Genomic DNA, 115343 nt, shown 5'->3' with positions numbered 1-115343 from the left:
GGTCGCCGCCCTTCTCGTACTCGTCGGCCTGCGCGAGGAAGGCGTCCACGTTCATCTCGTGGAGGTGATTGCCACCGGCGATCTTCATCAGACCCCGCATCGAGGCCTTGAGGTCCTGACCGACCAGCAGCCCGGCCCGGTCCGCGGACAGCTCGGACTTGCGGAACCACTCGCGCAGCGCCGTCACGATCGCCATGATCGCGACATTGCCGAGCGGAATCCAGGCCACCTTCAGCGCCAGGTTGGTGAGGAAGAGCAATATCGTGCGGTACACCGCGTGCCCCGAGAGGGCGTGGCCCACCTCGTGTCCCACCACCGCCCGCATCTCCTCCTCGTCGAGCAGCTCCACCAGACCCGTCGTCACCACGATGATCGGCTCGTCGAGCCCGATGCACATGGCATTGGGCTGCGGGTTCTGGCTGACATACATCGGCGGGACCTTCTCCAGGTCCAGGATGTAACAGGCGTCCCTCAGCATGTCGTTGAGGTGGGAGAACTGAGCGTCGCTCACCCGGACGGAGTCGGACAGGAAGAGGAGTCGCAGACTGCGCTCCGGAAGCAGCCCGCTCAGGGCCTTGAACACGGTGTCGAAACCGCTCAGCTTGCGCAGGGCGACCAGCGCCGAACGGTCCGCCGGGTGTTCGTACGCCCGGGAGGAGATTCCCGGGAATCGCGTGCGCTGCCTGCTCGGCACGTTCTCGTGACTGCTGTCGGTCATGGATGGCCCCCTGTTTCGTACGAGACGTCGCCCGTCCCCCTGACAAATCCCAGCGTATGTGCTGGCGCTACGGTGTGCGGGGGGCTGTGGATAACTTTGAGGAGCGCCCGAAATGCCGCACACCGTCGCACTGCTCGCCGCCGCATCCGAGGAGCAGGGGCCGGGCAACACCCTGCGGATCGTGCTGCTCGTCTCGATCGTCGGAGCAGCCCTGCTCGCCTGGTTCCTGCTGCGCGGATACCGCAACGACGACAACAACGACTGAGTCGGCGTGAGCGTGCCCGGGGCGCCCGCATACGATGTGCCCGACGTCTTCCTTCCGACTCCCGATCGATAGGTCCTGCTGAAGATGAGCCTCACGAGCACCGCACACCAGCTGGTCACTCTCGCCTCCGAGGGTGGCGAGGGCGGCAACCACGCAAGCCTCAACCCCTACCTGACCGGTGGTGGCGCCCTCTTCGCGCTGCTGTTCCTGCTGTGGGTCACCACCCGCTTCAACCGCGACCGCTGAGGCGGGGGCGTACAACCGTGCCAGTAGGCTCTGCACGCATGGGAGAGCAGGAAGTGCCTACCGGCCGCGTCAAGCGCCGACTCGGCGTGATGGGCGGGACGTTTGACCCGATTCATCATGGACACCTGGTGGCGGCCAGCGAAGTGGCCGCCCAGTTCCATCTCGACGAGGTCATCTTCGTCCCCACCGGGCAGCCGTGGCAGAAGAGTCACAAGCAGGTCTCCCCGGCCGAGGACCGCTATCTGATGACGGTCATCGCCACGGCGTCCAACCCGCAGTTCTCGGTCAGCCGCAGCGACATCGACCGTGGCGGACCGACGTACACGATCGATACGCTGCGGGACCTGCGCGAGGTCCATGGCGACGCGGACCTCTTCTTCATCACCGGCGCCGACGCGTTGTCCCAGATCCTCACCTGGCGGGACGCGGAGGAGCTGTTCTCGCTCTCCCACTTCATCGGTGTGACCCGGCCGGGTCACGTGCTCACGGACGACGGACTGCCCAAGGGCGGAGTCTCCCTCGTGGAGGTTCCGGCACTGGCGATCTCGTCCACCGACTGCCGCGGGAGGGTCGCGCAGGGGGATCCGGTCTGGTACTTGGTGCCGGACGGAGTGGTCCGCTACATCGACAAGCGCCAGCTGTACCGCGGCGAATGAGCCACGGAGAGGGGCACCGGTGAACGACCGACAGAACCCGTACGACCCGTACTACCAGCAGCCGCAGATCGTCGGCTACGACGAGTACGGGCAGCCGGTGTACCAGCAGCAGGGGCAGCAGCAGTACGACCCCTACGCCCCTCAGCAGGGCCAGGATTTCCAGCAGGGCCAGCCGGGTCAGGAGTTCCAGCAGAGCCAGGAGTTCCAGCCGGGTCAGGAGTTCCAGCAGGGTCAGGTTCCGGACCAAGGGTACGGCTACGACCCGTACGGGCAGCCCCAGCAGCCGGAACACTCCCCGTACCCGCACCAGTCGCAGCACGCCCAGCACCCCCAGCAGTACGACCCCTACGCGGAGCAGCCCCAGCAGGGGCAGGGCGCCGATCAGGGGTACGGCTACGGGAACTACACCGACTACGGGTACGGCACCGCCCAGCAGCCCGGCGCGGTCGACACCGCCGAACAGTGGAACATCCCGCATCAGGGAGCCGCCCCGCCCCAGGCGCAGGCCCCGGCCCCCGTCGCCGCTCCCGTTTCCGCGCCCGCCCGGCCGGCCGAGGAACCAGCCGACGAGCCAGTGGCGGATCCGGAGCTCGTGCTGCCGGAGCAGAGGCGCCCCGCCGCCGACTACCGCACCGAGCAGTTCTCGTTCATCGAGGAGCCCGACGAGGACTCCGAAGACGTCATCGACTGGCTGAAGTTCACCGAAAGCCGCAGCGAACGGCGCGAGGAGGCACGGCGCAAGGGCCGCAACCGGATGGTCGCGCTGATAGTCGTCGTCGCCCTCGTGCTCGTCGGCGGGGTCGGCTACCTCTGGTCCGCGGACAAGCTTCCCGGCCTCTCCGGCTCGGACGGGAAGAACGGCACCACCGCCGGCCCGCAGCAGCGGGACGTCATCGTGGTCCATCTGCACGACACCAAGAAGGGCGGCACCGCCACGGCGCTGCTCGTCGACAACACCACCACGAAGCAGGGCACCACCGTCCTGCTCCCCAACTCGCTCGCCGTCGCCTCCGACGACGGCGCCACGACCACCACGCTGGGCAAGTCCGTCGAGGACGACGGCAGCACCGGCACCCGTGAGTCGATAGACAGCCTCCTGGGCACCAGGATCAGCGGTACGTGGCGGCTGGACACCCCGTACCTGGAAAACCTCGTCGAACTGGTCGGCAACATCGAGATCGACACCGATACCGATGTCCCCGATGCCAAGAAGGGCGCCTCGCCCCTCGTGAACAAGGGCGAAGCCCAGACGCTGAGCGGTCCGATGGCCGTCGCGTACGCCACCTACCGGGGTGAGGGCGAGCCCGAGACGAAGCAGCTGACGCGGTTCGGCGAGGTCGTACGGGGTGTGCTGCGCAAGCTCTCCGAGGACCCGAAGGCCGCGACGGTCACCGTGGAGACGCTGGCGCAGATCCTCGACCCGTCACTGCCCGAGCAGGACCTGGGCGCGTCCCTGGCCAAACTGGCGGGGCATGCCAAGGTCGGGGACTACAAGACGGAGCTCCTGCCGGTCCAGAACGACGGCACTCTCTCCGACGAGGCCACGGAAAGCGTCGTCAAGGACGTCCTGGGTGGCGCGGTCAAGGCCCCGGAAGCGGGCGCACCGGTCCGGGTCGGTGTCCGGAACGCCACCGGAAACGCGGCTGCCGGCGACCGGGCCCGGGTCCAGCTGGTCAATGGCGGTTACGCCTACGTCGACGGGGGGAAGGCCGGCGCCGAGGCGTCGTCCGAGGTGCTGTACCGGACCGCCGAGGACAAGGCGAAGGCGACGGAGGTCGCCAAGACCCTGGGGCTGTCCGAGGAGGATGTGAAGCAGGGCAAGCCCGCCGTGAACGCGGACGTGACGGTCGTGCTCGGCCAGGACTACAAGATCAAGTAGCGGGGTGGGGGCCGGACGGTACGGAGGCCGGCGCCCCGCGCCGGCCTCCGAAGAGCGCGGCGGCAGATCGCAGTAGGGGCTGTCGGCGGTCCGTGAGACCCTAGAGGTTGATCTGACCGCCGACGAAAGCCTGCATGTGACCGCCACGGACCGCTCCATCGAGCTCATCAACGCCGCCGCTCAGGCGGCCGCCGACCGGCTCGCGCACGACATCATCGCCTACGACGTCAGCGATGTGCTGTCCATCACCGATGCCTTCCTGCTGGCCTCGGCTCCGAACGACCGCCAGGTCAAGTCGATCGTCGACGAGATCGAGGAGCGGCTGCAGAAGGAGCTCGGCGCCAAGCCGGTGCGCCGTGAGGGCGACCGCGACGCCCGCTGGATCCTTCTCGACTATGTCGACATCGTGATCCACGTTCAGCACAGCGAGGAGCGTGTCTTCTACGCGCTCGAACGCCTGTGGAAGGACTGCCCCGAGATCGCGCTCCCCGAGGACGCCGTCAAGACCCGGGGCAAGGCCGAGGAGCACGCCCAGCTCAACGGCGGCACGGAAGGTGACCGGAGCTGAACGGCGGCAGCAGCGGCAGGGGCCGCAGGATCGTCCTCTGGCGACACGGTCAGACGGCATGGAACCTGGAGCGCCGTTTCCAGGGCTCCACGGACATCGAGCTCACCGAGACCGGCGTCGGGCAGGCCCGTCGGGCCGCCCGGCTGCTCGCCTCGCTGAAGCCGGACGCGATCGTCGCCTCGGACCTGCGGCGGGCGGCGGCAACGGCCGCTGAGCTCGCCGCCGTCACGGGCCTCCAGGTCGCCCACGACTCCGCGCTGCGCGAGACGTACGCGGGCGCCTGGCAGGGCCTGACGCACGAGGAGATCGTCGGACAGTACGGCGAGCAGTACGCGGCCTGGAAGCGCGGCGAGCCCGTGCGCAGGGGCGGCGGTGAGCTGGAGACCGAGGTCGCCGACCGGGCCGCCCCGGTCGTTCTGGAACACGCCGAGAAGCTGCCCGACGGGGGCACGCTGGTCGTGGCCAGCCACGGCGGCACGATCAGGACGACCATCGGCCGGCTGCTGGGCCTGGAAGCGCACCACTGGGAAGGGCTCGGCGGGCTCACCAACTGCTGCTGGTCCGTGCTGGGTGAGGGCGCGCGCGGCTGGCGCCTGCTGGAGCACAACGCCGGCACGCTGCCCGAGCCGGTGCTCGGCGACGACGACTAGGCAGTGCCCACAGGCCGTCCCGGGGCGGCGTCGGCCGGATTTCACTTTCTGGCTGGTCACACGCTAAAGTTCTTCTTGTTCGCAGCGCGGAAACGCAGGGAAACACAGCGGACAGCGGGGCTATAGCTCAGTTGGTAGAGCGCCTGCATGGCATGCAGGAGGTCAGGAGTTCAATTCTCCTTAGCTCCACAATCAAGATCCCGTCCCTTTCAGGGGCGGGATCTTTTGCGTGCCCCCGGTGCTTCCTGGTGCTCTCCGGCCGTCGGTACCCCGACCGCTCCCGCCCGTACCGCGACCGCTCCTGCCCGCACTCCGACTGTTCCCGTCAGCCCTTTCGTCCGCTCTCCGTCCGTTCGCGGGCTGACCCTCTTGCGGGGTCATGGCAGAATCGGACCGCCGGAGGGGGCGATGGACCGATCGGGAGGGAGCGCGATGCCTGCGAGTCGCGAACAGGTCCCCGACCTGCCCGTTGTTCCCGCCCCGCCCTCCGGCTTCGTAACTCCCGAAGACCGATCCCGTCCCGGCTGCCCGTCCTGCGGCTCGTCCCACGTGGCCCAAGTGCTGGGTGACAACGGCGGGGTCTCAAGCGTGTGTACGGCCTGCGGCCACAGCTGGAGCTGACTGATGGGTGCACACAGGCGGAAGTGCGACTGGTGCGGCAGCGGTACGCCCATCGTCAGGGACATGGACCCGGTCAATCCGGAGTACCAGTACTGGTGCGAGGAGTGCGCGCGGGCGCTGATCATAAAAGGCGACCCCATCGAGACCTACCGCGAGCTGGAAGGGGAGCCGATCTACGGGCGGCTCTTGGAGGAGCACTGCACCCTCAAGCGCTTCTACTCCTTCGCGACAGCCTGAACCTTCAGGGCGACCTGAGTGAAATTCGGGCATAACGGTTCACATGGGAAACGATTTGGTGGATGACCGGGGGGACCGTGTAATGTTCTCGATGTCGCCAAGGGAAACCGGGCGGCGGACAGCAAGGGGCTATAGCTCAGTTGGTAGAGCGCCTGCATGGCATGCAGGAGGTCAGGAGTTCAATTCTCCTTAGCTCCACAGTAGGGAAGCGGGTCATCCGGATCGGATGGCCCGCTTCTCGTTGTCGTCCCGCGCGCCGAAGGCCTCTGCGGTGGACCCGGCGGAGCGTCCGCGGGCCGGTTGCGTCCGGCACGGCTCCGGGCCCGTGCGGTACCCTGACGCCATGCGTGCCGTACGCCTTCTGCTTAGTGAGCCGCGCTGATCAGTCCCGACCGGTGAGAATGCCTGGTCGGAATCGGCGCGGCGTCCCCTCCTGTGCGAGGGGATTTTTCGTTTCCGTAGACGCGTGTCCGTAGACGTGGACGCCGGCAGATGACGATCGATGGAGCTTTGAGGATCATGAGCGAGACGAATTCCGCAGCCGAGACGGCCGCGCCGCACCGCTACACGGCGGCGATGGCTGCCGACATCGAGGCACGCTGGCAGGACTTCTGGGACGCCGAGGGGACGTACGAGGCGCCGAACCCGACCGGCGATCTGGCGGACAACCCGGAGCTGGCCGCGAAGCCGAAGAAGTTCATCATGGACATGTTCCCGTACCCCTCGGGTGCGGGCCTGCATGTCGGCCACCCCCTGGGCTACATCGCCACCGACGTCTACGCCCGTCACCAGCGGATGACCGGCCACAACGTCCTGCACACCCTGGGCTTCGACGCCTTCGGGCTGCCCGCGGAGCAGTACGCCGTGCAGACCGGCACGCACCCGCGGGTCTCCACCGAGGCCAACATGGAGAACATGAAGGCCCAGCTGCGCCGGCTGGGACTGGGCCACGACAAGCGCCGCTCGTTCGCGACGATCGAGGCCGAGTACTACCGGTGGACCCAGTGGATCTTCCTGCAGATCTTCAATTCCTGGTACGACGCGGAGGCGGGTAGGGCGCGTCCGATCGGTGAGCTGGTCGCGCAGTTCGAGAGCGGGCAGCGCGCGACCCCCGACGGTCGTGACTGGAGTGCGCTGAGCGCCACCGAGCGCGCCGACGTCCTGGGCGGGTACCGCCTGGCGTACGCCTCCGACGCCCCCGTCAACTGGTCGCCGGGCCTGGGCACCGTGCTGGCCAACGAGGAAGTCACTGCGGACGGCCGGTCCGAGCGCGGCAACTTCCCGGTGTTCAAGGCGAAGCTGCGGCAGTGGAACATGCGGATCACGGCGTACGCCGACCGGCTGCTGGACGATCTGGACGCGCTGGACTGGCCCGAGGCGATCAAGCTGCAGCAGCGGAACTGGATCGGGCGTTCCGAGGGTGCGCGCGTCGATTTCCCGGTGGACGGCGCGGGCAGCATCACGGTGTTCACCACCCGCCAGGACACGTTGTTCGGTGCGACGTACATGGTGCTGGCGCCGGAGCACGATCTGGTCGAGCGGATCATTCCGGCTGCGTGGCCGGAGGGTACGCAGCCGGTGTGGACCGGTGGTTATGCCAGCCCGGCCGAGGCCGTCACCGCCTACCGGAAGCAGGCGGCGGCGAAGTCGGAGGTGGAGCGGCAGGCCGAGGCGAAGGACAAGACGGGTGTGTTCACCGGCGCGTACGCGACCAATCCGGTGAGCGGTGAGAGGGTGCCCGTCTTCATCGCGGACTACGTCCTGATGGGCTATGGCACCGGCGCGATCATGGCTGTTCCGGCGCACGACGCGCGTGACTTCGCGTTCGCGCGGGCTTTCGGGCTGCCGGTGCGCTGTGTGGTGGAGCCGTCGGACGGCCGGGGGACGGACGCCTCCACCTGGGAGGACGCGTTCGGTTCGCACGACGCGAAGCTGGTCAACTCCGCGAATGACGACATCTCGCTGGACGGGCTGGGTGTTGTCGAGGCGAAGGCGCGGATCACCGAGTGGCTGCAGGCGCGGGGTGTGGGCGAGGGGACGGTCAATTTCCGGCTGCGTGACTGGCTGTTCAGCCGTCAGCGGTACTGGGGTGAGCCGTTCCCGATCGTGTACGACGAGGAGGGTGTCGCTCATCCGCTGCCGGAGTCGATGCTGCCTCTGGAACTGCCGGAGGTGGAGGACTACTCGCCGCGGACGTTCGATCCGCAGGACGCGGACAGCAGGCCGGAGGCGCCGTTGTCGCGGAACGCGGACTGGGTGAATGTGACGCTGGACCTGGGTGACGGGAGGGGCCCGCGGAAGTACCGGCGTGAGACGAACACGATGCCGAACTGGGCGGGTTCGTGCTGGTACGAGTTGCGTTATCTGGATCCGTTCAACAGCCGGCAGCTGGTCGATCCGGCGATCGAGGAGTACTGGATGGGGCCGGGTGAGGGGCGGCCCGGTGGTGGTGTCGATCTGTACATCGGTGGTGCGGAGCATGCGGTGCTGCATCTGCTGTATGCGCGTTTCTGGTCGAAGGTGCTGCATGATCTGGGGCATATCTCGTCGAGCGAGCCGTTCCACAAGCTGTACAACCAGGGCATGATCCAGGCTTTTGTCTACCGTGACAGCCGTGGGATCGCGGTGCCGGCCGCCGAGGTCGAGGAGCGGGACGGGAAGTTCTACTACCGGGGTGAGAAGGTCGGCCGGGTTCTGGGGAAGATGGGCAAGTCCCTGAAGAACGCGGTGACGCCGGACGAGATCTGTGCGGAGTATGGGGCGGACACGCTGCGTCTGTACGAGATGGCGATGGGTCCGCTGGATGTGTCGCGGCCGTGGGACACGCGTGCGGTGGTGGGGCAGTACCGGCTGTTGCAGCGGCTGTGGCGCAACGTGGTCGACGAGGAGACCGGTGAGGTCACGGTCGTGGACGCGGAGCCGGGTGTGGAGACGCTGCGGGCGCTGCACAAGGCGGTCGACGGGGTGGGCCGGGACATGGCTCAGATGCGTTTCAACACGGCGATCGCGAAGGTGACCGAGCTGAACAATCATCTGACGAAGGCAGGGGGTCCGCTGTCGCGGTCGGTGGCGGAGCGGCTGGTGCTGCTGGTGGCGCCGTTGGCGCCGCATGTGGCGGAGGAGCTGTGGCGGCGTCTGGGGCACACGGGGTCGGTGGTGCACGAGGCGTTCCCGGTGGCGGATCCGGCGTATGTGGTGGACGAGACGGTGACGTGTGTGGTGCAGGTGAAGGGGAAGGTCCGGGCTCGTCTGGAGGTGTCCCCGGAGGTCGGGGACGGTGAGCTGGAGGCTCTGGCGCTGGCCGATCCGGCGGTGGTCGCCGCGCTGGACGGGGCCGGGATCCGCAAGGTCATCGTCCGCGCCCCCAAGCTGGTCAACATCGTCCCGGCCTGATGACCGCGGTGCACGGGGGGTCCGTGATGGCCCCGGCGCACGGTTAGGGCATTCCCCTACGGGCAGGTTGGGGGTTCCGGAGGAACCCCTGGCCTGCCCGTTCCGTTTACGGTGGAGGGGGGCACCGGTACCGGCAGCCGCATCGACCTACCGAGGGGCGTTCATGGAAGCCGTGATCACGATCGTGGCGCTTCTTTTCGTCGCGTTCGTCGCACTGGGTGTATACGCCGGTGTCAAGGCGATCGGCGCGGCCAAGCGTGGCGTGGACCGCACGATCACTCAGGCACGCCGCACGGTGGAGGACACCACCCTGCGGGCCAAGAGCTTCGGACAGGTGGGCGTCGCGGGCACACTCGCTCAGCTGCGGCTCGATCTGCGCACGTCCATGCGGGCGACGCAGGAAGCGCTGCAGGCGGGCCTGGCCGAGGACGCCTCGCTCTCGGAGTCGCTGGGCCTGTTCCAGCGGCTCAGCGTGCACGGACGCGAGCTCGACGACGAGCTGAAGCGGCTGGAGCGCGAGCCGGACCGGGCGACGGTCGCCGCGCTGCTGCCGAAGCTGAAAGAACGCACGGAGCGGATCACGCACTCGGCGGACTCGCTGCGGTGGGCGGCGCGCGACCGCGCACAGCGGTTCAACGAGGATGATCTGGACGCGCTGAACGCGCAGATCGACGTCGAGGCGGGAGCGCTGCGGCACTGGACGGTGGCGGACCCGCAGGCACAGCCCACGCAGCACGCACAGCCCTCGCAGCCTTCGCAGTCCTCTGCGACGGGCATGGGCGCGGGCACCGGGCCCGGGAGCGGCAGCACCGCCGAGGAGACCTGGCCCGGCCCGGCGCACGCGGAGGGGCCGCAGGCGATCACAGCGCCGGACCCACGACTGCGGACGGGCTACCCCTGGCAGAAGTCGGCCAGGCCGGAGACGACCAACTGACACGCCCGCAACGCCCGGCCGGACCTGCGACATCCCCGGCGGGCGGGAGTGGCAGGATGCGTTCCGGGGCGGCCCCGACTGATCAGCGGGCCGGGGCCGGGCTGCCGCACCCCCGCCCCGGAAGGTAACCTCCGGCTCATGTCCCGCCATGTCGCGATCGTCACCGATTCAACGGCCCATCTGCCGCACCAGACGATGGAACGGCACGGCATCACCTCGGTGCCCCTGACCGTCGTCCTGGGGGATCAGGCGCTGGAGGAGGGCACCGAGATTTCGGCCCGCTCGCTGGCCCTGGCGTTGCAGAAACGGCACTCCGTGACGACGTCGCGGCCCAGCCCCGAGGTTTTCGCCGCGGCGTACCGGGCCGTCGCGGAGGCCGGGGCGACCGCCATCGTGTCCCTGCATCTGTCGGCCGAGCTTTCGGGAACGTACGACGCCGCGCTGCTCGCGGCCAAGGACGCCCCCGTGCCGGTACGCGTGGTGGACACCGGAATGGTCGCCATGGCGCTGGGATTCTGTGCCCTGGCGGCGGCGGAGACGGCGGATGCGGGCGGCAGCCTGGACGAGGCGGTCGCGGCGGCGGAGAAACGGGCCGAGGGAACCTCCGCGTATTTCTATGTCGACACGCTCGACTATCTGCGCCGCGGCGGCCGTATCGGAGCGGCACAGGCGCTGTTGGGATCCGCGCTCGCGGTGAAGCCGATCCTCCAGTTGGGCGACGGCCGGATCGAACTGCTGGAGAAGGTACGGACGGCGTCCAAGGCCATCGCGCGCCTGGAGGAGATCGTCGCCGAGCGGGCCGGAGTGGGCCCGGTGGACATCGCCGTGCACCATCTGTCCGCGCCGGACCGCGCCGAGGCACTGGCCGAGCGGCTGCGCGAGCGGATCCCGGGACTGGTCGATCTCCATGTCAGCGAGGTGGGCGCGGTGATCGGGGCCCATACCGGGCCGGGGCTGCTGGGTGTGGTGATCTCGCCGCGCTGAGGCCGCTGGGCCTGGTGACTTCCGCCGAGCCGGGGGCCGCCGGAAGGGGAGCGGGAAGCGGCGCGGGAAGCGGCGCGGGAAGCGGCGCGGGAGGCGGACGCACCCGGAGGAGTGGCGAAGTTATCCACAACTGGGCAGTTATCCACGGGAATCGGGGCTGCTCAGCGGGTTCGGCCGGGTGTGTCTAACGTCGTGAGGCATGGCCCTGCGATCACCTCAAACGCCCACCGTTTCCACGCCTACTTCCGCGTCCACGCCGAGTTCTGTATCCGCACCCGATCCTGCACTCGATCCCGGTTTTGGTCCTCTTTCTGGTCCTGCCCCTGGTCCTGCTGGTCCCGTCGTTGGTCCTGCTCCTGATTCCTTACATCCTTCAGGTTCCCCGCCCGGTCCTGCTTCCGGTTCCGGTCGCGCGCGGCATGGTCCCGGCAGGGGTCCCAGTGGCGCGGCGGGCAGAGGACCCGGTGCCCGTCATGGCCGACGGCGGTCTCCGCGCGGACAAGCCGCGGCTGTCGCCGCAGCCTCGCGCCGTCGGGCGGATGCGCTGCTGATCGGTGCCTATGACGGGGCGCGCGGGCGGACCGCGGCGGCGGACCCGGTGACGGAGACCTCGGCTCAGCCCGGACCGGAGGCGGGTCCGCGGACGCGGACGGCGGACGGGCCGTTACGGGGTTCGGCGCCTCAGGACCGCCCCGGTGCCGCTCCACCCCTCACACCCTCCGGCGGACAGGGCACGCGCCTGTCACGGCGGATGGAGGCGGTGCTCGCACTCCGGGACAGGCTGCCTCTCTGGCTGCGGCTTCGGTGCGGACTGGAGCCGAAGACGTTCGCCGCGCTCGCCGTGGTGCTGGTCGGAGCCGCGGTGCTCGCCGCGGTGCACTTCTGGTCAGTGCGCCCGCAGCCCGTGCGTGCTCCCGAGCTGATGAAGGGGGGCGAAGCGGTATCGGCGGCCGTGCGGGAGCCATCGGGCCCCGGCTCCGCCGCGCCGCCCGTGGGGAGGGACCCGGGGCGGCCGGCCGCAGCCGATACCGGGCGGATCGTTGTCGATGTGAGCGGCAAGGTGCGGTGGCCGGGTGTCCGGAGTCTGCCGGTGGGTTCGCGGGTGACCGACGCGTTGAAGGCCGCCGGAGGCGTGCGCGAGGGCACGGATGTCACCGGCATCAACCGGGCGAGGGTTCTCATGGACGGCGAGCAGGTGGTGGTGGGACCGGTCGCTGTTCAGCCCGGCTCCGGGACACCGGGCGGCGGTGGGGGTACGCCTGCCGGGCCGCCTGGGGCGACAGCGCCGGTCAGCCTGAACACGGCGAGCGCGGAGCAGCTCGAAACCCTGCCAGGGGTCGGCCCCGTCCTCGCGCGGCACATTGTCGACTACCGCACCGAGCACGGCGGTTTCCGCTCCGTCGACGAACTCCGTGAGGTCAAGGGGATCGGTGACCGCCGGTTCGCGGACCTTGAGCCTCTGGTCCGGCGATGAGCAGTAGCGAGGCGGCGCCCGGGACGGAGCCCGAGGTGACCCCCGGGGCGGACGCCGGCCCTCACGGGGCGTCAGGGCGACGGCTGGGCGTCCCGGACCCTCGCCAGGAAGAGGCGGTCGACCTGCGGCTCGTTCCGCCCGCGCTGGCGGTCTGGGCTGCTGCGGCGCTCGGCCTCGGAGCCCCGGGGCGGTGGACGGCGGGAGCGGCCGCGGTCTGTGGCGGCGTCGCTCTGGTGCTCCTGGCCATGTCACGCCGGCCGATCTCGGCGGACCGGTCGGTTTCGGCTGACCGGTCGACTTCAGGGTCCCGGTCGACTTCGGGATCCCGGTCGGCTTCGGGCGACCGGCCGGCTTCGGCGGACCGGCCGAGGCGGACGGGGGCCGCCGCGGTGGGGGCCGTCCTGCTGTGCGTGGCCGCGGGGGCGGCAACCGCCGGGTTGCACGGGGCGGATGTGCGGCGGGGGCCCGTTCCGGCTCTGGCGCTGTCGCACGGGCGGGTGGACGCGGAGGTGACCGTCACCTCCGATCCCCGGCAGGCCCGGCCGCAGGTCCGCGGTGACCGCAGCACCCCTGTCACATTGCTGCTCGACGCCGAGGTCGTCCGGGTCACCGCCCCGGACGGTGCCGTCACCCGGGGCCGCACGCCGGTCCTCGTCATGGTCTCGCCCGGCGACGCCGTGACGCCCTGGCGTCAGCTGCTGCCGTCCACCCGGCTCCGCCTCGCCGGCCGCCTCGCGCCGCCGCTGCACGAGGGGGAACGCATCGCCGCCGTCCTGCGGGTGGAGGGAGAGGCACCACCCCGGATCGCCGGCGACCCGTCGCCCCTCCAGCGCACGGCGGGGACTCTGCGCGCCGGGCTGCGCAAGGCGACCGATGGGCTCGACGCCGACGCGCGGGCGCTGCTCCCGGGCCTGGTGGTCGGCGATACCTCCAGGGTCACGCCCGACCTGCACGAGGCATTCAAGGCCACCGACCTCACCCACCTGCTGTCCGTTTCGGGAGCCAACCTGTCGATTCTTCTCTTCCTGCTCATCGGACCGCCCGGGACCTCTCTGCGTGCCGAACGGCGCGGCCTGGCGCCCCGGTTGGGAATCTCCCTGCGGTCGACCGCGCTCATCGGCGGTGCCCTGGCGCTCGCGTTCATCGTTGTCTGCCGCCCCGAACCGAGTGTCCTCCGCGCGGCGGCATGCGGCATGATCACCTTGCTCGCCATCGGGACGGGGCGGCGCAGATCGCTGGTTCCCGCCCTGGCGGCGGCTGTTCTGCTTCTGCTGCTGTACGACCCATGGCTGGCGCGCAGTTACGGATTCCTGCTGTCCGTGCTGGCCACCGGCGCGCTGCTCACGCTCGCGCCCCGGTGGAGCGCGGCCCTGCGACGGCGACGGGTTCCGCCCCGGCTCGCCGAGGTGCTGGCCGCTGCCGCTGCCGCCCAGGCGGTGTGCGCGCCCGTGGTCGTGGTGCTTGCCTCCCGGGTCAGCCTTGTGGCGATCCCCTGCAATCTGCTCGCCGAGTTCGCGGTGGCGCCCGCGACGGTTCTCGGGTTCGCCGCACTGGCGGTGGCCCCGGTGGCCATACCGGTGGCCGAGGTGCTGGCCGGGGTCGCGGGGTGGCCGGTCGGATGGATCGCGTCCGTGGCCCGGACCGGGGCGGGCCTGCCCGGAGCGGAGGCCGGGTGGCCCGGAGGGTGGGCCGGTGCCGCGTTGCTCGCCGCAGTCACGTGCCTGGTCGTGCTGTCCGCCCGGCGGCTGGCCCGCCATCCGTGGGTCTGCGCCACAGCCGCGCTGGTTCTGGTCCTCGCGCTGCTGCGGCCGGTGCCGCTGACCCGGATCCTGACCGGCTGGCCTCCGCCCGACTGGGCGTTCGCGCTCTGCGACGTCGGGCAGGGCGATGCCATGGTGCTCGCCGCGGGGGAGGGTTCGGGGGTGGTCGTCGACACCGGGCCCGATCCCCGGCCGGTGGACCGGTGCCTCAGGGATCTGGGGATCACACGGGTGCCGCTGCTCGTGCTCACCCACTTCCACGCCGACCATGTCCGGGGGCTGCCGGGTGTGTTGCGCGGGCGGACGGTGGGCGCGATTCAGACGACGAACCTCGACGAGCCGCCGGAGCAGGCCGCGTTCGTCCGGAGGGCGGCGGCCGCCGCAGGAGTTCCGCTGGTACGGGCCGTTCCGGGGGAGCGCCGCCGCGTGGGACCGCTCGACTGGCGCGTCCTCTGGCCGGGCGGTGGCCCGGGGCGAGCGGTGCCGGCAGAGGCGGTGGCGGGCGGTGTGATGCCCGGCAGTGCGGTGGCAGGAGGTTCGGTGCTCGGAGGTACGGGGGAGCGCGCTGGGACGGAGGAGCCGAACGACTCCAGCGTTGCTTTGTACGTCCGGGTGGCGGGCGGGCCGTCGCTGTTGCTTCTCAGGGATCTCGAACCTCCGGCCCAGCAGGGGCTGTTGCGTACGTATCCGGCGTTGCCGCGGGTGGATGTCCTCAAGGTGGCGCACCACGGCTCCGCGTTCCAGGACGCCGCGCTGATGCGCAGCGCGCGGCCGGGGCTGGCTCTCATCTCCTGCGGCGCGGACAACCCGTACGGCCATCCGTCCGCTCGTACGGTCGACGCGCTCAGGGCCGGGGGAGCGAGGGTGCTGCGTACCGACAGGGACGGTGCCATCGCCGTGACGGGGGCGGGGAGGGAGCTGCGGGCGGTGGGCCGCTCATGATGACGCGCGTGACAGTCACCGGCGAAAGGGGTAGTAGGCGGCGGAACAGTCAATTGGGACCTTCGGTGATGCCTGCGTACAACCCACTACGAGATCTCCGTTTGCCTCGAACGTCGCATCAGTGGTCGAATGCATGCTCGTCGGCGGGCCGCTGCTCCGACAACGACGTCCTGCCGTCAGGGGCCCTGAAGTGTGAACCGTCACTGGGGTGAGTGAGAGATGTTCGGCCGCTGGCTGGGAAACAGAAGTCAGACGGGCGCCGTGGGTGGCGGAGCCCTCGCCGGGCTCGTGGTGCCCCGGTCCGCGGGTGTGCTCAGCTGCCGGGTGCTGGACCCGGTCAGCGAGCCGGTGCGACAGGCCGAGTACGTCGTGACCGACAGTGCGGGGCGCAAGGTCGTCGCCGGTGAGACCGACCCGTTCGGCACGGTCCTGGCCACCGTTCCGGCGGGCGACTACCGGCTGGCGGTCACGGCCGAGGGGTTCACGCCGTTCCACGGGGCGGCCGTTGTCTCCGAGGACGGGCACGCGAGCCTCGGTGATGTGACCCTCCAGGTGGCGCAGCCCCCGCAGTTGCCCGACCCCGGTGAGTGGGAGGTCGAGCCCAGCCACTCCCAGATCGGCTTCACGGCACGTCATATCGGCATGGCCCGTATCCACGGCAGGTTCAACAACTTCGCCGGTGCGGTACGGATCGCCGACCGCATGGAGGACTCCGCCATGCATGTGGTCATCGACGCGGCGTCGATCGACACCAACGTCCAGATGCGCGACGACCATCTGCGCTCCAGTGACTTCCTCGATGTCGGGCGCTTCCCGACCCTGGAGTTCTACAGCGACCGCTTTGTTCACCGGGGCGGCAGCCGCTGGGGTGTCACGGGTGCGCTCACACTGCACGGCGTCAGCCGCACGGTGACGCTGGACACCCAGTACCTCGGTGTGGGCAACGGGCTGGGGGGGGGAGATGCGCGCCGCCTGTCGCGCCACCACGGAACTGCACCGGGAGGACTTCACCCTCACCTGGCAGACGATGCTGGCCCGCGGAATCGCCGCGGTCGGCTCCAGTATCTCCATCGACATGGACATCCAGATCGTCCCCAAGGGCTGAACTGGCATATGCCAAATGGAAACTTAAGTTACCAATATCGTCGTTGGTAACTATGGTTGTCGTCATGACGACGTCGGAGATCACCGAAGCGGAACAGGCAGCCCTCGACACCGCCCTCCTGGACGCACTCAACCCACTCGCCTCGGCCATGCGCGCCCGGGCCACCGGGCTTCCCGGGGACCGGATGTGGGACGCCGACCCCATGGATGTGACCCTGTCGGTCCTCGCCACCTGGAAGGTGGTGGACGCCGAGGTCAAGCGGCTGACGGCGATGGCGGCGAGGACCGCCGGCTCCTACGGCGCGAGCTATGAGCAGATGGGCGCCGCCTGGGGCATCACCCGGCAGGGCGCCCGCAAGAAGTGGCCCGATGCCATCGCCAGGCCGGTGGCCGCGCGGGTGAACACCGTGGAACTCTGCGGTGGCACCGCGGAATTGGTGGCGGACCCGGTCTCCGGCGGCTGGCGGTGGACCGGGCTGGGCGCCGACGGGACACGCGGCGAAGCCGACGACACCACGTGGCACGGCACGAAGGAGGAAGCCGCCGCACACGCGGGCGCGTTCCTCAGCGAGCACGCGGCCGAGCGGCCCGGGACGGACACGCCCTAAGGAGCCTCCAGCCACCCCTCGTACTCCACGGCGAACGCGTCGAGCGCGGCGGCGTCCAGCTTCCCGGCCGGGTCCTCCACGACCACCAGCCACTGGGCGTCCTCGGCGTCGTCCTCGCCGGCCAGCGCGTCCCGTACGAGCTGTGGTTCCTCACTCACCCCGAAACGGTCGGCGAGCTCTCCGGCCACCTCCTCCGCGGTATCGCGGTCGGGCAGCACCAGCACATGTCTCACATCGCTCACCTGCCCATTCTCCGGTACGGGCAGGAGTGCGCGGGACCCCGGAGGACCTGTGCTGTCAGTGGGGCGTGGGATGCTGGAACGCGATGGCCACCAGGAAGAATTCTGCCGACGATCCGCTCGCCCCCGTCACGCTCGCCGTGGGCCAGGAGGACCTCCTCCTGGACCGTGCGGTGCAGCAGGTGGTGGCGGCGGCCCGTGCCGCCGACGCCGATACGGACGTCCGCGACCTCAGCTCCGACCAGTTGCAGCCCGGCACGCTCGCCGAGCTGACCAGCCCGTCACTCTTCGCCGAGCGCAAGGTGGTGATCGTGCGCAACGCGCACGATCTCTCCGCCGACACCGTCAAGGACGTCAAGGCGTATGTGAACGCGCCGGTCGAGGAGATCACCCTCGTCCTGCTGCACGCCGGAGGCGCCAAGGGCAAGGGCCTGCTGGACGCCGCGCGGAAGGCCGGGGCGCGTGAGGTGGCCTGCCCGAAGACGACCAAGGCGGCCGAGCGGCTCTCGTTCGTCAGATCCGAGTTCCGGGCGCTGGGGCGTTCCGCGACCCCCGAGGCCTGCCAGGCCCTGGTCGACTCCATCGGCAGTGATCTGCGGGAGCTGGCCAGCGCGGCGTCCCAGCTGGTCGCCGACGTCGAGGGCACGATCGACGAAGCGGTCGTCGGGCGCTACTACACGGGCCGCGCCGAGGCGTCCTCGTTCACCGTCGCCGACCGGGCGGTCGAGGGCCGGGCAGCGGAGGCGCTGGAGGCGCTGCGCTGGTCGCTGTCGACCGGTGTCGCGCCGGTCCTGATCACCAGTGCGCTGGCACAGGGGGTGCGGGCGATCGGCAAGCTGTCCTCGGCCAGGGGCGGCCGGCCCGCCGACCTCGCCCGTGAGCTGGGTATGCCGCCATGGAAGATCGACCGGGTGCGCCAGCAGATGCGGGGCTGGACGCCGGACGGGGTCGCCGTGGCCCTGCGGGCCGTCGCGGCGGCCGACGCGGGAGTCAAGGGCGGCGGGGACGATCCGGAGTACGCCCTGGAGAAGGCCGTCGTGGCGATCGCGCGGGCGGCGCGCTCAGGGCGTTAGCCGCCTCTCCCGGCCGTCCGCCGGTCACGGCACCAGGAGTCGGCACCGTGCGCACGGCGCCAGGAACCGGCGCCGTCCTCACGGCACCAGGGACCGGCGCCGTCCTCACGGCCCACGGCCCACGCCACCAGGAACCCGGGCGGGTCTCACAGCCCACGGCCCACGCCACCAGGAACCCGGGCGGGTCTCACAGCCCACGGCCCACGCCACCAGGAACCCGGGCCGGTCTCGCGCCACCACGAGCCGGGGCCGGTCATGGCACCCAGGAGCCGCGGCCACAGCGGTGCGACAGACGGAAGCCCCGGTCGCCGTCCTGGGGAGGACGGCGACCGGGGCTTCCGGTTCACGCTGTGGTGCGCCGCACCCGCGTGGCGAACGCAGGTTCGGTGTGCGGCGCGGGGTGCCGGTCAGGAGCGGGAGAGAGGGCCCGCTGGGTCCGTACCGGCGTTCACATCAGAAAGCTCAGGCCTGGAGAGCGGCAACCTTGGAGGCCAGCGCCGACTTCTTGTTGGCGGCGGCGTTCTTGTGGATGACACCCTTCGAGACAGCCTTGTCGAGCTGGCGGGAGGCGTCGCGGACGGCCGTGGTGGCCTTCTCGACGTCACCGGCAGCGGCGGCCTCACGGGCCTTGCGGATCGCGGTCTTGAGCGACGACTTGACGGCCTTGTTGCGCAGGCGCGCCTTCTCGTTGGTCTTGTTCCGCTTGATCTGGGACTTGATGTTCGCCACGAAAGAGCCTTTTCAGGTTCGTTGGATCTTCGATGTGCGCCACGCCGCTCGTGAGAGCCACGAGGCACAGCTGTCAACGGTACCAGTCACCCTCCGACCGGCCCAAACCGGTCCCCGCCCCGCAACCATGGGACGATGGAAGCTACGTATTGATCCGACCGACCCGACATCGACCCGAGACACGGCGTTCGGCGTCTCAAGAATCAGGACCCTGCGTGCCCGCGACTCCTATCCACGTGCCCGAGCCGAGCCGTACCGACCCGGCGCTGATCCGCAACTTCTGCATCATCGCGCACATCGACCACGGCAAGTCGACCCTTGCCGACCGGATGCTTCAGCTGACGGGTGTGGTCGACCAGCGGCAGATGCGCGCTCAGTACCTCGACCGGATGGACATCGAGCGCGAGCGCGGAATCACCATCAAGTCCCAGGCGGTCCGTCTGCCCTGGGCGCCGACCACCGCGGAGGGCAAGGGCAGCACCCATGTCCTCAACATGATCGACACCCCGGGCCACGTGGACTTCACCTACGAGGTCTCCCGTTCGCTCGCGGCCTGCGAGGGCACCGTCCTGCTGGTCGACGCGGCGCAGGGCATCGAGGCCCAGACCCTCGCCAACCTCTATCTGGCGATGGAGAACGACCTCACCATCGTTCCGGTGCTCAACAAGATCGACCTGCCCGCCGCGCAGCCCGAGAAGTTCTCCGAGGAGCTGGCGAACCTCATCGGCTGCCAGCCGGAGGACGTCCTCAAGGTCTCGGCGAAGACCGGCGTCGGCGTGGACGCCCTGCTCGACCGCGTGGTCCGGGACGTGCCCGCCCCGGTCGGCAAGGCCGACGCCCCCGCCCGCGCGATGATCTTCGACTCGGTCTACGACTCGTACCGCGGTGTCGTGACCTACGTCCGTGTCGTCGACGGCCAGCTCAACAGGCGCGAGCGCATCCGGATGATGTCCACGGGCGCCACCCACGAGCTGCTGGAGATCGGTGTCTCCTCTCCGGAGATGACCCCGGCCGACGGCATCGGCGTGGGTGAGGTGGGCTACATCATCACCGGTGTGAAGGACGTCCGGCAGTCCAAGGTCGGTGACACGATCACCTCCCTCAGCAACGGTGCGACCGAGGCGCTCGGCGGCTACAAGGACCCCAAGCCGATGGTGTTCTCGGGGCTGTACCCGCTGGACGGCTCGGACTACCCGGACCTGCGCGAGGCGCTGGACAAGCTCCAGCTCAACGACGCCGCCCTGGTGTACGAGCCGGAGACCTCCGCGGCGCTCGGCTTCGGCTTCCGCGTCGGCTTCCTCGGCCTGCTCCACCTCGACGTGGTCCGTGAGCGGCTGGAGCGCGAGTTCGGTCTCGACCTCATCGCCACCGCCCCGAACGTGGTCTATCGCGTCGAGATGGAGGACGGCACCGAGCACATCGTCACCAACCCGAGCGAGTTCCCCGAGGGCAAGATCGACAAGGTGCACGAGCCCGTCGTGCGCGCCACGGTCCTGGCCCCCAGCGAGTTCATCGGCGCGATCATGGAGCTCTGCCAGAACCGGCGCGGCACCCTGCTCGGCATGGACTACCTGTCCGAGGACCGGGTCGAGATCCGCTACACCCTGCCGCTCGCCGAGATCGTCTTCGACTTCTTCGACCAGCTGAAGTCCAAGACCCGCGGTTACGCCTCGCTCGACTACGAGCCCACCGGCGAGCAGTCGGCCCAGCTCGTCAAGGTCGACATCCTGCTCCACGGCGACAAGGTCGACGCGTTCTCCGCGGTCACGCACAAGGACAAGGCGTACGCGTACGGCGTGCGGCTCGTCGCCAAGCTGCAGAAGCTCATCCCGCGGCAGAACTTCGAGGTGCCGATCCAGGCGGCCATCGGCTCCCGGGTCATCGCCCGTGAGACCGTCCGCGCCATCCGCAAGGACGTCCTCGCCAAGTGTTACGGCGGTGACATCTCCCGTAAGCGGAAGCTGCTGGAGAAGCAGAAGGAGGGCAAGAAGCGGATGAAGATGGTCGGCAACGTGGAGGTTCCGCAGGACGCCTTCATCTCCGTGCTCTCGACGGACGAGTCGGCCGGCGAAGCCAAGGGCAAGAAGTAGCCGCCCGTTCGTACCGATGAGTAGCCCAACGGGCCCCTGTGCCGCAGAACCCTGCGGCACAGGGGCCCGTTCGTTATGAAGCGGCGGCCCATTGCCTCTTACGCGGCGGTCCCGCGCGCCTTACCCTGATCACGACTCGTTGGTTACTCGCCAGTTAAACAAGCGTGTCCGGACGGGACCCCGAGCCGGACGGGCCCCTTGGGCCGGACGCAACCCCGAGCCGGTACGCCGGCGCGGACGGCACGCGGGAGCCGGCGGCAGGACGAGCGGAACACGCAGAGGCACGCAGAACACGCAGAACCAGTGCAGCACGCGCAGGACGAGAAGCAGGAACCGCAGCCAGTAGAAGAAACAGCAGAAGCAGCAGCAATACCAAGAAGCCGGTCGAAGCAATGCCGCAGGCCCGGAGGACGCGTCGTGAGCGACACACAGACCTTGATCGATAACCGACCGCCCTCCGTGGCGACTCTCTTCATCGACCGCGTGGCGGCCACCCCGGACGGGGAGGCGTACCGCTACCCGGTGCCCGCGGCCCCGGGCGGAGGCCCCGACGAGTGGAAGTCGCTCAGCTGGGGGCAGGCCGCCGAGCGCGTCTACGCGATCGCCGCCGGGCTGATCGCGCTCGGGGTGCAGCCGGAACAGCGCATCGCGCTCGCCTCCTCCACCCGGGTGGAGTGGATCCTCATCGACCTCGGTGTGATGTGCGCGGGCGGCGCCACCACCACGATCTACCCCTCCACCAACACCGAGGAGTCCGCCTTCATCCTGGCGGACTCCGAGAGCCGGGTCCTGATCGCGGAGGACGCCGCGCAGCTGGCGAAGGCCCGTGAGGCCCGCGCCGATCTGCCGGGCCTCGGCCATGTCGTGGTCATCGACCCGGCGGGCGTCGAGCCCGCCGAGGACGACCCGGAGGGCTGGATCCTCACCCTCGCCGAGCTGGAGGCCCGGGGCGCCGAGCACCTGGCGAAGCACCCGGACGCGATCACCGATCGGGTCTCCGCCATCACGGCCGACCAGCTGGCCACCCTGATCTACACCTCGGGCACCACGGGCCGCCCCAAGGGCGTACGGCTGCCGCACGACAACTGGTCGTACATGGCCAAGGCCACCGTGGCGACCGGTCTCATCACCGCGGACGACGTGCAGTACCTCTGGCTGCCGCTCGCGCATGTCTTCGGCAAGGTCCTCACCTCCGGCCAGATCGAGGTCGGTCATGTGACTGCGGTCGACGGCCGGATCGACAAGATCATCGAGAACCTTCCGGTCGTCCAGCCGACCTATATGGCCGCCGTCCCCCGGATCTTCGAGAAGGTCTACAACGGGGTCGCGTCCAAGGCGCGGGCCGGTGGCGGAGCCAAGTACAAGATCTTCCTGTGGGCGGCTGGCATCGCCCGGGAGTACGCGAAGGTCTCCCAGGACAACTTCCGGCGCACCGGCAAGGCGTCCGTCCCCTTCGCACTCGGCGCCAAGCACAAGGTCGCCGACGCCCTCGTCTTCGCCAAGATCCGTGATGCCTTCGGCGGCCGGCTGCGCGCCTGTATCTCCGGTTCCGCGGCGCTCGCCCCCGACATCGGCTATTTCTTCGCCGGGGCCGGGGTCCACATCCTGGAGGGCTACGGCCTGACCGAGACCAGCGCCGCCTCCTTCTGCAACCCGGGCGAGGCCTACCGCACCGGCACCGTCGGCAAGCCGCTCCCCGGCACCGAGGTGCGGATCGCGGACGACGGCGAGGTCCTGCTGCGCGGCCCCGGCGTCATGCAGGGCTACCACCAGCAGCCCGAGAAGACCGCCGAGGTCCTGGAATCGGACGGCTGGCTGCACACCGGCGACATCGGTGAGCTGTCCGTGGACGGCTATCTCCGGATCACCGACCGCAAGAAGGACCTCATCAAGACGTCCGGCGGCAAGTACGTCGCCCCGGCGGAGGTCGAGGGCCAGTTCAAGGCGGTGTGCCCGTTCGTCTCCAACATCCTGGTGCACGGCGCGGACCGTAACTTCTGTTCCGCGCTCATCGCCCTCGACGGGCCCACCATCCTCGGCTGGGCCGCCGAGAACGGCATGGAGGGCAAGTCGTACGCCGAGGTGGTGGCGGCGCCCGCGACGGTCGAGCTCATCGAGGGCTATGTGAAGCGCCTCAACGAGGGCCTTCAGCGCTGGCAGACCGTCAAGAAGTTCCGCCTGCTGCCGCGCGACCTCGATGTCGAGCACGGCGAGCTGACCCCCAGCCTCAAGCTGAAGCGGCCGGTCGTCGAGCGCGCGTACAAGCCGCTCATCGAGGAGATGTACGAGGGCTCGCGCGAAGCGTGACGCCCGCGCCGCACGGCGCGCGGTGGCCGTGCGGCGGTACGCGCGGGGTGGTCGTGCGGCGGTACGCGTGTGGCGGGGGATGGCGGCGGTGCGGGCGGGAACGGCAGACTGTGTACGGGTCTGCCATCCGTCCGGTCCGCCGCGTTCCTCTTTGTGTCGCATTGCGTTCGGACTTGCTCGAATTTCTGCCCACTTCGGTAACTCGATGCTTATGCACGCGGTCGGTCTGTCACGCTGTCGTTGTTGTCGGCGGCGTTTCGTCAGACCGGTAGGAGCCGCACCGTGGGGCCCATTCCCTTGCAGCGGGACATCGTTCACCGTCCCGGCACCACCGGTGCCGGCCATTTCGACGACCCGCGCCTGGTCAGTTGCACGAGCCTGCCCGGCATACCGCTCGCCCCGTCCGCGGCGCGCAGGTTCGTGCGTGCCGCGCTCGCGGAGTGGACCGGGACCGGGGTACCCGCCGCCGCGGGCTTCACCGACCGGCTGGCCGACGACGCGGTGACCGTCGCCAACGAGCTGGTCACCAACGCGGTCGTGCACGCGGGCACGACCGTCGATCTGGTCGTACGCCTGGAGGAGGAGTGCGACGAGGAGCCCGCGGCCCTGCTGCTGGAGGTCACCGACCACCACCCGGCACGCGCGGTGAGCGGGGAGGCGTCCGGGGCCGCGGCCGGCCCGTCGCCCACCGAGCGGCCGGACCCCGCCGAGTACGGCCGCGGACTGCAGCTCGTCGCCACACTCGCCGAGGCCTGGGGCATCACCTACCGCACCGGCCGCAAGACCGTCTGGGCCCGCCTCCCCATCGACGGCTGGACCGCCCCGCCCCTCCCGTCCGAGGAGGACACCCTGCTGCGCGGTCTGCGGGCCGCCGAGATCCTCGCCCCCGCCGTCGCCCGCGCCGAGCGCGACGACGCGGGCTGGGACAGCCGGGGCGCGCTCTCCTTCCTCGCCGAGGCGTCCGACCTGCTGGCGGGCCAGCTCGACGAGGACCTCGTGGCGGCCATAGCGGGTCAGCTGCTGGTGCCCAGGCTCGCCGACTGGTGCGCGATCTGGCTGGAGAGCGAGGGCGCGGGGCCTGCCGCGGCACCCCGGCTCGCCCGCGTCTGGCACAGCGACGAGACCGGCACCGAGCACCTGCGGACGGTGCTGGAGAAGGAGCCCCTCCGGCTGCCGGGCAGCGCCGGTTCCGGACCCGTGTCCGTGCCGTGGCCCACCGGCGGCGGGGCCTTCGAGGGGGAGCCGGCCATGGAGCCCGGCGCCCGTGACGGGGCCGCCCTCGCCTTCCGGATCACCACGGGCGGCCGCTCGCTGGGCGCCGTGCTCGTCGGCCGGGAAGGCGCCGCCCGGGTGCCCGACGAGGTGGCCGCGCTGATCGAGGACTTCGTACGCCGCCTCGGCCTCGCCGTCGGTGCCGCCCGCGCCTACACCCGGCAGGCCACCATCAGCCGCATCCTCCAGCGCGGCCTGCTGCCCAGCAAGGTCGCCGAGATCCCCGGAGTCACCAGCGCGCTGGTCTACGAGCCGAGCGACGACGGTGTGGTCGGGGGCGACTTCTACGACATCTTCCCGTGCCCCGGGGACCGCTGGTGCTTCGTCCTCGGCGATGTCCAGGGGAGCGGCCCCGAGGCCGCGGTCGTCACCGGACTCGCCCGCCCGTGGCTGCGGCTCCTGTCCCGGGAGGGCTTCGGCGTCGGTGAGGTCCTGGACCGGCTCAACCGGCTGCTCCTCGACGACGCCATGGAGGCCGCCGAGGCCGCGGCCCTGATGGTCGCGGCGGCCGGCGGCCAGCAGCTCCAGGACGGCTCCCAGTCCCGGTTCCTCTCCCTGCTCTACGGGGAGGTCGTCCCGCTCCCGGACGGTGGGGTGCGCTGCACCGTGGCCAGCGCGGGCCACCCGCTGCCCCTGCTGCTGCGCCCCGACGGCTCCGTACGCCCCGCCGCCGATCCCCAGGTGCTGCTCGGCGTCGTCGAGGACGTGGCGTACGAGAGCCAGAGCTTCGACCTGGCGCCCGGCGACGCGCTGCTCTGCGTCACCGACGGGGTGACCGAGCGGCGCTCGGGACGGCTCCTGTTCGACGACGGGGACGGGCTCGCCCGGGTGCTGTCCGGCTGCGCGGGGCTGCCCGCGGAGACCATCGCGGACCGGATCAAACGGGCCGTCCACGAGTTCGCCGAGCTGCCGCCGGACGACGACGTGGCCCTGATGGTGCTCCGGGCCGACTGAGGACTGCCGGAAGCCCCGGCCGCGCACGCCGGCCCCGCGCCGGACGGTGGCCGGTCGGGTCCGGTCCGGCGGCGAGTGACAATGGACGGTATGCCTTCCGTACTGCCCGATGGTGAGCCCGTGCCCGACGACGGGGCGCTGCCCCGCCACGCCCTGGAAGGCGCCGCCGGCCGCCCGCTCGGCTTCTACCTGCATGTGCCCTACTGCGCCACCCGCTGCGGCTACTGCGATTTCAACACCTACACCGCCACCGAGCTGCGCGGCTCCGGCGGGGCCCTGGCCTCCCGCGACAACTACGCCACGCACCTGATCGAGGAGGTCCGCCAGGCCCGCAAGGTCCTGGGCGACGACCCCCGGCCGGTCCGGACCGTCTTCGTCGGCGGCGGCACCCCCACGCTGCTGCCCGCCGCCGATCTCGTACGGATGCTGGCGGCGATCCGTGACGAGTTCGGGCTCGCGGACGACGCCGAGATCACCACCGAGGCCAACCCGGAGTCCGTCGGCCCGGCCTATCTGGCCGAGCTGCGGGAGGGCGGCTTCAACCGGGTCTCCTTCGGCATGCAGAGTGCCCGGCAGCACGTCCTGAAGATCCTGGACCGTACGCACACCCCCGGGCGCCCCGAGGCCTGTGTGGCCGAGGCCAGGGCGGCGGGCTTCGACCACGTCAATCTCGACCTGATCTACGGCACCCCCGGCGAGTCCGACGACGACTGGCGGGCCTCCCTGGACGCGGCCATCGGCGCGGGCCCCGACCATGTGTCGGCCTATGCCCTGATCGTCGAGGAGGGCACCCAGCTCGCCCGGCGCATCCGGCGCGGCGAGATCCCGATGACCGACGACGACGCGCACGCCGACCGGTATCTGATCGCGGACGAGGCGATGGCCGCCGCGGGCTTCTCCTGGTACGAGGTGTCCAACTGGGCCCGGACGCCCGAAGGCCGCTGCCTGCACAACGAGCTGTACTGGCGCGGCGCCGACTGGTGGGGCGCCGGGCCGGGCGCGCACAGCCACGTGGGCGGCGTGCGCTGGTGGAACGTGAAGCATCCGGGGGCGTACGCACAGGCCCTGGCCGAGGGCCGCTCACCCGGGGCCGGGCGCGAGATCCTCGCCGCCGAGGACCGCCGGGTCGAGCGGATCCTGCTGGAACTGCGGCTGCGCGAGGGCTGCCCGCTGTCGCTGCTCAGGCCGGACGGCCTGGCCGCGTCGCGCAGGGCGCTCACGGACGGGCTGCTGGAGGCCGGCCCGTACGAGGAGGGGCGCGCGGTCCTCACCTTGCGCGGGCGGCTGCTCGCCGACGCGGTGGTGCGGGACCTGGTGGACTGAGACGACGGGCCGTCCCACGGACGGGGATGGCCCGGGGCCCCCGACCGGTCGATGCCCGGCCCCAGTGCCCCGAGCGCCGGCGCCGGTCGGCCCCCGCCCCTACGGCTTGCAGTCCAAAGGCTTCGGATCGCCCGCTGCCTTGCCGCACAGGACGATCCGTACAGCGTCCGTCCCGTGCCGGACCACCTTGATGATGTTGAGGCCGTGCATGTTCTTGGTGGAGTCCAGGATGATCGTCCCGGTAGGCATGTTGGCGAGCACCACCGTGTGCAGGGTCGCCCAGGTCTCCGCGGCGCTTCGCCGGGTGTCATCTCGGGAAGCGGCGTTGTACAGGGCGGCTGTCGCGGTGTAGGACATGACGGTCTGCCCGCTGGCGAACAGGCCGTCGTCGTAGGCGGGGCTCGGCAGCGGGTCCTGCGCTTTATGGGAGGGGAGCAGTTTGCCGAGCTGCGTGTGGGCATCTCCGTAGAAACTGAGTTCGTCGTCCTTGTCCAGTGGGGCGGCCTTGTCCAGTGGGGCCAATGCGCTGTGGTAGAGCGTGACGTTGCTGGCGATGGACGTGCCGTCCTTGAAGGTTTCCTTCGTCAGATCGTCCCCCGTGAACACCGTCATGGGCTCGTGCGAGCAGCCCTCGGTCTCCGAGAGGCGCTTCATCAGGTTCGGGATGTCCTCGGCCCGTCCGGCGAAGTACAGTGCGGCGGGTACCGGTTCCTGCTTGCAGATGCGGTTCACCGGGTCGTTGAGGCGGGCACCGCCGGCGATCTTATACGTGACGTCCTCGTACATGTCGAATCCCGATGCGTCGAGCATCTTCTTGCCGGCATCGCGCTGTTCGGCCGTGTAGCCGTCCTTTTCGTCCTTGGGGAGTTTCCGGGAAAGGACGATCGCGCGCGGCTTGTGCTTCTTGGCCGCGCGGAGCTTGGCGGCGATCTGTTCGGCGACCAGTCCGAGGGCGTCCGTCTGTTCCTTGTCGGTCGCGGCGAGGCCGAAGTAGTTCGAGTGGGTGGGCAGATCGCCGCTCGAATTGGTGGTGTCGAGCAGAGCGATCCCGGCGCTTTTGAGCTTCTTGGTGGCCGCCAGACTCTTCCCGGTGTTGAGGCCGAAGCCGACCACGCCGACGACGGTCGGGTCCCGTTCGGCCACCTTGATGATCTGATCCACCGTGATCAGCTGATGGCGCATGTCCTGGCCGCCGTTGGCCGTGAGCACCCGGAGCTTGACGGGCTGCTGCTTGTTCGTCTCGAGCTGGCGCAGATAGACGCCCGTGAGCTCCTCCAGCCCCTTGCGGGTGAGCTTGTCGTCGCCGTTCCGCGCGGTGAGCGGCCCCGCGTAGACGATGGTGACGTAGTTCTCGTTCGGCCCGATGTGGGCGTTCTCGTCGCGGATCGCCCGCTCGATCCGCTCGAAGGTGATGCCCTTGCCCACCCCGTTCAGTTCCAGGCTGTTGCCCGCGGCGAAACGCACCTCGGAGGACGTGGCCACACCGACGCACTCCCTGTCCTCCCCGGAACCGCTCCAGATCGCATCCGTGTTGCGGTCGGTCAGCGGGCCGTGGCAGTACTTCCGCTGCCAGTGCACGCTCCACAGGAAGGTCCCCAGCAGACTGCCGACGAGGACGAACACGACGGTCGTCCGCGACATCAGCCACCACGCCCAGGTCCGGTCGACCCGACAGGTGGCGAGCTCCGCGTGCGCGTGCTCGTGGGTCAGCTTGGCGGTGGACAGCGGCAGCCGGAGCACCCAGGCGAGCGTCGCGGCCGCGACGGGGGACTGGCCCATGCTCAGCGCGTCGACCCAGCGGTCGTAACGGGCCCGCGCCGCCGCGGAGCCCGAGGCGGTGCTCGCCGGCGGCGGCTCCGGAGGCAGCGGCGGAGTGTGCCGCATGATCTGGGCGGCCGGCAGAGAGGCCAGCAGGAGCAGCGGGTCCACCTCGCTGCGCCGGGAACGCACGTTGTTGATCGCGTTGATCAGCAGGATGCCGCCGTTGTCGTGGGTGGCCCTGGGCAGGAACACCACCGGCGGGACCGTCCGCTTGCTGCGCCGCCAGTCCAGCGCGTGCGGCCGGTAGTTGTGCAGGAGATCCTCCAGCAGGGCCTGGACCCGCAGCTCCAGATGGAACTGGCGCGCGTGCTCGACGCCCGGGTGGTCGTCGCCCTGGTTCGCGTCCGCCACCCGTTCGGCCACCGCGGCCGCCCGGGCCCGGATCACCCGCCAGGAGCCGCTGGGCGAGAGGCGGGACCAGCCGTCCGAAGGGTGGCCCGTACTGGACGCGGCCAGCGAGGAGGTGGTCGCGAACCACCGGCTGGCCCGGCGCAGCCACAACAGCGGTGGCGCGGCGCTGCTCAGCAGCCGCACGACCGCCAGGCCGAGCAGCGAGGCGGCCGCCACCACGGCGGTCAGCAGCCAGCTGATCTCGCCGAGCACCCCGGTGAGCGCCGCGATGAAGGCGGCTCCGGCGAAGGTCTCGGGCCGGACCGAGGTCCGCAGCGAGTGCCACCGGTCGTTGCTCCTGGGCCGGCCCGTCCGCCAGCGCAACTGGCGCAACTGCTCCAGAATCCTCTCCTCGCGCCCGCGGGCCGAGCCTCCGGGCTGTGCGATCACCGTCGCGGTGGCCTGCTCGATGGCGCCGAGAAGACGCGAGCGGGGGAAGGAGAACGGCTTGTACTGCGAGCTCTCGCGGGTCTCCCAGGGCTCCTCGGTCAGCGTGCGCACCATGTCGAGCGCCGCCTCGTACGCCTTCGAGGACTCACCGTCGAGCAGCCGCACGGGGACCCTGCGCAACGCGTTGGCCTCGTGGATCTGGCGCACGATCTGCTCGACCCGGTCGTCGGTCTCGGGTCCGACATCGGCGTCGGCCGCCTGGGCGACCACCAGTGGCATCACCGGCCGGTTGACCTTGTACTGGTCGATGAGGTGCTGCATGAGGTGGAAGACGGCGGAAGCCGCCTCGTTCTCCGCACTGCCCTGCCAGACCTCGCGTGTCATAGCCCCCGTGCCTTTCCGTCGCCAGCCGAGCCCCTCTTCTCTCCTCAATAGCCGACGGTACTCATGCGGCGCAGGCGTTCACGGGGATCGGTATCGGATCCTCGTCAACAACCTCGTCAGGTCAGTCCGGAAGAGTGACGAAATCAATCAATTCCTCTACCCGGCCCAGGAGTTGCGGCTCAAGATCCCGATAGGAGTGCACCTTGGAAAGGATGTGCTGCCAGGCCGCACCGGTGTTCTCCGGCCAGCCCAGCGACCGGCACACGCCCGTCTTCCAGTCCTGCCCGCGCGGCACCACCGGCCAGCCGGAGATCCCCACCGAGGAGGGCTTCACCGCCTCCCAGACGTCGATGTACGGGTGGCCCACCACCAGCACATCGGCGTCCGACACCTGACCGGCGATCCGGGACTCCTTGGAGCCCGGCACCAGATGGTCCACCAGCACCCCCAGCCGGGCATCGGGACCCGGCGAGAACTCGCGCACGATCGCCGGGAGGTCGTCGATGCCCTCCAGATACTCGACCACCACGCCCTCGATCCGGAGGTCGTCGCCCCACACCCGCTCGACCAGCTCCGCGTCGTGCCGGCCCTCCACATAGATCCGCCCGGCCCGCGCCACCCGCGCCCGCGCTCCCGGCACCGCCACCGAGCCGGAGGCCGTACGCGCGGGCCGGACGGGCCCCGCCGCCGACGGGCGTACGAGCGTGATCACCCGGCCCTCCAGCAGGAAGCCGCGCGGCTCCATCGGGAACACCCGGTGCTTGCCGAAGCGGTCCTCCAGGGTGACCGTGGGGCCCTGGGCCGTCTTCTCGCAGCGAATGACGGCACCGCAGAAACCGGTGGAGACCTCCTCCACCACCAGATCGGGCTCGGCGGGGACCTCCGGGACGGGGGCGGACTTCTTCCACGGCGGGGTCAGGTCCGGCTGGTAGCTGCGCATGGCACGACGATAAGGCCGGCCGGGCCCGCGCCGGGGGTCCCTCACGACACGCCGAAGCGCTCCGCCAGCCGGTCGCGCTGGGCCCGGACGAAGGCCGCGTCCACCACCGCGCCGTGCCCCGGTACGTACAGCGCGTCCTCGCCGCCGAGCGCCAGCAGCCTGTCCAGCGCGGCGGGCCAGCGGGAGGTGACCGCGTCCCGGCCCGCCTGCGGTTCGCCGGACTCCTCGACCAGATCGCCGCAGAGCACCACGGCCCGCTCCCCGCCCGCGCCCGGCACCAGCGCCGCCAGATCGTGGCCGGTGTGCCCCGGCCCGGCGTCGGCCAGCAGGACCTGCCGCCCGCCGCCGAGGTCGAGTGTGTGCTCCCCGCGCACCTCGTGGCGCGGGACCACCAGGACGTCCACCGCCTGTGCGGCCTCCTCCTCGGGCACTCCGTGGCGTACGGCGGAGGCGCACAGCTCCTCGGCCGCGCCCCCGAGGAGAGCGGCGAGTCCGACCGATCCGTACACCTCGGCCCCGGCGAACACCGCGGTGCCCAGTACATGATCGAAATGGGGGTGGCTCAGTGCGATATGTGTCACTCTCCGCCCGAGCAGTGCCTCCGCCTGGTTCCGCAGCTCCACCCCCTCGCGCAGCGTCGACCCGGTGTCGTAGAGCAGCGCGCCGTCCGCTCCGGCCACCAGCGCGACCGTCGCATCCCACCCGGGAAGCCGCCGCCGGCCCACTCCGTGGCCCAACCGCTCCCAGCCGAACTCTTCCCAAGAGACGTCCATGCGGCGACGCTATCGGCAACGACCTGCGCGGTCCCGGGGTAGCGTGGCCGGTCGCCCTTGCCTGGGGGGCACCCCGCCCCCGTACACTGGCCGGGGGGATTGCTGGCACTCGAACGCACAGAGTGCCAGGCAGACACCGGAGACGACAGCTGGAGGTGTGCGCGATGCTCAGCGAACGCAGACTCGAAGTGCTGCGCGCCATCGTCCAGGACTATGTCGGCACCGAGGAGCCCGTCGGCTCCAAGGCGCTCACGGAACGGCACAAGCTCGGGGTCTCCCCGGCCACCGTCCGCAACGACATGGCGGTGCTGGAGGACGAGGGCTTCATCGCCCAGCCGCACACCAGTGCGGGGCGCATCCCGACGGACAAGGGCTACCGGCTCTTCGTCGACCGGCTCGCGGGCGTCAAGCCGCTCTCCTCGCCGGAGCGCCGGGCCATTCAGAATTTCCTCGACGGCGCGGTCGACCTCGACGATGTCGTGGGCCGGACCGTACGGCTGCTCGCGCAGCTGACCCGGCAGGTCGCCGTGGTGCAGTACCCCTCGCTGACCCGTTCGACGGTGCGGCATGTGGAGCTGCTGGCGCTGGCGCCCGCCCGGCTGATGCTGGTGCTGATCACCGACACGGGCCGGGTCGAACAGCGTATGATCGACTGCCCTGCGCCGTTCGGCGAGACCTCTCTCGCCGATCTGCGGGCCCGGCTCAACAGCCGGGTCGTCGGACGCCGTTTCACGGACGTCCCGCAGCTGGTGCAGGAGCTGCCGGAATCCTTCGACAGCGAGGACCGGGCCACCGTCTCCACGGTGCTCTCCGTCCTTCTCGAAACACTGGTCGAGGAGACGGAGGAGCGGCTGATGATCGGCGGCACCTCCAACCTCACCCGCTTCGGGCACGACTTCCCTGTGATGATCCGGCCGGTGCTGGAAGCACTGGAGGAGCAGGTGGTCCTGCTGAAGCTGCTCGGTGAGGCAACGGACTCGGGCATGACCGTACGTATCGGGCACGAGAACGCCCACGAGGGCCTCAACTCCACGTCCGTCGTCGCGGTCGGCTACGGTTCGGGCGACGAGGCAGTCGCCAAACTCGGCGTGGTCGGACCGACCCGCATGGACTACCCCGGAACGATGGGAGCGGTACGCGCAGTGGCACGTTACGTCGGACAGATCCTGGCGGAGTCGTAAGTGGCCACGGACTACTACGCCGTACTCGGCGTGCGCCGCGACGCATCTCAGGACGAGATCAAGAAGGCATTCCGGCGGCTCGCCCGCGAGCTGCACCCGGATGTCAACCCGGACCCGAAGACCCAGGAGCGGTTCAAGGAGATCAACGCCGCTTACGAGGTGTTGTCGGACCCGCAGAAGAAGCAGGTCTACGACCTCGGCGGCGACCCGCTGTCCGCCTCCGGCGGCGCGGGTGGCGCGGGCGGTTTCGGAGCCGGTGGCTTCGGCAACTTCTCCGACATCATGGACGCGTTCTTCGGCACGGCCTCGCAGCGCGGACCCCGTTCGCGCACCCGGCGCGGCCAGGACGCGATGATCCGGCTGGAGATCGACCTCGCCGAGGCGGCGTTCGGCACCACCAAGGACATCCAGGTCGACACGGCGGTCGTCTGTACGACGTGCAGCGGCGAGGGCGCGGCCCCCGGTACCTCCGCGCAGACCTGTGACATGTGCCGAGGACGCGGTGAGGTGTCCCAGGTCACCCGGTCCTTCCTGGGCCAGGTCATGACCTCACGGCCCTGCCCGCAGTGCCAGGGCTTCGGCACGGTCGTGCCGACGCCGTGCCCGGAGTGCGCCGGTGACGGCCGCATCCGCTCCCGGCGCACGCTCACGGTGAAGATCCCCGCGGGCGTGGACAACGGCACCCGCATCCAGCTCGCGGGCGAGGGCGAGGTCGGCCCCGGTGGCGGACCGGCCGGCGATCTGTACGTCGAGATCCACGAGCTGTCGCACGCGGTGTTCCAGCGGCGCGGCGACGATCTGCACTGCACGGTCACCATCCCCATGACGGCGGCCTCGCTCGGCACCAAGGTGCCGCTGGAGACGCTCGACGGCCTGGAGGAGATCGACATCAGGCCGGGCACCCAGTCCGGCCAGTCCGTTCCGCTGCACGGGCGCGGCATCACGCATCTGCGCGGCGGCGGTCGCGGCGATCTGATCGTGCACGTCGAGGTGCTGACCCCGTCCAAGCTGGACCCGGAGCAGGAGCGGCTGCTCCGCGAGCTGGCGAAGCTGCGCGGCGAGGAGCGGCCCACCGGCCAGTTTCAGCCAGGTCAACAAGGACTGTTCTCCCGGCTGAAGGACGCCTTCAACGGCCGCTGAGCCGGTCCTGGCCTGTCACCGCACCGCCCGTCGGTCCTGTACCGGCGGGCGGTGCGGCGTACAGCGGTATACCGGTCACGCTGTCCCATGGCTGATTCGGCACTGTGCGCCGGACATGGCACGATGCGGTCATGTCCTCCGAGTTGACCGATCTCTGCCGGTATCCGATCGTGCAGGCCCCGATGGCGGGCGGCGTCTCGTCCCCGGAGCTCGTCGGCGCCGTCGCCGAAGCCGGCGCGCTGGGCTTCCTCGCCGCCGGGTACAAGACGACGGACGGCATGTACAACGAGATCAAACAGGTCCGCAGACTGACCGGCCGGCCGTTCGGCGTCAACCTCTTCATGCCGCAGCCCGCGCTCGCCGATCCGAGCGCCGTCGAGGTCTACTGCCAGCAGCTCGCCGGTGAGGCCCTCTGGTACGAGACCCCGCTCGGGGATCCGGACACCAGCGGCGACGACGGCTACGAGGCCAAGGTCGCGATCCTCCTGGAGGACCCGGTCCCCGCGGTCTCCTTCACCTTCGGCTGCCCCACCCGCGACACGCTGGACGCCTTCGCCAAGGCGGGCACGTACACCATCGTGACGGTCACCAGCGCCGAGGAGGCGCAGTGCGCCCAGTGGGCGGGCGCCGACGCGCTCTGCGTCCAGGGTGTCGAGGCGGGCGGCCACCAGTCCACGCACCGTGACGACCCGCAGGCCGACAACACCGGCATCGGGCTGCTCTCCCTCGTCACCCAGGTCCGCGAGACCGTGCAGCTGCCGGTCATCGCGGCGGGCGGGATGATGCGCGGCTCCCAGATCGCCGGGGCGCTCGCGGCCGGGGCGGACGCGGCCCAGCTCGGTACGGCCTTCCTCATCTGCCCCGAGTCCGGGGCGCATCCGGTGCACAAGCGGTCCCTGACCAACCCGCTGTTCGTCCGCACGGCCCTGACCCGGGCCTTCTCCGGCCGCCCCGCCCGCGGGCTGGTCAACCGCTTCGTCACCGAGCACGGCCCCTACGCCCCCGCCGCCTACCCGCAGGTGCACTATGTGACCAGCGGGCTGCGCAAGGCGGCGGCCCGGACCGGCGACGCCCAGGGCATGGCACTGTGGGCCGGGCAAGGACACCGGATGGCACGCGAGCTGCCCGCCGGAGAGCTGATCGAACTGCTCGCCGCCGAACTGGAAGCCGCCCGGGTGGCAGTGAGCGGAAGGAGTGCCGAGTGACGGCACCGGTCTTCGTCGTCGAACGGATGCCCAGCGGGCCCGAGTTCGTCCTGGACGGTCCCGAGGGACGGCACGCCGTCTCCGTGAAGCGGCTGCACGCCGGGGAGGATGTCGTCCTGACGGACGGTCTGGGCCGGTGGGCGCAGGGCGTCGTACGGGCGGCCGAGGGCAAGGACCGGCTCCTGGTGACGGATCTCGCGACAGTCCACGAGGAGCCCGGTCCCACCCCCCGGATCACCGTCGTCCAGGCCCTCCCCAAGGGCGACCGCGGCGAGGTCGCCGTGGAGACCATGACGGAGACGGGCATCGACGCGATCGTCCCGTGGCAGGCCGCCCGCTGCATCACGCAGTGGAAGGGCGACCGCGGCCTCAAGTCCCTGGCGAAGTGGCGCAGTACGGCACGGGAGGCGGGGAAGCAGTCCCGGCGGGTCCGGTTCCCCGAGGTCGCGGAGGCGATGACGACCAAGCAGGTCGCCGCGCTGCTGGCCGCGGCGGACTTCGCGGGTGTGCTGCACGAGGACCGCGACTGCGACAGCGAACCGCTCGCCACCGCCGAACTCCCGGCGCGCGGTGAGATCGTGCTCGTCGTCGGCCCCGAGGGCGGCGTCTCCCCGCAGGAACTCGCGGCCTTCGCCGAGGCGGGCGCGCGGACCTACCGGCTGGGCCGCAGCGTGCTGCGCACCTCCACCGCGGGGACGGCGGCGGCGGCCCTGCTGCTGGGGCGCACCGGACGCTGGGGCTGAGCTTCCGGAAGGGCGGAGTCCGGGACTTCGGGGGCTGTCCCGGGCCGGACCGGGCGACGGACTGTCAGACCCGTTACGTAGGGTGAGGTCATGTCCAACGAGTCGCCTCTGATCATGAGCCTGCGCACCGCGGTCGACGCGGCGCCCGGCGATGTACCTCTGCGGCTGCATCTGGCCGAACTGCTGCTGGGCGAAGGGCAGTCCGAGGCCGCGGTCGCCCAGGCCGCCGTGGCGCTCCAGCACGCGCCGGGGGACGAGGCGGCGCGCGGACTGATGATGCGGGCGATGGGAATGCCGCCGCAGCCCCAGGCCGCGTCGCCCGCACCTTCCCCCGCCCCCGCGCCTTCCCCCGCCCCTGCGCCTGCCGCTTCCTCCGGGCCTGCCTCCGCCCCTGCGCCTGCCTCCGCCCCCGCGCCTGCCGCTTCCTCCGCGCCTGCGCCTTCCTCCGCGCCGTCCGGTGGTGGGGAGACGGCCGGGACCTCCGCCCCGGGGTTCGACTGGAAGGCCGCGGAGAACGAGATCAAGGACGCCGTCCCGCCGCGCTTCGTGACCTCGCCGGCCCCGGAGGCACCGCTCGCCGTGGACGGCGGCGGGGACCCCCGCGACGCCGCCGCCTGGGAAGCGGAGGCGCCCACCCTGCGGCTCGCCGACGTCGGCGGGATGTACGAGGTCAAGGACCGCCTCGAAGCCGCCTTCCTCGCCCCGATGCGCAACCCCGAACTGCGCAAGCTGTACGGCAAGAGCCTGCGCGGCGGCCTCCTGCTGTACGGACCGCCCGGCTGCGGCAAGACGTTCATCGCCCGCGCCGTCGCTGGCGAGCTCGGTGCCCGGTTCATCTCCGTCTCGGTCAACGACGTCCTCGACATGTGGATCGGCAACTCCGAGCGCAACATGCACGAGGTCTTCGAGACCGCCCGCCGCCAGGCGCCCTGTGTGGTGTTCCTGGACGAGCTGGACGCGCTGGGCGCCAAGCGCAGCCGTACGGCGAGCAGCGGCATGCGCAACACGGTCAACCAGCTCCTGACCGAACTGGACGGCGTCGACGGCGCGAACGAGGGTGTGTTCGTGCTCGCCGCCACCAACGTCCCCTGGGACGTGGACATCGCGCTGCGCCGCCCCGGCCGGCTGGACCGCACCCTGCTCGTCCTGCCGCCCGACGCCGCCGCGCGCGAGGCGATCCTCCGCTACCACCTGCGCGAGCGGCCCATCGAATCGGTCGACCTCAAGAAGCTCGTCAGGGCCACCGAGGACTTCTCCGGCGCCGATCTCGCCCATCTCTGCGAGTCCGCGTCCGAGACCGCCCTGCTCGACTCGGCCCGCACCGGCACCGTCCGGCTGATCAACATGAAGGACCTGCTGGCCGCCGCGAAGGCCGTACGGCCCTCCACCGAACCGTGGTTCGCGACCGCCCGCAACGTGGCCATGTTCGCCAACGACGGCGGCAGTTACGACGACCTGCTGGCCTACCTGAAGAAGAAGCGCCGACTGTGACCACTACGCACCCGCTCACCGAACAGGCCCACGCCCTGCACTCCCTGGGCCGTTACGACGAGGCCAAGGCGCTGCTGGCACGCCGGCTGGCGGAGGACCCCCAGGACGGCAAGGCCTGGGTCCAGCTCGCCCGCTGCCATCTGAGCCTGCGGGAGTACGGGGAGGTCGTCACCACGACCGGCGAGGCCCTGCGGGCCGACCCCGAGGACTGGGACGCGCTGATCGTGCGGACCTACGGGCTGCGCCGTTCGAGCCGCCGCGACGAGGCGCTGGCCGCCGCCCAGGAGGCCGTCCGGCTCGCCCCCGAGTCGTCGGCGGCGCATGTCGCGCTGTCCGAGGCGATCATGGCCTGGCAGGAGCGCTGGCCCGAGGCGTTCGCGACGGCCGAGCACGCGGTCCGGCTCAACCCCGAGTACACCGGGGCGTACTACGGCCTCTGGAAGGCGTCGCTGACGGTGGGCCGGGCCGACGCCCGGGAGTTCGCGGTCCGGCAGACCCTGCGGCTGGACCCGGAGGACGCCTGGGCGCTGGAGGAGTTCGCGAGCATGCAGGGCGCCGCGAAGGACGTCCGGCTCCCGGCGAAGGCATCGGCGTACGCGGACGCGCTCGCCGCGGACCCGGCCTCCGCGACGCTGCGCGCCAGGCTGGACAACACCGTGTTCCGGATGCTGCGCGGCACCCGCTGGCTCGCGGTGCTCAGCCTCTGCATCGCGGGTGTGTCGATCGATCTCTTCCCCACCGACGGCGAGGCCCCCAGGGACCTGCCCCTGTCCCTCGGCGCCCGGCTTTACGCACTCCTGATGATGGCCGTGGCCTGGGGCCTCGGCGCCCTGCTCCGCTACCGCAAGCTGCGCTCCGGTATCCGGCTCAGCCTCCGGTCCCTGCTCAGCCGGATGTTCTGGGCGCGGCTGGTGCTCGCGCAGGCGGTGTGGGGGACGCTGCTGGCGGTCGTGATGGTCCTCGTCCCGTGGAGCGGACGCGGAGTCCCCCAGGTGCTGTTCTGGACGGGCCTCGTACCGGTCCTGCTGACGATCTGGTTCGACCGGCCGCGGACCCGTTGAGCGGACCGGGGCCGGATAGCATGCGCGTGTACTGATCACCGACGAGCGAGGAGGCCCGGCCATGGCGGGAGAGCCGCAGACCGACTGCCTGTTCTGCAAGATCGTCTCGGGAGACATCCCGGCGACCATCGTCCGCGAGAGCGACACCACCGTCGCCTTCCGCGACATCAACCCGCAGGCCCCGACGCACATCCTGGTCATCCCCAAGGTGCACTACCCGGACGCCGCCTCGCTCGCCGCCGCCGAACCGAAGATCGCCGCGGACATGCTGCGCGAGGCCGGAGCGGTCGCCGCCGAAGAGAAGATCGACGGCACCGGCTACCGCCTGGTCCTCAACACCGGCTCCGGTGCCGGCCAGACCGTCTTCCACGCGCACGCCCATGTGCTGGGAGGCCGCGGCCTCCAGTGGCCCCCCGGATAACGGACACTCCCGCCATGTCCGCACGAGAGCTGGTGGTGCTCGGCACCGCCAGCCAGGTCCCCACCCGGCACCGCAACCACAACGGCTATCTGCTGCGCTGGGACGGTGAGGGCATCCTCTTCGATCCCGGCGAGGGGACCCAGCGCCAGATGCTCCGGGCCGGTGTCGCCGCGCACGACATCAACCGCATCTGCGTCACGCACTTCCACGGCGACCACTCGCTGGGCCTGGCCGGAGTGATCCAGCGGATCAACCTCGACCAGGTCCCGCACCCCGTCACCGCGCACTACCCGGCGAGCGGGCAGCACTTCTTCGAGCGGCTGCGGTACGCGACCGCCTACCGCGAGTCCGTCCGGCTGACCGAGGCCCCGGTCGCCACCGACGGGGTGCTGGCCGCCACCGGCTCGTACACCCTCGACAGCCACCGGCTCTCGCACCCCGTCGAGTCCTACGGCTACCGGCTGACCGAACCCGACACCCGGCGCATGCTGCCCGACCGGCTCGCCGAGCACGGCATCCGCGGCCCGGACGTCGGCCGCATCCAGCGCGAGGGGGCACTCGGCGCGGTCACCCTCGACCAGGTCTCCGCGCACCGGCGCGGACAGCGGTTCGCGTTCATCATGGACACCAGGCTCTGCGACGGCGTGTACACGCTCGCCGAGGGCTGCGACATGCTGGTCATCGAGTCGACCTTCCTCGACGAGGACGAACGGCTCGCCACCGACCACGGCCACCTGACCGCCGGGCAGGCGGCCCGGGTCGCGAAGGAGGCGGGTGTACGGCACCTGGTGCTGACCCACTTCTCGCAGCGGTACAACGACCCGGGGCTCTTCGGGACCCAGGCCCGCGCCGCCGGGTTCGAGGGCGAACTGACCATCGCCCGGGACCTGATCCGGGTCCCGGTGCCCACCCGGCACCACTGAAACCACGGCCGGCACTTCTGAACCACGGCCGGCACTTCTGAACCACGGCCGGCACCTCTGAACAGCGGGCCCGGCACCCGGCAACGGAAGCCGGCACCCGGAACACATCAGCACCACCATCTGTGAGCGAGACGACGTGCACCTCCCCAAGGCAGAACTCCACCTCCACATCGAAGGCACCCTCGAACCCGAGCTGGCCTTCGCGCTCGCCGAACGCAACGGGGTGCAGCTGCCGTACGCCACCACGGAAGAGCTGCGCACCGCCTACCTCTTCGACGACCTCCAGACCTTCCTCGACCTCTACTACGCGCTGATGGCGGTACTGCGGACCGAGGACGACTTCACCGAGCTCGCCGACGCCTACCTCACCCGCGCCGCCGCCCAGGGCGTACGGCACGCGGAGATCTTCTTCGACCCGCAGGCGCACACCGCGCGCGGTGTCCCGATCGGCACCGTGATCGAGGGCCTCGGCAGGGCGCTGGAGCGAAGCGAGGAGACGCACGGCGTCTCCACCCAGCTGATCCTGTGCTTCCTGCGCGACCTGTCCGCCGCGTCGGCACTGGAGACCCTGGAGGCCGCGAAGCCGTATCTGCACCGGATCAGCGCCGTCGGCCTGGACTCGGCGGAGGTCGGCCACCCGCCCGCCAAGTTCCGCGAGGTCTACGAGGCCGCCGGGGCCCTCGGCCTGCGCAAGGTCGCCCACGCGGGGGAGGAGGGACCGCCGGAGTACATCCGGGAGGCACTGGACGTCCTCGGCGTCGAGCGCGTCGACCACGGTCTGCGCTGTATGGAGGACCCGGAGCTGGTGCGGAGGCTGGCCGCGGACCGGGTGCCGCTCACGCTCTGCCCGCTGTCCAACGTACGGCTGCGCGCCATCGACCTCCTGGAGGAGCACCCCCTGCGGGCCATGATGGACGCCGGGCTGCTCTGCACGGTGAACTCCGACGACCCCGCCTACTTCGGCGGGTACGTCGGAGACACCTTCCACGCGGTCCACGAGGCGCTCGCCCTGGACAACGAGCACCTGCGCACGCTGGCCCGCAACTCCTTCGAGGCGGCCTTCCTCGACCACGACGAGGAGCGCAGGGCGCGCTACCTCTCCGAGGTCGAGGCGTACGCGTTCGACTGACCGGACCCGCCCGCCGGACCGGCCGCGCGGAACGCGTTCCGGCCCAGGCGCCTGCGGCGCAGGGCGGGCACCGCGAGCTCCGTGACGGCCTGTTCCGGCGAGCCGAGCTTGGGCACGGCGCCGGGCAGGCCACCGGTGGTCGCGGCGAGCAGGGCCGCCGGGGCGCCACCGCGCCGCCGGACCGAACCGGGCACCAGCGGACGTCCACCGGTGTGCAGCGCGACGGCGGTGACCGGGGCGGCCACCAGGAGCGTGGCCGCCCCCAGGATCAGGCCCATCACCGCGTACCCGGCCTGCTCGGAGAGCACACTGCCCAGGAGCGGGCCGCAGGCCACCCCGACCGACGAGGCGGAGCCCGCGAGGACCGCCCAGCGACCGCGTACGTCCAGGGACGCGGCGAGGCCTATCAGATACGACAGGACCACCGGGTAGAAGGTGTTCCACAGGATCTCGCCGACCGCGAACGAACCGAGGTCCTGTGCCGAGGAGCTGAGCACGATGCTCATCGCGATGATCATCGTGCCGAGACCGATCGGCACCGCGCGGCCGAGCCGGGCCCCCAGCACTCCGGCGCCCATCACCCCGAGCAGTCCGGCACCGAGCGCGGCGGCGAACACGGCGCCGACGGTGACCTCGGAAAGCCCCACCTGCGCGACACCGATCCGGCTGCTCACCCCCCACAGGGCGTTCTGCGCCATGGACCAGATGAGCATGCCGCCCGCCAGCACCAGTCCGGAGCGGCGGTGCGGCAGCCGTCCGGAGGCCTGCGCCGGGCTCTGCCCGCCGGTGGAACCGCCGAGCCGGGCCGTGGCGGGCCAGACGAGCAGGGCGACCAGCGCGATCGAGGCGAACGGCAGCCGGTGACCGCCGCCCAGGTGCGGGATCGTCAGATAGAGGGCGCCCGCGGTGGCGGAGACAGCGAGCAGCCCGAGCGACGAGGTGCGGTGCGGATCGCGCTGGGCGGCGATCCCGGCCGCGGCGACCGCGGTCGCCGTACCGGAGCCGAGCCCGCCGACCATCGCGCCCAGGACCACCAGCGGGACGGACCCGGCCAGCGCGGCGCAGCCGTATCCCGCCATCGCCAGGACCAGTCCGATACGCGCCGGTCTCCGTGCCCCCCACCGCTCGACGCGGCCCGCCAGGGTGAAACCGGCGGAGGCCGAACTCAGCAGCAGGGCACTGCCGACCATGCCTGCCTGGGCGGCACTCAGGCCCAGGCAGACGCTGAGCCGGCCGACGATGGTGGGGAGCAGATAGGCGGCGAGGTAACCGGCGGTGAACACGGCGACCAGGGGCCACGCGGCGCGAGGGCGCGAGGACATGGGCGTTCCTGAAGACATGCCTGAGAAGGCAGGGAGGCGGTACGGGGAGGGTGAAGACACAGGGGTGGAGCGCGGCGGCGGAGCCGAGGGGTGAAGACAGAGGTGGAGCAGGGGAGGGCAACGCGGGGGAATGAGCGGAGATGTGGCACTCGCCGGTAATCGGTCGCCAACGGTGCTCGCGGGCCAATTTGTATCAAGTGCTCCCAGCTGACCGAAAGTCACTTCAGTGTGATCTGAGTCACACGTGCGTTTGTGCGCTTCCAGGCCGGGTAGCAGCACATGTTTATGCAGGTCAGGGTTGCCGTGAGCAGTGCGGCGCGGATGCTCCGCTCACAAGAGCGAATCGGGCACACTGGCCGGATCGCACAGGTAATCGCAGCGACCAGATCCGCCACGGCCGGGGAGCGCACGGTGAGCACAGATATTCCAGGCATCGACCCGCTGCTGGCGCTGCGCGCCCCGCAGGATCCCGCCTGCGACGTCTTCCTGACCGGCACGGTCTTCCTCGACATCATCTTCACCGGACTGGACAGCGCCCCGGTGCGCGGCACCGAGTCCTGGGCGCGCGGCATGGGCTCCAGCCCCGGTGGTGTGGCCAACATGGCCACCGCCCTCGCCCGGCTCGGACTGCGCACGTCACTGGCCGCGGCCTTCGGCGACGACCACTACGGGGAGTACTGCTGGGACGCCCTCGAACAGGGCGAGGGCATCGACCTGTCGATGTCGCACACCGTCCCGGGCTGGCACTCGCCGGTCACCGTCTCCATGGCCTACGAGGGCGAGCGGACGATGGTCTCGCACGGCCACGAGGCCCCGGCCCCCGCCACGGCCACCGTGCCCGGCCGGACGTTCCCGCACTGCCCGCCGCGCGCCAGGGCCGCCGTAGCCTCACTCACCCCGGGCCGCGGCGAACCCTGGGTGGCCGCCGCCGCCCGGCACGGCGCCCGGATCTTCGCCGACGTCGGCTGGGACGAGACCGGCCGCTGGGACCTGGACAGCCTGCCCGACCTGGCGCACTGCGAGGCCTTCCTGCCCAACGCCGAGGAGGCGATGCGCTACACCCGCACCGACTGCCCGCGCGCCGCCGCCCACGCCCTCGCCGAACGCGTACCCCTGGCCGTGGTCACCCTGGGCGCGGAGGGCGCCTACGCCATCGACGCGCGGACCGGCACCGCCGCCGAGGTACCCGCCATCGCCGTGGCCGCGCTCGACCCGACCGGGGCCGGTGACGTCTTCGTCGCCGGATTCGTCACGGGGACCCTCGCCGACTGGCCGCTGGCCGACCGGCTGGCCTTCGCCGGGCTGACCGCGGCCCTCTCGGTCCAGGAGTTCGGCGGCTCACTGTCCGCGCCGGGCTGGGCGGAGATCGCCGCGTGGTGGCAGCAGGTGCGCACCTGTGCCGACCAGGACCCGGTCGCGCTGGAGCGGTACGCCTTCCTTGAGGAACTGCTGCCCGCGGCCGCCCGCGCCTGGCCGCTGCGCCGGGCGGTCCCGACGATCGGCTTCCGCCAGTGATCCGGCCGCCCGTCACGCAGTGAACCGGCCGCCCGTCACGCAGTGAACCGGCAGTCCGCTCACGCAGTGATCCGGCCGCCCGTCACGCAGTGAACCGGCAGTCCGCTCACGCCCGGTAAAACCTCTCGGCGTTGTCGGCAGTGAGTCGTAGGCTTGGTAATCCAGAGGTTGTCGAGCAGCGAGAACCCTGCAACGGGAGGTATGCGCAGGCCCGAGGGCCGGCCCATGACTCAGACACCCACACAGCCGCAGGCGCGTGCCCAGATCAGGATTCCGGCCGCACACCCCATGGTGATGCTCCTCGGATCGGGCGACTCGCTGCTGCGCGTGATCGAAACGGCGTTCCCGGCGGCCGACATCCATGTCCGGGGCAATGAGATCAGTGCCACGGGCGAGGCGGCCGATGTCGCCCTGATCCAGCGCTTGTTCGACGAGATGATGCTGGTGCTCCGCACCGGGCAGCCGATGACGGAGGACGCAGTGGAACGGTCGATCGCCATGCTCCGGGCGAGCGGCGACGGGCAGGGAGACCCCCAGGGCGAGACACCCGCCGAGGTGCTCACCCAGAACATCCTCTCCAGCCGCGGCCGCACCATCCGCCCCAAGACCCTCAACCAGAAGCGGTACGTCGACGCGATCGACAAGCACACGATCGTCTTCGGCATCGGTCCCGCCGGTACGGGCAAGACCTATCTCGCCATGGCGAAGGCGGTCCAGGCACTCCAGTCCAAGCAGGTCAGCCGGATCATCCTGACCCGGCCCGCCGTCGAGGCGGGGGAGCGGCTCGGCTTCCTGCCCGGCACGCTCTTCGACAAGATCGACCCGTATCTGCGCCCGCTCTACGACGCCCTGCACGACATGCTCGACCCCGACTCGATCCCGCGGCTGATGGCGGCGGGCACGATCGAGGTGGCGCCGCTGGCCTATATGCGCGGGCGCGCGCAGCCGGTCTTCACCGACGTCCTCACACCGGACGGCTGGCGCCCCATCGGAAGCCTCCGGGTGGGCGACCTGGTCATCGGCTCCGACGGTGAGCCGACCCCGATCCTCGGCGTCCACCCGCAGGGCGAGAAGGACATCTACCGTGTCGGCGCCCAGGACGGATCCTGGACCCTGTGCTGCGGCGAACACCTGTGGACGGTCCGTACCGACTCCGACCGCCGCGGTGACGAGCCGTGGCGGGTCCTGGAGACCAAGGAGATGATCGGCGGCCTCGGCGCCGCGCCCGCCCGCCGCTACGAGCTGCCGATGCTGACGGCGCCGGTGAGTTTCCCCGGGCGCGAGGTCCCGATGGACCCGTACGCGCTGGGGCTGCTGCTCGGCGGCGGAAGCCCGGCCGGATCCACCGCGCCCTCGCTCGCCGCGGCGGACACGGAGCCGGCCGAAGCGCTGGAGGGGGCCCTCCCCGGCGTCACCTCGTGGCACCCGACCCGGCCGGACCACGCACCGGACCGGACCGGGGAGCCGGGCGATGTGATCACGCTGGAGAACCCGGTCACCCGGGTCCTGCGGCAGCTGGATCTCCTCGGGACCGCGCCGCACTCCACGTTCGTCCCGGACGGCTATCTGCACAATTCCGCCGAGGTGCGGCTCGCGCTGCTCCAGGGCCTTCTCGACGCCGACGGCGGTCCGGTCCCGGGGGAGGACCGCAGCTGCCGTGTCCAGTACACGACGGCGTCGATCGTGCTGCGTGACGATGTGATCGCCCTCGTGCGTTCGCTCGGCGGCGTCGCGTACACCCGCACCCGCTGCGCCGAAGGGCGGGAGGCGCACCACCGCTACGACGCCCATGTCATCGACATCCGTCTTCCCCAGGGCATCGAGCCTTTCCGTCTCGCCCACAAGGCGGAGCAGTACGAGGCTGCCGGGGGCGGCGGACAGCCCATGCGCTTCATCGACAGCATCGAGCCGGCGGGCCGTGAGGAGGCCGTCTGCATCCAGGTGGCGGCCGAGGACTCGCTCTATGTCACGCAGGACTACCTGCTGACGCACAACACCCTCAATGACGCCTTCATCATTCTCGACGAGGCGCAGAACACCAGCGCCGAGCAGATGAAGATGTTCCTCACCCGGCTCGGCTTCGACTCGAAGATCGTCGTCACGGGTGACGTCACCCAGGTCGACCTTCCGAGCGGCACGAAGAGTGGTCTGCGGCAGGTTCAGGACATCCTGGAGGACATCCCGGACGTGCACTTCTCCCGGCTCACCTCCCAGGATGTCGTCCGGCACAAGCTGGTCGGCCGTATCGTCGACGCGTACGAGAAGTACGACAGCCGAGACAGCCACAACGGGAAGTAGTCGCAGCGCACCATGTCGATCGATGTCAACAACGAGTCCGGAACCGAGGTCGACGAGCAGGCGATCCTCGACATCGCCCGCTACGCACTCGCCCGGATGCGGATCCACCCGCTGTCCGAGCTCTCGGTGATCGTGGTGGACACCGATGCCATGGAGCAGCTCCACATCCAGTGGATGGACCTCCCCGGTCCGACGGATGTCATGTCCTTCCCGATGGACGAACTGCGTCCGCCGGCCAAGGACGACGCGGAGCCCCCGCAGGGGCTCCTCGGTGACATCGTGCTCTGCCCGGAGGTCGCGAAGAAGCAGGGCGAAGAGGCGGAGACACAGCACTCCATGGACGAGGAGCTCCAGCTCCTCACCGTCCATGGAGTGCTGCATCTGCTGGGCTACGACCACGAGGAGCCGGACGAGAAGGCCGAGATGTTCGGCCTTCAGGCGGCCATCGTCGACGGCTGGCGCGGCGAGCGCGGGCTCACCGGCGCGTCGCCCGCCCCCACCGTCTCGTGAGCGTCCCACTCATCACCGGCGCCGTCCTGCTGGTCGTCGTCGGCTGGCTGGCGGCCTGCGCGGAGGCGGGCATCGCCCGCACATCCAGCTTCCGGGCGGCGGAGGCGGTCCGGGCGGGGCGGCGCGGCAGCGCCAAGCTGGCCCAGGTCGCGGCCGACCCGACCCGCTATCTCAATGTCGCCCTGCTGGTGCGGGTCGCCTGCGAGATGTCCGCCGGGGTGCTCGTCACCTACGTCTGCCTGAAGGAATTCCCGGAGACCTGGGAGGCCCTGGCCGTCGCCATGGGGGTGATGGTCCTGGTGAGCTATGTCGCCATCGGGGTCTCCCCGCGCACCATCGGCCGTCAGCACCCGCTGAACACGGCGACGGCGGCGGCGTACGTCCTGCTGCCGCTGGCCAGGGTGATGGGCCCGATTCCCCAGCTGCTGATCCTCCTCGGCAACGCGCTGACGCCCGGCAAGGGCTTCCGCAAGGGCCCGTTCGCGAGTGAGGCCGAACTGCGGGCGATGGTCGACCTCGCGGAGGCGGAGTCGCTGATCGAGGACGACGAGCGCCGCATGGTGCACTCGGTCTTCGAGCTGGGCGACACGCTCGTGCGCGAGGTCATGGTGCCGCGCACCGACCTGGTCTGCATCGAGCGCTACAAGACGATCCGTCAGGCCCTGACGCTCGCCCTGCGCTCCGGTTTCTCGCGGATCCCGGTCACCGGGGAGAACGAGGACGACATCGTCGGCATCGTCTACCTCAAGGACCTGGTCCGCAAGACGCACATCAACAGGGAGTCGGAGGCCGATCAGGTCTCCACGGCGATGCGGCCCGCGGCGTTCGTGCCGGACACGAAGAACGCCGGGGACCTGCTGCGCGAGATGCAGCAGGAACGCAGCCATGTCGCGGTCGTCATCGACGAGTACGGCGGCACGGCGGGCATCGTCACGATCGAGGACATCCTGGAGGAGATCGTCGGCGAGATCACCGACGAGTACGACCGCGAGCTCCCGCCGGTCCAGGAGCTGGAGAACGGCTGCTACCGGGTGACCGCGCGCCTGGACATCGGGGACCTCGGCGACCTGTTCGGGATCGACGAGTACGACGACGAGGACGTGGAGACGGTCGGCGGCCTCCTCGCCAAGGCGCTCGGCCGGGTCCCGATCGCCGGAGCCTCGGCACCGGTCGACCTGCCCGACGGCCGGAAGCTCCGGCTGACCGCGGAGTCCCCGGCGGGCCGCCGGAACAAGATCGTCACGGTGCTGGTGGAGCCCGAAGGGATGCGAGCGGAATGACGCCGGAGCGGCTGAGGGCGTTCTGCCTGGAGTTCAACGCGAGCGCGGAGGAGTTCCCGTTCGGTCCGGAGACCTCGGTCTTCAAGGTGCTCGGCAAGATGTTCGCGCTGAGCACGCTGGACGCGCGGCCGCTGACGGTCAACCTGAAGTGCGACCCGGACGAGGCGGTACGGCTGCGCGAGGAGCACGCCGCGATCGTGCCCGGCTGGCACATGAACAAGCGTCACTGGAACACGGTGACGGTCTCCGGGGTGCCGGACCGGATGCTGCGCGAGCTGATCGAGGACTCCTACGACCTGGTCGTGGCGGGCCTGCCGAGAGCGGAACGGCTGCGGCTCGACCGGCCGTAGACCGGGCGGACGGGCGGGATACGTCGAGCAGGGGCGGGCCCGGTCCGTGGCGTGAGAGCCACGGACCGGGCCCGCCCGGCGATGCGGGTGGTACGAGGTGGCGCGGCGGCCGGGCGACTTGGCGCCCCGCCCGCCCCCCCGCACGGCTCGCCCCGCAGGTCGTGGCGCAGTTCCGGGCGGCCTGCTCGGAGTGCCCGGACGACGAGGGGTTCCGGGCCGTCGTCGACGAGGCGAAGGCGGCGAGCGCCGAGTTCACCGAGCTGTGGGAGCGGCGCGACATCGCCCCGGGCGGCCAGATCCGCAAGGAACTGGTGCACCCCGTGGTCGGTGTCCTGGCCGTGGAGTCCACCCAGCTGAGAGTCCCGGCCCGCCCCGACCTGGCGATCGTGCTGCACACCCCGCTGCCGGACACCGGCACGGAGCGCACGCTCCAGTGGCTGGCCTCGCCGGAGGGCCGGCGCGGCTCGCTGTACCCGGTCCCGGGATGAGGACACCCCGTCGCCGCGCCCGGGTCCGCACCCTTCGTATGCTCATGCCATGACTGAGACCACCGACCTCGGCCCCGAGGACCGCAAGATCGTCACGCTGGCACGCAGCGCCCGCGCCCGCAACGGTGTGCCGGAGGGCGCGGCCGTACGGGACGAGACAGGGCGTACGTATGTCGCGGGCACGGTGGCGCTGGAGTCGCTGAAGCTGAGCGCCCTGCAGACCGCCGTCGCGATGGCCGTGGCCAGCGGTGCCACCTCCCTGGAGGCCGCGGCGGTCGTCTCCGCCGCCGAGACCCCGTCGGACGCGGACCGGGCGGCCGTACGGGACCTGGGCGGGCCGGACACCCCGGTGCTGCTCGCCGGACCCGACGGCACCGTACGGGTCAGGGTGTCGGCGGGCTGACCCCGCGGGGGAGCGGTGCGCGGGTGCCCGCGCTTCGGGATGGGCCCGCGCCGCGTGACATGTGCCCGCGCCGCCGGGGTCCGGCGGCTGGCCGGTGACGGTCCGGCGGCGGTCCGGGATCATGCCAGCATCTGATGGGCCATCAGTCGGTGCCCCTCGTCTCCATTGACTTCTTTTCGGCCGGGCCCGTCAATGGCCCCCTGCCGGCGCGGAAGAGCCGCTGCGCCGTATCCCGCAGGAGGTCACCCGTGTTCGTAGGAGCAATCAGGCGAAGATCCCCCGCCCCGCGGCGCCGCTGGGCCGCCGCGCTGGGCGTCACCGCACTCGTCGTCGCCGGGACGGGGGCGCTCGGCAGCCCGGCGGGGGCCACCGCGACGGCCTCCGCGGAGGTGGACTTCCCCACCCACTGCATTCCGCCGCCCATCGCCGGGATCCCGGCCATCGACGGCACGACCACCGCGCGGATCACCGTCGACAACGCGGCGCCGAAGGTGGGCGACACCGTCACGGTGACGTACACCGTGGCCGAGCCCGCCGCGAGCAACCCCGTCGATCTCGCGCTGCCCGCCGACATCATGACGCCGAGCGGGCGGGTCACCGTCGCCGGTGCGCAGTCCGCCGAGGTCAGCGTCGCCGGTCCGAAGAAGAACGACCCCGTTCCCGGCAAGGGAGCGTTCCCGTCGTTCTCGATGACGGGCACGTTCCTGGTCACCGCGCCCGGTGAGATCACGTTGTCGCCCGGCGACTACAACATCCACACCAGCTACATCATGGAGCTGGACACGCCCTGCACGGTGACCGATCCGCCCGCCCCCGTCTCCTTGACGATCACCGCCACGGACGGCGGCGGCGGGACTCCCGACGGCAGCCAGCGGCTCACCGCGTCCGTGCGGGCGGGCACGCTCTCCATGGTCCAGGACGGGGACGCCGTCGAGATGTCGGCGGTCGACTTCGGCCGGGGCGGTGCCTCCCGCGGCTCCCTGCGGACGGTGACGGTCGAGGACTACCGCGGCGGCCCCGCGGGCTGGTCCCTCACCGGCCGGGTCACCGACTTCCGGGGCCCCGGCGGCGCGAACGTCGGTGCCGACGCGCTGAGCTGGACCCCGGTCTGCGCGACGAAGCCGGGCAGCCCGAGCACCTGCGCGGCCGGTTCCGCGGGCACGGTCGGCGGCGCGGGCGCCACGCTGGCATCCACCCCGGACGGGGCCTCCACCGGAGGCGAGTTCACCGTCGACGCCCGGCTCGCGCTGAACATACCGGCGTACACCGCCACCGGCGCGTACTCCGGAGTGCTGACGCTCACCCTCACCTGAGGGCGCGGTACTGACCCACCGGTGGGCGGTCCGCGAACGCACCCGGCCCGCCCACCACCGTCCGCGACCCACCGCAGCCCATCACCACCCTGGGGGTTCCGCACTGTGCGCAAGCTCTCCGTACGCACGCTTCCCGCCCGCGGGCTCTCCGTGCTGCTCCTGGCGGCCGCGATCGCGCTGGCGCCGGCCGGTGCGCCCGGTGCCCACGCCGCCGACAACGGCAGCTGGTCCGTCTACCCGGCCGCCTCCCCTACCGCCGTGCGGCCGTACTTCCACCTCTCCGCCGACCCCGGTGCCACGCTCACCGACCGGGTCACCGTCGCCAACAGGACCGACCGGCCGCTCACCTTCCGGCTGTACGCGGCCGACGCGTACAACACCGCCCGCGACGGCGGGTTCGCGGTCCGCGCGCAGAACGAGAAGCAGCGCTCCATCGGCGCCTGGGCGAAGACCGGCCGCGACCGGGTCACCGTGAAGGCGCGCGGCTCGGTCACCCTCCCGGTCACCATCACCGTCCCCGAGGACGCCGAACCCGGCGACCACCCGGGTGCCCTCGTCGCCCTCGACGAGAACGTCGACCCCGCCGGGGACGGCTCCGTCGCCGTCGGCATCCGCCGGGCCGTCGGCGCCCGTATCCATCTGCGGGTCAACGGGCCCACCATGCCCGCGCTCTCCGTCGACGATGTCCGCATCGACCACAGCCGGCCACTGGTGCCCGGCACGGGGAAGAGCCGCGCCGTCATCTCGTACACCCTGCGCAACCGCGGCAACGTCACCCTCAACCCCCGGGTCGCCCTCAAGGCCGAGGGCCTCTTCGGCCGCACCCTGCTCGCCCGCGACCTGAAGCGGATCCCCTCGGAACTGCTGCCCCGCCAGCAGGTGCGGCTGACGGAGACCTGGGCCGGTGCGCCCCAGCTGGAATGGGGTGAGGTCCGCATCACCGCCACCGCCCGGGACACGCGGGAGTCCGCGACCACCTCGTACATCGCGCTTCCCTGGCTGGTCGCGGCGGCTCTGGGCGTGATCGTCGCAGCCGGTACCGGGCTGTGGATACGGGCCCGCCGGAGCCGTGCGCGTACCTCCTGAGGCGTCCGCGGCAAGCCCCGCCGCGGACCGCTGTGCGGCGGGGCCGCCGGGATCGGGGAGAATGGTCGCCATGAGCGCTCGACCGAACCCAGAAGCTGCTGCGCAGCACGCGGAGAACAACGCCCCCCACCGGGCCGGCTTCGCCTGCTTCGTGGGCCGCCCCAACGCGGGCAAGTCCACCCTCACGAACGCTCTCGTCGGTCAGAAGGTGGCGATCACCTCCAACCGTCCCCAGACCACGCGGCACACGGTGCGCGGCATCGTGCACCGCGACGACGCGCAGCTGATCCTGGTCGACACCCCCGGCCTCCACAAGCCGCGCACCCTGCTCGGCGAGCGGCTGAACGACGTCGTGCGGACCACCTGGGCGGAGGTCGACGTCATCGGGTTCTGCCTGCCCGCCGACCAGAAGCTCGGCCCCGGCGACAAGTTCATCGTCAAGGAACTGGCGGGTATCAAGAAGACCCCGAAGATCGCGATCATCACCAAGACCGACCTGGTCGACTCCAAGGCGCTCGCCGAGCAGCTGCTCGCCGTCTCCCGCCTCGGTGAGGAGCTCGGCTTCGAGTGGGCGGAGATCGTTCCGGTCTCGGCGGTCAAGGACCAGCAGGTCAGCCTGCTCGCCGACCTGATCGCCCCGCTCCTGCCGGAGAGCCCCCCGCTCTACCCGGAGGGCGACCTCACCGACGAGCCCGAGATGGTCATGGTCGCGGAGCTGATCCGGGAGGCCGCGCTGGAGGGCGTACGCGACGAGCTGCCGCACTCCATCGCGGTCGTCGTCGAGGAGATGCTGCCGCGCGAGGACCGCCCGGCGGACAAGCCGCTGCTGGACATCCACGCGAACGTCTACATCGAGCGCCCCAGCCAGAAGGGCATCATCATCGGCCCGAAGGGCAAGCGGCTCAAGGAAGTCGGCACCAAGTCGCGCAAGCACATCGAGGCGCTGCTCGGTACGCCGGTCTTCCTGGACCTGCATGTGAAGGTCGCCAAGGACTGGCAGCGCGACCCCAAGCAGCTGCGCAAGCTGGGGTTCTGACCCCGGCCGGGGTCAGGGTCCCGCAGGGGAAGGCCCCGCCAGGGGAAGGCCCCGCCAGGGGAAGGCCCCGGCGGGCATGCCGCGGTCGGCGGAGGGCCGGTCTCACGCACCCTCCTTGAGGATGCGTGAGACCAGGGTGCGCTGCGCCCCGGTCAGATCGGGGTCAGCGCAGTACACGGTCCGGTCACCGATCGTGATGCGGTACCGGAATCCGTCCGGCACTCCCGCCGGCGGGCTGTCCCGGCCGCCCGCGAGCGCCGCCTCGGCCAGGGCCTCCCACTCGGCCGCGTCCGGCCGCCCCGTGGTCTCGACCTCACGGTGCCGTGCGATGCCGGCGAAACCACCGGTACGGCTCACCTGGATGCGCATCGGTTCCATGGGTCCTGTCTAGCCGGGGCGGGGGAGAGACTCAAGCGGTCGGCACGCCCACTTCCGACCAGGCCTTGAGAACCGCCTCGTGCTCGTCGCCCTCGCCGAAACGTTCGGTCGTCGCGGCCACGGTCAGCCGGGCGAATTCCGCGAAGTCGGCGTCGGCCGACAGCTCGCCGCCGGTCAGCACGTCGAACCAGATCTGGCCGGCCCGCTCCCAGGCATTGCCGCCGAGCGCGGTGGCCAGCAGGTAGAAGGCACGGTTGGGGATGCCGGAGTTGAGGTGCACCCCGCCGTTGTCCTCGTCCGTCTCGATGTAGTCGTCCATCGAGGCGGGCTGCGGGTCCTTGCCGAGCACATCGTCGTCGTACGCCGTGCCCGGGGCCTTCATCGAGCGCAGCGCCACCCCGCTGACCCGGGGTGCGAGCAGCCCGGCGCCGATCAGCCAGTCGGCCTGCTCGGCGGTCTGGCCCAGGGAGTACTGCTTGACCAGCGAGCCGAACACATCGGAGACCGACTCGTTGAGCGTGCCGGCCTGGCCCTCGTACGTCAGGTTGGCCGTGTACTGCGTCAGACCGTGTGCCAGCTCGTGGGCGATCACGTCGATGGCGACGGTGAAGTCCAGGAAGATCTCGCCGTCGCCGTCCCCGAAGACCATCTGCTCGCCGTCGAAGAACGCGTTGTTGTACTTCTCGTCGTAGTGCACGGAGCCGATCAGCGGCAGGCCCTTGCCGTCGATCGAGCTGCGCCCGTACGCCGTGAGCAGCAGTTCGAACGTGGCACCCAGCCCGGCGTACGCGCGGTTGACGCTGGCGTCCTGGGTGGGCTCCCCGCCCTCGGCGCGGACCCGGTGGCCCGGCAGGCGCGTGCCGTGGCGGCAGTCGTACACGGTGCGGTCGGGCTTGGTGGGCACGGCTCCCGCGGTGGGCGGGGCGACGGGGGTGGCGGCCAGCGCGGCCATCCGGCGCCGGGTGCGCCGGGATCCGTCGGCCTCCAGGGTGCGGCGGGCCGGATCGGCGAGAAGCGGGTCGTCGGACTGCGACAGCTTGTCGAGGAGATGGGGCGGCACGATGGTGCAGAAGACGGGGCGGAACCCGTCGTCGGTTCGGGGCTGCATGGAAACGACTGTGGCACTTCGTGTTCGTACTGTCACTGGTTGCGACGATGATTGACGAAATGGAGTGATGAGTCACTGTTTACCCGTCATGGATGCCCGGTCCCGCATACTGATACGGGCCGACGCCCCGGGTGTCTCTCGGTTACTCTCGTCGCATCATGCGTTTCGGGCTGCTTCTCCTTAGCTGCCGCGGCGAGGGCCTGTAGTCGTAGGCCGACCCCCTCCCCGCGGAGTCTGGTGCTGCAGCGACACAGTCGGCCGTTCCCCTTGCCGGACCCCGAGGAGCCCTACGCCATGACCGCCACGAACATCTCCGGCAACGCCGATTCCGCTGATTCCGTCGGCCGACCCACGCCCGTCACCAACGCGACGCAGCTGCAGAAGCCGTCCGGGATGCCGGTCCACAGGTACGCCGGTTACGACGCCGTGGACATCCCCGACCGCACCTGGCCCGACAGCCGGATCACCGTGGCACCCCGCTGGCTGTCCACCGATCTGCGCGACGGCAACCAGGCGCTGATCGACCCGATGTCCCCGGCCCGCAAGCGCGAGATGTTCGACCTGCTCGTGAGCATGGGCTACAAGGAGATCGAGGTCGGCTTCCCGTCCTCCGGCGAGACCGACTTCGCGTTCGTCCGCTCCATCATCGAAGAGGGCGCGATCCCCGAGGACGTGACGATCTCCGTTCTGACGCAGGCCCGCGAGGAGCTGATCGAGCGCACGGTGGAGTCGCTGGTCGGCGCGCGCCGGGCCACCGTCCACCTGTACAACGCCACCGCCCCCACCTTCCGGCGCGTGGTCTTCCGCGGCTCCAAGGAGCAGGTCAAGCAGATCGCCGTGGACGGCACGCGGCTGGTCATGGAGTACGCGGAGAAGATCCTGGGCCCGGAGACGATCTTCGGCTACCAGTACAGCCCGGAGATCTTCACCGACACCGAGCTGGACTTCGCCCTGGAGGTCTGCGAGGCCGTCTGCGACGTCTGGCAGCCCGAGGAGGGCCGCGAGATCATCCTGAACCTGCCCGCCACCGTGGAGCGTTCGACGCCGTCCACGCACGCGGACCGGTTCGAGTGGATGTCGCGCAACCTGTCCCGCCGCGAGTTCGTCTGTCTGTCGGTCCACCCGCACAACGACCGCGGCACCGCCGTCGCCGCCGCCGAGCTGGCCATCATGGCCGGCGCGGACCGGATCGAGGGCTGCCTGTTCGGACAGGGCGAGCGCACCGGCAACGTCGACCTGGTCACGCTGGGCATGAACCTGTTCTCGCAGGGCGTCGACCCGCAGATCGACTTCTCGCAGATCGACGAGATCCGCCGCACCAGCGAGTACTGCAACCAGATGGAGGTCCACCCGCGCCACCCCTACGCGGGCGACCTGGTCTACACCGCCTTCTCCGGTTCCCACCAGGACGCCATCAAGAAGGGCTTCGACGCCATGGAGGCCGACGCGGCCGCCCGGGGCAAGAGCGTGGACGACATCCAGTGGGCGGTGCCGTACCTGCCGATCGACCCGAAGGACGTCGGCCGCTCCTACGAGGCCGTCATCCGGGTCAACTCGCAGTCCGGCAAGGGCGGAATCGCCTACGTCCTGAAGAACGACCACAAGCTGGACCTGCCGCGCCGGATGCAGATCGAGTTCTCCCGGATCATTCAGGCCAAGACCGACGCCGAGGGCGGCGAGGTCACCCCGGCCCAGATCTGGTCCACCTTCCAGGACGAGTACCTGCCGAACCCGCAGAACGCCTGGGGCCGCGTACAGATCCGCTCCGGTCAGACCGTGACCGACACCGACGGCAAGGACACGCTGACCGTCGAGGCCAACGTCGACGGTACGGACACCGTGCTCACCGGAACCGGCAACGGCCCGATCTCCGCGTTCTTCGAAGCGCTGCAGGCCATCGGCATCGACGCCCGTCTCCTGGACTACACCGAGCACACGATGAGCGAGGGTGCCAGCGCCCAGGCGGCCTCGTACATCGAGTGCGCGATCGACGGCAAGGTGCTGTGGGGCATCGGCATCGACGCCAACACCACGCGCGCCTCGCTCAAGGCGGTCGTCTCCGCGGTCAACCGCGCGGCCCGCTGACGCCGTCCCCGCACCCCGTCGGGAGTCCGCTTTGATCCCGTAACGGTATGGTCCGCGAACCCCGTCCACCCGACCAGGGTGGGCGGGGTTCGGCCATATCCGGGGGTTGTGACCGCCGGGAGGCTGACGTCACATCACGCATGTGGCTAACATCACGTCCAACACACGGCAATGTTGCCGGAGCGTTACGGAGGTGTGCGACGTGCGGTCAGCCCAAGGACAACGCGCTCTGAGGCCGTTCATCTACGGCATCCGCACCGCCTGGGAGGCCGTGGGCGACGGCGAGTTCTTCTGCCCCGGCTGCGGAGGCGACCGCAACTACCGTCGCCTGACCGGGCGTCGGCGCTTCACCGTGCTCGGTGTGCCGCTGCTGCGGCGAGGCAGCGCGGGCCCCGTCGTCGAATGCGCCGTCTGCCGGGAGCACTTCGCCACCGACAGCCTCGACCACCCCACCACCACCCGGTTCTCCGCGATGCTCCGCGAGGCCGTGCACACGGTCACGCTGGGCGTCCTCGCGGCCGGCGGCACCGCCTCCCGCACGGTCCTGGACACCGCGGTCGCCACGGTGCGCGAGGCCGGACTGGACGACTGCACCCAGGAACAGCTCTTCACCATCGTCGAGGTGCTCGCCGCCGACACCGGGCACGGCCCCGGCGCCGACCCCGCGGCCGAGGCCTGCGGTGCCACCCTCGCCATCGAGCTGCACGAGGTCCTGGGCCCCCTCGCGCCGCACCTGGCCACCGCCGGGCGGGAATCGGTGCTGCTCCAGGGCGCCAGGATCGCGCTGGCCGACGGCCCGTACAGCCCGGCGGAGCGTGAGGTGCTGACCACGGTCGGCAGCGCGCTCCAGCTTTGTGCCGACGACACCGCCCGTCTCCTCGCGGCCGCCGCCCGCACGCCCTCGTAGCGCGGGGCCCGCGCCCCGCAAGGTCCCCGCAGCCCCCGCAGGGCCGCCCGTACGCCCTCCGCGGGGCCGCCCGCGCCCCTTCATGGCCGCCGCCCGCCCGCCGCGCCTGCGGGTGGGCGACAATGGGGCCATGAGCTTGTTCCGGGACGACGGCGTCGTGCTGCGCACACAGAAACTGGGCGAGGCCGACCGGATCATCACGATCCTGACCCGCGGCCACGGCCGGGTCCGCGCCGTCGCCCGCGGAGTGCGCCGCACCAAGTCCAAGTTCGGCGCCCGCCTGGAGCCCTTCTCCCACGTCGACGTCCAGTTCTTCGCCCGCGGCAGCGAACTGATCGGCCGCGGCCTGCCGCTGTGCACCCAGAGCGAGACGATCGCTCCGTACGGTGGCGGCATCGTCGCCGACTACGCCCGCTACACCGCGGGCACCGCCATGCTGGAGACCGCCGAGCGGTTCACCGACCACGAGGGCGAGCCCGCGGTGCAGCAGTACCTGCTGCTCGTCGGCGGGCTGCGCACCCTGGCCCGGGGCGAACACGCACCCCACCTCATCCTCGACGCGTTCCTGCTGCGCTCCCTCGCGGTCAACGGCTACGCCCCCAGCTTCGAGGACTGCGCGAAGTGCGGAATGCCCGGACCGAACCGGTTCTTCTCCGTCGCGGCGGGCGGAGTCATATGCGGCGACTGCCGGGTGCCCGGGAGCGTCGTACCCTCGGCGGAGGCCCTCGTACTGCTGAGTGCGCTGCTCACCGGTGACTGGGAGACGGCGGACGCGTGCGAGGCGCGTCATGTCAGGGAGGGGAGCGGGCTGGTGTCCGCCTATCTGCACTGGCATCTGGAGCGCGGACTGCGCTCGCTGCGGTACGTAGAGAAGTGACACAGGGAGACTGAGAAGCTCATGGCAGTACGCGGGATCCTCGGCGGCCGTAACCGGCGCACGTACAAGACCCCCGAACCGCACCCCTCCGGCGCGACGCCTCCGAAGATCCCCGGCGAACTGGTGCCCAAGCACGTCGCCGTCGTGATGGACGGTAACGGCCGCTGGGCCAAGGAGCGCGGTCTCCCGCGCACGGAGGGCCACAAGGTCGGTGAGGGCGTCGTCATGGACGTTCTCAAGGGCTGTATCGAGATGGGCGTCAAGAACCTCTCGCTGTACGCCTTCTCCACCGAGAACTGGAAGCGCTCGCCGGACGAGGTGAAGTTCCTGATGAACTTCAACCGGGACGTCATCCGTCGGCGCCGCGACGAGATGGACGAACTGGGCATCCGCATCCGCTGGGTGGGCCGGATGCCGAAGCTGTGGAAGTCCGTGGTCCAGGAACTCCAGGTCGCCCAGGAGCAGACCGAGGGCAACGACCGGATGACGCTCTACTTCTGCGTCAACTACGGCGGCCGCGCCGAGATCGCCGACGCCGCGCAGCGCGTCGCCGAGGACGTGGCGGCGGGGAAGCTCGACCCGTCGAAGGTCAACGAGAAGACGTTCGCGAAGTACCTCTACTACCCGGACATGCCGGACGTGGACCTCTTCGTACGTCCCAGCGGCGAGCAGCGCACGTCCAACTACCTGATCTGGCAGAGCGCGTACGCCGAGATGGTCTTCCAGGACGTCCTGTGGCCGGACTTCGACCGCCGGGACCTGTGGCGCGCCTGCCTGGAGTACGCGCAGCGGGACCGCCGCTTCGGCGGGGCGGAAGAGGCGACGCCCCAGAAGTGACACCTCACGGGTGACGGGCCGGGAAGCGGCGGGCCCGGAAACCGCGGTCCGGAAGTGACGGACCGGGAGCGACAGAAAGGGGCGGGTCCGGGGTGTGAGGCACCCCGGGCCCGCCCCTTCGTCCGCTCGTTACGCCTTCGTCCGCGCGCACTCCGCGCAGGTCCCGAAGATCTCCACGGTGTGTGCGACGTTCACATACCCGTGCTGGGAGGCGATCGTCTCGGCCCACTGCTCCACCGCGGGTCCTTCGACCTCGACGGCCTTGCCGCAGACCCGGCACACGAGATGGTGGTGGTGTTCGCCGGTGGAGCACCGCCGGTACACCGACTCGCCCTCCGTCGTACGGAGCACATCGACCTCGCCCGCGTCGGCGAGGGACTGCAGGGTGCGGTAGACCGTGGTCAGCCCCACCGAGTCGCCGCGGTGTTTGAGTACATCGTGCAGCTCCTGTGCGCTGCGGAACTCGTCCACCCCGTCGAGCGCCGCCGCGACGGCTGCGCGCTGCCGGGTGGACCGGCCGCGTACCGGGGCTGCGTTCGTGCCACTGATCGGCGCCGTGGCCACTGGTGCCTCCTCGTGTCGCCCGTACATGTGTCGTCGGGCCATTGTGCCAGTCCGGCCCGCTGACACGGTCAGACCGGCACGTCGTCCGCGGCCGGTCGGGCGGCCGGTACTTCCAGGGTGCACCCGTCCTCGTCCGCGGTGCTCGCGCGGGCACGCCGCTTCGCGAGCGGCGTGGCGAGCGCGGTCAGCAGGATGAACGCGGCGATGGCCATCAGCACGATCGTGGCGCCGGGAGGCACGTCCTGGTAGTAGGTCGTCACCGTTCCCGCCAGGGTCACCACCGTGCCGATGACGACGGCCAGCACGAACGTCACCCTGAAGGACTTCGAGATCTGCTGCGCCGCCGCGACCGGCACCACCATCAGGGCGCTGACCAGCAGCAGGCCGACGACCCGCATCGCGACGGTGACGGTGACCGCGGCCGTGACCGCGACCAGCAGGTTCAGCGCGCGCACCGGCAGCCCGGTGACCCGGGCGAACTCCTCGTCCTGGCTGACGGCGAACAGCTGCCTGCGCAGCCCCACCGTCACCAGCATCACGAAGGCGGCCAGCACGCAGATCGCGGTGACATCCGATTCGGAGACCGTGGAGAGGGAGCCGAAGAGATACGACATCAGGTTCGCGTTGGAACCGGTGTCGGACATGTTGATCAGCATCACGCCGCCCGCCATGCCTCCGTAGAAGAGCATGGCCAGGGCGATGTCGCCGCGGGTGTGTCCGTACCAGCGGATCAGCTCCATGACGACCGCACCGGCCACGGCGACGGCCGTGGCCATCCAGACGGGGCTGGTGGAGAGCAGGAAGCCGAGGCCGACCCCGGTCATCGCGATATGGCCGATGCCGTCGCCCATCAGGGCCTGGCGGCGCTGGACCAGGAAGATGCCGATGGCGGGGGCGGTGATGCCGACCAGGACGGCGGCGATCAGGGCCCGCTGCATGAAGGGAGGGTTCAGGAATTCCAGCATGATCAGCTCAGCAGTCCCGTCCGGACGGGCTCGGAAGCCGCGTGGGGGTGTACGTGGTCGTGGCCGGGCAGCGCGTGCTGGCCCAGGGCCTCGGGGGGCGGCCCGTCGTGCGTCACACAGCCGTCGCGCAGCACGATCGCCCGGTCGATCAGGGGCTCCAGCGGGCCGAGCTCGTGCAGGACGAGCAGGACGGAAGTGCCGGCGGCGACCTGCGCGCGCAGGGTCGAGGCGAGGATCTCCTGGCTGGCCAGGTCGACCCCGGCCATCGGCTCGTCCATGATCAGCAGTTCCGGCTCGGAGGCGAGGGCACGGGCGATCAGGACTCGCTGGTGCTGGCCGCCGGACAGGGCGCTCACGGAGTCCTTGGCGCGGTCGGTGAGCCCGACCAGCTCGATGGCCCGGTCGACGGCCGCCCGGTCCGCCCTGCCGGGCAGCCGCAGCTTCGTACGGGACAGCCGCCCGGAGGCCACGACCTCGCGGATCGTGGCCGGGACGCCGCCCGCCGCGGTGGTGCGCTGCGGTACGTAGCCGACGCGGCCCCACTGGCGGAAGCGGCGCAGCTCGGTGCCGAACAGTTCGACGGTGCCGCCGGTGAGCGGGACCTGACCGATCACGGAGCGTACGGCGGTGGACTTGCCGGAACCGTTGGCGCCGAGCAGGGCGACGACCTCACCGCGGTGGACGGTCAGGTCCACCCCGCGCAGGACGGGGCGCGCGCCGAGGGTGGCCGTGGCGCCGCGCAGGCTGATCACGGCTTCTTCTGCGGTACTCCCGGACTCCGGCATGAGCGCCTCCGATGCGGCTGTCGATGGGAAGGATGGGAAGGATGGGACGGATGTGGTGGACAGGGCGGACGTGGTGGACAGGGCGGGTGGGGCGGATGAAGCGCGTCCGGCGGGTGTGACGTCTGTCACTTCGCGCCGAGTGCCTTCTGGAGCGCCGCCAGATTGGACTCCATGACCTCGGTGTAGTCAGCGCCCCGGGACTTGCCGGTGATTCCCTCCAGCGGGTCCAGGACGGCGGTCTTCAGCCCGGTGTCCTTCGCGAGGGTCCTGGCGGTCTTGTCGCTGGCGAGCGTCTCGAAGAAGACGGTCGTGGCCCCGCTCTTCTCCGCGACGGTGTGGATCTCCTGGATCCGGGCGGGGCTCGGCTCGGCCTCGGGGTCGACGCCGGCGATGCCCTCCTGGGTGAGCCCGTAGCGCTCGGCGAGATAGCCGAAGGCGGAGTGGGTGGTGATGAAGGTCTTGGTGGTGGTGTTCTTCAGGCCCGTCTCGAACGCCGTGTTCAGCGCGCCCAGCTCGTCGACCAGGGCGGTCGTGTTCCGGGCGTAGTCCGCGGCGTGGTCGGGGTCGGCCTTCTGGAGGGACTTCCCGACGCCCTTGGCGACCTCGGCGTACTTCACCGGGTCCAGCCAGATGTGCGGATCGGCGCCGCCCTCCTCGCCGTGGTTGTGCCCGTCGCCCTCTTCGTGCTCCCCGTGGGCCTCCTCGCCCTCGTGGCCGTGCTCCTCCCCGCCCTCGTGGTCATGGCCGCTGACCTGGGCTCCGTGGTCCTCCAGCGTGGTGAGGGTCGCGGCGTCGACGGTGTTCTTCACACCGGACTGCTTGATCGCGTCGTCCACGGCGGGCTGGATGCCCTTGAGGTAGAGGACGTAGTCGGAGTCGCTGAGGGAGCCGATCTGGCGGGGGGTGAGCTCCAGGTCGTGCGGCTCGACCCCGGGCTCGGTCAGGCTGGTGACGGCGACGTGCTCGCCGCCGATCCGCTCGGCCAGGAACTGCATCGGATAGAACGACGCCGTCACTTTCAGCTTGCCGCCGTTGCTCCCGTCCGCGGTGTCGGAGGCGGAGCAGGCCGAGAGGGCAGTCAGGCCGAGGGTGACTGCGCCGGCGACGGCGGCGGTGGGTATGAGGCGGCGTACGTTCATGACAGTCATTTTCAACAAAAGTGGAAACGATTGTCAACAAGGCTGATGAGATGACCGGAACGGTGCCGGAAGATCGCTGGACCCCCCACCGATTTGATCCGGGGGGTGCGCCCGCCGGTAATCTTGGGCATTCGCCCGCGCCCGATGCACGAGCACCACCCCATCGAGGCGCTCCGCGCCGCCCCTGTCCAATTTCACCGTCGTAATGAAGAGAGCACCGTGGCCGCCGACAAGATCGACACCATCGTCAGCCTGAGCAAGCGCCGTGGCTTCGTCTACCCCTGCAGTGAGATCTACGGCGGTCAGAAGGCCGCCTGGGACTACGGGCCGCTGGGCGTGGAGATGAAGGAGAACCTCAAGCGCCAGTGGTGGCGTTACATGGTCACCTCGCGCGAGGACGTGGTCGGTCTCGACTCGTCGGTCATCCTGGCCCCCGATGTCTGGGTCGCCTCCGGCCATGTCGCCACCTTCTCGGACCCGCTCACCGAGTGCACCTCCTGCCACAAGCGCTACCGGGCCGACCACCTGGAAGAGGCGTACGAGGAGAAGCACGGCAAGCCCCCCGTCAACGGCCTGGCCGACCTCAACTGCCCCAACTGCGGCAACAAGGGCACGTTCACCGAGCCCAAGCAGTTCTCGGGCCTGCTCTCCACGCACCTCGGCCCGACCCAGGACTCCGGCTCCGTCGCCTACCTGCGTCCCGAGACCGCGCAGGGCATCTTCACCAACTTCGGCCAGGTCCAGCAGACCTCGCGCAAGAAGCCGCCGTTCGGCATCGCGCAGATGGGCAAGTCCTTCCGGAACGAGATCACTCCGGGCAACTTCATCTTCCGCACCCGTGAGTTCGAGCAGATGGAGATGGAGTTCTTCGTCAAGCCGGGCGAGGACGAGCAGTGGCAGGAATACTGGATGGAGCAGCGCTGGAACTGGTACACGGACCTGGGCATGCGCCCGGAGAACATGCGCTGGTTCGAGCACCCGGCGGAGAAGCTCTCCCACTACTCCAAGCGCACCGCTGACATCGAGTACCGCTTCCGCTTCGGCGGCAGCGAGTGGGGCGAGCTGGAAGGCGTCGCCAACCGCACGGACTACGACCTCAAGGCGCACTCCAAGGCCTCGGGCACGGACCTGTCGTACTTCGACCAGGAGGCCGGCGAGCGCTGGACCCCCTACGTCATCGAGCCGGCGGCCGGTGTCGGCCGCGCGATGCTGGCCTTCCTCCTGGACGCCTACATCGAGGACGAGGCGCCCAACGCCAAGGGCGTCATGGAGAAGCGCACCGTGATGCGTCTCGACCCGCGCCTCGCGCCGGTCAAGGTCGCGGTCCTGCCGCTGTCCCGCAACCCGCAGCTCTCGCCGAAGGCCAAGGGCCTCGCCACCGACCTGCGCAAGAACTGGAACATTGAGTTCGACGACGCGGGCGCCATCGGCCGCCGCTACCGCCGCCAGGACGAGATCGGTACGCCGTTCTGCGTCACCGTCGACTTCGACACCCTCGACGACAACGCGGTGACCGTGCGTGAGCGCGACACCATGCAGCAGGAGCGCGTCTCCCTGGACCAGATCCAGTCCTACCTGGGCGCCCGCCTGCTCGGCTGCTGACACCCGGGCACGCGCCCGGCACCCGGGCGGCATGTCCACGCGCGACAGCGGCGAAGCCCCCGGTTCCGTGTACGGAACCGGGGGCTCCGTTGCACACTGGGGCCCACGCTCCCCCAGGAGGCACGCATGCCGTCCATGACCACGAGCAAGGTCAGCAGATGGGACCAGCACGGCCGCGAACACACCGTCCAGGTGCGGAAGCCGGGGATGGCAGCGGCAGCTGACCTGCGGCACCTGCGGGTGGCGCAGAGGAGCGCAGTTCCCGCCCTGGCTGAAGGCCGAGGAGCACTTGGCGGAGGAGCACCGGGCGACGGTCGACCCGACGGTCCGACCGCTCCCCGCCAGGTCATACGGCCCGCCGGGCCACTCGGCGGCCTGCCCGGACACCCCCGTGCGGCGGGAAATCGGGTGCTGGTCACTGTTCGGCCGGGGTACGGTTCCCTCATGTCGTCGTTCTTCCAGATCTACGAGTGAGAGCGCGGCGGGCACGACCTCCCGCCGCTCACCGGATCGATTCAGATCAGTTCATTCCTGACTTCTCACCATGATGGGAGAACGCCGTGGCCAAGAGCCGCAACAACCTCCTCGGCGTCGGCGGGCAGCGCAAGAAGCTGTCCCGCGCCGAACAGCAGGGCGCGGGCCCCGCACGCAATGCCGACCGCAAGACGGCCGAGGAGAAGAAGCAGGAGCTGCTGCGCAAGATGCGCGAACGCGCCGGCGCCGGCCAGGCCGACCAGTCGGACCAGCCCGCCGAGGGCCAGTCCGCGTCGTCGTCCGACGCGAGCTGACGCGCTCTCAACTCCCGTACGGGTTGCGGTAAGCAGTCCGTAACGAGTTCCCGTACGCGTCTTTTCAGGTCCGTGGGCCCGGAACACCTCAGGTGTTCCGGGCCCACGTCCGTACCCGCCGGGTGCTCCGCCGATGAGCGGGCACTCACGCCGGGTCTGCCGGGCCTCGCCTGTCCTCGACGTGGACGACGTGGAGTTCGGTGCCGTCCGTGTGGCGCTTGGAACGTCCGAAGAGTCCGACGGCGATTTCTGAATGATCTTGATGTTCATCAGGGCCGACATAGGTGAGGACGTCGGCATGGTGTCCGGTGACGACCCATCCCTCGGCGTCCGCGAGGTCGATCACGCCGAAGTCTCCTGCCGGAGATCCGGCATGTGCCTGGCCGAACTCCTTCAGGATCTCGGTGGCCTGCTCGGCCAGATCCCCACTGGGAGCTGTCAGTACGACACAAGTGCCCTGTTCGAAGAGCACCCAGGACTTGCGAGGGTCGACGAGAATCCGCTGCCAGACGTCTATCAGTATCTCGGTATCCACGGCGGTCATCATGCCGCAGAGCACTGACACAGGCTGGTGATCGACTCGGTGGTCGTGGGGTTGGGGGGTGGGTGCCGGGGTGTTTATGGGTGTTTGACGATGGTGGTGCCGCGTAGTTGGCGGACGAGGAGGTAGGCGAGCATGCCGGGGTGGCGGGGTTTGCTGTAGGGGGAGAGCTGGCCGTTGTCGGTGGTGGTCCAGCCGGTGGCGGTGCGTTGGTAGAGGGTTCCGGAGACTCCGTGGAGGTGGGGTTTGCGTACGCGGAGGAGGTGGTGTTCTCCGTGGCGGAGGAAGGGGCACTGGCGGGCGGAGATGTGGGCGTGTTCGGTGCAGAGCGGGGGCATGGTGGTGAGGGATTTCTCGGGCCAGGTGGGGGGTGAGTCCTCGTGTCGCCAGTCGATGAAGAGCCAGCCTTCTTTGTTCCGGTCGGCGGGTCGGGCGCAGATCTGGCAGAGGAGGTGTTGCATGCAGGTGCGTTGGCGGGTGGGGTGGAGGGAGTCGTACTGGACGTGTCCGGGGTCGGGGGATTCTTCGACGCGGACCCAGAGGTTGCCGTGGTTGTCGCGGTCGCCGGGGCGTGGGTCGCGGTAGGCGAGCCGGGGTCCGTTCGGGGTGAACTCGATGGTCAGGGCGGATTGCGGGGTGCCTCTGTCGGTGCTCCGTGAGGCGACGTACGGGGTGAGGAGAGGCATGGTTCCTCCTGGTGGGTGGTGGCCCGGTCCGGCTGGGCGGGGTGGGTGGTGAGGTGGATGTGGAGGCCGGTGGCGGGGTCGGTGGCGGTGAGCAGGGGGGTGTGGGGGCTGGTTTCGAGGTGGTGCAGGGCGTGGGCCTGATGGTGGTCGTGGGTGGCCCAGGTGCGGAGTGCTTCGGGGGCGTCGGTTCCGTGGAAGGTGACCGGCCGGACGTCGTGGCTCGCGTGTGTCCAGGTGGCGGTTTCGGGCGGTATGGGGTGTCCGTGTGCGTCGGCGAGGCGTAGTGCCTGGGTGCGGAGCCAGCGCAGGGCGAGGCGGCGGTTGGGTGCGGTGATCCGGCCGAGGGGGACGGGGTGTGGTGCGGTGCCGGTGGTCATGGTGATCTCGGCGATGTAGGCGGTGTCCGGGGCGGCGGTGGTGGCGGTGGCGCGTGGGCCGGGGCTGGTGGGTTGTCCGGGGCCGGGGTGGATGTGTCGGTGGAGGAGGTGGGCCGCTGCTTCGACGGCGTGTACCTCGGCGGTGTGTTCCGCGTCGCGTCGGAGGATCGCGGCGTCCAGTGCGGTGAGGAAGCGGGCCCGGTGGGCGGGGTCGGTTTCGATTCGTTGCAGTTCGGTGAACAGCGGCCGGGGCGCGGGGGGTTGAGGGGTGAGGGCTTGCGTGATCCGGCGGGCGTACTGCTGCAGGAGGAGTGCGGCGGCCCCTGCGGTGAGGGCGAGCCGGACAGGTAGGTGCGTGAAAGGCTGCCCGGTCACAGCAGCCGGCCCTCGCTGCGGGCGTTCTGCCGCGCGTTCTCGGCCCGGAGGCGCTCTATGCGGTCCACGGGACGGACGTCCTCGGGGTTCACGGTCCACTCGATACCACCACCGACCGGCCGCAAGCTCCAGCAGGGGCCGGCGATCCCACGGAACTCCCCGACGCGGTCCGCGCGGCTGGTGTCCACCACGAGAGTGCCGGGAGCGGGAACGAGGCGGGCATGTCCGCTCGGGAAACCGTCTTCTGCACACACGATCGTGCCTCTCCGTAGCTGTTCCACTACCAAGGCGGCCCAGCGTGACCTAGAGTCTGTGGCGCTTCAACTTGTTGGGCACGAACGGAAAGCTGGTGAAGGGCCTTTGAACCGCAAGGAGTTAGCCCCCGAGAGCAGCCCGGAGGCAGCCTTCGGTGCACGAATCCGCAGGCTGCGTGAGGCTCACGGATGGAAGCAGGAAGAGCTGGGCAGGCATATGGGGTACTCGGGCACGCACATCTCCGCCGTCGAAACTGGTCGCAAGCTTCCGACTCTTCGATTCTCGCGCAGTGCGGACCACGTCTTCGAAACCGGTGACACGGCCGACACATTCGAACGCCAGTGGCGTGAAATCCGGCACGGCAGCCTGCTGGAAGGCTTCCCGGAGTACGTGGGGTACGAGGGGCGGGCAGCGGAGATCCGGCTGTACGAAGTAGGCGTCCTCCCTGGTCTGCTCCAGACCCCGGAATACGCAACAGTCCTCGCCGAGAGCGCCGTCAAGCGGGGGGCGATCACCTCCGAGCAGGCACGCGAGCGGGTCTGCCTCGTCACGGAGCGGCAAGCCGCACTCGTCCGGAAGTCTGCCCCGCCGCTCGTCCTGGTGGTGCTGGACGAAAGCTGTATCCGTCGACCCGTAGGCGGATCGGCTGTTATGGACGCGCAGTTGGCGAGACTGGTGGAGTTCGCCGAGTTGCCGAACACTGTGCTCCAGGTTGCGCCGTTCGGCATGGGGGAGCGTCGCCCCTTCGACCTGCCGCTGTACATACTGACGCTCTCGGACCGCCAGCTCATGTCGTACGCGGAGTCCACTCAGCGGGGCCATCTCGAGCGGGAAAGCACTTCTGTAGTAACGCTGTTGACGGCCTACCATCAGTTGCAGGCCGAAGCGCTCTCACAAGCGGCATCCGTGGCCATGATCGAGCAGTTACGAAAGGGCACTCCGTGACGACCGAATCCCCCCGCTGGTTCAAGTCTTCATACAGCAACAATGGCGGCGCCTGCGTCGAAGTTGCCGCCAACCTCGCCGCCTCGCGCGGTGTGGTTCCCGTCCGTGACTCCAAGGATCTGAGCGGCCCCACCCTGGACTTCCCCACCGGCTCGTTCGCGTCGTTCGTGGCGGGCGTGAAGGCCGGAGTGTTCGGCGCTGTCTGAACCCCCGGTTCTTCGCCGAGCCGGACAGGCCCCATCGTGCGTTCGCATGGTGGGGCTTCGTAACGAGGCCTGACTCCGCGTTCGAAGAGCCCAGCCCGATGACTTGACCCGATGGAAACTGAGCCTTCCCCTGGACGGGTGCGGTGCGTGGGGCGTACGACAACCGGTTCACGCACTGTGGATGAGCACCTGGCCGTGGACCCTCAGCCGTACCGCCTTGCCCGGGCCTTGGTGGCTCGGCCCGCGGTCGGCCCCGCGGAACGCGGGCCCGCGGTCGGCCCCGCGGAACGCGTACTCATAGTTTGCGGATCGATACGGGGTGAGGGACGGTTCGGGCCGTGTAGAAGGATGGCTGGAGTCGGCCGGTCAGCGCCAAGAAGGCGACGAACGCGCCGGTGACGATCCAGCCGGGCCATCCGGCCATGCTCATGTGCAGGGGATCCAGTGCTGCCGTGGAATCGGCGAACTCCGTGACCATGGCAACACTCACCGAACTCACGAACGCATGCCCGATGACGGCGGGTACGACCGAGCCGGAGCGCAGACGGAGCCACGTGAAGACCGGCAGGATGAGGAGGCAACTCACCAGCATGGCGGGCACCGACACATACCAGGGCCGACCTGGGTACTGACCGCCCATCAGCAGCGTGGGCAGGTGCCACAGGGCGAAGGCCGCGCCGGTGATGGCGTACGCCCGTATCAGGCTCCGGCGGTCACCGTCCCGTGCGAGGCGCGGAAAAAGGTAGCCCTGCCAGCCCAGTTCCTCGCCGAAGAACAGCGGAAGCGACACCAGCATGTTCAGCACCGCTGCGGCCGCCCACGAGCCGAGCCCGTTCCAGTGCACTCCACCGAACGTGTAGCGGCCGGCGAAGGTGCCGATGACAAGAGCAGCCGCGGTGAGGCCGGCGGGCACGACGAAAGCCATCAGGCACGCCCGTGCAGCACGCCCCCAGGGCTTCGTCCAGCGCAGGGCGAGCGTGTCCCGCACCCGGCCGCTGCGCTCGACCCAGCGGACGACGAGGATTGCGGCGAGGGCAGGGGACAACATCGCGGCCGCGATACACACCTGCTCCAGTGCACCGGTCTCCTCGCGTGCGTCACCGCGCTGGTAACCGCCGGCCAGGAGTGGTGACATGGCCGCCCACATGCCGAGGTAAGCGATACCGAGGAAGACGAACAGACCACGTCGCCGGTTGACGAGCGGTAAGTGCCTGGTGGAAAGCGTCATGACGTGAACCTACGGATCGGCGCAGCAGCGCGGAATTCAGCTGGAGCCCCTATCGACAGTGGAGCTGACTCCCCTTTCCGCAGGGAGACCGCTCCACCCATCGAGGACAGTCAGCGGTTGACTTCGAGGTTCGTCAGGACCGGCAGAGCGCACAAGAGGCGGGTGGCACGAGCGGGTTCGGTGCGGAGTCCGGTGAGGATCCGCCGGTTCTTGAGGTGGGCGAAGCCGTGTTCGACCGGTGCGCGTCCGAGGGCGAGGACTCGGGTGGCGGTCTTCCGGCCGGGCGTGAGCTTGTGGGTGCGGCCGGGCGGAAGCCGGTGACGATCACGGGGTCGAGTACATCGTTCGTGGTCCAGCGAGCAAGGACCTGCGAACCGACCGCTGACGGGTGATCTACTCCTCGGACCGCCGCCCATGACCAGCGCGAGTCCCCCCCCCCCCCCCCCCCGAGAACCGGTCACGCCAGCCCTTCGGCCGACGACTTCACGTGCGCGGAGGCTCACCGCGCAGTGGCTGTGACGGGCGCTCCCCGCGCGTCGTCCATGACAGGGGCGGATCGAACAGGTCCAGTTCGGCGGGTGTCGGGGCCTCGAACTGGCTCCAGCACTCTCCGAGCAGCTCGGTCGTCAGCACGACCGAGCCCGGTTCCCGGTTCCGGAGGGCGATGCGCCGCTCCAGTTCCGCCATCGGCACCTTGAGGTAGCGCAGTTCGACCCCGGCCCCGAGCGCGCGGGCCCGGAGCCGCTTCTCGTCGCGTTCCGGACGCTGCCAGAAGCCGTTCTCCAAGATCACAACGGCTCCGGAAGCCAGCAGATCCTGGGCGTGCTGCCACAGGCGACGCTCGACGCGGTCCCGGGCCTCACTGTCGAAGAGGCTGAAGCCCAGCTCCGTGAGCCATTCGTCCGGGCACAGGCGCACGGCGCACAGTTCGCGCTCCAGCTTCTTGGCCACCGTGGTCTTCCCGGCACCGGGAAGACCGCACAGCAGCACCAGTCTTGATCGCCGGCCGTCCATGATCGCCTGCCCTTCATCGAGCCTGTGCGGAGATCATCGCTCCTGTTGGTGGTGAAGGTGAAGCGAGTTTCCCGGGACTGTCGCGGGACACACCCCTCAAGATCTGCAGCGTTCGGCCGCAACACCTCCTCCGCCCTTGCGGGCTGACCTTCCCGGCCGTCCGCGGCACCGGCTGTGCGTCACATCACGGTGACTGGTGAGTCCGGTGCTCCGTACGATGCATGCAGGGTGCAGCTACCCGGTGCGGCACCGCCCTGCTCAAGGAGACCGACCCCGTGACCGCAGGCCCGGCCGATCGTGCGAGCTACTACGAGCGCACGGGTGCACACTCCTACAAACCCACCGCTCACGCGGGGGGTGCGTGGCGTACCGACGAGCAGCACTTCAGTCCGCTGGCGGGGCTGGTCGTGCACGCTGTCGAACAGCACCTCGCGACGCGACCGGAGCAGCTCGTACTCGCGAGGATCAGCTACGACATCCTGGGCCGCATCGCCCTCGACGAGTGCGAGATCTCGGTGGAGGCCCTTCGCCCCGGCCGGACCATCGAACTCCTCGAAGCGACCGTGTCCATCGGCGGCCGCATGGTCGTCCGGGCGCGGGCCTGGCTTCTGGCGTCCCTGGACACCTCTGCCGTCGCGGACAGCCCTCACGAGCGGCTTCCCGCCCCCGAGGACCTCGCCCCCTGGGTGATGAGCGACCAGTGGGACGGAGGCTATGTCTCGTCCATCGACGTCCGTCGCATGCCGCCCTCCCGCACGGGGCGTACGGCGGCGTGGGTGTCCTCGCCCCTCGGCCTGGTCGCGGGCGAGGAGAGCAGCGCCCTCGCTTCGTACGTCGCGCTCGTGGACACCGCGAACGGCATCGCCGTCCAGCAGGACCCTTCCTCGTGGATGTTCCCGAACCTCGACCTCACGATCCATCTGCACCGACAGCCGGCCGGACCGTGGACCGGACTGGACACCACGGTCACGTTCGGCCCCTCGGGCCAGGGCCTCACCAGCAGCGTCCTGCACGACCTCGACGGGCCGGTCGGCCACGCGGAACAGATCCTCACCGTCCGCTCACTGGCCGGCGGGTGACCCGTGGCCCGCTCGCCGGGCGGGGCCGGCCGAACCGCTGACGGACCTCCCTTCCGCCGGGCGGACAGCCGCCGCGAGTCCCGGCGCTCCTGTGGGCCGACGCCGGGCACAGCGGTTTCCCCCGGTACGGGACAATGGGGGAATGACCACGCTCGCCCCCTCGCTCCCGCAGCTCCGTATCGGCCCGCACACCGTGCAGCCGCCGGTGGTGCTCGCCCCCATGGCCGGTATCACCAATGCCCCGTTCCGGACCCTGTGCCGGGAGTTCTCCGGGGGCAAGGGGCTGTTCGTCAGCGAGATGATCACGACGCGGGCACTGGTCGAGCGCAACGAGAAGACCATGCAGCTGATCCACTTCGACGCGAGCGAGACCCCGCGCTCCATCCAGCTGTACGGAGTGGATCCGGTCACCGTCGGCAAGGCGGTCCGGATGATCGTCGAGGAGAACCTGGCCGATCACATCGACCTGAACTTCGGCTGCCCCGTCCCCAAGGTCACCCGCAAGGGCGGCGGCTCCGCGCTCCCCTACAAGCGGCCCCTGCTGCGGGCCATCCTGAACCAGGCCGTCTCCAACGCGGGCGAGCTGCCGGTCACCATCAAGATGCGCAAGGGCATCGACGACGACCACATCACCTACCTCGACGCGGGCCGCATCGCCGTCGAGGAGGGCGTCACGGCCGTCGCCCTGCACGGCAGGACCGCGGCCCAGCACTACGGCGGCACCGCCGACTGGGACGCCATCGCCCGGCTCAAGGAACACGTCCCGGAGATCCCCGTCCTCGGCAACGGCGACATCTGGTGCGCCGACGACGCGCGCCGGATGATGCGCGAGACGGGCTGCGACGGCGTCGTCGTCGGCCGCGGCTGCCTGGGGCGGCCCTGGCTCTTCGGCGACCTGGTGAGCGCCTTCGAGGGCACCGAGACGCGGCAGGCGCCGGACCTGCGCCAGGTCGCGGACGTCATGCTGCGCCACGCGACGCTGCTGGGCGAGTGGATCGGTGACGAGACCCGTGGCGTGATCGACTTCCGCAAGCACGTGGCCTGGTACCTCAAGGGCTTCGCGGTCGGTTCCGAGATGCGCAAGAAGCTGGCGATCACCTCCTCGCTGGAGGAGCTGGGCGGCCAGCTGGGCGAACTGGACCTGGACCAGCCGTGGCCGGACGGCGCGGACGGGCCGCGCGGGCGTACGTCGGGCAACAACCGGGTCGTCCTGCCGGACGGCTGGCTCAAGGACCCCTACGACTGCGCGGGCGTGAGCGCCGACGCGGAGCTGGACACCTCGGGCGGCTGAGCCCGTCCCGGGCCGGTACGGCCGTCGAGCGCCTCCGGAGCTTCGGAGCCGTCTCGGACCGCAGTCATGAAGGGCAGGAAGCAGGCACCCGGTGCCTGCTTCCTGCCCTTGCTCGTTTGAGCGGCAAATTCGGCAAGGTTCGACAGGGTTCGGCGGAAAAACGTCGACGACGTGCCCTCAAGGGTCATCTTGAGGCCGGTGCCCCCGGGCATTTATCGCTCTCGGTGATTCGTGAGTGACCCACTGGCATCTCCGAGGCGTCCAGATGGTGACATCTGAGCATCGCCTGTAGCGTGATTCGCGCCACTCCTGAGGGAGTGTTGGCTCAGATGAGCGCTCAATGAGGGGGTGTATTTCTCAAATGGTGGCACTGGGTGCCAGGAGGCTTTGTTTTGATCGATCGACGACTTCATTACGTACTGTCGATGGATCGGGCGAAAATGCGAGCTGTCCGTGTCTTTTCATTCAAGAAGTGAAGGCAGTCGCCGGATCGGCGGAAGACCGTCGTCACTTTCGATCTGCTGGCGGACGGGTGGTTGAGGCCGCATGACGCGCAAGTGGACGTACCCAGACACCTTCGATCTGGGTATGTTCCTCGCCGTCAGGGCAGCCACCGCGTCCTCGAGGAGTCGAGACCCGTGTCGGAAAACAAAGATCCCCAGAAGTTCGTCTACGACTTCACCGAGGGCAACAAGGATCTGAAAGACCTTCTGGGCGGCAAGGGTGCGAACCTCGCCGAGATGACCAACCTCGGGCTGCCCGTCCCTCCGGGCTTCACGATCACCACCGAGGCCTGCAAGGTCTACCTCGACAGCGGTGAGGCGCCCACGGCGCTGCGCGACGAGGTGAGCGCGCACCTGGCCGCGCTCGAAGCGCGGATGGGCAAGCGGCTCGGCCAGGCCGACGACCCGCTCCTGGTGTCCGTCCGCTCCGGTGCCAAGTTCTCGATGCCGGGCATGATGGACACGGTCCTCAACATCGGCCTCTCCGACGCCTCCGTCGTCGGTCTCGCCGCCCAGGCCGGCGACGAGCGCTTCGCGTGGGACTCCTACCGCCGTCTCATCCAGATGTTCGGCAAGACCGTCCTCGGGGTCGACGGAGACCTCTTCGAGGAGGCTCTGGAGCAGGCGAAGGCGGCCAAGAAGGTCAGCGTCGACACGGACCTCGCCGCGGCCGACCTGAAGAAGCTGGTCGCGAAGTTCAAGAAGATCGTCGGCGCGGAGGCGGGACGCGACTTCCCGCAGGACCCGCGCGAGCAGATGGACCTCGCCATAAACGCGGTCTTCGATTCGTGGAACACCGACCGCGCCAAGCTCTACCGCCGCCAGGAGCGCATCCCCGGCGACCTCGGCACGGCCGTCAACGTCTGCTCGATGGTCTTCGGCAACCTCGGTCCCGACTCCGGTACGGGCGTCGCCTTCACCCGCGACCCGGCCAGCGGCCACCAGGGCGTCTACGGCGACTACCTCCAGAACGCGCAGGGCGAGGACGTCGTCGCCGGTATCCGCAACACGGTGCCGCTCGCCGAGCTGGAGTCGATCGACAAGAAGTCGTACGACCAGCTGATGCAGATCATGGAGAAGCTGGAGACCCACTACAAGGATCTCTGCGACATCGAGTTCACCATCGAGCGCGGTCAGCTCTGGATGCTCCAGACCCGGGTCGGCAAGCGCACCGCCGGTGCCGCCTTCCGGATCGCCACCCAGCTCGTCGACCAGGGCCTGATCGACGAGGCCGAGGCCCTCCAGCGGGTCAACGGGGCGCAGCTCGCCCAGCTGATGTTCCCGCGCTTCGACGACGAGGCCGTCACCGAGCTGCTCGGCCGCGGCATCGCGGCCTCCCCGGGCGCCGCGGTCGGCAAGGCGGTCTTCGACTCGTACACCGCCGTCAAGTGGTCCCGGTCCGGCGAGAAGGTCATCCTCATCCGCCGTGAGACCAACCCGGACGACCTCGACGGGATGATCGCCGCCGAGGGCATCCTGACCTCGCGCGGCGGCAAGACCTCGCATGCGGCCGTCGTCGCCCGCGGCATGGGCAAGACCTGTGTCTGCGGCGCCGAGGACCTGGAGGTCGACACCAAGCGGCGCCGGATGACGGTGGGCGGCCGGGTGATCGAGGAGGGCGACGTCGTCTCGATCGACGGCTCCACCGGCAAGGTGTACCTCGGTGAGGTACCCGTCGTGCCGTCCCCGGTCGTCGAGTACTTCGAGGGCCGGATGCACGCGGGCGCCGACGACGCCGACGAGCTGGTCGCCGCCGTGCACCGGATCATGGCGTACGCGGACCGGGTGCGCCGGCTGCGCGTACGGGCCAACGCGGACAACGCCGAGGACGCCCTGCGCGCCCGTCGCTTCGGTGCCCAGGGCATCGGCCTGTGCCGCACCGAGCACATGTTCCTCGGTGAGCGCCGCGAGATGGTCGAGAAGCTGATCCTCGCGGACACCGACGCCGAGCGCGAGGCCGCGCTGTCCGCCCTGCTGCCCCTGCAGAAGGCCGACTTCATCGAGCTGTTCGAGTCGATGGACGGGCTGCCCGTCACCGTCCGGCTGCTCGACCCGCCGCTGCACGAGTTCCTGCCCGACATCACCGAGCTGTCGGTGCGGGTCGCGCTCGCCGAATCCCGCAAGGACGCCAACGAGAACGATCTGCGCCTGCTCCAGGCGGTGCACAAGCTGCACGAGCAGAACCCGATGCTGGGGCTGCGCGGCGTACGTCTGGGCCTGGTCATCCCCGGGCTGTTCGCGATGCAGGTGCGCGCCATCGCCGAGGCGGCCGCCCAGCGCAAGAACGCCAAGGGCGACCCGCGCGCCGAGATCATGATCCCGCTCGTCGGCACGGTCCAGGAGCTGGAGATCGTCCGCGAGGAGGCCGACCGGGTCATCGTGGAGGTCCAGGCCGCCACCGGGACCGATCTGAAGCTGACCATCGGCACGATGATCGAGCTGCCGCGTGCCGCGCTGACGGCGGGCCAGATCGCCGAGGCCGCCCAGTTCTTCTCCTTCGGCACGAACGACCTGACCCAGACGGTGTGGGGCTTCTCCCGCGACGACGTCGAGGCCTCGTTCTTCACCGCGTACCTGGAGAAGGGCATCTTCGGGGTGTCGCCGTTCGAGACGATCGACAAGGACGGTGTCGGCGCCCTGGTACGCAGCGCCGTCGCGGCGGGCCGGGCGACCCGCCCCGACCTCAAGCTCGGTGTCTGCGGTGAGCACGGCGGGGACCCGGAGTCGGTGCACTTCTTCCACGAGGTGGGCCTGGACTACGTCTCCTGCTCGCCGTTCCGTATTCCGGTGGCACGCCTGGAGGCGGGCCGGGCCGCCGCGCAGTCGAAGGGCAGCGACAGCCGCTGAGACGGCACCGGGGCCGCCTCGTACGCCGAGGGCGCCCCGGACACTGGCGGCCGCCGCGGACACCACCGTCGGCCGTCACCGACGACCACCACCCAGAAGCGGCGGCACCCTGTGCGGGGGTGCCGCCGCTCGCATTTATGCATCGCGCGCATAAATGCGGGGCGTGCGCCCCGTAGACGCATGTCGCGCGGGCACATGCCGTGTGGAGATGTGCCGTTGGGAGTTGTGCGGTGATGTGCGATGCGGCGCTCAATCCGCCCCCACCCGATCCCATTGCTCCGTTTGGTAAGCAAAGAAAAGAGAGGCCGGGGACCGGGGTGCGGCCCATGGATCCCCACCCATGGGCCGCACCCGGCTTACCCCCGCCGGGCACGGAGCCGCACCGTCGCCGACCGCCGCCGAACACACAAAGCCCCCCACGGCCTTCACGTGTTCATCCGGTGGCGCCGGATTCGTACCCGACGACGTACAGCCTTTCGGGTGAAGCGGAACGGGGCGAGGCGTTTCAACTGTGGCCGAAACCCCGTGGTGACCTCGTGTGACTGCCCGCATACCCTTTGGAGGGGGCGATTGCGGTTGCAAGGGGTGGGAGAGCGGTGCTGCGTATCCATGTGTCGGGGGCGGACCTTTCGAAGGTGAGGATGGCCACCAGGCCGGACGCATTATGGGAAACCATTCTCAGTTTCCATCGATTGAGAGACCGGCGTGCTTCCATGGTGTTCGGGAAATGGCGAACGGAAACCCGGGCGCGGTTGAATGGTGAAGTACATATGCTGGCGGCGGTGGTCCCACCGCGAGGCTATTTCCCGGATTTCCTCACGCCTTCCCGGGAAGGTGCGGAGCCATTCGGCCTGGATGCCGGAATAGAAGCCCTGCGCGACACCCCCGTCGACCGGATCCGTCATGAACTGGGCCTGCTGACGGCCGGGCGGGTGCGGGGCGGGCATCCGCCGTGCGGGCGGGGCCTGTCCCCGGCGGGGCGCTCGCCGGACGCTCTGCTGGAGGCCCTCTCCGCGGGCCGCACGGAACCGCTCGGCCGCCTCATAGGCGCCCTGCGCAGCTACCACCGCGCCGCCGTCGAGCCGTACTGGCCGCACATCCGGGCGAGCGTCGAGGCCGACCGGGCGGTCCGCGGACGGGCCCTGCTCGACGGGGGCACGGACGGGCTGCTGGCCACCCTGCCGCCCATGATCCGGTGGCGCTCACCCGTGCTGGAGGCGGACTACCCCGTCGACCGCGAGGTGCATCTGAACGGACGGGGGCTGCTCCTCCAGCCGTCGTTCTTCTGCCGGGGCACCCCGGTCGTCTACCGCGACCCCGGGCTCCCGCCCGTGCTGGTCTACCCCGTGACCCACCACGGCGCACCGGTCTTCGCCGAGCCGGGCCCATGGCTCGGCCGGCTCGTCGGGCACACCCGTTCCGCCGTCCTCCAGGCCATCGGCAACGGCTGCACGACGAGCGAACTGGCCCGCAGGGCGGGGGTGTCCATCGCGTCGGCGAGCCAGCACGCCTCCGTGCTGCGCGAGGCGGGTCTGGTCCTCACCCTGCGGCGCGGCACCTCGGTCATGCACACGCTCACCCCGCTGGGCGGCTCGCTGCTCAGGGGCGGTGCCCCGCTCGCCCTTCCCTGAGCCGGGCGGGGATCTTCCCGCCGCCGGGCGACGAGTTCCGCGCGGACGTAACGTGGGGCACGTCATGGCGTGACAAAACACCGCAATGAGCGCACTGTGCCACGGCGATACGGCGATACGGCGGCACGGCGCCACCGAGACGAAAAGCGAGACAGCCATGCCTCAGATGATCTTCGTGAACCTGCCGGTGAAGGACCTGGAGGCGTCGAAGAACTTCTTCGGGAAGCTCGGCTACGGCTTCAACCCGCAGTTCAGCGACGAAACAGCGGCCTGCCTGATCATCAGCGACACGATCTTCTTCATGCTCATCACCGAGTCGCGCTTCAAGGAGTTCACCAAGAAGGAAATCGCCGACGCGGAGAAGACGACGGAGGCCATCCTCTGCCTGAGCGCCGACAGCCGCGCCAAGGTCGACGAGATGGCCGACGCCGCGCTCGCGTCCGGTGGATTCCCCGCCAACGCCCCCATGGACGAGGGCTTCATGTACAGCCGCTCCTTCGAGGACCCCGACCGCCACCTCTGGGAAGTGATGTGGATGGACCCGGCGGCCGTCGAAGGCGGCCAGGCCTGACCCGGCGGGCCCGGCAGCCCGGGCCCGACCCGGCGGGCCCGGCGCCACGCACGGGGCCCGCCGTCCGCCGCGTCAGCCGCGGAACGGGCCCTTCACCTCGTACGTGATGCCCCCGGACGAACTCCCGCTGGTACCGCGCTGCGAGGAGAAGTAGAGCCGGGTGCCGTCCGGGGAGAAGGCGGGACCGGTGATCTCGGAGCCGGACTGTCCGGTGATCCGCAGGAACGGGGCGACGGTGCCGTCCGGGGTGATCAGACAGATCTCCATGTTGCCGCCGTCCTCCGCCACATAGAGGTCGCCGGAGGACGACCGGGTGACGTTGTCGACGCCGGTCAGCGGGGCGCCGCCGGACACCAGGGAGTCGTCGTAGGCGAGCGAGAGGGACGAGGCGTCGGCGTCGTACGCCCACACCCGGTTGTCGCCCTTGGTGGTGAACCAGCAGGTGCCCGCCGCGTAGAAGCAGCCCTCGCCGCCGTTGAAGACCTTGGCGCCGGAGACCTGGTAGCGGGTCTGGGTGGGGGATCCGTCCGGGTCGGGCACGGTCTGCCAGGTCACCGGGCCCGAGGTGCCGGTGCCCGCCACCAGCACCTGGAGGGTGCCGCTGGCGAGGTCGCCCCAGGTGGTGGGGCGGAAGCGGTAGAAGCGCCCGTCGGACTCGTCCTCGGTGAGGTAGACGTAGCCGTGGTCCGGGTCGGACGCCGCCGCCTCGTGCTTGAAGCGGCCCAGCGCGGGCCGGCGCACGGCCGCGTCCACGCCCCAGGGGTCGGTCTCGTGGACGTGGCCCCGGGTCACCTCCTCGCAGGACAGCCAGGTGTTCCACGGGGTCTTCCCGCCCGCGCAGTTGTTGTCGGTGCCGGACAGGATCCGGTACGCGGAGGTGACGTTGCCCGAGGAGTCGAAGCGCACGGCGCTCGCGCCGCCGCCGCTGCCCGAGGACACCTCGGCGTTGGAGACATAGATCCAGCCGGTGCCGTCGGCGTACGTCGCCCCGCCGTCGGGCGCGCTGTGCCAGGCGTACGAACTGCCGCTCACGGTCCGGCCCGAGCGGGCGATGATCCGGCTGCTGAAGCCGCTCGGCAGCTGGATGCCGTTGCCGTTGGCCGCCTGCAGCGCGCCGTACGGGCCGGTGCCCGGCTGGGCGGGGTCGGCGAGGGCGGCGCCCCGCCACAGGGTGCCGCCGAAGGCCGCCGCCGAGGTGCCGATCACGGCTGTGCGCAAGAAGGTCCGACGTTCCACGATCACTCCACGAATGTCGTGAGGGCCCGCCGGTCCGGTCGGCCCGGCGAGTCGCGCGTCAGGACAGTAGAGTGATCAAGTTGACGGTGCGTCAATAACCGGTGAACGGCTCGCGGATGAGGTTCGTCCGTTCGGGCGCCACGCGCACCCCGAAGACCGGTACGCGCACCTCGTCGTCGTCCAGGCAGGCACCCGTGGCCAGATCGAAACGCTGCTTGAGCAGCGGCGAGGCGACGAACGGCCGGCCCCCGGCCGAGCCGAGCAGACCGCGCGAGAGGACGTACGCCCCGGTGAACGGGTCCCGGTTGCCGATCGCGTACGTCCGGCCCGCCCGGTCCATGAACAGCGCGGCCTGTCCCCCGTCCGGGAGAAGGGCGGCGACCCCGCGCCCCGGCGTCAGCAGCGCGCGCTCGCAGACCGTGAACCAGCCGGTCCCCTCCGCGAGCTGGATCACGCGGGTGTCCCGCGCCGTCCCCGTGGTCCGGTCCGTCATCAGGAGGCGCTCCCTTCGAGCGTGCGGACGGCGAGCACCGGTCCCGCGAGGATGTCCAGGTCGGGCCTGATCTGGTCGCGCTCCGGGACGAACCGCACCGAGGGATCGGGGGCGCCGGGGGCGTTGACGAAGGTGACGAAGCGGCGCAGCCGCTCCGGATCGCCGATGGTCTCGGCCCACTCGTCGCGGTAGCCGGCGACATGGCCGGCCATCAGCCGCTCCAGTTCCCCGCACAGCCCCAACCCCGCACGACGACCGTGCGGTACGCGCCCCGGGCGGCGTCGGCGAGCCGGATCACGTCGTCCCCCGGCGACGGCCGTGAATCGCCGAACGCGGCCAGGCCGAGCCCGCCCGGCGGGGGTGCGGCCGCGCTCGCGGGGGATGCCGTGGGGGACGTGGCGGGGGAGCGCAGGGTCAGGCGGGTCAGGGCCCGGGTTCCGGTGTAGCGCGCGGACCGCCCGGCCAGCACCTCGGCGAGCACGTCCGCCTGCTCCAGGGCCGGACCCGCCAGCCCGTACACGGTGGAGCGGTGCTCGGCACAGCCGCCGACCGCGTGGATGTACGGGTCGGAGGTGCGCAGTTCGTCGTCCACGAGGACGCCCGCGCCGACATCGAGGCCGGCGGCCCGCGCCAGCCCGGTCCCGGGGGCGGACCCCGCAGGCCAGCACCGTGAGCTCGGCCGCCAGTTCGTGGCCGTCGGCGAGCCGCACGGCCCGCACCGCACCGTCGGCGGTGCGCAGGGCGCGTACCCGGCACTCGGTGTGCACCTCGACGCCGAGCGAGGGGGCCGCCGGGGCGGCACGAGGGGGTGGAGGGGCGTCGCTTAGTGTCGGGTACATGCCCGAGATCACACTGACCACCCTGGTACTCCTCTGCCTCGCCGCCGCCGCGGCGGGCTGGATCGACGCGGTGGTCGGCGGCGGCGGGCTGCTGCTCCTGCCCGCGCTGCTGCTGGGTCTGCCGCACGTCCCGGCCGCCCATGTCCTCGGCACCAACAAGGCGGTCGCGATCGTCGGCACCTCGGGCGCCGCCGTGACCTATCTGCGCAGGGCGCCGGTCCCGGTGGGCACGGCCCTCCGGGTCGGGCTGATGGCGCTCGCCGGATCGATGACCGGGGCGTTCTTCGCCGCCGGGATCAGCAGCGAGGTGCTGCGGCCGGTGATCATGGTGGTGCTGCTCGGGGTCGCCGCGTTCGTGATGCTGCGGCCGTCGTTCGGCACCGCGGCCGGGGGCGACGGTACGGGCAAGCGGGTGACCCGGGCCCGTACGGTCACCGCGATCGTGCTGGTCGGCGGCGGCATCGGCTTCTACGACGGACTGTTCGGGCCGGGCACGGGCACCTTCCTGGTGCTGGCGCTGACCGCGGTGCTCCACCTGGACCTGGTGGCCGCCTCCGGCACCGCAAAGATCGTCAATGTCTGCACCAACGCCGGGGCGCTGGCGATGTTCGCGTACCAGGGCACCGTGCTGTGGCAGTTGGCCGCCGTGATGGCCGTGTTCAATCTGGCGGGCGGCATGATCGGGGCCCGCATGGCCCTGCGCAAGGGCAGCGACTTCGTCCGCGGGGTGCTGCTGGTCGTGGTGTTCTCGCTGGTCGCCAAGCTGGGATTCGACCAGTGGACGGCGTGATCCCCTTCGGTGCGCCGGCGCCCGGCCGGTGCGCCCGTGCCCGCAGACTCGGCGCGCCCGCGCTCAGCGCACCTCGGTGAGGTGGGCGTACGCGACCACGTTGCCCTGGTAGCCGGTCTCCTTCGAGAAGCCGCCGCCGCAGGTGATCAGCCGCAGTGAGGCGTGCGGCGAGTCGCCGTACACCCGCTGGTCGGGGAAGTCCTCGCTCTCGTACACCTCGATCGCGTCGATCGAGAAGACGGCCGTGCGTCCGTCCTCGCGGAGGATCTCGACCGCGGTGCCCTTCTTCAGCGCGCCCAGCGCGTAGAAGACGGAGGGCCCCCGCGCGTTGTCCACGTGCCCGGCGACGATGGAGGTTCCCCTGGCGCCGGGCGGGACGCCGTCCTCGTACCAGCCGGCGATATTGCGGTTGCCGTCCGGCGGTACGTCGAGGCTGCCGTCGGCGCCCAGCCCGAGCCGCATCATCGGCGCGTCCACGTCGATCTCCGGGATGCGGATCCGGACCGGCGCGGAGGGCCGCAGCGGTGCGGCGACGGGGGAGCCGGGCTGGAGCTGCGGCCCGGCGGCGAAGGCCTGGGCGGTGGACGGCTGGGGCGGTACCACCTGGGTGCCGGAGCCGTTCTGGACGAGCCAGATGCCGCTCAGTACGGCGATGCCCACCAGCCAGCCCCTGGCCTTCTGCGCCTTCTCGGACACGTCGTCGTCCTTGGTCGTGGCCTGCCGTTGCGGAGGGGTGGGGCCCCGCCCCCGTGTCAGCCGCCCTGGCTGCCGTCGGGGCGGCGGCGCATCAGCCACACCCCGCCGACGGCTGCCGCGGCGAGCACGCCGACGCCCGCCGTGATCTGCGTGGTGTCGGGACCGACGCTGCCGCCGACGCCGGTCCTCACGTGCCCGGAGGGCCGCTCGTACTCGGGCTTCTCCTCCGGCCGGGTCTCCGGCGGGGTCTCCGGCCGGGTCTCCGGCGGGGTCTCCGGCCGGGTCTCCGGCGGGGTGGTGTGCTTCCCGCCCGCGATCACCTCGAAGTCGCCGGTGGCCTCCTTGCCGTTGTCGCAGGAGACCGCGATGTCGTACGTGCCGGGCTCGGTGTCGTGCGGGACCGTGAACTCGCCCACCGCGGACTCCTTGTGGGTGCCGGGGCGCATCTCGAAGTCACCGGCCTCCAGGGAGTTCGCGTCGCCGATGCCCGACCCCTTGGGGCCGCACGCGGTGGTGCTCACGGTGACCGTGGCGCCCGGTGCGGCGGATGCCGGGGTGATCTCCAGCAGGCCGAGGTCACCCGCGTACGCGGACGGGGCGGCGACGGTGAGGCCGAGCGCCATGACGGTGAGTGCGGCGGTGGCGGTGCCTGTCACGAGGCGGGCAGGACTGCGCATGGGAATTCCTCCGGGCAGACGGGCGCGAGCGGGTGTGTCCTGCCTCCGACCTAACGGGTGGCCCGCCGCCCATGCCTTCTGACGCCCACTCAGCTTTCACCCGTACGGCCCGCTGCGGCGCCCCGCCCGGACGGCGTCCGCGCAGGTCGCGGCGGTGCGGCTGGGCCGATCGGTCGGGCCGCCGACGCACGGTGCCGATCGAGTGAGATCTACGGCGCGAGACGGCGCCCGCCTTGGGTGTGACGTAGGTCACAGGAATGTCCGTGGTGGTGACGGGAACACGTCTGACACCCCCCACGGGACGGATACCGACCGCCGCCCCCATGGCAACCGCCCTCACCCGGCCCATTCCCCCCTGGGCCCGGTGGGGGCGGTGTCATGTGCCGTCCGTGGCGCTCCACGTGATGTGCGGCGGGCGCACCCGGGCGCACACGGGCTGCCCCTTGGCGTCGGTGAGCCGCAGCCGCGCCGTGAGGTGCCCGGTGCGGGCGGCGGCTTCGAGGACGGCCGGATCGATGTCGGTGAACAGGAGTTTGGCGCGCCGGAACATGGTGAACACGCCCGCTCCGTCCACCGTCCCCCAGGAGAGATAGACGAAGCGCCCGCCCAGCCTGTTCTGGATGTACGGCCCGGCGATCTCGATGCCGACCTCCGTGGGCGTGGCCGTGCAGTCCAGCGTCCAGGCGGCGGCCGGGGCGTCGCCGGGGTGCGGGCCCAGCAGTTCGCCGGGCCGGTCCTTGCGCTGCACGCCGACATGGATGTTGTCGAAACCGGAGAAGTCGGTGTCGGGGCCGCAGGTGCGGCCCGGGAGGTCGGAGGCTTCGATGTGGATCTGCATGCCCCCATGCTCCTGCACCGGCCGGGCCGTGGGCCCCGCGGCTCAGACGGTGTCCCGGGCGACGCCTTCGTACACCTGGGCCAGCCGCCCCATCAGCTCCTCGTCGACCGCGAACTCCGTGTCGTCGATCCGCCGGACCGGAGCGATCCCCTGCGAGTTGGTGAGGAAGGCCGCCCGGTACGAGCCGAGTCCGTCCAGTGTCACCGGGCGCCGCACCGGGGGCCGCCAGGCCCCGGCGAGTCCGTTGTCCAGCAGGGCCATCGTGATGCCGGTGAGTGCCGGTGCCTGCGGCCACACCACCGAAGTGCCGTCCCAGAACCCGATGTTCGTGATCGCGCCCTCGGTCACCACGCCGCCGGGCGCCGTCAGCAGCGCTTCGTCGAAGCCCGACCGCCCGGCCAGCAGGCCGTAGTAGGTCTGCCCGAACTCGCCGGGGCGCTTGATGTGCGGCACCACCCGTGCGTACGGCACCGACATCAGGCTCTTCGGCCCGGCGTCCATCCGGGCGGGCGGGCGCACCGTGATCATCAGCGTCGACTCCGTGTCGCCCGGCGGCAGGAAGCCGTGGACCCGGACGGAGGCGTCCCGTACCCCGGCACCGTCCAGGGCGTGCCGGATCAGGTCCCGTACGTGTTCCCCGTCGAGTGCCAGCTCGAACAGCTCGCGGCTCGCACTGTCCAGCCGGGCGAGGTGGAGCGCGAGGCCGCGTACCTTCCCGTCCCGGATCTGCATGGCCGTGAAGTGGCCGTAGTTGAAGAAGGCGGGGATCCGCAGATCCGCCTCGGTGGCCGGGTGTCCGTCGACCTCGACGTAGAGCGCCGGTGCGGGAGTTGTCATACCGCCACCGTATGCCGGACATCCATGGGCGACGGGCTTGACCTCAACCGTGGTTGAGGCGTGATTCTCGCCGCCATGGACATCGACACCCACGTACCGACCGGCACGGCCACCACCCCGCTCAAGGTGGCCGTCATTCTCGCCAGCACCCGCGAAGGGCGTTTCGGCCCGGTCGTCGCCAAGTGGTTCCTCGCCCGCGCGGCAGATCGTCCGGAGATCGAGACCGACCTGATCGACCTTGCCGAACTCGACCTCCCGTACACCCTCTCCTATCAGCCGAGCCCTGCGGGAGCCGACCAACTCGCCAAGGTCACACCCCGGTTGGCGGCGGCCGAAGCCTTTGTCGTCCTCACCCCCGAGTACAACCACTCCTACCCCGCCTCGCTGAAGAACGTCATCGACTGGCACTACCTCGAATGGCAGGCCAAGCCCGTCGCCTTCGTCTCGTACGGAGGAGTCTCCGGCGGACTGCGCGCCGTCGAACACCTCCGCCAGGTCTTCGCCGAACTGCACACCGTCTCCGTGCGCGACACCGTCTCCTTCCACAACGCGGGTGCGCTCTTCGACGACGAAGGACAGCACAAGGACCCGGCGGAGGCCGACGCGGCGGCCAAGGCGCTGCTCGACCAGGTGATCTGGTGGGGCCGGGCTCTGCGCGAGGCCAAGGCTCGGCGCCCGTACGGCGCCTGAGCCGGTCCGGACCGACAATCGGGGGGAGGCAGCGACAAGGGGGCACAAGCCCCTCCATGACCCGAGGAGAGCGACGATGACAGCGCCGGCATGGCTGACCGTGCTGACCACGACGGACAGCGAGGACAAGGCCCACGCCCTGGCCCGGGGCGCGGTGGAGGCACGGCTCGCCGCCTGCGCCCAGATCTCCGCACCCGTCGTCTCGGTCTACCGGTGGCAGAACGCCATCGAGACCAACGAGGAGTGGCAGGTGTTCCTCAAGACGACGGCCGAGCGCTACGACGAGCTGGAGGACCACATCCAGGCGGCGCACGACTACGACACCCCCGAGATCATCGCGATCCCGGTGGTCCGCGGCAGCGCCCGCTACCTCGGCTGGGTGATGGCGGAGACGGCACCCGAATCCGCCCTGTGACGGCGGCCGTGAGCCTCACCGAAGCCGGTGCCGGATCAGCCGCCGAGCTGCCGTTCTTCGTGTACGGCACGCTGCTCCCCGGCGAACCCAACCACGACCTCTTCCTCCGGGGCCGGACGACCGGGGAGCGCCCGGCCGTGCTGCCGGGCGCCCTGCTCTACGACGGGCCCGGGTACCCGTACGCCGTCGAGGGCCACGGCGCGGTCCACGGCACCCTCATCACGGCGGTGCCGGGGGTGTACGGGGAACTGCTGGGGCTGCTCGACCATCTGGAGGAGTACCTGGGGCCCGACCACCCGCGGAACCTGTACGAGCGGGTGATCCGGACGGTCGAGTTCCCGGTGGCCGGGTTCCCGGCGGCCGGGGCAGGGGAGTCCGGGGAGTCCGGGGAGTCCGGGGAGTCCGGGGCCGGAGGACCCGAGGTCCCGGCGGCCGGGGAGCAGCCGGTGCGCGCCTGGGTCTATCTGGCGGCGGCGGCCGTCACCCGCTCCCTGCGTACCAGCGGCATCCTCATCCCCGACGGGCGGTGGATCACCGGACGGCCGCCGCCACCCGGACGGCGCACACCTTGAACTCCGGCATCCGGGACACCGGGTCGAGGGCCGGGTTGGTCAGGGTGTTGGCCCGGCCCTCACCCGCCCAGTGGAACGGCATGAAGACGGTGTCCGGCCGGATCGACGCGGTGATCCGGGCGGGCGCCACAGCCCGCCCGCGCCGTGAGGCGACCTCCACGGGGTCGCCCTCGGCCACCCCGATCCGGTCCGCGAGCCGTGGATGCAGCTCGACGTACGGACCCGGGGCGGCCGCGTTCAGCTCGGCGACCCGGCGGGTCTGCGCTCCCGACTGGTACTGGGAGACGACCCGCCCGGTGGTCAGCACCACCGGGTAGTCCGCGTCGGTCTCCTCGGCGGCCGGACGGTGCGCGACCGGTCCGAAGGAGGCCCGCCCGTCCTCGGTGGCGAACCGCTCCAGGAACAGCCGGGGCGTACCGGCGTGCGACGCGTCGGGGCAGGGCCAGAACACCCCGTCCTCGGCCGCGATCCGCGCGTAGCTGATGCCCGCGTAGTCGGCCGGACCTCCCGCCGAGGCACGCCGCAGCTCGTCGAAGACCTCCTCGGGCTCGGCCGGGAACCCCGTCCCGTGCCCCAGCCGGGCCGCCAGGCCGCGCAGCACCGCCAGGTCGCTGCGCACCCCGTCCGGCGCGGTGACCGCCCGCCGCCGCAGCAGCACCCGGCCCTCCAGGCTGGTGGTGGTCCCGCTCTCCTCCGCCCACTGCGTCACCGGCAGCACCACATCGGCCAGCGCCGCCGTCTCGGAGAGCACCACATCGGCGACCGCGAGGAAGTCCAGCGACCGCAGCCGTTGCTCCACATGCCCGGCGCGCGGCGCGGAGACGACCGGGTTGGAGCCCATCACCAGCAGTGCGCGCACATCCCGCCCGAGCGCGTCCAGCAGCTCGTAGGCGCTGCGCCCCGGCCCCGGCAGTGACTCCGGGGCGACTCCCCACACACCCGCGACATGGGCACGGGCCGCCGGATCGGTGAGCTTGCGGTAGCCGGGCAGCTGATCGGCCTTCTGGCCGTGCTCACGGCCGCCCTGCCCATTGCCCTGCCCGGTCAGACAGCCGTACCCGGACAGCGGCGGCCCGCCCGCCCGGTGGCCAGGCAGACGTTGATCCAGGCACCCACCGTGTCCGTGCCCTTGGCCTGCTGCTCGGGCCCCCGGGCGGTCAGCACCATCCCGCTCGCCGCCCCGCAGAACAGTTCCACGGCGGCGCGCAGCCCCGGCACCGGCACCCCGGTTGACGGGGAAATCGGTGCGCTCCACGACCTCGGCCACCGTACCGTCGGCGACCGGGCGCAGCGTCATCCCGCACTGGAGCGCGCAGTAGGGGCAGTGGGTGGGCGTCTCGGTGCTGACCATGCGCCCAGCGTGCGAGCCGGGTATTACGAGTGCCGCGGCCTCCGGTTACGCCCCCGGTACGCACACCTCAGCCCGCCGGGGGAGGACCGGTGAGGCCGGGGTGCGCGAGGCGCGGAGGGGGGCTTCCGAGGGGGCGTGAGGGGGTCGTTCGAGGGGGCTTCCGATGGGCCGTCCGACGGGGGCTTCCGACGGGGGCGTCCGAGGGGGCGTCCGACGGGAGAGGGACCGCTTCCCGCCGGCCGGCGGGAAGGGGGGTGCTCACCGCCGGCCGGAGGCCAGTGCCTCCGCCACCCCGGTCTCCTCGGGTCCCAGGAAGTGCGGGTCGGGCCTGAACGTGGCGTCCAGGGCCGCCTTCCCCGCCGCGAGGATCTCCCGTGCCCCGCCGTAGTACCAGGTCGCGTCACGTTTGGCGTCGACCCCGACCCCGTACGCGTCGATGCCCGCCGACTGGCACAGGGCGATGGCCCGCCGGATGTGGAAGCCCTGGCTCACCAGTACGGCCTTGTCCACGCCGAAGATCTTCTTGGCCCGTACGCACGAGTCCCACGTGTCGAACCCGGCGAAGTCGCTGACGATCCGTGTGTCCGGCACCCCGCGCTCCGTGAGGTACGTCCGCATCGCGTCCGGCTCGTCGTACTCCACCCGGCTGTTGTCCCCGGTGACCAGCACGACCTTCACCTTGCCGGTCCGGTACAGCTCGGCCGCCGCGTCCAGCCGGTGCGCCAGGTACGGCGACGGCCTGCCCTTCCACAGCCCGGCCCCGAACACCATGGCGACCTCCCGGGCCGGTGCGTCGGCCGTGGTCCGCACCCGGGCGTCGGCGGTGGTGTGCATCCAGGTCGCGGGCGCGATCGCCACCACACAGGCGAGCATCAGCCCCTGCACCACCCGCCGCTGCGCCCGCCGGGTGCGCGGCAGCGGCAGCGACAACGACGACGGCAGTGGCAGCGACAGCCGGAACGGCCGGCGAAGCCGCCCGGAACCTTCCGGCGTCTCCTCCGGCTTCCCTTCCGGCTTCCCCTCTGGCGTCTCCTCCGGTTGCTCCCTCAGCCCCTCTGACCCCACCGGCCCCTCTGGCCCCACCAGCCCCTCCCGGCCTTCCGGCTTCTTCCGTCTCTTCAGCCGGTCCGGCCACGTCAGCCGCTCGCCTCGCATGGGAACCCCCCTGTCGATCTGTTGTGCGGTCCCACCTGCTCGGACGAGCAAAACGGCCAAAAGGTTCGCCGATGTGGGAAACCGCTGCTCGCCGCCGAGCGCTGACACCGCCTCCTGTCCGGCCGTGAGGCGCCGGAAAACCCCCGTCACGGGAACGCAACGGCCCGGCAACCTCCGTCCGGCACCATCGCCGCATGACGGAGCCCGCACCGGAACACCTTCGCGAGCCAGTACCTCCCGACAGCACGGCGCAACTCCTCACCCGTTTCACCGCACAGCTCGGCACCCGGCTCAGCCTCGTCTCCCTGAACGGAACCCGCAGGCCATGCCCCGCACCCGGCAGCCCGCCCGACCCGCCCACGGCGGCAGCGGCGTCCGCCCCGCCCCCACTCTGGTCGTCGTCGCGCACGGCAGCCGTGACCCGCAGGCACTGCGCACGGTCCTCGGCCTCCTGGACCGGGTCCGGGACATGCGCCCCGGGCTCGACGTCCGGCTCGGACACATCGAGCTGAACGAGCCCCTGCTGCCCGACACACTGGCCCGGGTCGGGGCCGGCGAGGCCGTGCTCGTACCTCTGCTGCTCGGCCGGGGCCACCACGTCAAGCACGACCTGCCCCGGGCCGCTGCCGCCGAGCCCCGTCTGCGGAGCCGGATCGCCGCGCCGCTCGGGCCGCACCCGCTGCTCGTCGAGGCGCTGTACGGGCGGCTCGTGGAGGCGGGCTGGCGGCCCGTGGACCCGGGCAGCCGCAGCGCCGCCGTCGTGCTCGCCGCCGCCGGGTCCCGCGACCCCGACCCGGTGCTCGACACCCGGCGTACCGCCCGGATGCTCGGCGAACGGCTGGGCGGAGTGCCGGTGGTGCCCGCGTACGCCTCCGCCACGACGCCCACCGTGCCCATCGCCCTGCGCGCGCTGGCCGCCCGGGGCCGCCACCGGGTCGCCGTCGCCTCGTACTTCACCGCGCCCGGCCGGTTCGCCGCCGCCGCCGCGGACGCCGCACCGGGGATCGCCGCCGCCCCGCTCGGCGCGCATCCGGCGATGGTCCGGCTGCTGCTGCACCGGTACGACCGGGCGGTGGCACACGGCGCCCCGGCGGACGCACGGACTCGGGCCTCCGCCTGACCCCGGACGCGGGCCTCCGCCCGACGCCCGGCGCACAGGCCCCTGCCCGATCCCCGCCCCCGCCCCCGACCCGATACCTGCCCCCTTGACCCCCGACGGCCGGGCGCACCCCGGTCCCGCAGGCACTGTCCCGCCCCGCCCCGCGTGTCTCCCGGGCACGCGCGTGACCCGTTGTCGGTCCCGGTCGCTACTGTCGGGAGCATGGACGGGACACAGGGCGCACGCGGGGCACATCGGGCAGACAGCGCACAAGCCGCACAGGATGTCGGAACGGGCCCGTACCAGCATGCCGACACCGAGCGCTGGGACACCGAGCTGGACAAGCGGCCCGGCCGCACCGCCTTCCAGCGCGACCGGGCCCGGGTGCTGCACTCCGCCGCGCTGCGCAGGCTGGCCGGGAAGACGCAGGTGGTGACGCCCGGCACCCGCTCCAGCGCCTGGGACGCCAGCCCCCGGACCCGGCTCACCCACTCCCTGGAGTGCGCCCAGGTCGGCCGTGAGCTCGGTGCCGCGCTCGGCTGTGATCCCGATCTCGTCGAGACGGCCTGCCTCGCCCACGACATGGGCCACCCCCCGTTCGGGCACAACGGCGAACAGGCGCTCAACGACTTCGCCTCGGACTGCGGCGGCTTCGAGGGAAACGCCCAGTCGCTGCGCCTGCTGACCCGCCTCGAACCCAAGCGTTTCGTCCGCGACACCCGGACCGGGGAGCTCGTCAGCGTCGGGCTCAATCTGACCCGGGCCGCCCTGGACGCCGCCACCAAGTACCCCTGGCCGCGCGGCGCCCACCCCACCGACCCCCGCTCCCCGAAGTTCGGGGTCTACGAGGACGACCTGCCGGTCTTCGCGTGGGCCCGCGAGGGCGCCCCGCGGGACCGCAAGTGCTTCGAGGCCCAGGTCATGGACTGGTCCGACGACGTCGCGTATTCGGTGCACGACGTCGAGGACGGGCTGCACGCCGGGCACATCGACCCCAACTGCCTGTACGCCGAGCCCGAGCGGCGCGAGATCCGGGCCGTCGCCATCGGGCGCTACGTACCGGCGGACACCGAACCGCAGGAGCTCGCCGACGCCCTGGACCGGCTGCTCGACCAGGAGTGGTGGCCCCACGGCTACGACGGCTCGGCCGTGGCCCAGGCCCGGCTGAAGGACGCCACCAGCCAGCTCATCGGCCGCTTCTGCCAGGCCGCCGAGACGGCGACGCGCGAGGTGTACGGCCCCGGGCGGCTCGGCCGGTACGGCGCGGAGCTGGTGCTCCCGCGCGAGGTCCGCATGGAGTGCGCGGTGCTCAAGGCGGTCGCCGACCGCTATGTGATGCAGCGCGCCGAGCAGGAGGCCATCCGCGCCGACCAGCGGATCGTCATCGCGGAGCTGGCCGCCGCGCTCACCGCCCGCGCCCCGGAAGGCCTGGAGCCGCAGTTCCGGGCGCTGTACGACGCCGCGCCCGACGACCGCGCCCGCAAGCGGGTCCTGGTCGACCAGATCGCCGCACTCACCGACGCCTCCGCGCTCTCCCTGCACACCGCCCTCACGGCCCGTCACCGCTGAGCCGGTCCACCGCCCGTCCCGCCGCCGCAGGTCCTGTCGTGCCCCGCCTCCCGCCCCACTGCCGCCGGCCTTCGCCCGGGGTGTGTCCCGCGGCGGTGGGGCGCGGCGGCGGCCGTCGGCAACGGGGCAGGTGATGTGCTGGGAGCCGTACCGCGCCGCGCGGGGATTTTCCGGCTCCGCACGCAACCGGAGGACCCTGCTCCACGCGGTGCCGGCCCGGGTGGGCAGACTGGACCCGTGACCACTGGGTGTGACCTGAACGGGGCACACCCTCTTTCGCCATCACGCTGCGTGCGGGACGCTCGCAGGTGGCGGCGCCGCACAGCACTGCACTGAGGAGGCATCAAGTGGTCGACGCACACCGGACGTTCGTCATCATCGGCGGAGGACTCGCGGGGGCGAAGGCAGCCGAAACACTCCGATCGGAGGGTTTCAGCGGCCGGGTGATCCTGATCGGCGATGAGCGCGACCATCCGTACGAACGGCCGCCCCTGTCCAAGGGGTACCTGACCGGCAAGGAGGAGCGCGACAGCGTCTTCGTCCACGAGACGGCGTGGTACGCGGGCGCCGACATCGAGCTGCACCTCGGCCAGCCCGTCACGGCCGTCGACCGCTACGCCCGCTCCGTACAGCTCGGCGACAACACGGTCATCCACTACGACAAGCTGCTGCTCGCCACCGGGGCCGAACCGCGCCGGCTCGACATCCCGGGTACGGACCTGACCGGCGTCCACCACCTGCGCCGTCTGGCCCACGCCGACCGGCTGCGCAACGTCCTGTCCGCGCTCGGCCGCGACAACGGCCACCTGGTGATCGCCGGAGCCGGCTGGATCGGCCTGGAGGTCGCCGCGGCGGCCCGGGGCTACGGCGCCGAGGTCACCGTCGTCGAGCCGGAATCGACCCCGCTGTACCAGGTCATCGGCCCCGAACTGGGCCAGATCTTCACCGAGCTGCACAGCGCGCACGGCGTCCGCTTCCACTTCGGCGCCCGCCTCACCGAGATCATCGGCCAGGACGGCCTGGTCCTCGCCGCCCGCACCGACGACGGGGAGGAGCACCCCGCCCACGACGTGCTCGCCGCGATCGGCGCCGCGCCGCGCACCGGGCTCGCCGAGGCCGCCGGACTCGAACTGGCCGGACGGGCGCACGGCGGCGGGATCGCCGTCGACGCCTCCCTGCGCACCTCCGACCCGCACATCTACGCGGCCGGGGACATCGCCGCCGTGGACCACCCCATGCTCGGCACCCGGCTCCGGGTCGAGCACTGGGCCAACGCGCTGAACAGCGGTCCGGCCGCGGCGCGGGCCATGCTCGGCCAGGAGGTCAGCTACGACCGGGTGCCGTACTTCTTCTCCGACCAGTACGACCTCGGCCTCGAATACTCGGGCTGGGCCCCGCCCGGCAGTTACGACCAGGTCGTCATCCGGGGCGACGCGGGCAAGCGGGAGTTCATCGCCTTCTGGCTGAAGGACCGCCGGGTGCTGGCCGGGATGAACGTCAACGTGTGGGACGTCACCGAGACCGTCCAGGAGCTGATCCGGGCGGGGCGGCAGCTCGACCCGGAGGCACTGGGCGATCCGTCGGTCCCGCTGGAATCCCTGCTCTGACACCCCGTCGCGGGCACCCGGGACATCTGGGGTGCCCGGGGCACCTGGGACATCTGGGGTGCCCGGGGCACCTGGGGCACCTGGGGTGCCGTACGAAGGCCGCGCGGTCCGGCGAAACGCGGATGCGCGGCCGGTGGCACTATGCGTACGGCTCCCAGGAGGTGTCGTCGTGCGCCCCGGGCGCCTGCGCGCACTCGGCGAGCGCGGTGCCGACGAGCTGTCCGGAGGCGCGGGTCCACCGCAGCTTCACCGTGTGCCGGCCCGCCATGACCTCGCCCGCCGTCGCGGTCCGCTCGGCCTCCAGCCGGACCTCCCCGCCGTCGTCGTCCCGGGTGATCCGCCAGCCGGCCTCCGTCAGCCCGGACCGCGCGGCGTCGGCGGCACCCATGGCGTCGGACTTCTCCACGCCGTCCACACGCCACCGTGCGTGCGCGCGGTACGCCCCGGCCACGGGCTCGTCGAGCTTCATCACGGTCCCCCCGTCGGGGAAGCAGTGGTCCGAACCGAGCGTGATCCCGCCCAGGTCCGTGCCGGACGCGGTCAGCGCGTGGAGCCGGCGGGCATCGGCCTTCACCGCCGAGGCGGCGATCCCGGGTGCGACCTCCGGGAAGTCGGTACCGCCGTACGCCGACCACAGCGCACCGCCTCCGGCCAGCACACCGCCCGCTGCCAGCGCGCCCGCTGCCACCAGCACCGTCACGCGCCGTCTGTTCCGCATGCCCACCCCATGTTCCCCGGGTCCGAAGGACCGCACCGCGCGCATCGTAGCTCCGGCGGCCCCCGCCCCGCCGCTGCGGGCGACCGCTCGCGCGACCACGTGCGCGACCGCTCGCGCCACCGGTTGTCCGAGCCCACCCGTAGACTTCACTCGTGGCAGGCAGGATCAATGACGACGACGTGAAGGCGGTACGGGACGCGGTCCCGATCGACTCCGTCGTGTCCGAATACCTTCAGCTCCGTAACGCGGGCGGCGGAAACCTCAAGGGACTCTGCCCCTTCCACGACGAGAAGTCCCCCTCCTTCCAGGTGAGCCCCAGCAAGGGGCTCTTCCACTGCTTCGGCTGCCAGGAGGGCGGCGACACCCTTGCCTTCGTGATGAAGATCGACCACCTCACCTTCTCGGAGACGGTCGAGCGGCTCGCCGCCAAGGCGGGCATCACCCTGCGGTACGAGGAGGGCGGCTACAACCCCTCCCACCAGCGCGGCGAACGCATCAGGCTGATCGAGGCGCACAAGGCCGCCGCCCAGTTCTATGTGGAGCAGCTGGACGGTCCCGAGGCCGAGATCGGCCGCAAGTTCCTGGCCGGCCGCGGCTTCGACCAGGCCGCCGCCGCCCATTTCGGCGTCGGCTACAGCCCCGCGGGGTGGGACCACCTCACCCGCTATCTGCGCGGCAAGGGCTTCAGCGACAAGGAGCTGATCACCTCCGGTCTGTCGCAGGACGGCCGCCGCGGTCCCATCGACCGGTTCCGCGGCCGGCTGATGTGGCCGATCAGCGACACCTCCGGTGAGATCGTCGGCTTCGGCGCCCGCAAGCTGCGCGACGACGACAACGGGCCGAAGTACCTCAACACCCCCGAGACCTCGATCTACAAGAAGTCCCAGGTGCTGTACGGCATCGACCTGGCCAAGAAGGACATCGCCAAGGCCAGCCGGGCCGTCGTCGTCGAGGGCTACACCGACGTCATGGCCTGCCATCTGGCCGGGGTCACCACGGCCATCGCCACCTGCGGCACCGCCTTCGGCAACGACCACATCAAGATCCTGCGCCGCCTCCTGATGGACAACGGCAGCGCCCGGGTGATCTTCACCTTCGACGGCGACGCGGCCGGGCAGAAGGCGGCCCTGCGTGCCTTCGAGGACGACCAGAAGTTCGCCGCGGAGACCTACATCGCGATCGCCCCGGACAGCATGGACCCCTGCGACCTGCGCCTGGCCAAGGGCGACGAGGCGGTCCGCGACCTGGTCGAGCCCCGCACCCCGCTCTTCGAGTTCGCGCTGCGCCAGATCGTCCGGCGCTACGACCTGGAGACGCCCGCGGGCCGCGCCGCGGCGCTCGACGAGGCCGCCGCCGTCGTCGCGAAGATCAAGACGAGCAGTGTGCAGCGTGAGGTCGCCGTCCAGCTCGCCGGTTTCGTCGGCATCCTCGACCAGGAATTCGTCGTGCACCGGGTCGCGCAGCTTGCCCGCTGGGCCCGCAACGACAGGAGCGAGCGGGGCAACGGACCCGGCGGACCGTCCCGGAAGGGCACCCCGCAGACCGTCCAGGCACCCACCGCCCCCTCCGGCCCCGCGCTCAACCTCCGCAGCCCCGCCCACCGCACCGAGCGCGAGCTGCTCAAGCTCGCCCTGCAGAAGCCCGCCCTGGTCTCCCCGGCCTTCGACGCCTACGGGGTCGACGAGTTCACGGCCCCGCCCTACGCCGCCGTACGGCAGTGCGTCGCGGAGGCGGGCGGCGCCGAACAGGGCCTGGCCGAGACCCGCGAGTATCTGGTCGCCGTCCTGGACGCCGCCCCCAACGACACCGTGCGCAACCTCGTCACCGAGCTGGCTGTCGAGGTCTTCCACGGCAAGTCCATCGACGAGACGTACGCGGGCATGCAACTGGTCCAGGTCCGGCTGCGCGCCGTGGACCGCCGGATCGACGATGTCCAGGGCAGCCTCGCCCGCCTCGGCAGCAATGTGGCGCCGGACGACCTGGCCGCCGCGCAGAACGAGGTCTGGGTGCTCCAGCAGTACGCCCAGTCCCTCCGCGCCAACGGCGCCGACGCGCTCTGACGCACGCCCCTACCGCCACACCCGGGACCGCGGAGGCACCCCGAGACTGGCGGGGCACCCCTGGACCTGCGGGGCACCCCCGGACCTGCGGGGGCACCCCGGGACCGCAGGGGCACCCCGGGGCCCGCGGGGGCACCCCGGGACCACAAGGCGCCCCCGGGACCGCACCAGGACAGCGCCGCCGGGCGGCGGGGCCGTAATCGCCCGGTCACACACCGGACTCAGAAAGTCGCCGCACGCCCCTCGTGGGAGCGATGTGTCGTGCCCCACACTGGGGGCCGGTGCCTGAGTCATCGGAGCGCGATCGGTCCACCGAGGGCGGACCTCCATCCCCGCAATCCGGCAGCGATCACCTGGAGGTCGCCCCCGTGCAGACCCGGACCGTGATGACGACCGAGCATGTCCCGGCCATTCCCGCGCAGAACCGGGCCGCGCACCACCCGGAAACCGCGGTGGACCCGCCGCCGGAGCCCGAAGCGGTCATGGAGGAGTCGACGGTATCCGGGCCCCCGGAGCCGCACAGCAGACCGGAGTCCGGCGGCCCGTCCTCCGATCTCTTCCGGCAGTATCTGCGCGAGATCGGCCGGATCCCCCTGCTCACCGCCGCCGACGAGGTGGACCTCGCCCGCCGCGTCGAAGCCGGGCTCTTCGCCGAGGAACGGCTCGCGAGCACCCCGGACCCCGACTCCCGGCTCGCCGTCGACCTGGACCGGCTGGTCGTCATGGGCCGGATGGCCAAGCGCCGGCTCATCGAGGCGAACCTGCGCCTCGTCGTCTCGGTCGCCAAGCGCTACGTGGGCCGCGGGCTGACGATGCTCGACCTCGTCCAGGAGGGGAACCTCGGGCTGATCAGGGCGGTCGAGAAGTTCGACTACGCCCGGGGCTACAAGTTCTCCACGTACGCGACCTGGTGGATCCGCCAGGCCATGTCCCGCGCGCTGGCCGACCAGGCCCGCACCATCCGCGTCCCGGTCCATGTCGTCGAGCTCATCAACCGCGTCGTCCGGGTCCAGCGCCGGATGCTCCAGGAACGCGGCTGTGAGCCGACCGCCGAAGAGGTGGCCGCCGAGCTCGATCTGACCCCGGAGCGGGTGAGCGAGGTCCTGCGCCTGGCCCTGGAGCCCGTCTCGCTGCACGCGCCCGTCGGCGAGGAGGACGATGTCTCCTTCGGCGACCTGATCGAGGACGGCGACGCGGCCTCACCGGTCGAGTCCGCCGCCTTCCTGCTGCTGCGCGAACATCTGGAGGCGGTGCTCTCCACCCTCGGCGAGCGGGAACGCAAAGTGGTGCAGCTGCGCTACGGGCTGGCCGACGGGCGGCCCCGCACCCTGGAGGAGATCGGCCGGATCTTCGGGGTGACCCGTGAACGCATCCGCCAGATCGAGTCCAAGACCCTCAGCAAACTGCGGGACCACGCGTTCGCCGACCAGCTCCGCGGCTACCTCGACTGAGAGCGCCGAAGCCCCGGGCGGACCGCCCTGCCCTGCCCCCGCCCTGCCCCGCACCTGCCCTGCCCCCGCCCCGCCCCGGGGGCGGCGGACAGGCACGGAGCCGGGCACGGAGCCGGGTTATGGGACGGGGACACGGGGACACAGGGACACAGGGACAGGGCAGGAGACAGAACGGGTCAGTCCACCTCGGCGAGCGCCTGCGCGAACTGGGCCGCGTACAGCCGGGCGTAGGCACCCTTGGCCGCCAGCAGCTCGTCGTGCGAGCCCTGTTCGACGATCGAGCCGCTCTCCATCACCAGGATGACGTCGGCATCCCGGATCGTGGAGAGCCGGTGCGCGATGACGAAGCTGGTCCGGCCGTGCGCGAGGCGCGCCATCGCCTTCTGGATCAGCACCTCGGTACGGGTGTCCACCGAGCTGGTGGCCTCGTCGAGCACCAGGATCACCGGGTCGGACAGGAACGCCCGCGCGATGGTGATCAGCTGCTTCTCGCCGGCGCTGACCCCGGAGCCCTCGTCGTCGATCACCGTGTCGTAACCGTCCGGCAGGGTACGGATGAAGCGGTCGGCGTGCGCCGCCTTCGCCGCCGCCTCGATCTCCTCCCGGCCGACCTCGCGCGAAGCGCCGTACGCGATGTTGTCCGCGATCGAGCCGCCGAACAGCCAGGTGTCCTGGAGGACCATGCCGATCCCGGACCGCAGGTCGGCGCGCGACATCTTCGCCGCATCGACCCCGTCGAGGGCGATCCGGCCGCCCGTCACCTCGTAGAACCGCATCAGCAGATTGACCAGGGTCGTTTTTCCGGCGCCCGTCGGCCCGACGATCGCCACCGTCTGGCCCGGTTCGACGCTCAGCGACAGATCCTCGATGAGCGGCTTCTCCGGGTCGTAGCGGAACGACACCTTCTCCAGCGAGACGCTGCCGCGCAGCTCGTCGGGGCGCTCACCGTTCTCCGGGTCGGCCCCCTGCTCCTCCGCGTCCAGCAGCTCGAAGATCCGCTCGGCCGACGCGACACCCGACTGCACCAGGTTCGCCATCGAGGCGACCTGGGTCAGCGGCATCGAGAACTGCCGGGAGTACTGGATGAACGCCTGCACATCACCGATCGACAGCGCACCGGAGGCGACCCGCAGACCGCCGACGACGGCGACGAGCACATAGTTCAGGTTCGACACGAACATCATCAGCGGCTGCATGATCCCGCTGTTGAACTGCGCCTTGAAGCCCGCCTCGTACAGCGCCTCGTTCTGCTCGGCGAAGTCCCTCGCGGACTCCTCCTGCCGCCCGAAGACCTTCACCAGGGTGTGCCCGGTGTACATCTCCTCGATGTGGGCGTTGAGCTTGCCCGTCACCTTCCACTGCTCCACGAACTGCGGCTGCGAACGCTTGCCCACCCGCATGGCCACGAAAACCGACAGCGGGATCGTCGCCAGCGCGACCAGCGCCAGCAGCGGCGAGATCCAGAACATCATGATCAGCACGCCGACGATGGTCAGCAGGGAGTTGATGAGCTGCCCCATCGTCTGCTGCATCGTCTGCGAGATGTTGTCGATGTCGTTCGTCGCCCGGCTGAGCACCTCGCCGCGCTTGGCGCGGTCGAAGTACGAAAGCGGCAGCCGCGCCAGCTTCGTCTGGAGGTCCTCGCGCAGCTGGAAGACGATCCGGTTGATCACCCGGACCGAGATCCGGGTGGACACGAGCATCAGCAGCCCGGCGCCGACATAGATCACCAGCGCGATCAGCAGGACGTTCCCCACGGCACCGAAGTCGATGCCGTGACCCGGGGTGAAGTCCACCCCGGACAGCATGTCGGCCAGCCCGCCGCTGCCCTTGTCGCGCAGGCCCTCGATGGCCTGCTCCTTGGTGGTGCCCTCCGGCATCCCCCGGCCGACCACCCCCGCGAAGATCAGGTCGGTCGCCATGCCGAGGATCTTCGGACCGACCACCGAGAGCGCCACGCTCAGCACCCCGGCGGCCAGCATCAGATACAGCGAGGACCTCTCCCGGCTGAACCTCTTCAGCAGCCGCTTCCCGGACCCCTTGAAGTCCATGGACCGCTCGGTGGGCGCTCCGGCCATCATTCGTCCGCCCGGCCCGGCCATTACGCGGCCTCCGCTTCCGTCAGCTGGGAGAGCACGATCTCCCGGTACGTTTCATTGCCGTCCATCAGTTCGCCGTGGGTGCCCGATCCCACGACCCGGCCCTCGTCGAGCACCAGTATCCGGTCGGCATCACGGATCGTGGCCACCCGCTGCGCCACGATCACCACCGTCGCCTCGGCCGTCTCCCGGGACAGCGCCGCGCGCAGCGCCGCGTCCGTCGCGTAGTCCAGCGCCGAGAACGAGTCGTCGAAGAGATAGATCTCCGGCTGCTGCACGAGCGTCCTGGCGATCGCCAGCCGCTGCCGCTGGCCACCGGAGACATTGGTGCCGCCCTGCGCGATCGGCGCGTCCAGCCCGTGCTCCAGCTGCTCCACGAACTCCTTGGCCTGCGCCACCTCCAGCGCGTGCCACAGCTCCTCGTCGGTCGCGTCCGGATTCCCGTACCGCAGATTCGTCGCGACCGTCCCCGAGAAGAGGTACGGCTTCTGCGGCACCAGGCTCACGGTCTTCGCCAGCAGCACCGGGTCCAGCGTCCGTACGTCCGCACCGTCGACCAGCACCTCGCCGTCCGTCGCGTCGAACAGCCGCGGTACGAGCCCGAGCAGCGTCGACTTCCCGCTGCCCGTCGACCCGATGATCGCGGTCGTCTCACCGGGGCGCGCCACCAGGTCCACGGCCCGCAGCACCGGCTCCTCGGCACCCGGGTAGCGGAACTCCGCGCCCCGCACCTCCAGATGACCGTGCCTGCGCAGCTCCGTGACCGGGGCGAGCGGTGGCACGACGCTCGAATCGGTCTCCAGGACCTCCTGGATGCGCTCGGCACAGACCTCGGCGCGCGGCACCATCATGAACATGAAGGTGGCCATCATCACCGACATCACGATCTGCATCAGATAGGCGAGGAACGCGGTCAGCGCGCCGATCTGCATCCCACCGCTGTCGATGCGGTGCGCCCCGAACCAGACCACGGCGATGGAGGACAGGTTCACCACCGTCATCACGGTCGGGAACATGAACGCCATGAGCCGGCCGGTCGAGACCGACACATCGGTCAGCTCGGTGTTCGCCCCCCGGAAGCGCCCCTCCTCGTACTCGTCCCGGACGAAGGCGCGGATGACGCGGTTGCCGGTGATCTGCTCGCGCAGCACCTGGTTCACCGTGTCCAGCCGCTCCTGCATCGTGCGGAACAGCGGCCGCATCTTCTTGACGATGAGGCTCACCGAGATGCCGAGCACCGGCACCACGGCCAGCAGCACCGCGGACAGCGGAACGTCCTGGCCGAGGGCCATGATGATGCCGCCGATACACATGATCGGGGCCGACACCATCAGCGTGAACGCCATCAGCACCAGCATCTGTACCTGCTGGACGTCATTGGTCGTACGAGTGATCAGCGAGGGCGCACCGAAACGCCCGACCTCCCGCGCCGAGAACGCCTGCACCCGGTCGAAGATCGACGCCCGGACATCACGCCCGAGCGCGGACGCGGTGCGCGCGCCGTAGTAGACGGCGCCGGCGTTGCAGACCACCTGGACGACGCTGACGGCGATCATGAGACCGCCGAACTCCAGGATGTAGCCCGTGTCCCCCTTCACGACACCGTTGTCGATGATGTCGGCGTTGAGGCTGGGCAGATAGAGGCTGGCACAGGTCTGCAGCAGCTGGAGGAACACCAGCACTGCGATGGGTTTTCTGTACGGGCCGAGATAGGTCCGCAGGATTTTTATGAGCACGCGTGTCTCTCGGGTCGGCGGAGGGCAGAGGTCGCCCCATTTTCCGGTACGCCGTACGCAGACCGCGAACACTTTTCCTCAAACCCAGGTCAAAACCCGACCGCCCCGCGACCGGGCCACGACCGCCCTGCGATCAGGGCTCCCGGCTGGGCCCGAGCGTGCCGCGACCGGGGCTCCGGTTGGGCCCCGCGACCGGGCCACGACCGCCCCGCGACCGGGCTCCGCCCGCACCCCGACCGGAACCCGGGACGGGCCCGGCGACGACCGGAAGCGCGGACCGCCCCCCGGAGGCGGCCGGTCCGGAACCCCGGACCGGCCCGGGAGACAACCGGAAGCGCCGCCCGGAGGACGCACCCCGACGTGCCGCTCGCCTCAGACCCCGCCTGCGAACGCCCCGGGGTGGATCTGATCGCGCGTCGCCTCGTACTGCTGACGCACCGCCCGGCCCGCGGCCAGCTCCTCGCCCGGCTCCAGCACCTGGGCCGCGGCGCCCTGCCAGGCCGGGGGAGTACGCGGATCGAGGGTCCCCTGCGAGACCCCGAGCGCCCACGCCGCCTGCCGCGCCGCACCGAGGGCCGCGTACTCGGCGGGCTGCGGTACGACGACCTGCGTACCGAACACCGAGGGCGCCAGCGCCTGCACGGCAGGCAGCTCGGCGGCGGCGCCCAGCAGGAACACCCGGCGCACCTCCACACCGCGGCCGCGCAGTACGTCGAGCGCGTCGGCCAGCGAGCACAGCATCCCCTCGAACGCGGCCCGTGCCAGATGCTCCGGCTTCATCGACTCCCGCCGCAGCCCGCAGAGCGTTCCGGCGGTGTGCGGCAGCTGGGGGGTGCGCTCGCCCTCCAGATACGGCAGCAGCACCAGGCCCGAGGCCCCGGGCGTCGACTTCAACGCGAGCGCGGACAGCTCCTCCAGCCCCTCCAGGCCCAGCATCTCGGCGGTCCCGCGCAGCGCGCGCACCGCGTTCGAGGTGTGCACCACCGGCAGATGCATCCCGGTGGCGTCGGCGAAGGAGGTGATCATCCCGGTCGGATCGGCCAGCGCCTCGTGGTGCACCGCCATCACGGACCCGGAGGCCCCCAGCGACACCACCGCATCGCCCACCGCGACCCCGAGCCCGAACGCCGCCGCCATCGTCTCGCCGGTGCCCGCCGAGATCAGCAGCCCCTCCGGCGTCGTCCCGGCACAGTCGGCGGGACCGAGCACCTCGGGCAGCGCCGCCTGATGCCCCAGCGCCAGCTCCACCAGGTCGGGCCGGTAAGAGCCGGTCCCGGCCGACCAGTAGCCGGTACCGGACGCCGCGCCCCGGTCGGTGGTCCGCCGGGCCGGCCTGCCCAGCAACTGCCACACCAGCCAGTCGTGCGGCTGCATGACGGCCGCGACGCGCTGCGCGTTCTCCGGCTCGGTCCGCGCCAGCCAGCGCAGCTTCGCCACCGGCTGCGCCGCCTGCGGTACGGCCCCGACGGCCTCGGCCCAGGCCTGCCGCCCGCCGAGCCCGTCGATCAGATCGGCCGCGGCGACCTGCGCCCGCCGGTCATTGCCGAGCAGCGCCGGACGTACGAGATTGCCCTGGTGGTCCAGGGGGACGAGCCCGTGCTGCTGCGCGGACACACCGATGGCCTGCACACCTTCGAGCAGCCCGGCGGAGGCCGCCTCGCCGAGTGAGAGCAGCCACGCCTGCGGGTCGACCTCGGAGGCCTTGGCCTCGACCGGATGCGCGGCGTACCCCTGCCGCAGCACGGCGCCCGTGTCCGTGTCGCAGACGACGATGTGAGTGAAGGCGGAAGAACTGTCCAAGCCGGCGACTATGCCCATACGCAGATTCTGCCGCACCCCCCGGCCTTTCCCGCAACCGGCACCGAAGGGGCCCGGCCGGCCCCGACGCGTACCGGTCCGGGTCCTCAGGTATTGGTGGTGCCCCAGTCGTCCTCCGCGCCGTTCAGACTGCTGCGCTCCCGCAGCGACCGCACCCGGTCGGCCACCGAGGCGGGCACCTTGTCCCCGACCTTCTCGCTCACCGAGTGGTACGCCTTGCCCGCGAAGTCCCGCCCGCTGCTCGCCGCCGACTCGGCGGCGTTGCGCACGGCGGGGTTCTCGGCGAACTGTCGTGCGGACTTCTTCAACTGCTCGTAACGCTCGCGCCCGGCTCGCGTGCCGAGCACGTAACCGAGGGCCAGTCCGGCGATGAACGTGAGCCGGTACCGCATGGCTGCCACCCTTCCTTCGCTCCGTGCGACGTGTGCAGGCCGCCTACCCGTACGCACCCGAGATCACCCCGAGCGATACCGATTGGCGGAGCACCCCCCTGCTTGCGCTAATGTATGTGTCGCAGCGAACGCGCGCCGCCCGGCAGCCGCCAGGTAGGTACGATTCGAGGCAACGCAGCAATCCCCTGTAGCTCAATTGGCAGAGCAGCCGGCTGTTAACCGGCAGGTTACTGGTTCGAGTCCAGTCGGGGGAGCGCGATCCCCTGTAGCTCAATTGGCAGAGCATTCGGCTGTTAACCGGAGGGTTACTGGTTCGAGTCCAGTCGGGGGAGCGGAACGGAAGAGGACCCTGCGGGGTCCTTTTTCGTATGCCCGCACCCGGTCCTCGCCGGGCCGGGCCGTGACACTTTCGGGTCTGCTTCGCCTCATCCGGAACCGGGCAGCACGCAGCGAAGTCCTCATGGTCAGGCGAAGTCGACCATCCGGAGCGAGAGATCGTATGACCGGCTATGCTGCGGCAGACGGTGCGCACACTTGTACGCGCCACGCCGAAACGGGGCGGTAGCTCAGCCGGTTAGAGCAGCGGACTCATAATCCGTCGGCCGTGGGTTCGAGTCCCACCCGCCCCACCGAGAAACCCCAGGCAGAATCGTTCTGACCTGGGGAAACTCGTTTCCGGGGTGCTTCGGACGGGTGGCACGGGACTCGTTCGGGATCGAGCCGCCTGCCCCTGAGTGGGCCGTCCCATGAAGATCGGCACGGGCCGGACGGCGGGACGGGGCCTCGCGACACAGGGGTGCGCCGGTGGTGGAGTGCCGTATCGCATGGCCGACTTGCTGCCCGCACACCACGATGATGTGCCTGTGGTTGTTTTTCTGTCGTTGAGCGCGGTGATCGCGTCCACGTACGGATGGATGGTCTACCGAGGGGTTGCTGGGCACACAGGCGTCTGCGTGACTCCGGCGATCGTCCGGTCGCGGCGAGGAGCGACAGCAGCGGTATTCGAAGAGAATCACCTAAGACCGACCGGCAAATGGATCACTTGAGGCGTCGGGTGGTGGGGCGGCCGTCCCAGCGGTAGCGGCTCGTCGAGCGTCGGATGAGCATGCGGAGCGTGACGAGAGTGGCGGCGAGGTAGAGGTAGAAGTCCACGACCTCGCCGCTCCTCTCGGTGCAGCGCCGGAGCTTGCCGTAGTCGTTCATCCACGAGTGGGTGCGCTCGACCACCCAGCGCTTGCCGGCTTGGATCGGGGCGGGCACTCCCTTGCGGGCGATCTCGGCCGTGAAACCCAACTCGGCTATCAGCAAACGGGACTTGGCGCTGTCGTAGCCGCGGTCGAGGTTGACGTTGACGGTCTCCGGCATCGCGCCGACCTGCGCCTGCGCCGCGTCCAGGGTGGGGCCGAGCAAGGGTGAATCGTGCCGGTTGGCCCCGTCGGAGACGGTCGACCCCGCGCCTGCGGGGATGGTCCGTCCTGCCCGGCCTTGGCCGCGTCGGCGAGCCAGTCGACCCCGCGCCTGCGGGGATGGTCCGTGAGCGGCGCTACGGCGACCGCGAGTTCGGCCGTCGACCCCGCGCCTGCGGGGATGGTCCGCGGCGTAGCGCATCCGAGATGCCCGTGCGCTGGTCGACCCCGCGCCTGCGGGGATGGCCCCTCTCCAGGAGTTGAGGAACCCGTCTCCTGGGGGTCGACCCCGCGCCTGCGGGGATGGTCCGGGGCCCGGCAAGGTCACCCCCGGCAGGACCGCGTCGACCCCGCGCCTGCGGGGATGGTCCTGACGTCACGGTGACGCGCCGGGGCGGGGGTTCGTCGACCCCGCGCCTGCGGGGATGGTCCGCTGGCCAGGGACCGGTTCAACGGGCCCCAAGGAGTCGACCCCGCGCCTGCGGGGATGGTCCGGCTTCCTGGAACCCGGCGTGGGTCGTGCGGGCGTCGACCCCGCGCCTGCGGGGATGGTCCCAAGGATGGGCTGGTCGAGACGACTGACAGTGTGTCGACCCCGCGCCTGCGGGGATGGTCCGCCCGTGCTCGCACGGTTGCGATCTCTCGGTTTGTCGCCCCCGCGCCTGCGGGGGCGAGGCGGCCCGGACGTACGGTGGCCTTGTCGGCGTATCCCCCTCGTCGGTGGGGACGGGGGTCGCTACCATCCTCTGTGACCGAAACGACCGAACCATCTGTACCCCGCACACGCATATTCGCCGACCTGACCCCGCTGCGTACCTCGCCCGACTACCGGCGGCTGTGGTTCGGGAACACCGTGTCCTGGGTCGGGCAGGGCATGACGGCGCTGGCCGTGTCGCTCCAGGTCTACGACATCACCGGGTCCGCGTTCTCCGTGGGGCTCATCGGGTTCTGCTCGCTCGTGCCGCTGGTGGTGTTCGGGCTGTACGGCGGGGCCGTGGCCGACACCGTCGACCGGCGCAAGCTCGGTCTCTTCAGCGCCACCGGGTCGTTCCTGCTGTCGCTGGTGCTGGTGGCCGTGGCGGTCGCCGGGGTGGAGCAGGTGGGGCTGCTGTACGCCGTCGTCGCGCTCCAGGCCGTCTGCTTCGCGCTCAACTCACCGGCCCGCAGCTCGATGATCGCCCGGCTGCTCCCGGCGGAGCAGCTGCCCGCGGCCAACGCGCTCAACTCCATGACCAGCACGACCGGGGCGCTCGTCGGGCCCATGCTGGGCGGGCTGATCGTCGGCTGGTGGGGCTACCGGGCCGCGTACACCGTCGACGCCGTCACCTTCACCGCCTCCCTCTACGCGATGTGGCGGCTCCCCTCGATGCTTCCGGAGCGCGGCGAGGGCGAGAGTCAGGGCAAGGACGAGGGTGGGGTGCGGAAACGGGCCTCCGTGCTCGACGGGCTGCGGTTCCTCGGGACCCGGCCGAATCTTCGGATGACCTTCTTCACCGACCTGTGCGCCATGGTGCTCGCCCACCCGCGGGCGCTCTTCCCGGTCGTCGCCGTGGTCTGGTACGGCGGTGACGCGAAGACCACCGGGCTGCTGGTCGCCGCACCGGCGCTCGGGGCGCTGCTGGGCGGCGTGTTCTCCGGCTGGCTCGGGCGGATCCGGCGGCACGGGCTCGCCATCATGGTCGCCGTCGTCTGCTGGGGCTCGGCCATCGCCGTGTTCGGGCTGACCCGGCAGCTCTGGCTCGGGCTCGTTTTCCTCGCGCTCGCCGGGTGCGCCGACACCATTTCCATGGTCTTCCGCAACACCATGCTCCAGGCCGCCGTGCCGGACGAGATGCGCGGGCGCCTCCAGGGCGTCTTCATCGTCGTCGTGGCGGGCGGGCCGAAGCTGGGCGACTTCCTGGCCGGTTCGGTCGCCGATCTGACCTCCCCGGCCGTGGCCGTCACCGGCGGCGGCATCGCCTGCGTGGTCGCGGTCTCCCTCCTGGCGCTCCGCTGGCGCGGCTTCGCCCGCTACGACGCACGGGACCCGCAGCCGTAATGGATGGAGGGGAGGGGTGGAGGGAGGGGGAGGGGGAGGGGGAGGGGAGGCGGCTGTCCTCAGCGGTGCCGGTCCTGCCCCTACCCGGTCGTCATGCCCGCCCCTCACCCACGATCGAGCGGGCAATACCCAGTTCGACCAGGTCCTGGGGGCGCAGCCGTAGCTGGTCCGCCGTGGCGCCGGTCTCGGCCGGCGGGCGTTTCAGGATCGCTGCCGCCAGCTCCGGGGCGATGACGGAGAAGTAGCTGTCCGCGGTGACATGGGTGTTGTCCGGCGCCGCGAGGGCCAGTGCGCCGCCCGAGCCTCCCTCGCCGATGACCAGCGTGGTCACCGGTACCCGGGCTGCCGCGATCGCCGCGAAGGTGTCGGCGATGGCCGCGCCCGCGCCCGCCCGTTCCGCCTCCGCGTCGTTCGCGGCTCCCGGGGTGTCGATCAGGGTGAGTACGGGGACGCCGAGCCGGTCCGCGAGCCGGATCACCCGGGCCGCCGTGCGGTACCCGGCCGGGCGGGTCGCGGTGCCGCACTGGGCGACGTACGCCACCGGCCCGTCCTCGCGCAGGCCGAATCCGCACAGCAGCCCCGCGTCCGTGCCGCCGCACCGGTCACCGCTCAGCGGCAGCAACTGGTCGAAGTAGTCGTCCAGATACGCCTGGGTGTGCGGCCGGCCCGGTGCGCGGGCCTGCTCCACCGCGGCCCGTCCGGTCTCCGGAAGACCGGTGGCCGACAGGGCACGCGGCAGCGGTGCGGCCGGCAGGTCCCCGTGCCGGCCGAGCGCGAGCAGCCAGCGGCCCACGGTCCCGGCCAGTTCGCCCGGCGCGACGACCGCGTCGATCTGACCCGCCGCCAGCTGGCCCTCGGCGCTGTACGCGTACGGGTCCGCGTCGGCGGGCCGCACCCGGGACCCGGCGAACCCGACCTGCGCACCGGGCAGGGCCAGCACCACATCGGCGCCCGCCCCCACCGTGGCCCAGCCGCCGCCGGTCGTCGGATCGCGCAGCACCGCGATCTGCGCGAGTCCGGCGGCACGCAGCCGGGCCGAGGCGCGGGCCACCCGCTGGAGCTGGGTCAGCGCGATCATGCCCTCCTGTATCCGGCTGCCGCCCGTGGCGACGAGCGAGACGAGCGGAACGCGCCGCTCCAGCGCCAGCGCGTACGCGGCCTCCAGACGGTCGCCGGTGGACTGCCCCAGCGAACCTCCCAGGAAGCCGAACTCGAAGGAGATCAGCGCGCACCGCGTCCCGCCCACCGCGCCGGTGCCGTACACGACGGATTCCTCCTCGCCGGTCCGTTCGGCGGCGCGGGCCCGGGCCTGCCCGTACCCGGACCAGCCGAGCGGACCGTCGGCCGGGGCGGGGTGTCCGGCGGGCCGGTGCTCCTCGAAGTCGGCGGTGAGGGCGGCGATCGCCTCACGGGCGCTCATGCGGCCGGAGTTCCTAGGCACGGAGGGACCTCTTCATGATCTTTCCCAGGTCGTTGCGGGGCAGGGCGTCCAGGTAGCGCACGGTGCGCGGGCGCTTGTGCGGGGCCAGCTGGGCGGCCACATGGTCCGCCAGTTCCCGTTCCGCCGGGGGCGATCCGGGGTCGGACGGCACCACCCAGGCGACGATCCGCTCACCGAGGTCCGGGTCCGGTTCGCCGGTGACGGCTGCCTCGCGGACGCCCGGGTGGTCCAGCAGGGCGTTCTCGATCTCGCCCGCGCCGATCTTGTATCCGCCGCTCTTGATCAGGTCGGTGCCCTTGCGGCCGACGATCCGGACATAGCCGTCCGGGTCACGGGTGGCCACGTCGCCCGTACGGAACCAGCCGTCCGGGGTGTGCGCGGCGGCCGTGGCGTCGGGGCGGTTGAGGTAGCCGCTGAAGAGGTTCGGGCCGCGGACCTGGATCTCGCCGATGGCCGCGGGGTCCTCCAGCACGCTGCCGTCCTCCTCGACCAGGCGGAGCTCCACGCCGGACAGGGGCGGGCCGACCGTGCCGGGGCGCGGTTCACCGTCCGCCCGGACGCCCGTGTTCATCAGGGTCTCCGTCATGCCGTACCGCTCGATCACCCGGCGGCCGGTCGCGGCCGCGATCCGCTCGTGGTCGTGGACCGGCAGCGCGGCCGAACCGGAGACCAGCAGCCGGGCACCGGAGAGCGCCGCGGCGAGGCCGCCGGACGAGGGCCGGTCGTCGAGCGCTTCCGCGAGCCGGTGGTACATCGTCGGCACGCCGAACAGCATCGTGCCCCCGTCGGACAGTTCCCGGGCCACGCCCTCGGTGGAGAACCTGCCCAGGTGGCGCACCGAACCGCCCCGGCGCAGCGGGCCCAGGACGCCCAGGATCAGGCCGTGCACATGGAACAGCGGCAGGGCGTGCACGAGGACGTCGTCGCCGGTCCATCGCCAGGCGTCCTCCAGCGCGTCCAGCGAGGCGGCGATCGCCCGCCGGGGCAGGACCGCGCCCTTGGGCGGGCCGGTGGTGCCGGAGGTGTAGACGATGAGCGCCGGTGACTCGGGATCGGGCTCGTGGAGAGTGGGCCCGTGGGACCCGGGCGTGGTCCCGTGGAGAGCGGGCCCGTGGAGCGCGGGGTCCGCCGCTTCCCCGTCCGGGACCACGTCCAGCCGCTCCAGATCCGCCAGCGCGGGCGGCAGCTCCTCCGCCGGACCGGCCAGCACCGCCGAGGGCGCGCTGTCGGCGATGATGTGCGTCAGTTCCCGTTCGCCCGTCTTCGGGTTGAGGGGGACGGCCGGTACCCCGGCCAGCAGCGCGGCCACCACCGCGACCACCGTCTCCGGCGTCGGCGTGGCCCAGACGGCGACCCGTCCCGCGCCCGCGAGCCGGGTTGCCAGGGAGCGCGAGGTTGCGGCCAACTGCGCGTAGGTCAGGGAGCGTTCACCGAAGCGGACCGCCTCCTGGGAGGCTGCGGGGCCGGTGGGGTCCTGAAGCGCCGGCAGAAGTGTGATCACTCTGCGAAGCCTAAGCCGGTGGGCGGGCTTCCGGCCCCGGTCCGTCCCGAACGGCTCGCGGACGCCGGGCGGATGGCGGCGAACCGCCGGGCGGACGGCGGGCGGACGCTCTTCGCCCCCGGCACCGGGCGGACCCGGCCCACCGAAGCTTCCCGCCGCGCGACCCGCCTGGATCAGGTACGGGCGGGGTGACGCGGGCTCCCGCCGGAGTTCGGCGCCGGCTCCGAATCGCCGACGGCGGGTCCCGTCCACCGCTATGACGTGGACCTCGGCTCGTCCGTGACGTTCCCCCGGTCGCTCGACGGCCGCTTCTTCGCCGCCGAGTACGGCCGCGAGTGGGTCCGTGCTTCTGACCGCCGCGCCTCCGACCACCGGTCGCTGACCGTCCCGTGGAGAGCGGTGGCGTCCCGGTGGGGACGCCATCGTTCGGCGCTCCCCGGAGCACGGCCTCAGCCCTCGCGCTGGATGTTCCGCATCCGGCCGTACGCGTACACGGAGCCGGCCAGCGCCAGATCGGACAGCAGCATGAACCCGATCGAGTACGAATCCTTGGCGGTGAAGATCGCCCCCATCACCAGCGGGGGCACGAAGCCGCCGAGGCCGCCCATCGCGCCGACGATGCCGGTGACACTGCCCACCTTCGGCTGCGGTGTCACCTGCGAGACGAGGGCGAAGATACTGCCGCTCGCTGTGCCGAGCCCGGCCGCCATGACGAGCAGCGCGATCGTGCCGACCGGGTTCAGGTCCGGGTCGAAGGCCTGGACGATCGCCATCAGCGCGGCGACCAGCAGCGCCACCGAGGTGACCAGCGCCGGGTGGATCCGGTCCGAGAGCCAGCCGCCGATCGGCCGGAAGAGGACCGTGACGAGGGCGAACCCGGCCGCCTTGGTGCCCGCCTCGGTCGGCGACATGTCGTACCAGGTCTTCAGATACGTCGGCAGGTACACCCCGAAGGCCACGATGCCGCCGAAGCCGATCGCGTACAGCGCGGACAGCTCCCAGGTGACCCGCAGCCGGCCGGCCCGGCCGAGCCGGTGGACCAGGGAGTCGGTCGGGATCTGCCGGTCGGGCCGGTCGCTGACAAGGACGGCGGCGAGAATCGCGTACACGACGAGCGCACCCGCGACCACGAGGAACGGCAGGTTGTCGCCGTGCTTGGCGATGCGCGGGGTGAAGTAGCCCGACAGCGCCACCCCGCCCATGCCCATGCCGAAGACACCCAGCGCGAGGCCCCGTTCGGCCGGCGGGAACCACGAGTTGACCAGCGGAATACCGATCGCGAAGGTGGTGCCGCCCAGTCCCAGCAGGAAGCCGACCGCGAGCATCGCACCGTAGGAGTCCTTCGCCGGGATCAGCAGCAGGACGGGCACGATCGTGAGCGCCGAGACGGCGGGGAACATCAGCTTGGCGCCGTACTTGTCGGTGAGCGCACCCACCGGGATACGGCCGAGCGAACCGACGATCACCGGCACGGCGACCAGGAACGACTGCTGGAACGAGCTGAGCCCGAGCCGTTCCTTGTAGTCGCCGGACATCGGCGCGATCAGGTTCCACGCCCAGAAGGTCAGCGCGAACCCGATCGTCGCCATGACGAGGTTGCGGTACGCGGCCGCGGACTGCCGGGCGGCGGGCTCGGGGGACTGTCTGACGGCGGTATCCACAGGTCAAGTCAAGGGCGGGGCGGTGTCGCGGGCCCTCCGGGGTGCTCCATGCGGGGCACGCGCCCCACCGGGGGCACCCCAATGGCCCCACGCCCGCGTGCGCTCCTGATCCGTGCCCCCCAACGCCCTCACCGGCATCGACAGCCCCGTGGGCCCCGCGAGCCCCGTCGCGATCCGGCGCCGACTGCGACAATCGGGCTATGGACCGGCTGGACAGGGAAATCCTCGGCATCCTCCAGGAGGACGCGCGGATCTCGTACCGCGATCTGGGCGTACGCGTCGGGCTCAGCGCCAACGCCGCGGGCGACCGGGTGCGCCGCATGCGCCGTGACGGGGTCATCCGCGGCTTCACCGTCATCGTCGACCCGGCTGCCGACACGCGTTCGGGCCTGGTCGTCTTCATCGACGTGAGCCTGCGCCTCGACACGACGAACGAGGAGTTCGAGCGCGCCGTGCTGATGCTGCCCGGCATCACCGAGGTGGTGCATGTGACGGGCGGGCACGACTACCTGGTACGGGCCACCGCCGCCGATCCCGGGGCCCTGGACACACTGCTGCGGCGGCTCAAGAAGGACGCGGGCGTCGCCCACTCCAACACCCGGATCGCGCTCAGAGCGGCGCCTGCCAGGTGACCGTCGTCGACCGGCCGCCGCTCTCGTCGCGCCCGTCGTCCGCGACCACCAGCCGTACCGCGCCACGCCCGTCGGGCATCCTGGCCGTCGCGTCCACCTCCACCTCGATGGCCGACACCCCGCTCCGGCGGTGCGCGGAGGCCAGCGCACCCCGCAGGGCGGCCAGCAGCTCCCGGTCGGCGGGCTCGCCGACCAGCGCGTCCACCGGGCCGGTGAAGTGCACCGAGGGCTGGAAGCCGAGCACGGCCGCCGCGCCGCCCGTCTCCCGGAGCACCCGCCCCCGGAAGGTCGCCGGGGCCTCGGCGGGCGGCTGCTGAAGCGCGAAGATGGCCGTCCGGACCTCCTGGATGGTGGAGTCCAGCTCGTCCACGGCCTGGCCCAGCAGCTCGCCGGTCTCACCCGGAGCGGCCCGGCGGCGGGTCGACTCCAGCATCATCTCGGTCGCGAAGAGCCGCTGGACGACCAGATCGTGCAGATCCCGGGCGATCCGGTCGCGGTCCTCGTACACCGCGAGCTGCTCCCGGTCGTGCTGCGCGTCCGCCATGACCAGGGCCAGCGCCGCCTGTGAGGCGAACTGCGAGGCCAGCAGCCGGTCCACGGCCGTGTACGGGCTCTCGCCGCGCCGCCGGGGCAGCGCCAGCGTGCCGATCAGCCGGCCGCCGCTCTGCAGCGGCAGCATCATGCTGGGCCCGAACCGGGACCGTACGTCGGTGGTCATCCGGGGGTCGGTCGCCGAGTCGCTGATGTAGACCGGTTCGCCGCCCAGCAGCTGCACCAGGACGGGGGAGCCGGGGGCGATGGTCGTGCCGACGATGCCCGCCGGGTCGTCCAGCGTGGAGGCGGTCACGATCTCCATCCCGCCCTCGTCGGTCGGCTGGAGGATCACTCCGGCGGACGCTCCGGCGAGCACCCGGGCCCGTTCGGCGACGATCATCAGGGAGTCGGCCGCGTTCGTGCCGGTCAGCAGCGCCGTGGTGACGGCCGCGGCCCCCTCGATCCAGCGTTCCCGCTGCCGCGCCGTCTCGTAGAGCCGGGCGTTGCCGATCGCGATCCCGGCCTGGGAGGCGAGGACCCGCAGCAGCGCCGTGTCCGTGTCGGTGAAGTGCCCGGAGCGCTTCTCGGCGAGATAGAGGTTGCCGAAGACCTCGGCGTGCACCCGGATCGGGGCACCGAGGAAGGAGCGCATCGGGGGGTGCCCCGGCGGCATGCCCACCGCCCGCGGATCGGTGGTCAGGTCGTCGGAGCGCAGCGGCTGCGGATCCTCGATGAGAACGCCGAGGATGCCCGTGCGGCCGTCGGGGAACCGGTCGATGTGCCCGCGCTCCTCGTCGGTCATCCCGGAGGTGAACAGCTCGGTGATCGTGCCCTCTTCGGGGTCCAGGACGCCGAGTGCGCCGTAGCGCGCCTCGGTCAGCACGGTGGCGGTGTCCACGATCTGCTGGAGCGTGGCCCGCAGTTCGAGATCGCTGCCGACGCTGAGCACTGCCTCCAGCAGCATCGGCAGCCGGGGCTTCGTGGACCGCCGCGTCGCCGTTCCCCCGCCGCCCGGCCCGGCAGCTCCGGCAGCCCCGGCGGCCCCGGAAGGCTCGGCCGCACCGGCCGCACCGGCCCCTTCAGCCGTTCCGGCCCCTTCAGCCGTTCCGGCTTTTCCGGTCTCTCCGTGCTCTTCGCTCATGTGCATCGCCCCCTGAGCCCCTTCAGCCCCTTCAGCCCCTTCAGCTCCCGCAGCTCCTTCAGCCCCCGCGGTCTCATCGACCCCCGCAGCGCTCTCAGCCCGCCAGCGGGTTGAGGACCATCGGACGGATCTTGCCGTCCAGCATGGCGCCCAGGCCGAGCACGGAGCAGACGTCCGGCCGTTCGGCGATGTGCACCGGCATGCCGGTCGCGTCGCGCAGCATCTGGTCCAGTCCGGGCAGCAGCGCGCTGCCGCCCACCATCATGATCCCCCGGTCCGCGAGGTCGGCCACCAGGTCCGGCGGACAGTCCCGGAGCACCTTGCCGAGGCCGTCGAGCACCGCGGTGAGCGGGGTGTGGATGGCCTGCCGGACGGCCGCGGTGTCGACCTGCACGGAGCGGGCCAGCCCGGTGGCCACGTCGCGGCCGTGGATCTCGGTCACGGCGGGCCCGTGGGGGGTGAGGCCGTTGCCGCTGAGGGCCAGTTGCAGCGGGCGCACGGACTGGCTCGGCAGCATCAGCTCATGGTGCTGGCGCAGATGCTGGATCACCGCGTGGTCGATGGCGTCACCGCCGATCGGGATGCGGACGGCGGTCACGATCGAGCCGAGCGAGAGGACCGCGATCTGGGTGGTGGCGGCTCCGCACACCATGATCATGGTGGCGGTCGGCTGCTCGACCGGCAGTCCGCAGCCGACGGCCGCCGCGATCAGGGTGTCCACCAGCTCCACCCGCCGGGCGCCGAGCCCGACCATGGTCTCCACCGCGGCGCGCTGGGCGAGCGGATCGCTGTCGTGCGGGGTGCAGGCGGCGGCGCGCAGCCGGGGCTTGCGGCGCAGCTGGCGGCGGAGCTTCTCACCGAGCAGATGGCGCAGCATGCGCTGGGCCATCTCGATGTCGACGACGGTGCCGCCGGAGACGGGGCGGGCCACCCGGATGTACCCGGGGGTGCGGCCGGTCATCTGCTCGGCGAGCGCGCCGACGGCGATGAGTGATCCGGTACGGGTGTTCACGGCGGCGACACTGGGCTCGTCGACGACGAGCCCGAGCCCTTTGACGTACACACGGGTCCTGGCGGCCCCGAGATCGACGGCGATATGGCAACGGCGCAACTGCTCAAGACTGACGGTCACGGCAGGTTCTCCCGAGAGCGCTGATGTGGGGCACCGGCGGCAGCCGGTTCTCTTCGCATCGTGGCGTCCCCAGGGGCGCGGCGCGCGCTGGGATGGGCCGTAAGGGGGAACGCGGCTGACGGTGCGCCAGGTGGGTGCCGGGGCCTGCCGGGCAGCCTCTGCCGGCCCCCGTCCGCGCTTGTCCCGTCCCCGTCCCTGCCCCGTCCGCGCCCCCGTCCCCGTCCCCTCCCGCGCTCATGTCCCGCCGATGTCCTCGCCCAGCATCCGGCGCAGGAGGTCCCGCAGCACCCTGCGCTCCGCGTCCGAGAGCCCGGCCAGCGGCTCCCGGGCGAAGCGCAGCCCGTCGCGCAGCTCCCGGGCCGTGCGGGCCCCCTTCTCCGTCGGCGCGGCCAGCTTCACGCGCCGGTCGTCGGGGTCGGGCCTGCGCTCCACCAGCTCCCGGGCCTCCAGCCGGTCGACAATGCCCGTCACGTTCGACGGCTCGCACTTCAGCTTCTGGGCGATCTTCCGCATGGG

General features: G+C 71.1%; 96 protein-coding genes, 5 tRNA genes, 8 pseudogenes and 1 CRISPR repeat array (2 of these 110 running past the window's edge). Of the genes and pseudogenes, 68 read left to right on the top strand and 41 right to left on the bottom strand.

The window, feature by feature from the left end; genetic code table 11:
* Positions 1–718, bottom strand: partial view of a M48 family metallopeptidase gene (locus ACIGJO_RS03635; RefSeq protein ID WP_399951424.1) — the 5' portion only. It extends 389 nt beyond the left edge of the window; only the first 718 of its 1107 coding nucleotides appear in the window; it begins with the start codon at positions 716–718; the stop codon falls past the left edge of the window.
* 112 nt (positions 719–830) lie between these two features.
* Between ACIGJO_RS03635 and ACIGJO_RS03630 the strand changes: the two genes are divergently transcribed.
* From ACIGJO_RS03630 to ACIGJO_RS03555, 16 genes and pseudogenes are all read left to right on the top strand, one after another.
* Positions 831–983: a hypothetical protein gene (locus ACIGJO_RS03630; RefSeq protein ID WP_198953220.1), complete on the top strand. Its 153-nt coding sequence runs from the start codon at positions 831–833 to the stop codon at positions 981–983.
* 84 nt (positions 984–1067) lie between these two features.
* Positions 1068–1229 (top strand): hypothetical protein, encoded by a 162-nt coding sequence (locus tag ACIGJO_RS03625; protein WP_399951422.1) that lies wholly within the window; start codon positions 1068–1070, stop codon positions 1227–1229.
* A 38-nt stretch (positions 1230–1267) separates the two neighbouring features.
* Complete coding sequence (gene nadD, locus ACIGJO_RS03620) at positions 1268–1885, top strand: nicotinate-nucleotide adenylyltransferase (RefSeq protein WP_266930586.1); 618 nt, start codon at positions 1268–1270, stop codon at positions 1883–1885.
* Positions 1886–1904: 19 nt separating this feature from the next.
* A complete protein-coding gene (locus tag ACIGJO_RS03615) occupies positions 1905–3764 on the top strand; it encodes a LytR C-terminal domain-containing protein (RefSeq protein WP_399951419.1) in 1860 nt (619 codons plus the stop codon).
* A gap of 136 nt (positions 3765–3900) precedes the next feature.
* The gene (gene rsfS, locus ACIGJO_RS03610; RefSeq protein ID WP_073765960.1) at positions 3901–4332 is read left to right on the top strand and encodes a ribosome silencing factor; all 432 of its coding nucleotides are present in this window, start codon (positions 3901–3903) and stop codon (positions 4330–4332) included.
* The gene (locus ACIGJO_RS03605; protein ID WP_399951740.1) at positions 4329–4982 is read left to right on the top strand and encodes a histidine phosphatase family protein; all 654 of its coding nucleotides are present in this window, start codon (positions 4329–4331) and stop codon (positions 4980–4982) included. The genes rsfS and ACIGJO_RS03605 overlap by 4 nt, the downstream gene beginning before the upstream one ends.
* Before the next feature lie 116 nt (positions 4983–5098).
* Positions 5099–5171, top strand: a tRNA-Ala gene (locus ACIGJO_RS03600).
* Positions 5172–5606: 435 nt separating this feature from the next.
* Positions 5607–5840, top strand: coding sequence for a hypothetical protein (locus tag ACIGJO_RS03595; protein ID WP_073216832.1), 234 nt, complete (start codon positions 5607–5609; stop codon positions 5838–5840).
* Positions 5841–5965: 125 nt separating this feature from the next.
* A tRNA-Ala gene (locus tag ACIGJO_RS03590) sits at positions 5966–6038 on the top strand.
* Between the two features lie 321 nt (positions 6039–6359).
* Positions 6360–9233, top strand: a complete 2874-nt coding sequence (gene leuS, locus ACIGJO_RS03585) for a leucine--tRNA ligase (protein WP_399951415.1) — start codon at positions 6360–6362, stop codon at positions 9231–9233.
* Positions 9234–9396: 163 nt separating this feature from the next.
* Positions 9397–10167 carry a hypothetical protein gene (locus ACIGJO_RS03580; protein ID WP_399951413.1) on the top strand — a complete coding sequence of 257 codons (771 nt, stop codon included), beginning with the start codon at positions 9397–9399 and terminating at the stop codon, positions 10165–10167.
* Between the two features lie 138 nt (positions 10168–10305).
* Complete coding sequence (locus ACIGJO_RS03575; protein ID WP_399951411.1) at positions 10306–11151, top strand: DegV family protein; 846 nt, start codon at positions 10306–10308, stop codon at positions 11149–11151.
* Positions 11152–11902: 751 nt separating this feature from the next.
* Positions 11903–12625 carry a helix-hairpin-helix domain-containing protein gene (locus ACIGJO_RS03570; protein WP_399951409.1) on the top strand — a complete coding sequence of 241 codons (723 nt, stop codon included), beginning with the start codon at positions 11903–11905 and terminating at the stop codon, positions 12623–12625.
* On the top strand, positions 12622–15327 hold the full coding sequence (locus ACIGJO_RS03565; protein WP_399951407.1) for a ComEC/Rec2 family competence protein: 2706 nt from the start codon (positions 12622–12624) through the stop codon (positions 15325–15327). The genes ACIGJO_RS03570 and ACIGJO_RS03565 overlap by 4 nt, the downstream gene beginning before the upstream one ends.
* Positions 15328–15546: 219 nt before the next feature.
* Positions 15547–16432, top strand: a pseudogene (locus ACIGJO_RS03560) (YceI family protein).
* A 64-nt stretch (positions 16433–16496) separates the two neighbouring features.
* A complete protein-coding gene (locus ACIGJO_RS03555) occupies positions 16497–17039 on the top strand; it encodes a hypothetical protein (protein WP_399951405.1) in 543 nt (180 codons plus the stop codon).
* Here the strand turns inward: ACIGJO_RS03555 and ACIGJO_RS03550 are convergent.
* Positions 17036–17281, bottom strand: coding sequence for a hypothetical protein (locus ACIGJO_RS03550; protein ID WP_399951403.1), 246 nt, complete (start codon positions 17279–17281; stop codon positions 17036–17038). The genes ACIGJO_RS03555 and ACIGJO_RS03550 overlap by 4 nt on opposite strands.
* Positions 17282–17364: 83 nt before the next feature.
* On the opposite strand from ACIGJO_RS03550, the gene holA reads away from it, so the two are divergent.
* The gene (holA, locus tag ACIGJO_RS03545; protein ID WP_266930570.1) at positions 17365–18351 is read left to right on the top strand and encodes a DNA polymerase III subunit delta; all 987 of its coding nucleotides are present in this window, start codon (positions 17365–17367) and stop codon (positions 18349–18351) included.
* A 462-nt stretch (positions 18352–18813) separates the two neighbouring features.
* Here holA and rpsT read toward each other — a convergent pair whose 3' ends face one another.
* Positions 18814–19080: a 30S ribosomal protein S20 gene (rpsT, locus tag ACIGJO_RS03540; protein WP_030077886.1), complete on the bottom strand. Its 267-nt coding sequence runs from the start codon at positions 19078–19080 to the stop codon at positions 18814–18816.
* 215 nt (positions 19081–19295) lie between these two features.
* Between rpsT and lepA the strand changes: the two genes are divergently transcribed.
* The 4 genes from lepA (at position 19296) to hemW (ending at position 27026) form a co-directional block, all read left to right on the top strand.
* Positions 19296–21170 (top strand): translation elongation factor 4, encoded by a 1875-nt coding sequence (gene lepA / locus ACIGJO_RS03535; protein ID WP_399951400.1) that lies wholly within the window; start codon positions 19296–19298, stop codon positions 21168–21170.
* Between the two features lie 417 nt (positions 21171–21587).
* Complete coding sequence (locus ACIGJO_RS03530; RefSeq protein WP_399951397.1) at positions 21588–23477, top strand: AMP-dependent synthetase/ligase; 1890 nt, start codon at positions 21588–21590, stop codon at positions 23475–23477.
* A 282-nt stretch (positions 23478–23759) separates the two neighbouring features.
* Entirely contained in the window at positions 23760–25703 is a 1944-nt protein-coding gene (locus ACIGJO_RS03525; protein ID WP_399951394.1) for a SpoIIE family protein phosphatase, read from the top strand.
* 81 nt (positions 25704–25784) lie between these two features.
* Positions 25785–27026: a radical SAM family heme chaperone HemW gene (hemW, locus tag ACIGJO_RS03520; RefSeq protein ID WP_399951391.1), complete on the top strand. Its 1242-nt coding sequence runs from the start codon at positions 25785–25787 to the stop codon at positions 27024–27026.
* 99 nt (positions 27027–27125) lie between these two features.
* On the opposite strand, the gene ACIGJO_RS03515 is transcribed toward hemW, so the two are convergent.
* The 3 genes from ACIGJO_RS03515 to ACIGJO_RS03505 form a co-directional block, all read right to left on the bottom strand.
* Positions 27126–30011: an ABC transporter substrate-binding protein gene (locus ACIGJO_RS03515; protein WP_399951388.1), complete on the bottom strand. Its 2886-nt coding sequence runs from the start codon at positions 30009–30011 to the stop codon at positions 27126–27128.
* A 121-nt stretch (positions 30012–30132) separates the two neighbouring features.
* The gene (locus tag ACIGJO_RS03510; RefSeq protein ID WP_399951385.1) at positions 30133–30951 is read right to left on the bottom strand and encodes a DUF3097 domain-containing protein; all 819 of its coding nucleotides are present in this window, start codon (positions 30949–30951) and stop codon (positions 30133–30135) included.
* A 41-nt stretch (positions 30952–30992) separates the two neighbouring features.
* Entirely contained in the window at positions 30993–31724 is a 732-nt protein-coding gene (locus ACIGJO_RS03505; RefSeq protein ID WP_399951382.1) for an MBL fold metallo-hydrolase, read from the bottom strand.
* 164 nt (positions 31725–31888) lie between these two features.
* Between ACIGJO_RS03505 and hrcA the strand changes: the two genes are divergently transcribed.
* From hrcA to ACIGJO_RS03460, 9 genes are all read left to right on the top strand, one after another.
* Positions 31889–32905, top strand: coding sequence for a heat-inducible transcriptional repressor HrcA (hrcA, locus tag ACIGJO_RS03500; RefSeq protein ID WP_266930557.1), 1017 nt, complete (start codon positions 31889–31891; stop codon positions 32903–32905).
* The gene (gene dnaJ, locus ACIGJO_RS03495; protein WP_399951378.1) at positions 32906–34045 is read left to right on the top strand and encodes a molecular chaperone DnaJ; all 1140 of its coding nucleotides are present in this window, start codon (positions 32906–32908) and stop codon (positions 34043–34045) included. It abuts the gene before it with no gap.
* Between the two features lie 131 nt (positions 34046–34176).
* A complete protein-coding gene (locus ACIGJO_RS03490) occupies positions 34177–35250 on the top strand; it encodes a nitronate monooxygenase (protein ID WP_399951375.1) in 1074 nt (357 codons plus the stop codon).
* Positions 35247–35993: a 16S rRNA (uracil(1498)-N(3))-methyltransferase gene (locus ACIGJO_RS03485; protein WP_399951372.1), complete on the top strand. Its 747-nt coding sequence runs from the start codon at positions 35247–35249 to the stop codon at positions 35991–35993. The genes ACIGJO_RS03490 and ACIGJO_RS03485 overlap by 4 nt, the downstream gene beginning before the upstream one ends.
* Positions 35994–36083: 90 nt before the next feature.
* Positions 36084–37484, top strand: coding sequence for an ATP-binding protein (locus ACIGJO_RS03480; protein WP_399951369.1), 1401 nt, complete (start codon positions 36084–36086; stop codon positions 37482–37484).
* Positions 37481–38545 (top strand): tetratricopeptide repeat protein, encoded by a 1065-nt coding sequence (locus tag ACIGJO_RS03475; RefSeq protein ID WP_399951366.1) that lies wholly within the window; start codon positions 37481–37483, stop codon positions 38543–38545. Before ACIGJO_RS03480 ends, ACIGJO_RS03475 begins: the two co-directional genes overlap by 4 nt.
* Before the next feature lie 61 nt (positions 38546–38606).
* Positions 38607–38966, top strand: a complete 360-nt coding sequence (locus ACIGJO_RS03470) for a histidine triad nucleotide-binding protein (RefSeq protein ID WP_399951363.1) — start codon at positions 38607–38609, stop codon at positions 38964–38966.
* A gap of 14 nt (positions 38967–38980) precedes the next feature.
* Positions 38981–39889: a ribonuclease Z gene (locus ACIGJO_RS03465; protein WP_399951360.1), complete on the top strand. Its 909-nt coding sequence runs from the start codon at positions 38981–38983 to the stop codon at positions 39887–39889.
* A gap of 136 nt (positions 39890–40025) precedes the next feature.
* On the top strand, positions 40026–41018 hold the full coding sequence (locus ACIGJO_RS03460) for an adenosine deaminase (RefSeq protein WP_399951357.1): 993 nt from the start codon (positions 40026–40028) through the stop codon (positions 41016–41018).
* On the opposite strand, the gene ACIGJO_RS03455 is transcribed toward ACIGJO_RS03460, so the two are convergent.
* Entirely contained in the window at positions 40982–42340 is a 1359-nt protein-coding gene (locus ACIGJO_RS03455; RefSeq protein ID WP_399951354.1) for an MFS transporter, read from the bottom strand. The two genes, ACIGJO_RS03460 and ACIGJO_RS03455, sit on opposite strands and share 37 nt — an antisense overlap.
* A gap of 411 nt (positions 42341–42751) precedes the next feature.
* Here ACIGJO_RS03455 and ACIGJO_RS03450 point away from each other — a divergent pair, with 411 nt between their 5' ends.
* The 10 genes and pseudogenes from ACIGJO_RS03450 to era all read left to right on the top strand — a co-directional run bounded on the left by ACIGJO_RS03450 (position 42752) and on the right by era (position 52619).
* Positions 42752–43855 (top strand): carbohydrate kinase family protein, encoded by a 1104-nt coding sequence (locus tag ACIGJO_RS03450; protein ID WP_399951351.1) that lies wholly within the window; start codon positions 42752–42754, stop codon positions 43853–43855.
* Positions 43856–44080: 225 nt separating this feature from the next.
* Complete coding sequence (locus ACIGJO_RS03445) at positions 44081–46153, top strand: PhoH family protein (protein WP_399951348.1); 2073 nt, start codon at positions 44081–44083, stop codon at positions 46151–46153.
* 12 nt (positions 46154–46165) lie between these two features.
* Positions 46166–46663 carry an rRNA maturation RNase YbeY gene (gene ybeY, locus ACIGJO_RS03440; protein WP_329943959.1) on the top strand — a complete coding sequence of 166 codons (498 nt, stop codon included), beginning with the start codon at positions 46166–46168 and terminating at the stop codon, positions 46661–46663.
* Positions 46660–47943 (top strand): hemolysin family protein, encoded by a 1284-nt coding sequence (locus ACIGJO_RS03435; RefSeq protein ID WP_399951345.1) that lies wholly within the window; start codon positions 46660–46662, stop codon positions 47941–47943. The genes ybeY and ACIGJO_RS03435 overlap by 4 nt, the downstream gene beginning before the upstream one ends.
* Positions 47940–48293 (top strand): MmcQ/YjbR family DNA-binding protein, encoded by a 354-nt coding sequence (locus tag ACIGJO_RS03430; protein ID WP_266930536.1) that lies wholly within the window; start codon positions 47940–47942, stop codon positions 48291–48293. The genes ACIGJO_RS03435 and ACIGJO_RS03430 overlap by 4 nt, the downstream gene beginning before the upstream one ends.
* A gap of 146 nt (positions 48294–48439) precedes the next feature.
* Positions 48440–48781 (top strand): annotated as a pseudogene (locus ACIGJO_RS03425) (XRE family transcriptional regulator); the annotation flags it as partial.
* A 49-nt stretch (positions 48782–48830) separates the two neighbouring features.
* Positions 48831–49184 carry a cytidine deaminase gene (locus ACIGJO_RS03420; protein WP_329943956.1) on the top strand — a complete coding sequence of 118 codons (354 nt, stop codon included), beginning with the start codon at positions 48831–48833 and terminating at the stop codon, positions 49182–49184.
* A 263-nt stretch (positions 49185–49447) separates the two neighbouring features.
* Positions 49448–50497: a beta-xylosidase gene (locus tag ACIGJO_RS03415; RefSeq protein ID WP_399951737.1), complete on the top strand. Its 1050-nt coding sequence runs from the start codon at positions 49448–49450 to the stop codon at positions 50495–50497.
* 105 nt (positions 50498–50602) lie between these two features.
* Positions 50603–51583 (top strand): WxL protein peptidoglycan domain-containing protein, encoded by a 981-nt coding sequence (locus tag ACIGJO_RS03410; protein WP_399951340.1) that lies wholly within the window; start codon positions 50603–50605, stop codon positions 51581–51583.
* A gap of 61 nt (positions 51584–51644) precedes the next feature.
* Positions 51645–52619 carry a GTPase Era gene (gene era / locus ACIGJO_RS03405; RefSeq protein ID WP_266930531.1) on the top strand — a complete coding sequence of 325 codons (975 nt, stop codon included), beginning with the start codon at positions 51645–51647 and terminating at the stop codon, positions 52617–52619.
* A 102-nt stretch (positions 52620–52721) separates the two neighbouring features.
* Here era and ACIGJO_RS03400 read toward each other — a convergent pair whose 3' ends face one another.
* Both ACIGJO_RS03400 and ACIGJO_RS03395 read right to left on the bottom strand, forming a co-directional pair.
* A complete protein-coding gene (locus tag ACIGJO_RS03400; RefSeq protein WP_399951734.1) occupies positions 52722–52988 on the bottom strand; it encodes a protealysin inhibitor emfourin in 267 nt (88 codons plus the stop codon).
* A gap of 40 nt (positions 52989–53028) precedes the next feature.
* A complete protein-coding gene (locus ACIGJO_RS03395; RefSeq protein ID WP_399951337.1) occupies positions 53029–54105 on the bottom strand; it encodes a M4 family metallopeptidase in 1077 nt (358 codons plus the stop codon).
* Between the two features lie 294 nt (positions 54106–54399).
* Here ACIGJO_RS03395 and leuA point away from each other — a divergent pair, with 294 nt between their 5' ends.
* The 4 genes from leuA to ACIGJO_RS03375 all read left to right on the top strand — a co-directional run bounded on the left by leuA (position 54400) and on the right by ACIGJO_RS03375 (position 58811).
* The gene (leuA, locus tag ACIGJO_RS03390) at positions 54400–56190 is read left to right on the top strand and encodes a 2-isopropylmalate synthase (RefSeq protein ID WP_399951334.1); all 1791 of its coding nucleotides are present in this window, start codon (positions 54400–54402) and stop codon (positions 56188–56190) included.
* Positions 56191–56392: 202 nt separating this feature from the next.
* Positions 56393–57097 (top strand): TerB family tellurite resistance protein, encoded by a 705-nt coding sequence (locus ACIGJO_RS03385; RefSeq protein ID WP_399951330.1) that lies wholly within the window; start codon positions 56393–56395, stop codon positions 57095–57097.
* Positions 57098–57227: 130 nt separating this feature from the next.
* Positions 57228–57974, top strand: coding sequence for a DNA repair protein RecO (gene recO / locus ACIGJO_RS03380; RefSeq protein WP_266930524.1), 747 nt, complete (start codon positions 57228–57230; stop codon positions 57972–57974).
* Between the two features lie 21 nt (positions 57975–57995).
* Complete coding sequence (locus ACIGJO_RS03375) at positions 57996–58811, top strand: isoprenyl transferase (RefSeq protein WP_399951325.1); 816 nt, start codon at positions 57996–57998, stop codon at positions 58809–58811.
* A 129-nt stretch (positions 58812–58940) separates the two neighbouring features.
* Here the strand turns inward: ACIGJO_RS03375 and ACIGJO_RS03370 are convergent, their stop codons facing one another.
* The 4 genes from ACIGJO_RS03370 to ACIGJO_RS03355 all read right to left on the bottom strand — a co-directional run bounded on the left by ACIGJO_RS03370 (position 58941) and on the right by ACIGJO_RS03355 (position 62264).
* On the bottom strand, positions 58941–59375 hold the full coding sequence (locus ACIGJO_RS03370) for a Fur family transcriptional regulator (RefSeq protein WP_399951322.1): 435 nt from the start codon (positions 59373–59375) through the stop codon (positions 58941–58943).
* Between the two features lie 68 nt (positions 59376–59443).
* On the bottom strand, positions 59444–60343 hold the full coding sequence (locus ACIGJO_RS03365; RefSeq protein WP_399951731.1) for a metal ABC transporter permease: 900 nt from the start codon (positions 60341–60343) through the stop codon (positions 59444–59446).
* Complete coding sequence (locus ACIGJO_RS03360; RefSeq protein ID WP_399951319.1) at positions 60343–61125, bottom strand: metal ABC transporter ATP-binding protein; 783 nt, start codon at positions 61123–61125, stop codon at positions 60343–60345. Before ACIGJO_RS03360 ends, ACIGJO_RS03365 begins: the two co-directional genes overlap by 1 nt.
* Positions 61126–61250: 125 nt before the next feature.
* A complete protein-coding gene (locus ACIGJO_RS03355) occupies positions 61251–62264 on the bottom strand; it encodes a metal ABC transporter substrate-binding protein (protein ID WP_399951316.1) in 1014 nt (337 codons plus the stop codon).
* A gap of 219 nt (positions 62265–62483) precedes the next feature.
* Between ACIGJO_RS03355 and ACIGJO_RS03350 the strand changes: the two genes are divergently transcribed.
* From ACIGJO_RS03350 to ACIGJO_RS03340, 3 genes and pseudogenes are all read left to right on the top strand, one after another.
* A complete protein-coding gene (locus tag ACIGJO_RS03350) occupies positions 62484–63866 on the top strand; it encodes a glycine--tRNA ligase (RefSeq protein WP_399951313.1) in 1383 nt (460 codons plus the stop codon).
* Positions 63867–63992: 126 nt separating this feature from the next.
* Positions 63993–64191, top strand: a pseudogene (locus ACIGJO_RS03345) (hypothetical protein); the annotation flags it as partial.
* Positions 64192–64426: 235 nt separating this feature from the next.
* Entirely contained in the window at positions 64427–64654 is a 228-nt protein-coding gene (locus tag ACIGJO_RS03340) for a DUF6243 family protein (RefSeq protein ID WP_399951310.1), read from the top strand.
* 145 nt (positions 64655–64799) lie between these two features.
* Here ACIGJO_RS03340 and ACIGJO_RS03335 read toward each other — a convergent pair whose 3' ends face one another.
* The 4 genes from ACIGJO_RS03335 to ACIGJO_RS03320 all read right to left on the bottom strand — a co-directional run bounded on the left by ACIGJO_RS03335 (position 64800) and on the right by ACIGJO_RS03320 (position 66887).
* Positions 64800–65201, bottom strand: a complete 402-nt coding sequence (locus ACIGJO_RS03335; protein WP_399951728.1) for a hypothetical protein — start codon at positions 65199–65201, stop codon at positions 64800–64802.
* A gap of 71 nt (positions 65202–65272) precedes the next feature.
* On the bottom strand, positions 65273–65881 hold the full coding sequence (locus ACIGJO_RS03330) for a hypothetical protein (protein WP_399951307.1): 609 nt from the start codon (positions 65879–65881) through the stop codon (positions 65273–65275).
* Entirely contained in the window at positions 65815–66633 is an 819-nt protein-coding gene (locus tag ACIGJO_RS03325) for a hypothetical protein (RefSeq protein ID WP_399951304.1), read from the bottom strand. Before ACIGJO_RS03325 ends, ACIGJO_RS03330 begins: the two co-directional genes overlap by 67 nt.
* Positions 66630–66887: a hypothetical protein gene (locus ACIGJO_RS03320; RefSeq protein WP_399951301.1), complete on the bottom strand. Its 258-nt coding sequence runs from the start codon at positions 66885–66887 to the stop codon at positions 66630–66632. Before ACIGJO_RS03320 ends, ACIGJO_RS03325 begins: the two co-directional genes overlap by 4 nt.
* A gap of 106 nt (positions 66888–66993) precedes the next feature.
* Here ACIGJO_RS03320 and ACIGJO_RS03315 point away from each other — a divergent pair, with 106 nt between their 5' ends.
* Together ACIGJO_RS03315 and ACIGJO_RS03310 are read left to right on the top strand one after the other, a co-directional pair.
* Positions 66994–67833, top strand: a complete 840-nt coding sequence (locus tag ACIGJO_RS03315; protein WP_399951298.1) for a helix-turn-helix domain-containing protein — start codon at positions 66994–66996, stop codon at positions 67831–67833.
* The gene (locus ACIGJO_RS03310; protein WP_399951295.1) at positions 67830–68039 is read left to right on the top strand and encodes a DUF397 domain-containing protein; all 210 of its coding nucleotides are present in this window, start codon (positions 67830–67832) and stop codon (positions 68037–68039) included. The genes ACIGJO_RS03315 and ACIGJO_RS03310 overlap by 4 nt, the downstream gene beginning before the upstream one ends.
* A 295-nt stretch (positions 68040–68334) precedes the next feature.
* Here ACIGJO_RS03310 and ACIGJO_RS03305 read toward each other — a convergent pair whose 3' ends face one another.
* Positions 68335–69267 carry a type II CAAX prenyl endopeptidase Rce1 family protein gene (locus ACIGJO_RS03305; RefSeq protein ID WP_399951292.1) on the bottom strand — a complete coding sequence of 311 codons (933 nt, stop codon included), beginning with the start codon at positions 69265–69267 and terminating at the stop codon, positions 68335–68337.
* A 483-nt stretch (positions 69268–69750) separates the two neighbouring features.
* Complete coding sequence (locus ACIGJO_RS03300) at positions 69751–70281, bottom strand: AAA family ATPase (RefSeq protein ID WP_399951289.1); 531 nt, start codon at positions 70279–70281, stop codon at positions 69751–69753.
* A 221-nt stretch (positions 70282–70502) separates the two neighbouring features.
* On the opposite strand from ACIGJO_RS03300, the gene ACIGJO_RS03295 reads away from it, so the two are divergent.
* The 5 genes from ACIGJO_RS03295 (at position 70503) to ACIGJO_RS03275 (ending at position 78203) form a co-directional block, all read left to right on the top strand.
* A complete protein-coding gene (locus ACIGJO_RS03295; protein ID WP_399951287.1) occupies positions 70503–71360 on the top strand; it encodes a thioesterase family protein in 858 nt (285 codons plus the stop codon).
* Between the two features lie 142 nt (positions 71361–71502).
* The gene (dusB, locus tag ACIGJO_RS03290; protein ID WP_399951284.1) at positions 71503–72651 is read left to right on the top strand and encodes a tRNA dihydrouridine synthase DusB; all 1149 of its coding nucleotides are present in this window, start codon (positions 71503–71505) and stop codon (positions 72649–72651) included.
* Positions 72652–73289: 638 nt separating this feature from the next.
* The gene (gene ppdK, locus ACIGJO_RS03285) at positions 73290–76001 is read left to right on the top strand and encodes a pyruvate, phosphate dikinase (protein ID WP_399951281.1); all 2712 of its coding nucleotides are present in this window, start codon (positions 73290–73292) and stop codon (positions 75999–76001) included.
* A gap of 596 nt (positions 76002–76597) precedes the next feature.
* On the top strand, positions 76598–77632 hold the full coding sequence (locus ACIGJO_RS03280; protein WP_399951277.1) for an ArsR/SmtB family transcription factor: 1035 nt from the start codon (positions 76598–76600) through the stop codon (positions 77630–77632).
* Positions 77633–77789: 157 nt separating this feature from the next.
* Positions 77790–78203 (top strand): VOC family protein, encoded by a 414-nt coding sequence (locus tag ACIGJO_RS03275; protein ID WP_399951274.1) that lies wholly within the window; start codon positions 77790–77792, stop codon positions 78201–78203.
* A 72-nt stretch (positions 78204–78275) separates the two neighbouring features.
* On the opposite strand, the gene ACIGJO_RS03270 is transcribed toward ACIGJO_RS03275, so the two are convergent.
* From ACIGJO_RS03270 to ACIGJO_RS03255, 4 genes and pseudogenes are all read right to left on the bottom strand, one after another.
* A complete protein-coding gene (locus ACIGJO_RS03270) occupies positions 78276–79439 on the bottom strand; it encodes an alkaline phosphatase PhoX (protein ID WP_399951271.1) in 1164 nt (387 codons plus the stop codon).
* 91 nt (positions 79440–79530) lie between these two features.
* Positions 79531–79932 carry a nitrite reductase small subunit NirD gene (nirD, locus tag ACIGJO_RS03265; RefSeq protein ID WP_399951268.1) on the bottom strand — a complete coding sequence of 134 codons (402 nt, stop codon included), beginning with the start codon at positions 79930–79932 and terminating at the stop codon, positions 79531–79533.
* Positions 79932–80174 (bottom strand): annotated as a pseudogene (locus ACIGJO_RS03260) (hypothetical protein); the annotation flags it as partial. The gene nirD and the pseudogene ACIGJO_RS03260, both read right to left, overlap by 1 nt.
* Positions 80174–80714 (bottom strand): annotated as a pseudogene (locus ACIGJO_RS03255) (FAD-dependent oxidoreductase); the annotation flags it as partial. The pseudogenes ACIGJO_RS03255 and ACIGJO_RS03260, both read right to left, overlap by 1 nt.
* Positions 80715–80769: 55 nt before the next feature.
* On the opposite strand from ACIGJO_RS03255, the gene ACIGJO_RS03250 reads away from it, so the two are divergent.
* Positions 80770–81561: a sulfite exporter TauE/SafE family protein gene (locus tag ACIGJO_RS03250; RefSeq protein WP_399951265.1), complete on the top strand. Its 792-nt coding sequence runs from the start codon at positions 80770–80772 to the stop codon at positions 81559–81561.
* 63 nt (positions 81562–81624) lie between these two features.
* Here the strand turns inward: ACIGJO_RS03250 and ACIGJO_RS03245 are convergent, their stop codons facing one another.
* From ACIGJO_RS03245 to ACIGJO_RS03230, 4 genes are all read right to left on the bottom strand, one after another.
* A complete protein-coding gene (locus ACIGJO_RS03245) occupies positions 81625–82257 on the bottom strand; it encodes a class F sortase (RefSeq protein ID WP_399951262.1) in 633 nt (210 codons plus the stop codon).
* A gap of 56 nt (positions 82258–82313) precedes the next feature.
* On the bottom strand, positions 82314–82934 hold the full coding sequence (locus ACIGJO_RS03240) for a hypothetical protein (RefSeq protein ID WP_399951259.1): 621 nt from the start codon (positions 82932–82934) through the stop codon (positions 82314–82316).
* Between the two features lie 376 nt (positions 82935–83310).
* On the bottom strand, positions 83311–83772 hold the full coding sequence (locus ACIGJO_RS03235; protein ID WP_399951256.1) for a DUF5990 family protein: 462 nt from the start codon (positions 83770–83772) through the stop codon (positions 83311–83313).
* Between the two features lie 42 nt (positions 83773–83814).
* Complete coding sequence (locus ACIGJO_RS03230; protein WP_399951253.1) at positions 83815–84609, bottom strand: aminotransferase class IV family protein; 795 nt, start codon at positions 84607–84609, stop codon at positions 83815–83817.
* A gap of 75 nt (positions 84610–84684) precedes the next feature.
* Between ACIGJO_RS03230 and ACIGJO_RS03225 the strand changes: the two genes are divergently transcribed.
* The 3 genes from ACIGJO_RS03225 to ACIGJO_RS03215 all read left to right on the top strand — a co-directional run bounded on the left by ACIGJO_RS03225 (position 84685) and on the right by ACIGJO_RS03215 (position 86286).
* Complete coding sequence (locus ACIGJO_RS03225; RefSeq protein ID WP_399951249.1) at positions 84685–85299, top strand: NADPH-dependent FMN reductase; 615 nt, start codon at positions 84685–84687, stop codon at positions 85297–85299.
* Between the two features lie 76 nt (positions 85300–85375).
* The gene (gene cutA / locus ACIGJO_RS03220) at positions 85376–85714 is read left to right on the top strand and encodes a divalent-cation tolerance protein CutA (RefSeq protein ID WP_399951246.1); all 339 of its coding nucleotides are present in this window, start codon (positions 85376–85378) and stop codon (positions 85712–85714) included.
* Positions 85711–86286: a gamma-glutamylcyclotransferase family protein gene (locus tag ACIGJO_RS03215; protein ID WP_399951243.1), complete on the top strand. Its 576-nt coding sequence runs from the start codon at positions 85711–85713 to the stop codon at positions 86284–86286. Before cutA ends, ACIGJO_RS03215 begins: the two co-directional genes overlap by 4 nt.
* Here the strand turns inward: ACIGJO_RS03215 and ACIGJO_RS03210 are convergent.
* Positions 86246–87519: pseudogene (locus ACIGJO_RS03210) on the bottom strand (molybdopterin oxidoreductase family protein); the annotation flags it as partial. The gene ACIGJO_RS03215 and the pseudogene ACIGJO_RS03210 overlap by 41 nt on opposite strands.
* A 376-nt stretch (positions 87520–87895) precedes the next feature.
* Complete coding sequence (locus ACIGJO_RS03205; protein ID WP_399951240.1) at positions 87896–88792, bottom strand: vancomycin high temperature exclusion protein; 897 nt, start codon at positions 88790–88792, stop codon at positions 87896–87898.
* A 194-nt stretch (positions 88793–88986) separates the two neighbouring features.
* Between ACIGJO_RS03205 and ACIGJO_RS03200 the strand changes: the two are divergent.
* The 3 genes and pseudogenes from ACIGJO_RS03200 (at position 88987) to ACIGJO_RS03190 (ending at position 93067) form a co-directional block, all read left to right on the top strand.
* Positions 88987–89912, top strand: a pseudogene (locus ACIGJO_RS03200) (sirohydrochlorin chelatase).
* 201 nt (positions 89913–90113) lie between these two features.
* Positions 90114–91460, top strand: coding sequence for a deoxyguanosinetriphosphate triphosphohydrolase (locus ACIGJO_RS03195; RefSeq protein WP_399951237.1), 1347 nt, complete (start codon positions 90114–90116; stop codon positions 91458–91460).
* Between the two features lie 347 nt (positions 91461–91807).
* Positions 91808–93067, top strand: coding sequence for an NAD(P)/FAD-dependent oxidoreductase (locus tag ACIGJO_RS03190; RefSeq protein WP_399951234.1), 1260 nt, complete (start codon positions 91808–91810; stop codon positions 93065–93067).
* A gap of 139 nt (positions 93068–93206) precedes the next feature.
* Here ACIGJO_RS03190 and ACIGJO_RS03185 read toward each other — a convergent pair whose 3' ends face one another.
* On the bottom strand, positions 93207–93785 hold the full coding sequence (locus tag ACIGJO_RS03185) for a hypothetical protein (protein ID WP_399951230.1): 579 nt from the start codon (positions 93783–93785) through the stop codon (positions 93207–93209).
* 152 nt (positions 93786–93937) lie between these two features.
* On the opposite strand from ACIGJO_RS03185, the gene dnaG reads away from it, so the two are divergent.
* On the top strand, positions 93938–95845 hold the full coding sequence (dnaG, locus tag ACIGJO_RS03180; RefSeq protein ID WP_399951227.1) for a DNA primase: 1908 nt from the start codon (positions 93938–93940) through the stop codon (positions 95843–95845).
* A gap of 368 nt (positions 95846–96213) precedes the next feature.
* Positions 96214–97296, top strand: a complete 1083-nt coding sequence (locus ACIGJO_RS03175) for an RNA polymerase sigma factor (protein ID WP_399951224.1) — start codon at positions 96214–96216, stop codon at positions 97294–97296.
* Between the two features lie 176 nt (positions 97297–97472).
* Here ACIGJO_RS03175 and ACIGJO_RS03170 read toward each other — a convergent pair whose 3' ends face one another.
* The 4 genes from ACIGJO_RS03170 to ACIGJO_RS03155 all read right to left on the bottom strand — a co-directional run bounded on the left by ACIGJO_RS03170 (position 97473) and on the right by ACIGJO_RS03155 (position 103341).
* Positions 97473–99398, bottom strand: a complete 1926-nt coding sequence (locus tag ACIGJO_RS03170; protein WP_399951221.1) for an ABC transporter ATP-binding protein — start codon at positions 99396–99398, stop codon at positions 97473–97475.
* Complete coding sequence (locus ACIGJO_RS03165) at positions 99398–101131, bottom strand: ABC transporter ATP-binding protein (protein WP_399951218.1); 1734 nt, start codon at positions 101129–101131, stop codon at positions 99398–99400. Before ACIGJO_RS03165 ends, ACIGJO_RS03170 begins: the two co-directional genes overlap by 1 nt.
* 372 nt (positions 101132–101503) lie before the next feature.
* Positions 101504–102949 carry an FGGY family carbohydrate kinase gene (locus tag ACIGJO_RS03160; RefSeq protein WP_399951215.1) on the bottom strand — a complete coding sequence of 482 codons (1446 nt, stop codon included), beginning with the start codon at positions 102947–102949 and terminating at the stop codon, positions 101504–101506.
* Between the two features lie 86 nt (positions 102950–103035).
* Positions 103036–103341, bottom strand: a complete 306-nt coding sequence (locus tag ACIGJO_RS03155) for a YtxH domain-containing protein (RefSeq protein WP_266930994.1) — start codon at positions 103339–103341, stop codon at positions 103036–103038.
* 181 nt (positions 103342–103522) lie between these two features.
* Here ACIGJO_RS03155 and ACIGJO_RS03150 point away from each other — a divergent pair.
* The 3 genes from ACIGJO_RS03150 (at position 103523) to ACIGJO_RS03140 (ending at position 103970) form a co-directional block, all read left to right on the top strand.
* A tRNA-Asn gene (locus ACIGJO_RS03150) sits at positions 103523–103595 on the top strand.
* A gap of 5 nt (positions 103596–103600) precedes the next feature.
* Positions 103601–103673: transfer RNA gene (locus ACIGJO_RS03145), tRNA-Asn, on the top strand.
* A 223-nt stretch (positions 103674–103896) separates the two neighbouring features.
* Positions 103897–103970, top strand: a tRNA-Ile gene (locus ACIGJO_RS03140).
* A 409-nt stretch (positions 103971–104379) separates the two neighbouring features.
* Here the strand turns inward: ACIGJO_RS03140 and ACIGJO_RS03135 are convergent.
* Positions 104380–104763: pseudogene (locus ACIGJO_RS03135) on the bottom strand (transposase); the annotation flags it as partial.
* Positions 104764–104785: 22 nt separating this feature from the next.
* Positions 104786–105424: direct repeats of the CRISPR family, unit length 28 nt; unit sequence GTCGACCCCGCGCCTGCGGGGATGGTCC.
* A 71-nt stretch (positions 105425–105495) separates the two neighbouring features.
* On the opposite strand from ACIGJO_RS03135, the gene ACIGJO_RS03130 reads away from it, so the two are divergent.
* The gene (locus ACIGJO_RS03130; protein ID WP_399951211.1) at positions 105496–106785 is read left to right on the top strand and encodes an MFS transporter; all 1290 of its coding nucleotides are present in this window, start codon (positions 105496–105498) and stop codon (positions 106783–106785) included.
* 91 nt (positions 106786–106876) lie between these two features.
* On the opposite strand, the gene ACIGJO_RS03125 is transcribed toward ACIGJO_RS03130, so the two are convergent.
* The 3 genes from ACIGJO_RS03125 to ACIGJO_RS03115 all read right to left on the bottom strand — a co-directional run bounded on the left by ACIGJO_RS03125 (position 106877) and on the right by ACIGJO_RS03115 (position 111388).
* Positions 106877–108205: a carboxyl transferase domain-containing protein gene (locus ACIGJO_RS03125; protein ID WP_399951208.1), complete on the bottom strand. Its 1329-nt coding sequence runs from the start codon at positions 108203–108205 to the stop codon at positions 106877–106879.
* A gap of 13 nt (positions 108206–108218) precedes the next feature.
* The gene (locus ACIGJO_RS03120; protein WP_399951205.1) at positions 108219–109727 is read right to left on the bottom strand and encodes an acyl-CoA synthetase; all 1509 of its coding nucleotides are present in this window, start codon (positions 109725–109727) and stop codon (positions 108219–108221) included.
* 449 nt (positions 109728–110176) lie between these two features.
* Positions 110177–111388, bottom strand: a complete 1212-nt coding sequence (locus ACIGJO_RS03115) for a nitrate/nitrite transporter (protein ID WP_399951202.1) — start codon at positions 111386–111388, stop codon at positions 110177–110179.
* A 200-nt stretch (positions 111389–111588) separates the two neighbouring features.
* Between ACIGJO_RS03115 and ACIGJO_RS03110 the strand changes: the two genes are divergently transcribed.
* A complete protein-coding gene (locus tag ACIGJO_RS03110; protein ID WP_399951198.1) occupies positions 111589–112020 on the top strand; it encodes an Lrp/AsnC family transcriptional regulator in 432 nt (143 codons plus the stop codon).
* On the opposite strand, the gene ACIGJO_RS03105 is transcribed toward ACIGJO_RS03110, so the two are convergent.
* The 3 genes from ACIGJO_RS03105 to ACIGJO_RS03095 form a co-directional block, all read right to left on the bottom strand.
* Positions 111998–113518, bottom strand: a complete 1521-nt coding sequence (locus tag ACIGJO_RS03105; RefSeq protein ID WP_399951725.1) for a GAF domain-containing protein — start codon at positions 113516–113518, stop codon at positions 111998–112000. The two genes, ACIGJO_RS03110 and ACIGJO_RS03105, sit on opposite strands and share 23 nt — an antisense overlap.
* A 271-nt stretch (positions 113519–113789) precedes the next feature.
* Positions 113790–114827 carry a rod shape-determining protein gene (locus ACIGJO_RS03100; protein WP_399951195.1) on the bottom strand — a complete coding sequence of 346 codons (1038 nt, stop codon included), beginning with the start codon at positions 114825–114827 and terminating at the stop codon, positions 113790–113792.
* Positions 114828–115061: 234 nt separating this feature from the next.
* A protein-coding gene (locus ACIGJO_RS03095) for a MarR family winged helix-turn-helix transcriptional regulator (protein WP_399951193.1) crosses the window boundary here: on the bottom strand, positions 115062–115343 show its 3' portion. It continues 156 nt past the right edge of the window; only the last 282 of its 438 coding nucleotides appear in the window; its start codon lies off the right edge, out of view; the stop codon is at positions 115062–115064.

Origin of the sequence: Streptomyces sp. NPDC079020, from assembly GCF_044542225.1 — a bacterium.
Taxonomy (GTDB): Bacteria; Actinomycetota; Actinomycetes; order Streptomycetales; family Streptomycetaceae; genus Streptomyces.
This window is presented reverse-complemented; position numbering and strand designations above follow the sequence as displayed.

Coding starts and splice junctions, on each gene's coding strand:
- ACIGJO_RS03455 (WP_399951354.1), bottom strand. CDS start 42,340: ATGTCCTCGCGCCCTCGCGCCGCGTGGCCCCTGGTCGCCGTGTTCACC.
- ACIGJO_RS03105 (WP_399951725.1), bottom strand. CDS start 113,518: ATGCTGCTGGAGGCAGTGCTCAGCGTCGGCAGCGATCTCGAACTGCGG.
- ACIGJO_RS03570 (WP_399951409.1), top strand. CDS start 11,903: ATGGAGGCGGTGCTCGCACTCCGGGACAGGCTGCCTCTCTGGCTGCGG.
- ybeY (WP_329943959.1), top strand. CDS start 46,166: ATGTCGATCGATGTCAACAACGAGTCCGGAACCGAGGTCGACGAGCAG.
- ACIGJO_RS03240 (WP_399951259.1), bottom strand. CDS start 82,934: ATGCGCAGTCCTGCCCGCCTCGTGACAGGCACCGCCACCGCCGCACTC.
- ACIGJO_RS03375 (WP_399951325.1), top strand. CDS start 57,996: ATGGCAGTACGCGGGATCCTCGGCGGCCGTAACCGGCGCACGTACAAG.
- ACIGJO_RS03195 (WP_399951237.1), top strand. CDS start 90,114: ATGGACGGGACACAGGGCGCACGCGGGGCACATCGGGCAGACAGCGCA.
- ACIGJO_RS03505 (WP_399951382.1), bottom strand. CDS start 31,724: ATGGACGTCTCTTGGGAAGAGTTCGGCTGGGAGCGGTTGGGCCACGGA.
- ACIGJO_RS03480 (WP_399951369.1), top strand. CDS start 36,084: ATGTCCAACGAGTCGCCTCTGATCATGAGCCTGCGCACCGCGGTCGAC.
- ACIGJO_RS03230 (WP_399951253.1), bottom strand. CDS start 84,609: ATGACAACTCCCGCACCGGCGCTCTACGTCGAGGTCGACGGACACCCG.
- ACIGJO_RS03580 (WP_399951413.1), top strand. CDS start 9,397: ATGGAAGCCGTGATCACGATCGTGGCGCTTCTTTTCGTCGCGTTCGTC.
- ACIGJO_RS03360 (WP_399951319.1), bottom strand. CDS start 61,125: ATGCCGGAGTCCGGGAGTACCGCAGAAGAAGCCGTGATCAGCCTGCGC.
- ACIGJO_RS03555 (WP_399951405.1), top strand. CDS start 16,497: ATGACGACGTCGGAGATCACCGAAGCGGAACAGGCAGCCCTCGACACC.
- ACIGJO_RS03330 (WP_399951307.1), bottom strand. CDS start 65,881: ATGCCTCTCCTCACCCCGTACGTCGCCTCACGGAGCACCGACAGAGGC.
- ACIGJO_RS03400 (WP_399951734.1), bottom strand. CDS start 52,988: ATGCGCATCCAGGTGAGCCGTACCGGTGGTTTCGCCGGCATCGCACGG.
- ACIGJO_RS03445 (WP_399951348.1), top strand. CDS start 44,081: ATGACTCAGACACCCACACAGCCGCAGGCGCGTGCCCAGATCAGGATT.
- ACIGJO_RS03355 (WP_399951316.1), bottom strand. CDS start 62,264: ATGAACGTACGCCGCCTCATACCCACCGCCGCCGTCGCCGGCGCAGTC.
- nirD (WP_399951268.1), bottom strand. CDS start 79,932: ATGACGGACCGGACCACGGGGACGGCGCGGGACACCCGCGTGATCCAG.
- ACIGJO_RS03305 (WP_399951292.1), bottom strand. CDS start 69,267: ATGACGCTTTCCACCAGGCACTTACCGCTCGTCAACCGGCGACGTGGT.
- ACIGJO_RS03335 (WP_399951728.1), bottom strand. CDS start 65,201: ATGATGACCGCCGTGGATACCGAGATACTGATAGACGTCTGGCAGCGG.
- ACIGJO_RS03595 (WP_073216832.1), top strand. CDS start 5,607: ATGGGTGCACACAGGCGGAAGTGCGACTGGTGCGGCAGCGGTACGCCC.
- ACIGJO_RS03170 (WP_399951221.1), bottom strand. CDS start 99,398: ATGGCCGGGCCGGGCGGACGAATGATGGCCGGAGCGCCCACCGAGCGG.
- hemW (WP_399951391.1), top strand. CDS start 25,785: ATGGACGGTATGCCTTCCGTACTGCCCGATGGTGAGCCCGTGCCCGAC.
- ACIGJO_RS03225 (WP_399951249.1), top strand. CDS start 84,685: ATGGACATCGACACCCACGTACCGACCGGCACGGCCACCACCCCGCTC.
- ACIGJO_RS03125 (WP_399951208.1), bottom strand. CDS start 108,205: ATGAGCGCCCGTGAGGCGATCGCCGCCCTCACCGCCGACTTCGAGGAG.
- ACIGJO_RS03490 (WP_399951375.1), top strand. CDS start 34,177: ATGTCCTCCGAGTTGACCGATCTCTGCCGGTATCCGATCGTGCAGGCC.
- ACIGJO_RS03465 (WP_399951360.1), top strand. CDS start 38,981: ATGTCCGCACGAGAGCTGGTGGTGCTCGGCACCGCCAGCCAGGTCCCC.
- ACIGJO_RS03295 (WP_399951287.1), top strand. CDS start 70,503: ATGCAGGGTGCAGCTACCCGGTGCGGCACCGCCCTGCTCAAGGAGACC.
- era (WP_266930531.1), top strand. CDS start 51,645: ATGGTCGCCATGAGCGCTCGACCGAACCCAGAAGCTGCTGCGCAGCAC.
- nadD (WP_266930586.1), top strand. CDS start 1,268: ATGGGAGAGCAGGAAGTGCCTACCGGCCGCGTCAAGCGCCGACTCGGC.
- leuS (WP_399951415.1), top strand. CDS start 6,360: ATGAGCGAGACGAATTCCGCAGCCGAGACGGCCGCGCCGCACCGCTAC.
- ACIGJO_RS03155 (WP_266930994.1), bottom strand. CDS start 103,341: ATGCGGTACCGGCTCACGTTCATCGCCGGACTGGCCCTCGGTTACGTG.
- ACIGJO_RS03235 (WP_399951256.1), bottom strand. CDS start 83,772: ATGCAGATCCACATCGAAGCCTCCGACCTCCCGGGCCGCACCTGCGGC.
- ACIGJO_RS03510 (WP_399951385.1), bottom strand. CDS start 30,951: ATGCGCAGCTACCAGCCGGACCTGACCCCGCCGTGGAAGAAGTCCGCC.
- leuA (WP_399951334.1), top strand. CDS start 54,400: ATGACCGCCACGAACATCTCCGGCAACGCCGATTCCGCTGATTCCGTC.
- ACIGJO_RS03185 (WP_399951230.1), bottom strand. CDS start 93,785: ATGCGGAACAGACGGCGCGTGACGGTGCTGGTGGCAGCGGGCGCGCTG.
- ACIGJO_RS03515 (WP_399951388.1), bottom strand. CDS start 30,011: ATGACACGCGAGGTCTGGCAGGGCAGTGCGGAGAACGAGGCGGCTTCC.
- hrcA (WP_266930557.1), top strand. CDS start 31,889: ATGCTCAGCGAACGCAGACTCGAAGTGCTGCGCGCCATCGTCCAGGAC.
- dusB (WP_399951284.1), top strand. CDS start 71,503: ATGACCACGCTCGCCCCCTCGCTCCCGCAGCTCCGTATCGGCCCGCAC.
- ACIGJO_RS03565 (WP_399951407.1), top strand. CDS start 12,622: ATGAGCAGTAGCGAGGCGGCGCCCGGGACGGAGCCCGAGGTGACCCCC.
- ACIGJO_RS03300 (WP_399951289.1), bottom strand. CDS start 70,281: ATGGACGGCCGGCGATCAAGACTGGTGCTGCTGTGCGGTCTTCCCGGT.
- ACIGJO_RS03575 (WP_399951411.1), top strand. CDS start 10,306: ATGTCCCGCCATGTCGCGATCGTCACCGATTCAACGGCCCATCTGCCG.
- ACIGJO_RS03625 (WP_399951422.1), top strand. CDS start 1,068: ATGAGCCTCACGAGCACCGCACACCAGCTGGTCACTCTCGCCTCCGAG.
- ACIGJO_RS03395 (WP_399951337.1), bottom strand. CDS start 54,105: ATGCAGCCCCGAACCGACGACGGGTTCCGCCCCGTCTTCTGCACCATC.
- holA (WP_266930570.1), top strand. CDS start 17,365: ATGGCCACCAGGAAGAATTCTGCCGACGATCCGCTCGCCCCCGTCACG.
- ACIGJO_RS03470 (WP_399951363.1), top strand. CDS start 38,607: ATGGCGGGAGAGCCGCAGACCGACTGCCTGTTCTGCAAGATCGTCTCG.
- ACIGJO_RS03160 (WP_399951215.1), bottom strand. CDS start 102,949: ATGGGCATAGTCGCCGGCTTGGACAGTTCTTCCGCCTTCACTCACATC.
- cutA (WP_399951246.1), top strand. CDS start 85,376: ATGACAGCGCCGGCATGGCTGACCGTGCTGACCACGACGGACAGCGAG.
- ACIGJO_RS03630 (WP_198953220.1), top strand. CDS start 831: ATGCCGCACACCGTCGCACTGCTCGCCGCCGCATCCGAGGAGCAGGGG.
- ACIGJO_RS03205 (WP_399951240.1), bottom strand. CDS start 88,792: ATGCGAGGCGAGCGGCTGACGTGGCCGGACCGGCTGAAGAGACGGAAG.
- ACIGJO_RS03420 (WP_329943956.1), top strand. CDS start 48,831: ATGACTGAGACCACCGACCTCGGCCCCGAGGACCGCAAGATCGTCACG.
- recO (WP_266930524.1), top strand. CDS start 57,228: ATGAGCTTGTTCCGGGACGACGGCGTCGTGCTGCGCACACAGAAACTG.
- ACIGJO_RS03250 (WP_399951265.1), top strand. CDS start 80,770: ATGCCCGAGATCACACTGACCACCCTGGTACTCCTCTGCCTCGCCGCC.
- ACIGJO_RS03110 (WP_399951198.1), top strand. CDS start 111,589: ATGGACCGGCTGGACAGGGAAATCCTCGGCATCCTCCAGGAGGACGCG.
- ACIGJO_RS03275 (WP_399951274.1), top strand. CDS start 77,790: ATGCCTCAGATGATCTTCGTGAACCTGCCGGTGAAGGACCTGGAGGCG.
- ACIGJO_RS03430 (WP_266930536.1), top strand. CDS start 47,940: ATGACGCCGGAGCGGCTGAGGGCGTTCTGCCTGGAGTTCAACGCGAGC.